Raw genomic sequence first — 114,640 nt, 5'->3', positions numbered from 1 at the left:
GCTTGGCGATATGGGCCCAGGCCGCCGGGTGCTCCGGCTGCAGCTTGACCACGGAATTGAATGCGCTGAACGCGACCTTGGGCTGCTGCGCTTCCAGCGCCACGAGGCCGACGAGGAAGTGGCCGGGCACCAGATCCGGCTGAACCTTGAGCACTGCCTGGCAGCACTTGGAGGCCTCGCCAGTGTTGCCACGGGAAAGGGCAGCGAAGCCGCGTTGCAGGGTCTGCTGCAGGAATGCCTGTCGGGGAATCTGTTGCTCGGGCATTGGGGTACCGCTTATTGGAGTTATAAAAAAAGCAGTAGCGGCTGCCCGCTACTGCTTTCCATTGTTACCGGATTTGGGCTTTATTCAAAGTCCATTCCGAATCTCAGGCCGATGGTGCGCGGGCGCTTCGGACCGAAGAAGTGTGACGGCAGGACGCCGCCGTTGTTGTTGATACCATCCCACGTAAACTCGTCGGTCAGGTTCTCAACATAGAGGTCCGCACGCCAGTTGTCATCAGACTCGTAGCCCACACGCAGGGCCAGCTCCTGGTAGGCATCGAGCTTGGTGCTGTCGAGGCTTTCCCAGCCGCCGCCACGCTCGGACTCCCAGAACATCTCCAGGCTGCCGGTGATGGCGCCGCCGCTGACCGGGAAGTGCGCGTCCAGTACCATCGCGCCGGAGATCTCGGGTGCCCAGAACAGGCTGCTGCCTTCACAGGCGTCGGCATCTTCCAGGCCGCAGATGTCCTGCAGGTTGTTGGCTTCGCTGTCGAGCCAGCCGAGTGCGAACATCAGGTTGAAGTTGTCGTTCAGCTCGGCAGTGATGGAGGTCTCCACACCCATGCTTTCGACTTCACCGACGTTCTTCACGATCGAGGCGCCGCCGTCGTAGGTCACGACCTGCAGATCCGAGTAGTCGTACATGAACGCGGTGATATCAAACAGCGCACGGCCGTCGAACCAGGTGCTCTTGTAGCCGAGTTCCCACGAATCGATGGTTTCCGGGTCGAAGATGTTGGCCGGGAAGCCGTCAGCCTGGGTCAGCTCGGTGTTGCCGATGGCCGGCTCACCCATGGCGTTGTTGTCGAGGTTGAAGCTGCCGAAGCCACCGGACTTGAAGCCCTCGGTGAAGCTCAGGAAGTAGGTGTCATTGTCGTTGGGCTGGTACTTGGCAATGGCACGCGAGGTCAGCTTGCTCCAGGAGTCGCTGCCTTCAATAAAACCGTCGGTGGAGAAGCCGTAAGCCCAGTAGGGGCCCAGCTCACTTTCCGGGGTCGGTACGCTGATGGCAAAGTCCTTGTCATCGTTGGTGTAGCGCAGGCCCAGGCCAACAGAGAACGCGTCGGTAATCGCGTAGTCCATGTTGACGTAGGTCGCCCAGCCGGAATAGTTGCCGCGAATGTGGCCGGTTTCCACCAGCTGGCCGTCGGTGGAGCTGAACTCGGAGCCGTAATAGGCATACAGGTCCGCACAGCCACTGAAGGTCATGCCGGAGTTGTAGTAGTAGCCGTAGTACTGGCACATGAAGTCTTCCTGGCCGCTAAAGCGGAACTTCGCGTCGATCTCTTCCTTGTAGTAGGAAACACCGGCGTACCAGGACAGCGCGTCGTCGCCGCTGGAGGTAATGCGCAGTTCTTGCTGGAAGTAGTCGCCGGTCTGGTCCTGACCGTAGTCATTCACGTGCAGCGGGGTGCCATCGTAGTCTTCGGTATAGAAGTAGTCGTGGTCTTTGTAGCCGGTATTGGAAGTCAGGGTGAAGCTGTCGAAGTCGTAGTCGACGCGCACGCCAAGGGTCATCACATCGGCGTTATCGGCGTCGCCGCTGGTGCGGTCTACGTCTACATTGCCCTTGCTGGCGTCACCGCCGATCTCCGGGTCACCGATGGCCGCAACAAACGCATCCCAGATATCACCGTTTTCCACCGCGCGGTAAACGGAGCCGGATTGCTCGCGGGTTTCATATTCCGCGGTGGTCTGCACGCGCAGGGCTTCCTGCTCGTAAGTGGTGGACCAGCGGATGGCCTGCTTGTCGTGTGCAATCAGGTCTTCGGAGCCCGGGAAGCGGTTGGTTACAAAGCCGTCTTCCTGCGAGGTGTAGCCGGCGAGGCGCATGGCGAAGTTGTCGCTGATGCCCATATTGATCGCACCCTCGGCGACCACGCGACCGTTCTGGCCAAAGTCTGTTTCGAAATAGCCGGTAGTGTCCGCGCCGATTTCCGCCTTGTTGGTGTGTACGCTGAAGGCGCCGCCGATGGAGTTGCGGCCGAACAGGAAGCCCTGCGGGCCACGCAGGATTTCGGAGCGCTCCATATCGTAGAGGCTGGTTACCGCTGAGCCGTTACGGCCTTCGTAAAGGTCGTTCTTGAAGAAGGCAGAAGACGGGTCGCCGCCCACGCCGAAGTCCTGGGTGCGGATGCCGCGAACGCTGATCGCATCGATAAAGCTGTCCTGGCTGTTACCGGTAACGCCCGGGGTGTAGGAAACCAGGTCCTTCACATCGTCGAGGTTGACCTTGCGGGTGAAATCACCGGAAAGTGCGGTGATCGCCAGTGGAACTTCCTGCACGGATTCTTCGCGCTTGTTCGCGGTAACGGTCACTTCCTCGATTTCCAGGGCCTGCACGGCGGCTGGTACTGCGAGGGAGGAGGACAGGATCGCGGCAGTTACAGCTCTTGCCAGTGTATTCTTTTGGAGATGCGGTTCAGGTGTAGCCTTTCCCGCTGGTGACGCTTTGGCCATGGTGCTTCCCTTTTCTAGTTGTTAGGACCATGGCACCATAGGTAAACCGGCAATATCAATGCCCCAACTGGGGTAAATTGGTAAAACAGTGCTGCTTGCGAAACGGCCCGACTCTTTTTGGTGCAGCACTGCAAATAATAACAAGGCCAAAACGGCCGACAGCACCATTAGGGGGCAATCATGCGAAAAATGCCCGGACCATCCGGCAGCGATGCAAGTGACTGGAATCAAAGTATTGCGGGCATCGTGCACGCAATTGGCGGGGCCGCGTTCTTCCCGCGTCTGATAGAGGCGCTGGGTACCCGGGTAGGGGCGGATTTCCCCCAGGTCTGGTATTACCAGCGGGGCCGCGCCCCCTGTGCGCTCTATTATGCGATGGATGCCAGCGACGAGCCGGCCCACATCGATGACTACCGCAACGGCGGCTACCGCCTCGATCCCTTCTATATATCTTTCTGTGAGCAGCGCCTCGATTCCGGGGTATGGCGCCTCGATGACCTGAGTGGCGGTGTGCAGAGCCGGGGCTATTTTCTCGATTACTATTCCGCGCTGGGCACCGTCGATGAGGTGGTCTTCGTTATCAATGTCGACGACCAGAGTGCCCTGCACCTTTGCTTGATGCGAGCACGCCAGTCGCAGCCCTTCAGTGCGTCTGATATGCAGTCGTTACGTGAGGTGGAGTCGCTGGTGCGTGAACTGGTGCTGCTGAACGCGCGTTGCGGTGCGTTGGACCCTATTCAGCAGGCGGCGCACGGGTTGGATGGTAGTATTGAACATGCACGGCGTATGTTCGGCAGCACGGTGCTGACCGGCCGCGAAAAAAGTGTACTGGATCTGTTGCTGCGCGGCGAAGGCACGCGTGAGTCGGCCCAGAAGCTCGGTGTTGCTGTGGATACGCTGCGCAAACACCGCAAGAATATCTATGAAAAGCTGGGGGTCGGCTCCCAGAATGCCCTGTTTGGGTTGTTCCTGGATGCGGTTGGTACTGTGGCGCGGGCGCCGGCCCAGGACCCGCTCGTGGCGCGGCTCGCGCAGCGCGAACAGGTTTAAAAATTTCCATACCCCATTTCCAGGGTAGCCATCTGCCCGTTGGAGGCGATTTATGCAAAGGACAGCATGCCTTTTATTGTTGCTGGTTTCGTTGGTTGCGAAAGCGGCAGAGCCGGTTCCCGAGCGCTGCTTTCTGGATGGCTGGAGCCAGCCGTTACAGTGTTATCGGTTGCAAGTAGGTGAGTCGGTATCGGGGGCTGAGCTGGCAGTGTTTGTTGCACCGGCCCTTGAGCAGAACGGGCTGGATCCTGTATTTCTACTGGCGGGTGGTCCCGGGCAGGCTGCGAGCGACCTGACTCCCATATTGCCCGCTTTGTCGAAGGTCAATCGTCAGCGCGACCTTGTGATGGTGGATCGCCGTGGTGCTGGCCACAGCGGTGCCTTCGCGTGTGAAGAGTTTCAGGGTTCGGTAGTTGCCGATCTCGACGAAACAGTACGGCTGCTGGGACAGTGCCGGAAGGGCAAGGATAACCTGGTCGGCCAGCTAAACTCGCGCACAACAGTTGAAGACCTCGAGCAGGTACGCAGCCAGCTTGGCTATGAAAGGATCGCATTGTGGGGCGGTTCCTGGGGAACCCGGACTGCACTCTTGTATCAGCAGTGGTACCCGGCATCAATTAGTGCACTGGTACTGGATGGCGTAGCACCAATCGACTCAAAGATTTTTCTTGCCGCTGAAGCTGCCCAGGCTGCGCTGGACAAGCTTGCGAGCGATTGCGCTGGCGATCCGCAGTGTGCGGCCCTCGGTAATTGGCAGGCACAGTTGCTGCAACTTATCGCAGATTGGGAGAGCGGTGGCCCAACCCTAAAGGTGATTGCAGGGCAGCCACCAATAGCCGTGACGAGCCTGCACCTGCAGCAGACGGTGCGAACCGCGCTCTATGCACCGGAGGCCGCCGTAATGTTGCCGTTTTCGATTGCCGAAGCGGCGCGCGGCAACTACCTGCCCTTGCAGGGGCTCATGCAGGCCGTATCCGGCATGATGGACTCGGTTTCCCTTGGGTTGATGTTCTCTGTCGCCTGTGCCGAGTCTGTCCCGCGCATCCGCGAGGAGGAGATAGTCAGCAACGGGCGTAATAGCTTCATCGGGGAAGCTTTTACCCGGACATACACTCGCGGCTGTGAAGTCTGGCCGGTACCTGCACGGGACTACCCGCAACTCAGCCCGCAATCCCACCCGGTGCTGTTTATTTCCGGGGCGGGGGATCCTATTACGCCGCCGGTCGACCTGGCCAGATCGTTTGCCTATCTGGAGAACAAGCAGCAGCTGGTTGTGCAGGCAGGTGCGCATATCAACACCACGCGCGGATGCGTCCCTGAGCTGATCGAGCGTTTTCTCGATGCACCGCAAGAGACGCTGGATGCCAGCTGTGTGGCCGAGATTGACCTGCCGCCGTTCATGTTGTCGGAGTTCGGTTTCGCCCTGAACGAGGTGAACCAGGTTGTGGTTTCGGCGGGCGGAGCCGACGAGCAGGAGGCGGAAAATGATTAAGGTCCGGGGTCTGAAGAAATCCTTTGCGAATACCGCGGTACTGCGCGGAATCAATTTTGATGTCCCGGATGGCAAGATTACCACGCTGTTGGGGGCCAATGGTGCGGGTAAAACCACCTGCCTGCGGATCCTTACCGGCCTGATGACCCCGGAGGGCGGGACAGTGCATTTCGATGCGCTGGAAATCCAGAAAGAAACGCAACAGATCCGGCGCAGGCTTGGTGTGATTTCGGATAGGGAGGGGTTGTACGAGCGCCTCACCGTCGCTGAATACCTGGATATTTTTGCTTCCATGCAGGGCCTGGGTGGAGAGGCCAAGGCCGAAGCGTTGGCGAGTGTGCGGGATTCGCTTGGGCTCGATGGTCTTTGGTCGAGGCGTATGAAGGGTTTTTCCCAGGGCGAACGCATGAAGGTCTCGCTGGCGCGAGCACTGGTGCACAAGCCCCACTATCTGGTTCTCGATGAACCAACGCGGGGGCTGGATGTGCTCGCAGTACGCCTGCTGCGCAAGACTCTGAATGAACTGCGTGATCAGGGCTGCGCGATTCTTTTTTCCAGCCATGTAATGCAGGAAGTGGAAGAGCTCAGTGATCAGGTCCTGGTAATGTCCGCTGGTCGTATTGTCGCGAGCGGTACCCCGGGTGGCCTCAAGCAGCAGTGCGCTGCGGCGTCCCTTGAAGATGCCTTCGTGGAGTTCGCCTATGGCAGTGAGGCCAGGGATAAGCGCGCAGAGGAGTCGCCGGCATGAACAATGAGAACCCGAATTTTGGCTGGCGCTACACGCTTGTCCCGGTCCTGAAAAAAGAGCTGACGGAAGCCTGGCGAGACAAGCGGGCATTGCTGACGGCGGTGTGCTTTGCGCTGCTTTTTCCGGCGATGATGACGGCCATGATGCTGTTTACCGTCAAGGAAAAAGTGCAGAAAGAGCCCCAGGTGGCCATCCTGGGTGGAGAGCGGGCGCCGTATCTGGCCAACCTGCTTCGCAAGGGCAAGGTCGAGTTGACGGAGCACAAGGGTGCGGATGATCGCGCCGGGGATCACGAGCAGGCGAAGGCACTCCTGCAGCAGGGTAACAAAGTGGTGGTGCTGGTCGAAGAAGGCTTTGCCGATGCTTACATGAATCAGCGTGCGCCCCGCCTCTACCTTTACCGGGACGGCGGAGACTCCGGCTCGGGTGCGGCAGTGCGCCGGGTGCGCAGTCAGCTCGCGCAGGGGCGCCAGTTGGTGACCGCTCAGCGACTGACAGCGCAGGGAGTCTCGCCAGGCAGTATTTCCCCCTGGCAGGTCCAGGAGCGGGATATCAGTACGCCGTCGGCGCGTTCCGGACTGATTTTACGGGCTTTGCCGGGGCTGCTGATCCTGGGGCTGTTCGTCGGCAGCCTTGCGACCTCGGTTGATACTTCTGCTGGTGAGCGCGAGCGCCTGAGTCTTGAGACATTGTTGCTGCAGCCACTGGCTGGTTGGCAGCTGGTCCTGGCGAAGTCCGTTGCGGTTGCCAGTCTCGGCTGGTTTGGGGCATCGCTCTCGATTATCGCACTTGCCTGCATGATGCCACTGATGCCGCTGACCGAACTGGGGATGCAACACGCCCTGACTGTGCAAGGGATTCTGAATGTGCTTTTGTTACTGGCGCCGATAGCATTGCTGGTAGCGGTGTTGCAGATCCTGTTGGCCCTGCGCTCGCAATCGTTCAAGGATGCCCAGACACAGCTGAGTATCTTCCAGATACTGCCGGTTGTATTGCTGACGGGGATCGACGTGGCACAGGTGGAGCTTGCCGAAGCGTGGCAGTTGGTGCCGCTGCTCGGACAGCAGCAATGGCTCAAGGCGGCGCTGGTCGGTGAACCCCTGAATCTGGCGCTTGTCGCGGCCGGAACCCTTGTGACGCTGGCGATAGCCGGGTTGGCCATTGTGGCAGGGGGACATGCGCTGCGCCGGGAAGCGCTGCTGAGTAACTGCTAATTTTAGAGGTATCCCGAATCACCTGCAGGCTGGCACGGAGGCAATCATCGTTGCGATAGCTGACGCGAGCGAAGGTCTCCTCACAATCGATCTGGGCGCAATCTGTGAGAACTACCGGCGCCTGAATGCGCGGCTCGGCCCGGAGGTACGCTGTAGTGCGGTGGTCAAGGCCGACGCCTACGGCCTCGGTGTGGCAAAGGTCGCGCCAGCACTGTACCGCGAGGGCTGCCGGGACTTCTTTGTCGCGACCCAGGCGGAGGGCGTACGCCTGGGGGCGCTACTGCCGGATGACGCGCGCATTATTATCCTGAGTGGCGTGCGGCCCGGGCGCGAAAAGGAATGCGCGCTGGCAGGCCTGGTGCCGACGCTTGTGAATACCGCTCAGGTGCAGTCCTGGGCAAGTTGCTGCCGGGCGCTCGGAATCCCGGCGCCGAGTGTTCTCAAGATGGATAGCGGCATGGGCCGCCTGGGCCTGTCCGCCCGGGAAGTACGCGGGTTGCTGGCGCAGCCTGAGCTGCTCAAGGCGCTGAACCCGTGCATGTTCATCAGCCACCTCGCATGTGCCGACGAACCCGCCCATCCCCTCAACCAGCAACAGCTGTCATTGTTTTCAGCGCTGGCCGCGGAGGTGCGCGCGGTGCTGCCCGACATAGTACTGAGCCTTGCCAATTCTTCCGGCATTTTTCTCGGGGAGGCTTATCATTTTGACCTGGTGCGCCCCGGCGCCGCGCTGTATGGGATCAACCCGGAACCGGAAAATCCAAACCCGTTGTGCGCTGTGGTGCAGTTGTCATTGCCGGTGATCCAGATCCGGCATGTCGAAAAAGACTGCACGGTGGGTTATGGTGCGGCAGGAAAAATGCCTGCGGGCGGCGTTATGGCCGTGGCGCGCGGCGGCTATGCGGATGGGTTGCTGCGGGCGCAGAGCAACCGCGGTAGCGGTGAGGTGGCAGGCGTGCGAGTGCCAATGGTGGGTACCATTTCCATGGATTCCACCATGTTCGATATCAGTGCGTTGCCGGAACCGCAGCGCAGCGAAATAAAAGAAATTGAAGTAATCAACCGGAACCTGACGGTGGATGAAGTTGCCAGGCATGCAGGCACCATCGGCTACGAGGTGTTGACCAGCCTGGGTAGCCGCTATTTCCGGCGATACCTGAAAACCTGAAATGAATAATGTTGAATCTCTGATCCCGGTGCTGCGCCTTCTGTCCGACGGTGCAGTGCATTCCGGTGCAGTGCTGGGTGACATGCTGGGGGTGAGCCGCGCGGCAGTCTGGAAGCAGTTGCAGCGTCTTGATGAGCTCGGGCTTGTAGTCGAGTCGGTCAAGGGGCGTGGCTACTGCCTGCGCGGCGGACTCGAATTGTTGAACCGTGAAGAGATACTGCAAGGGCTCGGGGGCTGCGACGCCGCCTTAACGGAATTGCAGCTGGCTCTGCAGGTACCCTCGACCAATGCATTGTTACTGGAGCAGCTGGCTGCCGGACGAGGGCATGCAGTTGCCCTGTTGGCGGAGCAGCAGATTGCCGGGCGAGGGCGTCGTGGGCGCGAATGGCTGACACCCTTCGGTGGTGGCATTGCGCTGTCGATCGGCTGGCGTTTTGATGGTGGCGTACAGTTGCTGGAGGGTTTGAGTCTTGCGGTTGGTGCTGCACTGGCGCAGGCGCTCGAGTCACTGGGTGTCGAGGGTGTGCAGCTGAAGTGGCCCAACGATGTGCTCTGCCGGGGGAAAAAGCTGGCAGGAATTCTGCTCGAGGTCAGCGGCGACCTGACAGACCGCTGCGCGGTTGTGATTGGGGTGGGCCTCAATATGCGTCTGCCAGAAACGCAGGCGCAACAGATTGACCAGCCCTGGATCGACCTGCACCAGATCGCTCCGCAAGTTGGGCGCAATCGCGTGTGTGCAGCGCTTTTGCGGGCGCTGACGGACTTGCTGCAGGCATATCCGCGTACCGGTTTTGCTGCGTGGCGAGAGACGTGGCAGCAACGCGATGCCTTTGCCGGCCAGCCTGTCCAGTTACACGCCGGGCCGAAACACTGGGAAGGTATTGCCCGCGGCGTCAGTGCCGATGGCGCCCTGCGCCTGGAAGTAGACGGCGAAGTGCAGGTGTTTTCCGGTGGGGAGGTTTCCCTGCGGCCGCGCACCACAGAATCGGGGGCTGGGCATGCAGGTTCTTGAGCTGGATGTGGGTAATACCCGCGCAAAGTGGCGGTTGCTGGAGGACGGAATCGTAGCGCAGCGCGGCACTGCTGCGACCGGCGCGCTGAATGCACTTGAGGTCCAGTGGGCTGAATTTTCCCCGGACCGCGTTCGTGTGGCGAATGTGGGCGGGCTGCGGGTTGCAGCGCAGCTCGAGGCGTTGGCCCGGAAGATCTGGGGCCTGGAGCCGCTGTTTGCACAGACCTCGGCGCAGTGTGCCGGGGTTACCTGCGGGTATGCGGACCATACCCGGCTGGGGGTGGACCGCTGGCTTGCGGTACTGGGCGCATTCCGTGCGGGGGGCGGCACACCGGCGCTGGTGGTCGACTGTGGTAGTGCGGTCACTATTGATTTCCTGCAACAGCGCGGCCAGCACAGTGGGGGCTATATCCTGCCGGGATTGAGGCTGATGCGCGATGCGCTGTTCCACAGTACCGATGCGGTCAAGGTGACGTTTGATCAGGCCGCCAGTGAAAACCTGGCGCCCGGAACTGATACGCAATCGGCGGTAAATCGGGGGTTACTGGTTACGCTGCGCAGTACCATCGAGCAGTGTCATGCCGATGCAACGGCAGCGGCAGCTGGTCAGGAAATGGGCCTGTACCTGACGGGTGGTGACGCCGCGGTAATTGCATCCACCCTGGAAATCCCTTACAAGGTGGTGCCAGAGCTTGTGCTCGACGGGCTCGCAGCTGCCTGCCCGTGAGGCACAGTCACCAGACCCGATCAAAAGAATTACCGGAACGGATTAATAAGCTCCTATGCGTTGGATTGCCCTGATATTACTGGTTGCCAATATCGGCCTGTTTTTCTGGCTCGGAAAACAGCCGGCAGAAAAAAGTTCTGCCGCGGAAAAGCCGCTTGCGGTGCAGGGGGCGGCTATTGAAATGCTGTCCGAACTGCCGCCGGAGCGCGTGCGCGAAGTGCGCCGGCAGCCAGCCCGGCAGGCCCCGCCGCCGCAAGCACTATGCACCATGCTGGGCCCTGTCGCAGAAGAGAGTGACGAAGCCCTACTTGATGAGCGTTTTCGCGCGCTCGGCCTGGCTGCCGAGGTGCGGGACATCGAAATGCAGGGGGCCATGCGTTACTGGGTTTACCTGGAGCCGCTCCCGAACCGCAAGGAGGCTTTTCGCAGGCTACGCGAGCTGCAGGCCGCCGGGGTCGACAGTTACGTGATTCCGAAAGGGTCGCTGACCAATGGCATTTCATTCGGGATATTTGCCGAGGAAGCGCGTGCCTCCTCCCTGCAAAAAGAGCTTCAGGATAAGGGTTATCCGGCGCTTTTCCGGCAGGAGCCGCAGACCTACACGGAACGCTGGGTGGTGGTGGCGGACGACGCGGCTGCGGGAGAGGATTTCTGGCGCCAGATCGCCGAGGATTTCCCGGACCTGGAGCGCCGCCAGAACCTGTGCTCGGAACAGTAGGCGGGCTCTCCCGGACGGCTTTCGGTGGCGCCAGATTCCCCATAAATTTATCCGCCAATGGTGTTGCGCCGGGCATGAACTTACCCTAGAATCGCGCCTCCACATTACGAGGGTAGTGTGGAACTGCAGCGAAATCGTTGTGGCTAAGCTGGCGTAGCTCAGTTGGTAGAGCAGCTGACTTGTAATCAGCAGGTCGTAGGTTCGACTCCTATCGCCAGCTCCATTTTTCCCGCTGATGTGGGACCGGGAAGTCTTGAAATTGCAGCTAAGTCTGTGAATTTTAAGAGAAAATCGGTTGACATGAGCGGAGGTGATGTAGAGAATACACGCCGATTTCAGCAGGGGTTCCCGAGTGGCCAAAGGGATCAGACTGTAAATCTGACGCGAAAGCTTCGGTGGTTCGAATCCACCCCCCTGCACCATTTTTCGACCCGTCGGAGGTAGCGACGAGAAGTCGGCCTCGCGGTTTAGCGGGTATAGTTCAATGGTAGAACCTCAGCCTTCCAAGCTGATGATGCGGGTTCGATTCCCGCTACCCGCTCCATTTTTTTGCGGGCTGAAAGTTTGAGGCTCTTGTAGCTCAGTTGGTAGAGCACACCCTTGGTAAGGGTGAGGTCGGCGGTTCAAATCCGCCCAAGAGCTCCATTTTGAAGTGGCCGCACCAGTTTTCTGGTGCGGCCATTTTTTTCAGTTGCGAGGTTTTTTGCGACCGAATTGGCGTTTTCGGTCTTAAGTGGCGCGCTTTCAGGTGTGCCGCTGTTGGGCAAAAAATCATAGAAAAGAGCAACTTAACGCCTTTACCTGAGGTGGTCTGAGTGGTAAGCTCGCCCCTCATTTTTGGGTGGTCTCCGGACCGGAAAGTGCTGATCTGTACGCCCAATCCAGGCCAGTGGCTCAATTGGTAGAGCATCGGTCTCCAAAACCGAGGGTTGGGGGTTCGAGTCCCTCCTGGCCTGCCATATTCAAACTGGGCTTGTCCGCTTGCGGGCAGGCCCAGTGCTGATTAGAGCGAAATTCAGAGAAGATTCCTCAATATGAGTGCGAATGTAGAGGCAAAAGAATTCCGCATGGACGGCCTTAAGTGGCTGTTGGTGGCTATTCTTGTCGGGGCTGCTGTGGCGGTGAATACCCTTTTTGCCCAGTACCCGTTGCTGTACCGCAGTCTCGCGATCCTGGCGCTGAGCCTGGCTGCTGTCGCTGTGGCGGTCAAGACTGCCAAGGGCGATGCTTTCTGGAACCTGCTGCGTGATGCGCAGACAGAGGTGCGCAGGGTGGTTTGGCCAACCCGTCCGGAAGCGATGCAAACGACGCTGATCGTGCTGGTATTTGTCGTGATCATGGCCATTATTCTGTGGGCTCTGGATGCTGGTCTCGGTTGGGCCGCTTCCAAGATCATCGGTTGATCCGGCCCTTTTCGACGACTGGTTGGCAGATAAAGGTTATTTAGAGCATGGCGAAACACTGGTACGTAGTTCAGGCCTATTCGGGCTACGAAAAGCGCGTTGCGTCTTCGCTGAAAGAGCGTATCGAGCTGCACGAGATGGGCGACCTCTTTGGTGAGGTGCTGGTGCCCACCGAGGAAGTAGTGGAGATGCGTGGCGGCCAGAAGCGCAAGAGTGAGCGCAAATTCTTCCCCGGCTATGTGCTGGTGGAGATGGAGCTGAGCGACGATACCTGGCACCTGGTCAAGGAAACCCCACGCGTACTGGGCTTTATCGGTGGCAAGGCGGACAAGCCGGCGCCGATTACCGCACGCGAAGCGGAAGCTATTCTGAATCGCATCGACGACTCGGTCGACAAGCCGAAGCCCAAGACCCTGTTTGAGCCGGGCGAGATGGTGCGTGTTATCGACGGGCCGTTCAATGATTTCAATGGCGTGGTGGAAGAGGTCAATTACGACAAGAGTCGCCTGCGGGTGGCTGTATTGATCTTCGGCCGTTCGACGCCGGTTGAGCTGGAGTTTGGTCAGGTCGAAAAGAGCTGATTCCAGTTCGGTAAAATACTGCCTTCTTCTGCCTGGCGGCAGAGGAAGGCTTTTGCGTCCCTGAAAACCGAGAATTGTCGGTCAGGGGTAACGGGGAGCCGGGCGCTGCAGCAGCGGTCCTGCCGGAGGCAGGTGTTGTGGAGCGCAGGCGCTAGTACCCACTAAGAGAGGAAGCTGTAATGGCTAAGAAAATCGAAGCTTACATCAAGCTGCAGGTTGCCGCCGGTAAGGCCAACCCGTCCCCGCCTGTTGGCCCGGCCCTGGGTCAGCACGGTGTAAACATCATGGAATTCTGTAAGGCGTTCAACGCCCAGACCCAGAGCCTGGAGCCTGGTGCGCCGGTGCCGGTTGTGATCAGCGTATACAGCGATCGCAGCTTCACCTTCACCATGAAGACTCCGCCGGCTTCTTTCCTGCTGAAGAAAGCGGCAAAGATCAAGTCTGGCTCCGGTCGCCCGAACACCGAAAAGGTTGGCAAGCTGACCCGTGCGCAGCTGGAAGAAATCGCCACTGCCAAGATGCCTGACCTGACCGCTGCCGATATGGATGCTGCGGTTCGTACTATCGCTGGTTCCGCGCGTAGTGCCGGCATTGAAACCGAGGGTGTTGTGTAACATGGCCAAGATGAGCAAGCGTCAGCGCGCAATCGCTGAAAAAGTTGAAGCTGGCAAGCTGTACAGCATGGATGAGGCAGTAGCGCTGCTGAAAGAGCTGTCCGGCGTAAAGTTCGCCGAGACTGTGGATGCCTCCATCAACCTGGGTATCGACCCGCGTAAATCTGACCAGGCGGTTCGCGGCGCGACCACTCTGCCGCACGGCACTGGTAAAGACGTCCGTGTTGCCGTATTCACCCAGGGTGCCAACGCCGATGCGGCCAAAGAAGCCGGTGCAGATATCATCGGTATGGACGAGCTGGCTGCCGAAGTTAAAGGCGGCAAGATGGATTTCGACGTGGTAATCGCCTCCCCGGACGCGATGCGCGTTGTTGGTCAGCTGGGCCAGATCCTCGGTCCGCGCGGCCTGATGCCGAACCCGAAGACCGGTACCGTTACCCCGGACGTTGCGACTGCGGTCAAGAATGCCAAGGCTGGTCAGGTGCGTTTCCGCGCTGACAAGGGCGGCATCATCCACGGCGGTATCGGCAAGCTGGCCTTTGACGCCAACAACCTGAAGGAAAACCTCGAAGCGCTGATCGCTGACCTGAAAAAGGTCAAGCCGGCTTCCGCCAAGGGCGTTTACCTGAAGAAGATCACCCTGAGCACCACTATGGGCCCGGGCCTGGCGATCGACCAATCTTCCCTGAATATCTAAGTCCTGCGGGAAAGATATTCAGCGATAACAGAACTTTGGGGTCCGCGCTGACCTGCCATGGCAGGAATGCGCGGGCCGTCAAAGACCGTAGGTGTCTGGCTTGGCTTGAGGTTTAGCTGGCCAGACTTAATCCACCCCCGGGCCAGGCTGGCCGTTAAGGGAGTGAGCCTACGCAGACGGTGACACCACCCAAAACCAGTTTTTGCTGGATTTGCGGTTTTCACCGGAATAGCGGCCCGGACCCAGGTTTGGGCCAGTGTACAAATCCAGGAGTGTAAATATGGCTATTGGACTCGAAGACAAAAAAGCGATTGTCGCAGACGTCCAGCAAGCTGCTTCTGTTGCTCAGTCGGCGGTTGTTGCGGATTCCCGCGGCGTGACCGTGAACGACATGACGGCTCTGCGTAAAGAGGCGCGTGAAAACGGCGTATGGCTGAAGGTTGTTCGTAACACCTTGGCTCGCCGTGCTCTTCAGGGCACCGAGTTTGAGTGTCTGAACGACAACTTTGTCGGCCCGAGCATCATCGCGTTCTCCAACGAGCACCCGGGTGCCGGCGCGCGAATTCTGAAGGAATTCGCCAAGGGCAACGACAAGCTCGAGCTCAAGGGCGCTGCCTTTGAGGGTGGCGTGGTTGATGTCGCACTGTTGGCAAGCCTGCCGACTTACGACGAAGCCATCGCAAAGCTGATGAGCTGCATGAAAGAAGCATCTGCTGGCAAGCTGGTTCGCACTATTGCGGCCATTCGCGACCAGAAAGAGCAGGAAGCTGCCTGATTCTGACCTGGCCCATTGGCCGGCGGAAGGTAGTTTTTTTATTACGAATTTAAGGGCAGCCCGACTGCTCACAAAAAGGTACTGACTCATGTCTTTGACTAAAGAAGATATCATCAACGCTATTGCTGAAATGTCTGTAACTGACGTTGTAGAACTGATCGAAGCGATGGAAGAAAAGTTCGGCGTAACTGCCGCTGCAGCCGTAATGGCTGGCCCGGCTGGCGACGCTGGTGCTGCTGCAGAAGAAAAGACTGAATTCGACGTAGTTCTGTCTGCTGCTGGCGACAAGAAAGTAAACGTGATCAAGGCTGTTCGCGGCCTCACCGGCCTGGGCCTGAAAGAAGCCAAGGGCATGGTAGACGGCGCTCCTTCTACTGTGAAAGAAGGCGTTTCCAAGGAAGAAGCCGAAGAAGCCAAGGCTGCTCTGGAAGAAGCTGGCGCGCAGGTCGAAATCAAGTAATTGGTTTTCTGCGCTTCGCTCCCTTCGCAATAGCGCGGGGGGCGGCAAGGCCGGTGGGTTTTACCCACTGGCCTTTTTGCCGTTTTCAGAAAGGCAGATTTTGCCATTCTGGCGCGGCGCCAAAATCGGGGTTGGCGGGTGTTTCCATAACCATAGCGCAAACTGATCCTGTTTTTGAAGTACCCGAGTACCGCTTTCTGTGAGCGAAACCGGGTGAATGGTTTCGAGAGGCTTCCGCGCAGTGCAGCTGGACTGTATTGCGCCGAGGTTTCTTGGCAAGGCCGCACAGCTGTTGTGCGGGCTTTCCATCCTTGTCTTCGAACAAGCTGGGGAATATGAATGACTTACTCATACACTGAGAAAAAACGTATCCGCAAGGATTTCGGCAAGTTGCCGCACGTTATGGATGTGCCCTTCCTGCTCGCGATACAGCTGGATTCCTATCGCAAGTTTACTCAGGTCGACAAGAGCCCTGAGGAGCGGCTGGACTATGGTCTGCATGCCGCATTCAAGTCAGTGTTCCCGATTGTCAGTTATTCCGGCAATGCCGCACTGGAGTACGTAAGCTACCAGTTGGGCAAGCCGGTTTTTGATGTCAAAGAATGTACCCTGCGTGGTGTCACCTATGCATGCCCGCTGCGCGTGCGCGTACGCCTGATCATTTACGATAAGGAATCGTCCAACAAGGCGATCAAGGATATTAAGGAGCAGGAAGTCTACATGGGCGAAATCCCGCTCATGACCGACAACGGTACCTTTGTGATCAATGGTACCGAGCGCGTGATCGTATCCCAGCTGCACCGCTCCCCGGGTGTATTCTTCGATCACGACAAGGGCAAGACCCATTCTTCCGGCAAGCTCCTGTTCGCCGCACGGGTTATCCCTTACCGCGGTTCCTGGCTCGATTTTGAATTCGATCCGAAAGACCTGGTCTACGTACGTATCGACCGTCGTCGCAAGCTGCCGGCGACCATCCTGCTGCGTGCGCTGGAGTTCAGCTCCGAAGAAATGCTCGACATGTTCTTCGATACCAGCCGCTTTGAAATCACAAAGGATGGCCTCAAGCTGGAACTGATCCCGTCCCGCCTGCGCGGTGATGTGGCATCCTTCGATATGAAGGACCAGAAAGGCAAGATCATCGTCGAGGAAGGCCGTCGTATCACGCCGCGCCACATCCGCCAGATCGAAAAGGCGGGCCTTGAGCAACTGGACGTGCCGGCTGAATATCTGCTGGGCCGCGTACTGGCCAAAGACATCATCGATGAGGCCACCGGCGAAGTAGCGCTGGAATGTAATACCCTGATCGATGCAGAGGCGCTCGAGAAGCTGCAGACGCTCAACGTAAAGCAGTTCGAGACCCTGTACACCAACGAGCTCGACTGTGGTCCGTTCGTTTCCGATACCCTGCGCGCTGACCCGACCCGCACCCGTCTGGAGGCACTGGTCGAGATCTACCGCATGATGCGTCCGGGCGAGCCGCCGACCAAGGAGTCTGCAGAGGCCCTGTTCGAGAACCTGTTCTTCTCCGACGAGCGCTACGATCTGTCTGCCGTTGGTCGCATGAAGTTCAACCGTCGTCTCGGCCGCGAAGATGAGACCGGCGAGGGCACCCTGAGCAAGGACGATATCGTCGATGTGCTCAAGACCCTGATCGATATCCGCAACGGTAAAGGGATGGTCGACGATATTGACCACCTGGGTAACCGTCGTGTGCGCTCCGTGGGCGAGATGGCCGAGAACCAGTTCCGTGTTGGCCTGGTGCGCGTAGAACGTGCGGTCAAGGAGCGTCTGTCCATGGCGGAGTCCGAAGGCCTGATGCCGCAGGACCTGATCAACGCCAAGCCGGTTGCCGCCGCCGTGAAGGAATTCTTCGGTTCCTCGCAGCTGTCCCAGTTCATGGACCAGAACAACCCGCTGTCGGAAGTAACGCACAAGCGCCGTGTATCCGCGCTTGGCCCGGGCGGCCTGACCCGTGAGCGTGCCGGCTTCGAAGTGCGCGACGTACACCCGACCCACTACGGCCGTGTGTGCCCGATTGAGACCCCGGAAGGCCCGAACATCGGCCTGATCAACTCTCTCGCGACCTACGCCCGTGCCAACCACTACGGCTTCCTTGAGAGCCCGTACCGCAAGGTGGTGGACGGCAAAGTCACTGACGAGATCGAATACCTGTCTGCGATTAACGAAGCCAACTACGTGATTGCACAGGCGTCCGCGGCACTGAATGACAAGAACCAGTTCACCGACGAACTGGTGAGCTCGCGTTTCGAAAACGAATTTACCCTGAAGACGCCGGACGAGATCCAGTACATGGACGTGTCTGCGCGTCAGGTGGTTTCCGTCGCGGCATCCCTGATCCCGTTCCTCGAGCACGACGATGCGAACCGCGCACTGATGGGCTCCAACATGCAGCGCCAGGCAGTTCCGACCCTGCGTGCAGACAAGCCGCTGGTAGGTACCGGTATGGAGCGCACCGTAGCGCGTGACTCCGGTGTCTGTATCGTGGCAAAGCGCGGCGGCGTGATCGAGCGTGTGGACGCCAGCCGGATCGTGGTCAAGGTGCACGATGCCGAAACCGAAGCGGGCGACGCGGGTGTGGACCTGTACGGCCTGACCAAATACACCCGTTCCAACCAGAACACCTGCATCAACCAGCGCCCGATCGTGAAGACCGGTGACGTGGTCGCGCGCGGCGACATCCTCGCCGACGGCCCGTCCGTGGACCTGGGTGAGCTGGCCCTCGGCCAGAACATGCGCATCGCGTTCATGCCGTGGAACGGCTACAACTTTGAGGATTCCATCCTGGTATCCGAGCGCGTGGTGCAGGAAGACCGCTTCACCACCATCCACATCCAGGAGCTGACCTGTATTGCCCGTGACACCAAGCTGGGCAGTGAGGAAATCACTTCCGATATCCCGAATGTGGGTGAGTCTGCGCTGAGCAAGCTGGACGAGTCCGGCATTGTCTACATCGGTGCGGAAGTGGGCGCCGGCGACATCCTGGTGGGCAAGGTAACGCCGAAAGGCGAAGCCCAGCTGACCCCGGAAGAGAAGCTGCTGCGCGCGATCTTCGGTGAGAAGGCCTCTGACGTAAAAGACACTTCCCTGCGCGCGCCGACCGGTACCCGCGGTACCGTGATCGACGTGCAGGTATTCACCCGTGACGGTCTGCAGAAGGACCAGCGTTCCATCGCCATCGAAAAGGCGCAGCTGGACGAGGTTCGCAAGGACCTGAACGAGGAATACCGCATTGTTGAGACGGCCACTTTCGAGCGTCTGCAGGCTGCACTGGAAGGCCAGAAGGTCAGCGGCGGCAAGGGCGTCAAGAAAGGCGACGTACTGAGCGCCGAAATCCTGTCCGCGCTGCCGCGTGAGGACTGGTTCAAGCTGCGCATGGACGAGGACGCACTGAACGAGCAGCTCGAGCGTGCCGAAGCGCAGCTGGAAGAGCGCCGCAAGCTGCTGGACGAGCAGTTTGAAGACAAGAAGAAAAAGCTGGAATCCGGTGACGACCTGGCTCCGGGCGTACTGAAAATCGTCAAGGTTTACCTGGCGATCAAGCGTCGCATCCAGCCGGGCGACAAGATGGCGGGCCGTCACGGTAACAAGGGCGTGATCTCCGTGATCAAGCCGGTTGAGGATATGCCGTACGACGCAAACGGTGAGCCGGTCGATATCGTGCTTAACCCGCTGGGTGTTCCGTCTCGTATGAACGTGGGTCAGGTACTGGAAATGCACCTCGGCATGGCGGCCAAGGGCCTGGGCGTCAAGATCGATCGCATGCTCAAGGAGCAGCAGGAAATTGCCAAGCTGCGCAAATTCCTGGACGAGGTTTACAACTCTACCGGTGGCCGCAAGGAAGACCTGAGCCAGCTGAGCGACGCAGAAGTGGTCGCGCTGGCGAAGAACCTGCGCAAGGGCGTGCCAATGGCAACCGCAGTATTCGACGGTGCAGACGAGTCCGAGATCAAGTCGCTGCTGCGTCTTGCGGACCTGTCCGACACCGGTCAGGTCCAGCTGCACGACGGCCGCACCGGCGATGCGTTCCAGCGTCACACCACTGTTGGCTACATGTACATGCTGAAGCTGAACCATCTGGTGGACGACAAGATGCATGCGCGTTCTACCGGTTCCTACAGCCTGGTTACCCAGCAGCCGCTGGGTGGTAAGGCGCAGTTCGGTGGCCAGCGCTTCGGTGAGATGGAAGTGTGGGCACTGGAAGCATACGGTGCTGCGTACACGCTGCAGGAAATGCTTACTGTTAAGTCTGACGACGTGGAAGGCCGGACGAAGATGTACAAGAACATCGTCGATTCCGACCATCGCATGGAGCCCGGCATGCCGGAATCATTCAATGTACTGGTGAAGGAAATCCGCTCGCTCGGTATCAATATCGAGCTCGAGAACGAGTAATCCCCAACCTGCAATGAATAACCCAGGTCACCGCACTCGCCATGCGGTGACCCGCCCGGAAAGCAGCCGCTGCGGCGGCGCCGGGCCAACCACTTAAGTGGAGGAAAGGCCTTGAAAGACTTATTGAACCTCGTAAAAGCGCAGGACCACCTGGAAGAATTCGACGCGATCCGTATCGGCCTTGCGTCTCCGGAGCTGATCCGCTCCTGGTCTTTTGGTGAAGTGAAAAAGCCAGAAACCATTAATTACCGTACCTTCAAGCCTGAGCGTGAAGGCCTGTTCTGTGCCAAGATCTTTGGCCCGGTGAAGGACTACGAGTGCCTGTGCGGCAAGTACAAGCGCATGAAGCACCGCGGCATCATCTGTGAAAAATGCGGCGTGGAAGTAACCAAGGCCAACGTGCGCCGCGAGCGCATGGGTCACATCGAGCTGGCCAGCCCGGTTGCACACATCTGGTTCCTGAAATCCCTGCCGTCCCGTATCGGCCTGCTGCTGGACATGACACTGCGCGATATCGAGCGCGTGCTCTACTTTGAGAGCTATGTCGTAACCGACCCGGGCATGACCACCCTGGAGCGCGGCCAGCTGCTGAACGACGAGCAGTACTTCGAGGCGATGGAAGAATTCGCCGACGAGTTCGAAGCCAAGATGGGCGCCGAGGCGATCCAGGAGCTGATGAAGGACATCGAGCTGCCTTCGGAAATCCAGCGCCTGCGCGAAGAGATCCCGACCACCAACTCCGAGACCAAGATCAAGAAGCTGTCCAAGCGCCTGAAGCTGCTGGAAGCCTTCTACAAGTCCGGTAACAATCCGGAGTGGATGGTCATGGAAGTGCTGCCGGTGCTGCCGCCGGATCTGCGCCCGCTGGTACCGCTGGACGGTGGCCGCTTTGCGACCTCTGACCTGAACGACCTTTACCGTCGCGTGATCAACCGTAACAACCGCCTGAAGCGCCTGCTTGAGCTGAATGCGCCGGACATCATCGTGCGCAACGAAAAGCGCATGCTGCAGGAATCCGTGGATGCATTGCTGGACAACGGTCGTCGCGGCCGTGCCATCACCGGCTCCAACAAGCGCCCGCTGAAGTCCCTGGCTGACATGATCAAGGGTAAGCAGGGCCGTTTCCGCCAGAACCTGCTGGGTAAGCGTGTTGACTACTCCGGCCGTTCCGTAATCGTGGTAGGCCCGACGCTGCGCCTGCACCAGTGCGGCCTGCCGAAGAAGATGGCGCTGGAGCTGTTCAAGCCGTTTATTTTCGGCAAGCTCGAACTGCGTGGCCTGGCCACCACCATCAAGGCGGCCAAGAAAATGGTCGAGCGCGAAGAGGCTGTGGTGTGGGATATCCTCGACGAGGTGATCCGCGAGCACCCGGTCCTGCTGAACCGTGCACCGACCCTGCACCGCCTCGGCATCCAGGCATTCGAGCCGGTACTGATCGAAGGTAAGGCAATCCAGCTGCACCCGCTGGTGTGTGCGGCCTATAACGCGGACTTCGACGGCGACCAGATGGCGGTACACGTACCGCTGACCATCGAAGCACAGCTCGAATCCCGCGCGCTGATGATGTCCACCAACAACATCCTGTCGCCGGCCAACGGCGAGCCGATCATCGTACCGTCCCAGGACGTGGTACTGGGTCTGTACTGGATGACCCGTGCGCGCGTGAATGACAAGGGCGAGGGCATGGCCTTTGCCGATACCCGTGAGGTGAGCCGCGCTTACTACGCCAAGCAGATTGGCCTGCAGGCGCAAGTGAAGGTGCGTATTCGCGAGGTCACCATCGGTGAAGATGGCGAGAAGCACGCGACCACCAAGCTGGTCGACACCACGGTCGGTCGTTCCCTGTTGTGGAACATCGTTCCGGAAGGTCTGAGCTTCGACCTGGTCAACCAGGCGATGAACAAAAAGGCGGTCTCGCGCATCCTCAACGTGTGCTACCGCACCGTTGGCCTGAAGGCGACCGTCATTTTTGCTGACCAGCTGATGTACACCGGTTTCGACTTCTCCACCAAGTCCGGTTCCTCTATCGGTGTGAACGACTTTGCGATCCCGGCGGAGAAAGCCGAACTGATTTCTGCTGCGGAAGCAGAAGTGAAGGAAATTGAATCCCAGTACGCGTCCGGTCTCGTGACCCAGGGCGAGAAGTACAACAAGGTGATCGACGTCTGGTCCCGTACCAACGACAAGGTTACCCAGGCGATGATGGCCGGTATCAAGAAAGAGCCGGTTGTGACCAAGTCCGGTGAAGAGTCCGAGCAGGATTCCTTCAACTCCGTATACATGTACGCGGACTCCGGTGCACGTGGTTCCGAGGCGCAGATTCGCCAGCTGGCGGGTATGCGTGGCCTGATGGCCCGTCCGGATGGCTCCATCATCGAGAACGCGATTACCGCAAACTTCCGTGAGGGCCTGAACGTACTGCAGTACTTCATCTCCACACACGGTGCCCGTAAGGGTCTGGCGGATACCGCACTGAAGACCGCGAACTCCGGTTACCTGACCCGTCGTCTGGTAGACGTGGCGCAGGACATGGTGATCACCGAGATCGACTGTGGCACCGACGACGGCATGACCATGACCCCGGTCATTGAGGGTGGTGACGTGATCGAGTCCCTCGGTGACCGCATCCTGGGTCGTGTGGTTGCGCGTGACGTGCTCAAGCCGGGTACCGATGAGATTGCGGTGTCGGCCGGCACCATGATTGACGAAGCCTGGGTAGAGCGTATCGAGGGCATGGGTATCGACGAGGTGATGGTGCGTTCACCGATCTCCTGTACAACCACTCACGGTATCTGTTCCCAGTGTTACGGTCGCGACCTGGCGCGCGGCCACAAGGTCAACCCGGGCGAGGCCGTCGGCGTGATTGCGGCCCAGTCCATCGGTGAGCCGGGTACCCAGCTGACCATGCGTACCTTCCACATCGGTGGTGCGGCGAGCCGTGCTTCCGCTGCGGATAGCATCCAGGTCAAGCAGGACGGTATGGTGCGCCTGCACAACATCAAGACTGTTGTGACTGAGGCAGGCCACCTGGTTGCAGTTTCCCGTTCCGGCGAGCTGGCTGTGGCTGAAGTTTCCACCGGTCGCGAGCGCGAGCGTTACAAGGTGCCTTACGGTGCGGCCATCATCGTTGCTGACGGCGCCGAGGTTGGCGGTGGCCAGATCGTGGCCAAGTGGGACCCCCACACGCACCCGATCATCACCGAGGTGGCGGGTCAGGTACGCATGACCGGCATGGAAGAAGGCCTCTCCATCCGCAAGCAGACTGATGAAATTACCGGTCTGACCTCTATCGAGGTGATCGACCCGGCAGAGCGTCCGGCGGCAGGTAAAGACCTGAAGCCTGCGGTCACCCTGGTCGACGAAAATGGCAATGAGCTGACCCTGGCCAACAGCAATGTGCCGGCGCACTACATGCTGCCGGGCAAGGCGATCCTGAGCCTTGCGGACGGCGCCCACGTTGGTGTGGGTGACGTTATCGCCCGTATTCCGCAGGAATCCGGCGGTACCAAGGATATTACCGGTGGTCTGCCGCGTGTTGCCGACCTGTTCGAAGCGCGCAAGCCGAAAGAGCCGTCCATCCTGGCGGAAATCTCCGGTGTGGTCTCCTTCGGCAAGGAAACCAAGGGCAAGGTACGTCTGGTCATTACCCCGCCGGACGGCCAGCTGCTGCCGAACGGCAAGGCCCACTACGAGCTGCTGATTCCGAAGCACCGTCAGCTGACCGTGTTCGAGGGTGAGAAGGTTGAGAAAGGCGAGGTGATCTCCGACGGTCCTTCCAACCCGCACGACATCCTGCGCCTGCAGGGCGTTGAGGCGCTGGCAAACTACATCGTCAACGAGATTCAGGAGGTTTACCGCCTGCAGGGTGTGAAGATCAACGATAAGCACATCGAGACGATCGTTCGCCAGATGCTGCGCAAGGTTGAAATCGCCGAGATGGGAGACTCTCCGTTCATTAAGGGTGACCAGGTCGAGTACCAGCGAGTCATCACCGAGAACGAGAAGCTGCGCGCCGATGGCAAGCAGCCGGCCCAGTTCGAGCGCCTGTTGCTGGGTATCACCAAGGCATCGCTGGCGACCGAATCCTTCATCTCCGCGGCCTCCTTCCAGGAGACCACGCGCGTACTGACCGAAGCTGCCGTGACCGGCAAGCAGGACGAGCTGCGCGGTCTGAAGGAAAACGTCGTTGTGGGTCGCCTGATCCCGGCTGGTACCGGTCTGGCGTACCACGCCGAGCGCAAGCGCAGACGCAGCCAGCAGGCTATGCCTGGCTTTGCGGATGGCCCGTCTGCCGAAGAGGTGGAAGCGGCGCTGACCGAAGCACTGAAGTCTTCCGGCGCGGGCGAATAAGCCTGCGGCCTGCCGGGGCTTGTCCCGCCCCGTGCAGAACTGCCGGATACGCCCGGGCCATGCGGCCCGGGACAGGGATCTGCGAGGCGCCGAATTCAACTGCGGCGCCTTGTTGACTAGGGGTGGTCAGCAACTATACAATGCGGCCCCCGCAATATGGGGGTGCATTCTCCGCCGCCGCGAGGCGCCAGGGATGCATTCTGTGACTAAGCCTTCACCGATGTAAGTGGTGGGGGCATTTTATTTTTGGAGTGATTTTTAATGGCAACGGTCAACCAGTTGGTTCGTAAGCCGAGAAAACGCAAGGTCCAAAAAAGCGACGTTCCTGCTTTGCAGGCCTGTCCGCAGCGCCGTGGCGTTTGTACTCGCGTGTATACCACTACACCGAAGAAACCAAACTCTGCACTGCGTAAGGTCTGTCGTGTGCGTCTGACCAACGGTTTCGAAGTAACTTCGTATATCGGTGGTGAAGGCCACAACCTGCAGGAGCACAGTGTTGTTCTGATTCGCGGCGGTCGTGTAAAAGACTTGCCGGGTGTTCGTTACCACACTGTACGCGGAGCACTTGACTGTGCTGGCGTAAACGATCGCAAACAGGGCCGTTCCAAATACGGTGCCAAGCGTCCTAAATAAGTGTTGGTAAGTCTCTTCAACGAGGCTAAAAACATTAGGTCCTACCTGTATTGATTGCGTTTCGGTTAACAAGAGAACCGGAGTAAGGCTAAGCGCGTCGAGTAGTTCAAGAGTTACGACGACGTCTTAGGTTAACCCTGAAGAGAGAGCAATTCTCATGCCGAGAAGAAGAGTAGTCGCCAAGCGCGAGGTACTGCCGGATCCGAAATTCGGTAACGTCACCCTCGCCAAGTTCATGAACCATGTCATGATCAGCGGCAAGAAGTCTGTAGCTGAAAGCATCGTTTACGGTGCCCTGGACATGGTCCAGGAAAAGCTGAACAAAGATCCTATCGAAGTTTTCGAGGAAGCCCTGGAAAATATCGCGCCGATGGTCGAGGTTAAGTCCCGCCGTGTTGGTGGTGCGACTTACCAGGTGCCGGTAGAAGTGCGTCCGTCGCGTCGCAATGCGCTGGCAATGCGCTGGCTGGTGGAGTACTCCCGCAACCGCGGTGAGAAGTCCATGGCACAGCGTCTGGCTAACGAAATGATCGACGCCTCCCAGAGCAAGGGTGCGGCGGTCAAGAAGCGTGAAGACGTCCACCGTATGGCGGAAGCCAACAAGGCGTTCTCCCACTACCGCTTCTGACGGTAGCGCTTCGAGTTCTGATGATGATTTTTATCAGAAAATAATTCGGAAGGCAGCGCATGTATTTGCGACTGCCTTTTGCCGTTTACAGTATCTCAAACGAGGATACAGCTGTGGCACGTAAAACGCCTATCGCACGTTACCGTAACATCGGTATCTGTGCGCACGTAGACGCCGGTAAGACGACCACTACCGAGCGTGTACTTTTTTACACGGGCCTGTCTCACAAGATTGGTGAGGTGCACGATGGTGCGGCCACCATGGACTGGATGGAGCAGGAACAGGAACGCGGTATCACCATTACTTCTGCGGCAACCACCTGCTTCTGGGCAGGTATGCAGCAGCAGTTTGACCAGCACCGCATCAACATTATCGACACCCCCGGACACGTGGACTTCACCATTGAAGTTGAGCGTTCCCTGCGTGTACTCGATGGTGCGGTAGTCGTACTGTGTGGTTCTTCCGGCGTACAGCCGCAGACCGAAACCGTATGGCGTCAGGCCAACAAGTACGAAGTACCGCGTATGGTCTTCGTCAACAAAATGGACCGCGCTGGTGCGGACTTTATGATGGTTGTAGACCAGCTGAAGGACCGCCTGAAGGCGAACGCCGTTCCGCTGCAGATGACCATTGGCGCCGAAGACGAGTTCAAGGGCGTTGTTGACCTGGTCAAGATGAAGGCCATCCTGTGGAACGAGTCTGACCAGGGCATGACTTTTGAGTACGGCGAGATCCCGGCCGACCTGAAGGACCAGTGCGATGAGATGCACGAGTACCTGGTTGAGGCCGCTGCAGAAGCTTCTGAAGAGCTGATGGAGAAGTACCTGGAAGAGGGCGAGCTTTCCGAAGAGGAAATCAAGGCCGCTATCCGCCAGCGTACCCTGGCCAACGAAATCGTTCCGGTGCTGGGCGGTTCTGCATTCAAGAACAAAGGCGTACAGGCCGTTCTGGATGCGGTAATCGAATACCTGCCGGCGCCGACCGAAGTTAAGGAAATCGAAGGTACGCTGGAAGACGGTGAAACCGTTGAAACGCGTCCGGCTGACGACAACGCGCCTTTCTCTGCGCTGGCGTTCAAGATTGCCACCGACCCGTTCGTGGGCACCCTGACTTTCTTCCGTGTTTACTCCGGTAAGCTGGAGTCCGGTACTGCTGTGTACAACTCGGTCAAGCAGAAGAAAGAGCGTGTCGGCCGTATGGTGCAGATGCACTCCAACGACCGTCAGGAAATCAAGGAAGTACTGGCAGGCGACATCGCTGCTGCGATCGGCCTGAAGGACGTCACCACTGGTGACACCCTGTGTGCTGAAGGCAGCAAGATCGTGCTCGAGCGCATGGAATTCCCGGAGCCGGTAATTTCCGTCGCGGTAGAGCCGAAGTCCAAGGCTGACCAGGAGAAGATGGGTATTGCCCTCGGCAAGCTGGCCCAGGAAGACCCGTCTTTCCGCGTGAAGACTGACGAAGAAACCGGCCAGACCATTATTTCTGGTATGGGTGAGCTGCACCTCGACATCCTCGTTGACCGTATGCGTCGCGAGTTCAACGTTGAGGCGAACATCGGTAAGCCGCAGGTGGCCTACCGTGAAGCGATCCGCAACACCTCCGAGATTGAAGGCAAGTTTGTGCGTCAGTCCGGTGGTCGTGGTCAGTACGGTCACGTGTGGGTCAAGTTCGAGCCGGCCGAAGACGCGAATGCGGAAGGCCTGGAATTCGTCAACGAAATCGTTGGTGGTGTGGTACCGCGTGAATACATTCCTGCGGTCCAGAAAGGTATCGAAGAGCAGATGCAGAACGGCGTACTGGCGGGCTACCCGCTGCTGGGCCTGAAAGCGACCCTGTACGACGGTTCCTTCCACGATGTGGACTCCAACGAAATGGCGTTTAAAATCGCTGCTTCTATGGCAACCAAGAAGCTGGCTCAAGAGGGTGGCGCTGTGCTGCTCGAGCCGATGATGAAGGTTGAGGTAGTGACTCCTGAAGAAAACATGGGTGACGTTGTGGGCGACCTCAACCGTCGTCGTGGCCTGATTCAGGGCATGGATGAAAATCCGTCCGGTAAAGTGGTTAACGCGGAAGTTCCGCTGGCAGAAATGTTCGGTTATGCAACCGACCTGCGTTCTGCGACCCAGGGCCGCGCTACTTTCACCATGGAATTTGAGCGCTACGCTGAAGCACCGAAGAATATCGCGGACGAAGTGATCGCGAAAAACCAGGGCTAACAGCTTTTAAAAATGTGCCGCCCGCTTGTCGGGCGGTGTTTTGAAAAATCACGAACCTTAATTGAGGACAAAACCGTGGCAAGAGAAAAGTTTGAACGTTCCAAGCCCCACGTCAACGTCGGCACTATCGGTCACGTTGACCACGGCAAAACTACCCTGACCGCAGCACTGACTCGCGTATGCTCCGAAGTATGGGGCGGCGCAGCCGTTGCTTTCGACGGTATCGACAATGCTCCGGAAGAGCGTGAGCGTGGTATTACCATCGCAACTTCCCACGTTGAATACGATTCCCCGACTCGTCACTACGCACACGTTGACTGCCCGGGACACGCTGACTACGTGAAGAACATGATCACCGGTGCTGCCCAGATGGACGGCGCGATCCTGGTATGTGGCGCTACTGACGGCCCGATGCCGCAGACTCGCGAGCACATCCTGCTGTCCCGTCAGGTTGGCGTACCGTACATCGTTGTATTCCTGAACAAGGCTGACCTGCTCGCAGAAGACTGTGGCGGCGCTGGCACCGACGAGTACAACGAGATGATGGAACTGGTAGAAATGGAGCTGCGCGAGCTGCTCGACACCTACGAGTTCCCGGGCGACGACACCCCGATCATCCCGGGTTCCGCTCTGATGGCCCTGAACGGCGAAGACGACAACGAGCTGGGCACTTCTGCCGTTAAGAAGCTGGTTGAGACCCTGGACGAGTACATTCCGGAGCCGGAGCGTGCTATCGACCAGCCGTTCCTGATGCCGATCGAAGACGTATTCTCCATCTCCGGTCGTGGTACCGTGGTAACTGGCCGTGTTGAGCGCGGTATCGTTAACACTGGTGACGAAGTTGAGATCGTTGGTATCAAGGAAACCACCAAGACTACCTGTACTGGTGTTGAAATGTTCCGCAAGCTGCTGGACGAAGGCCGTGCTGGTGAGAACATCGGCGCACTGCTGCGTGGCACCAAGCGTGACGAAGTGGAGCGTGGCCAGGTTCTGGCTAAGCCGGGCTCCATCACTCCGCACACCAAGTTCGAGGGTGAGGTTTACGTGCTGTCCAAGGACGAAGGTGGTCGCCACACTCCGTTCTTCAAGGGCTACCGTCCGCAGTTCTACTTCCGTACCACTGACGTAACTGGCGCCTGTGAGCTGCCGGAAGGCGTTGAGATGGTAATGCCGGGTGACAACATCCAGATGTCCGTTACCCTGATCGCGCCGATCGCGATGGAAGAAGGCCTGCGCTTCGCTATCCGTGAAGGCGGCCGCACCGTAGGTGCTGGCGTTGTAGCCAAGATCATCGAGTAATATTGCTCCCTGATCTGACCTACGAAAACCGCGGCTTCGGCCGCGGTTTTTTTATGTTTGGCATTGACCGTGCGGGCAGGGATTTCCCTTTCTTGCGCGACTGGACTGTCCGGTCTGATCCTGTGGCGCGCCTGCCTTTCGCTGTTCAAAAAGTGGCTTGACAGCTGAATCCCCGCTGCGTAGAATTCGCGCTCCTTTTCGCCTGCCCTCGGGGTAGAGACAAAAGGGCGTTCTTTAGATTTATTAGTGGAGTTTGATTCCCATGCAGAATCAACGTATTCGAATTCGCCTGAAGGCCTTTGATCACAAGCTGATCGATGTGTCTACTCAGGAGATTGTTGAGACGGCCAAGCGCACCGGTGCCCAAGTTCGTGGTCCGATCCCGCTGCCGACTCGCAAGGAGCGTTATACCGTACTGATCTCCCCGCACGTCAACAAGGACGCGCGTGACCAGTACGAGATTCGCACCCATAAACGTTTGCTGGACATTGTTGAACCGACCGAAAAGACTGTCGACGCGCTGATGAAGCTCGATCTGGCAGCCGGTGTTGAAGTTCAAATCAGTCTCGGCTAATTCCTTAAACTACCGAATCCCAGGCGAAAACGGTCTGGGTAGTGTAACGCTCTGAAATTGGGCGGCCGCAGTGGGTTAAAGCCCCGTGCACTGAGAGGTTAGAAGAAATGACTATTGGTATTGTCGGCCGCAAGAGCGGCATGACCCGTGTCTTCACTGAAGACGGTGTTTCTGTTCCTGTTACCGTTATCGAGGTAGCTCCGAACCGTATCACCCAGGTGAAATCGGCTGAGACCGACGGCTACTCTGCTGTGCAGGTAACCGTGGGCGCTCGTAAAGCCTCCCGCGTTTCCAAGCCCTTACAGGGCCACTTCGCAAAGGCCGGTACTGAAGCTGGCCGTGGTCTGTGGGAATTCCGCACAGACAACTCCGACGAAACCTTCGAGGTTGGCGGTGAGATCACCGTTGCAGGCTTCGAAGCAGGTCAAAAAGTAGATGTTACCGGTACCTCCAAAGGTAAAGGCTTCCAGGGCGGTGTTAAGCGCTGGAACTTCTCCATGCAGGATGCCACCCACGGTAACTCCATTTCCCACCGCGCGCCTGGCTCCATCGGCCAGTGTCAGACCCCTGGACGTGTTTTCAAGGGTAAGAAAATGGCCGGTCACATGGGCGCTGAGCAGGTTACTACCCAGAACCTGGAAGTCGTGCGTGTTGATGCCGAGCGCAATCTGCTGCTCATCAAGGGCGCTGTCCCCGGTGCTCCGGGCGGTGACGTCGTTGTTCGTCCGGCTGTGAAAGCCTGAGTCCGAGGGAGAAAGATATGGAACTGAATATCGCTACCCCCGAAGGCGCCAAGGGCACAGTTGCTGTCTCTGAAGTGACTTTCGGTCGTGAATTTAACCAGGACCTGGTTCACCAGGCAGTCGTCGCCTATATGGCTGGCGGTCGTCAGGGTACCAAGGCCCAGAAAAACCGTTCAGCAGTTTCCGGTGGTGGCAAGAAGCCGTGGCGCCAGAAGGGCACCGGCCGCGCTCGTGCCGGTACCATCCGTAGCCCGCTGTGGCGCTCCGGTGGTGTGACCTTCGCTGCCGAGCCGCGTGACCACAGTGTCAAGCTGAACCGCAAAATGTACCGTGCTGCCCTGCGCTGCATCCTGTCCGAGCTTGCTCGCCAGGAGCGTCTGGTGGTTGTTGAGAGCTTCGACGTCGACGCTCCCAAGACCAAGCAGCTGGTTGCGAAGATGGCCCAGTACGACCTGTCTGAAGCCCTGATCGTGACCGAAGACGTGAGCGAGAACCTCTACCTGGCGTCCCGCAACCTGCACAAGGTTGACGTGCGCGACGTCGCAGCGGTTGACCCGGTTTCACTGATTCGTTTCGACAAGGTGGTTGTCACCGTCGCTGCGCTGAAGAAATTCGAGGAGGTGCTGGGATGAATCAGGAACGACTCTACAAAGTACTGTTGGGCCCGGTAATTTCCGAGAAGGCCGCGATTCTGGCGGACGCCGCGAACCAGGTAGTGTTCAAGGTTGTCGCCGACGCGGAAAAGGCCGAAATCAAGGCTGCGGTCGAGAAACTGTTCAACGTTTCTGTTGAAGAAGTTCGCACCGTGAACGTAAAGGGCAAGACCAAGCGCACTCGCTACGGCATGGGCCAGCGCAGTGACTGGAAGAAAGCCTACGTTCGCCTTGCTGAAGGCAGTGACATCAACTTTGAAGCCGCTGCTGCCGAGTAAAGGAGTCTAGGTCATGCCATTACAGAAATTAAAGCCAACTTCTGCTGGTCGTCGTCACGTTGTACGCGTGGTGAACAAGGATCTGCACAAAGGTGCCCCTTACGCTCCTCTGCTGGAAAAGAAGAGCAAGACTGGTGGTCGTAACAACAACGGCCGTATCACTACCCGTCACATCGGTGGTGGTCACAAGCAGCACTATCGCGTAATCGACTTCAAGCGCACCAAGGACGGTATTCCGGCCAAGGTTGAGCGTATTGAATACGATCCGAACCGCAGCGCACACATCGCTCTGGTTTGCTACGCCGACGGTGAGCGCCGTTACATCATTGCGCCGAAAGGCCTGAAGGCTGGTGCCCAGATCATGTCTGGCGACACTGCGCCGATCAGCGTGGGTAACACCCTGCCGCTGCGCAATATCCCGGTTGGTTCCGTGATTCACGGTATCGAACTGAAGCCTGGTAAGGGTGCGCAGCTGGCGCGTTCCGCTGGTGCCTCTGTTCAGCTGGTGGCCCGTGAAGGCACCTATGCAACTATTCGCCTGCGTTCTGGCGAAATGCGCAAGGTTCTGAGCGAGTGTCGCGCAACCCTGGGTGAAGTAAGCAATTCCGAACACAGCCTGCGCAAGCTTGGTAAGGCTGGTGCGGCTCGCTGGCGCGGTGTGCGCCCGACCGTTCGCGGTGTTGCGATGAACCCGGTTGATCACCCGCACGGTGGTGGTGAAGGTCGTACCTCTGGTGGCCGTCACCCTGTGTCTCCGTGGGGTATGCCGACCAAGGGCTACAAGACGCGCAAGAACAAGCGCACCAACAAGATGATTGTTCGTCGTCGCGGCTCCAAGTAAGCCGGGATACGAATAAGAGCAGCTAGAGAGGAATCGACAGTGCCACGCTCATTAAAGAAAGGTCCCTTTATTGATCTGCATTTGATCAAAAAGGTGGAGGCAGCGATCGAAAAGAATGATCGCCGTCCTATTAAAACCTGGTCACGCCGCTCCATGATTATGCCGGAGATGGTGGGCCTGACGATCGCTGTTCACAACGGCCGTCAACACGTACCGGTACTGGTCAACGAAGAAATGGTTGGCCACAAGCTGGGTGAATTTGCGGTGACTCGTACCTATAAAGGTCACGCCGCTGACAAGAAAGCCAAGAAGCGCTAAGCCGAGGTTATAGAGATGGAAGTGCAAGCAAAACTGCGCGGTGCCCGTCTGTCGGCACAGAAAGCGCGTCTGGTAGCTGATCAGGTGCGCGGCAAGCGTGTTGAAGAGGCTCTGGACATTCTGGCTTTCAGCCCGAAGAAAGGTGCAGCGATCGTTAAGAAAGTGCTGGAATCCGCTATCGCCAACGCTGAGCACAACGAAGGTGCTGACGTTGACGAGCTGAAGGTTTCCACCATTTTTGTGGATGAAGGTACGACCATGAAGCGCATTAAGCCGCGTGCAAAAGGTCGTGCTGATCGTATCTTGAAGCGTACTTGTCACATCACTGTGAAAGTGGCTGATAAATAACAGACGAGGAAACCATGGGACAAAAAGTACATCCTACCGGCATTCGTCTGGGTATCGTTAAAAAGCATACTTCTGTTTGGTATGCCGGCAGCGACGAGTACGCAGACAAGCTGTACACCGACCTGACTGTTCGCGACTTCATTCGTAAGGCTCTGGCGCACGCGTCTGTAAGCCGTATCGACATCGAACGTCCTGCGAACACTGCTCGCGTCACTATTCACACCGCCCGCCCCGGTATCGTTATCGGTAAGAAAGGTGAAGACGTCGAGAAGCTGCGTGCCGCAGTGAGCGAAAAGATGGGTGTGCCTGTGCACATCAACATCGAAGAAGTTCGCAAGCCGGACCTGGACGCAGCGCTGGTTGGTCAGAACGTAGCCCAGCAGCTGGAACGTCGCGTAATGTTCCGTCGCGCTATGAAGCGTGCGGTACAGAACGCCATGCGCCAGGGCGCTGAAGGTATCAAGATTCAGGTAAGTGGCCGTCTGGGCGGTGCAGAAATTGCACGTACAGAATGGTATCGCGAAGGCCGTGTACCGCTGCACACTCTGCGTGCGGACATCGACTACGCGCACACCGAAGCCCTGACTACCTACGGCATTATCGGTATTAAAGTTTGGATCTTTAAGGGTGAAGTGATCGGCGGTGAAGAGCCGGTTGAAGCACCGAAAAGGTCCAAGAAAAAGGCTTCTAACTAAGGGGTACGCCAGCGATGCTACAACCAAAGCGTACAAAATACCGCAAGGTACAGACAGGTCGTAACCGCGGCCTGGCACAGCGCGGCTCCAAAGTGAGCTTCGGCGAGTTTGGTCTGAAATCTGTTGATCGTGGTCGCCTGACTGCGCGCCAGATCGAAGCGGCTCGACGCGCTATGACTCGTCACGTTAAGCGTGGCGGTAAAATCTGGATTCGAGTGTTTCCGGACAAGCCGATTACCGAGAAGCCCCTGGAAGTACGTCAGGGTAAAGGTAAGGGTAACGTAGAGTATTGGGTAGCTCAGATCCAGCCGGGTAAAGTCCTCTATGAGATGGAGGGTGTTTCCGAGGAACTGGCACGCGAAGCATTTGGCCTCGCCGCTGCGAAGCTGCCTGTAAAGACAACTTTTGTTAAGCGTTCGGTGATGTAATGAAGACTGCAGATCTACGCGAAAAGTCAGTTGAAGAGCTGAACCAAGAGTTGCTGTCCCAACTCGAAGCACAGTTCAAGCTGCGCATGCAGAAGACTACTGGTCAGCTGAACCAGACTCATCTGCTCAAGCAGACCCGTCGCGACATTGCTCGCATCAAGACTGTGCTGAATGAAAAGGCAGGTAACTAATCATGGCTGAAGCAAAACTGAAGCGCACGCTCACCGGTAAGGTAGTGAGCGACAAGATGGATAAAACCATCACCGTTTTGATCGAGCGCCGTGTTAAGCACCCGATCTACGGAAAGTATGTGAGTAAGTCCACCAAGCTGAAGGCACACGATGAGAACAATGATTGCAACATCGGTGATGTTGTAACCATCGAGGAATCTCGTCCGCTGTCCAAGCAGAAGAGCTGGACTTTGCAAAGTATCGTTGAGCGTGCGGCGAAGGTTTAACCGCCTGACGCATTGAGTTTCGGAGAGGAACGATGATTCAAACCGAATCCTACTTAGAAGTAGCAGACAATAGTGGGGCTCGCCGCGTGATGTGCATCAAGGTGCTCGGCGGCTCCCATCGTCGCTACGCCGGTGTGGGCGACATTATCAAGGTGACCGTTAAGGAAGCCATCCCACGTGGCAAGGTGAAGAAAGGCCAGGTAATGAACGCGGTTGTGGTTCGTACCAAGAAGGGTGTACGTCGTCCAGACGGTTCCCTGATTAAGTTTGACGACAATGCCGCGGTACTGCTGAACCAGCAGAATGCCCCGATCGGCACTCGTATTTTTGGCCCGGTCACCCGCGAGCTGCGCGGTGAGAAGTTCATGAAGATCATCTCCCTGGCGCCTGAAGTAATTTAAGGCCCTGGGAAATCGGAGAACAGAGTTATGCGCAAGATCAAGCGTGACGACGAAGTGATCGTTATCGCCGGTCGCGACAAGGGCAAGCGCGGCAAGGTACAGAAAGTACTTGCCGACGGTCGCCTGATCGTTTCCGGTGTGCAAATGATCAAAAAGCACCAGAAGCCTAACCCGCAGCTGGGCGTTGCAGGCGGTATCGTTGAGAAAGAGGCCCCGATTCAGGCTTCCAACGTTGCCATCTTCAACAGCAACACCCAGAAAGCTGACCGTGTAGGCTTCAAAGTACAGGAAGACGGCACTAAAATCCGCGTCTTCAAATCCAGCGGCGACGCTGTTGACGCTTAAGCAGGGCAGGTAGTAAGACCATGGCAAGGCTTAAAGAGCTCTATACAAAAGAGTTGGCGCCGAAGCTCAAAGATGAGCTCGGTCTCGACAATGTAATGTCAGTACCGCGTATCACAAAGATCACCATCAACATGGGTGTTGGTGAGGCTGTAGCTGATAAGAAAGTACTGGAAAATGCAGTCGGTGACATGACTGCAATCACTGGCCAGAAGCCGGTTGTGACTAAGGCACGCAAGTCTATTGCGGGCTTTAAGATCCGTGACGGCTGGCCGATTGGCTGTAAGGTCACCCTGCGTGGTGAGCGGATGTACGAATTTCTCGATCGACTGATCGGTATCGCCATCCCGCGTATCCGCGACTTCCGTGGTATTAGCCCGAAGCAATTCGACGGCCGCGGTAATTTCTCCATGGGTGTGACTGAGCAGATTATCTTCCCGGAAATTGACTACGACAAAGTAGACAAGCTCCGTGGCCTGGATATTTGTATCACTACAACAGCTACCAGCGACGAACACGGTCGCGCGCTGTTGAAAGCATTTAACTTCCCTTTCAAGGGTTAAGAGGAAAACATGGCGAAGAAATCCATGATTGCGCGCGAAGCCAAACGCGCTCGAACCGCAGCTAAGTACGCGCCGAAGCGTCAAGAGCTGAAGGCGATCATCGCCAATCCCAACACTTCCGAGGAAGAGCGTTGGGAAGCTCAGATCAAGCTGCAGAAAATGCCGCGCGACGCGAGCCCGGTTCGCAAGCAGCGTCGCTGCCGCATTACAGGTCGTCCGCACGCGGTTTACCGCAAGTTCGGCCTGTGCCGTAACAAACTGCGCGAAGCCGCCATGCGTGGTGACGTACCTGGTCTGGTTAAGGCCAGCTGGTAACAGGCAGGCTTGAGGAGCTTTATCAAATGAGTATGCAAGATCCGTTGGCAGATATGCTGACTCGCATCCGCAACGCACTGGCGCGCGGCAAGGCGAGCGTTACCCTGCCTTCATCCAAACTGAAAGTAGCTGTAGCCAAGGTCCTGAAGGACGAGGGCTACGTTGCTGATTACGCAGTCGCTGAAGGCGCCAAGCCTGAGCTGACTGTTGAGCTGAAATACTTCCAGGGTAAGCCGGTTATTGCCGAGCTCGTGCGCGTTTCGCGTCCGGGCCTGCGTGCTTACTCTGGTTCCAAGCAGCTGCCGTCTATCCGCGGTGGCCTGGGTATCGCTATCGTATCCACCTCCAAGGGTGTGATGACCGACCGCGCTGCACGTCAGGCCGGTGTCGGTGGCGAAGTGCTCTGCACCGTATTCTAAGGCGGGGGTTACTATGTCTCGAGTAGCAAAAAGTCCGGTAGAAATCCCTGCAGGCGTAACCGTTACCCTGAACGGCCAGGAAATCTCCATTAAAGGCGGTAAGGGTAATCTGGAACACGTCGTTCACAGCGATGTTGAAGTGACCCAGAACGACAACGTTCTGACCTTCGCGGCACGTAACGGCTCCAAGCAGGCGCGTGCACTGGCGGGTACCACCCGTGCGCTGGTGAACAACATGGTTACTGGTGTAAACCAGGGTTTTGAGAAGAAGCTGCAGCTGATGGGTGTTGGTTATCGTGCCAAGGCCTCCGGTTCTACCCTGAACCTGACCCTGGGCTTCTCTCACCCGGTTGATTACGAACTGCCTGAAGGCGTCAAGGCGGAAACCCCGTCCCAGACTGAAGTCCTGCTGAAGAGCGCGGACAAGCAGTTGCTGGGTCAGGCCGCTGCGGAAATCCGCGCGTTCCGTCCGCCGGAGCCATACAAGGGCAAGGGTGTGCGCTATGCCGATGAGCATGTGCACCGTAAAGAAGCGAAGAAGAAGTAATTAGGGCATTGAAATGAACGTTAAAAAGCAATCTCGCTTGCGTCGTGCACGTCGTGCCCGCGCCAAGATCAGTGAGCTGGGTTCCGTTCGCCTCACGGTTAACCGCACCCCGCGTCACATTTACGCTCAAGTCCTGTCTGCCGAAGGTGACAAGGTATTGGCCAGCGCCTCTACCCTGGACAAAAGCCTGCGTGAGGGCAAAACCGGTAATGCCGAGGCTGCGAAAGCGGTTGGCACCCTGATTGCCGAGCGGGCCAAGGCCGCTGGTGTCAGCAAGGTAGCCTTCGATCGCAGTGGTTTCAAATACCACGGCCGCGTAAAAGCACTGGCCGACGCCGCTCGTGAAGCGGGTCTGGAATTCTAAAGGTAGACAAGATGGCTAAAGAGAAAGACAGAAGCAACGACGAGGGCCTGCAGGAAAAGCTGGTCCAGGTAAACCGTGTTGCCAAGACCGTAAAGGGCGGACGTATCTTTGCCTTTACAGCTCTGACAGTTGTCGGTGACGGCAATGGTCGCGTTGGTTTTGGTCGTGGTAAGGCGCGTGAAGTGCCTGTCGCGATCCAGAAGGCAATGGAATCTGCGCGTCGCAACATGATCAGCGTTGACCTGAACGGTGACACTATTCAGTACGCAACCAACGGTCGCCACGGCGGTTCCAAGGTGTACATGCAGCCGGCTTCCCAGGGTACTGGTGTAATTGCTGGCGGTGCCATGCGCTCCGTACTGGAAATGGCAGGCGTTCACAACGTACTGGCCAAGTGCTACGGCTCTACCAACCCGGTGAACGTTGTACGTGCAACATTTGACGCCCTGGCGCAGATGTCTTCCCCGGAAGACGTTGCAGCCAAGCGCGGCAAGTCAGTCGAAGAAATCATCGGCTGATTGCCGAAGTAATTAAGGTGGGTTAAGACCATGGCTAAGAAGACCATTAAAGTCACCCAGATCAAGAGCACCGCTGGCCGCCTGAAAAACCATCAGGCGTGCGTTGCCGGCCTGGGCCTGCGCCGCATCGGTCACACTGTGGAAGTGGAAGACACTCCCTCTGTGCGCGGCATGATCAATAAAGTGAATTACCTGGTTAAGGTTGAGGGAGAGTAAGATGCGTTTGAATGATCTGTCTCCCGCAGAGGGTCACAAGCACAGCGGCAAGCGTGTCGGTCGCGGTATCGGCAGCGGCTTGGGTAAAACCGGCGGCCGCGGCCACAAGGGCCAGAAGTCCCGCTCCGGCGGCAGCGTACGTCCGGGCTTCGAGGGTGGCCAGATGCCACTGCAGAAGCGTTTGCCGAAGTACGGCTTCAGCTCTCGTGTGTCTCGTGTCACTGCGGAAGTTCGTCTGTTTGAACTCGCGAAAGTGGAAGGCGACGTAGTCGATTTGGCTGCGCTGCAGAAAGCCGACATCGTTGGCAACCACATCAAGCGTGCGAAGGTGTTCCTGTCTGGTGAATTGAACAAGGCCGTTACTGTTAAGGGCCTGGCAGTCACTAAAGGTGCCAAAGCTGCGATTGAAGCCGCGGGCGGAAAAGTCGAAGCGTAAAAACGAAAATAATAGAGGCTCGAATGGCAAAACCGGGTGCAGCCCTGGCAAATAACAAGGGTTTGGGCGAGCTTTGGGCTCGCCTCCGTTTCCTGTTTCTGGCAATTGTTGTCTACCGCGTAGGGACTCACATCCCGGTACCGGGCATTGACCCGGAGCGGCTGGCCAGCTTGTTTAACGCCAACCAGGGAACGATTCTCGGCCTGTTTAACATGTTCTCCGGTGGTGCACTGGAGCGCATGAGTATCCTGGCCCTCGGTATCATGCCCTACATTTCGGCCTCCATTATCATGCAGCTGATGACGGCGGTAACGCCGTCATTGGAGCAGCTAAAGAAAGAAGGTGACTCAGGTCGCCGCAAGATCAACCAGTACACGCGTTACCTCACGGTAGTGCTTGCGACAATTCAGGCAGTCGGTATGAGTATCGGCCTGGCTGGCCAGAACCTGGCCTACAGTGCCGAGCCTGCATTTGGCTTCTACTTTGTCGCAGTGGTTTCCCTGGTAACCGGCGCCGTCTTCATGATGTGGCTGGGTGAGCAGGTAACCGAGCGTGGTATTGGCAATGGTATTTCCATGCTGATCTTCGCAGGTATTGTGGCTGGCTTGCCCAGTGCAATCGGCCAGGCCTTTGAGCAGGCGCGCCAGGGTGAATTGCACATCCTGATGCTGCTGCTGATCGGCTTTATTGCGATTGCGGTCATCTTCTTCGTGGTGGTCATGGAGCGCGGCCAGCGCCGGATCACCATCAACCATGCGCGTCGTCAGGCGGGTCGCTTTAATGCGGCACCGGCTGCCCAGGCAAGCCACTTGCCGCTGAAGGTAAACATGGCCGGTGTTATTCCGGCGATTTTTGCCAGCAGCATCCTGCTGTTCCCTGCGACTCTGGCGCAGTGGTTCGGTCAGGGCGGTGAGGGCCTGGGCGCCGAAATCCTGCAAAAGATGGCGCTTGCGCTTGGACCTGGTCAGCCGCTGAACATCATTCTGTTCGCCGGCCTGATCGTGTTCTTCTGCTTCTTCTACACGGCGTTGATGTTCAACCCGAGTGAAGTCGCCGACAACCTGAAGAAGTCCGGAGCCTATATTCCAGGCATCCGTCCGGGCGAGCAGTCCGCACGTTATATCGATAATGTGCTGACTCGCCTGACTTTGGTTGGCGCTGTGTACATTGCGCTGGTATGCTTGCTGCCCCAATTCCTGGTGGTCGTGGCCGATGTGCCCTTCTACCTGGGTGGTACCTCACTGCTGATCGTGGTGGTTGTAGTGATGGACTTCATGGCGCAAGTGCAGTCGCACTTGATGTCCCATCAGTACGAAGGGATGATGAAGAAAGCAAATTTACAGGGCTTCGGTCGTCGCTAAGGCGCCCGCGGCTCGCAAGTTGAGATAGAGGTAAGATCGTGAAAGTACGTGCTTCTGTTAAAAAGATCTGCCGTAACTGCAAGATCGTTCGTCGCAAGGGTGTCCTGCGCGTGATCTGCAGTGCCGAGCCGCGCCACAAGCAGCGTCAAGGCTAAGCGTCAATCGAATCGCGACCGAAAGGTCGCAATCCTGGTGCCGTCGGTCCTCCGGATGGCATCAGTGGGGGTCACTCCCCGCACGGGGAGTGCTCCAGCGCCGCAAGGCGCGAAACTGGGGGCGCTGACTGTCGTTCTCCGGCTTTTGACTGGTTCAAGAGCGGGGGAGCTATTGCATTTTGGTGTCTAAAAAGCTATTCTTGCGCGCCTTTTTTCGTGGCGTGGGTGGTTTTTTAGTCGCTGTCAGCGCCGTAATCTTTTAAATACGTGGAGTTAAGTAATGGCACGTATTGCTGGTGTAAACGTACCAGACAATAAGCACGCTGTGATTTCCCTGACATATGTGTTCGGGGTTGGTCGCACGACTGCTAAGTCTATTTGTGCAGCGACCGGTATCGCTGAATCCACCAAAATCCGTGATCTGTCTGAAGAGCAGCTCGACGCGATCCGTGGCGAAGTCGCCAAGTTGACCGTTGAGGGTGACCTTCGTCGTGAAGTTTCCATGAACATCAAGCGTTTGATGGACCTGGGTTGCTTCCGCGGCATCCGTCACCGTCGCAGCCTGCCCGTTCGCGGTCAGCGCACCAAGACCAACGCCCGTACCCGTAAGGGTCCGCGCAAGCCGATTAAGCGTTAATCGCGGTCTTTCACTGGATTCAACTAATTTCAGGATACTGGTATGGCTAAGCCAAAAAGCACAGTTCGCAAAAAGGTCAAAAAGACCGTTGTAGACGGTGTTGCCCATATTCATGCATCGTTCAATAACACGATCGTGACGATCACTGATCGCCAGGGCAATACCCTCAGCTGGGCCACTGCAGGTGGTTCCGGTTTCCGTGGCTCTCGTAAGAGCACGCCTTTTGCAGCCCAGGTGGCCGCCGAGCGCGCAGGTGTTGCCGCTCAGGATTACGGCCTGAAAAACCTTGATGTCGAAGTTAAGGGCCCCGGCCCAGGTCGCGAATCTGCTGTTCGCGCACTGAACAACTGCGGCTACAAGATCACCAACATCACCGACGTGACGCCAATCCCGCACAATGGTTGCCGTCCGCCGAAAAAGCGTCGCGTGTAAGAGGGGGCTGTATCAATGGCACGTTATATTGGACCAAAATGTAAGCTTTCCCGTCGGGAAGGTACTGACCTTCAGCTGAAGTCCGGCGTTCGCGCACACGATTCCAAGTGTCGCGCAGAAGCCAAGCCGGGCCAGCACGGCGCAGGCCGTGGTCGTCTGTCTGACTATGGTGTACAGCTGCGTGAAAAGCAGAAAGTACGTCGTATTTACGGCATCCTCGAGAAGCAGTTCCGCAACTACTACAAGAAGGCTGCACGTACCAAGGGCGCAACTGGTGAAAACCTGTTGAAGCTGCTTGAGCAGCGTCTCGACAACGTTGTATACCGCATGGGTTTCGGCTCCACGCGTGCAGAAGCGCGTCAGCTGGTTTCCCACAAGTCAATTCTGGTTAACGGTCAGACCGTTAATATCCCATCCTACGTAGTGCAGGAAGGTGACGTTGTTGCGATTCGCGAAAAGGCGAAGAAGCAGCTGCGCATCCAGAATTCCCTGTCCCTGGCAGGTCAGCGCGGTGAGGTTGAGTGGATTGATGTGAACGCTTCCAAGCTTGAAGGTACCTTCAAGCGTGTTCCGGATCGTTCCGATCTGCCGGCAGAGATCAACGAAAACCTTATCGTCGAGCTCTACTCCAAGTAAGGGATTAATTGCAAACAGGTATGGCTATGCAGAGTGCTGTCAACGAGTTTTTGACACCGCGTCGTATTGACGTGACCGAGTTCGATCCGAACCACGCCAAAGTGGTTCTGGAGCCTTTAGAGCGTGGTTTTGGCCACACGCTCGGAAACGCATTGCGTCGCATCCTGCTGTCCTCCATGCCGGGTTGTGCCATCACTGAGGTGGAAATCGACGGCGTTGAACATGAGTACAGCGCCATCGAGGGTGTGCAGGAGGACGTTATCGAAATCCTGCTCAACCTCAAGGACGTAGCGGTGGTAATGCACGGTAAGGACCAAGCGGTTCTGAGCCTGAGCAAGAAAGGCCCAGGTGCCGTTACCGCAGGAGACATCCAGGTTGATCACGACATCGAGATCAAGAATCCCGAGCACGTGATTGCAAACATCACTGGCGATGTTGACCTCAGCATTCGCCTGACCGTGGCTCGCGGCCGCGGCTACGAGCCGGCTGATGCCCGCCGTGACGACGAGGAAGAGTCGCGCGCGATTGGTCGTCTGCAGCTCGACGCGTCCTACAGCCCGGTCAAGCGTGTTGCCTACAATGTTGAGGCGGCACGTGTGGAACAGCGTACCGACCTGGACAAGCTGGTTCTGGACCTGGAGACCGATGGTACTCTGGATCCGGAAGAGGCTATCCGTCGCGCCGCCACCATCCTGCAGCAGCAGCTGGCGGTGTTCGTCGACCTCGAGGGTGAGAAGGAATCGCAGCCCGAGCAGAAGGAAGAGGAAGTAGACCCGGTGCTGTTGCGCCCGGTAGACGACCTCGAGCTGACAGTTCGTTCCGCCAACTGTCTGAAGGCAGAGAATATCTACTACATCGGTGACCTGATCCAGCGCACCGAAGTAGAGCTGCTGAAGACTCCTAACCTCGGTAAGAAATCTCTCACCGAGATCAAGGATGTATTGGCGTCACGCGGCCTGTCCCTGGGTATGCGCCTCGAGAACTGGCCGCCGGCCAGCCTCAAGGGCGACGACAAGCTGAGCCTTTAAGTATTAACCCGAGCGGCGGATTAGCGTCGCTCTTGTAACGACTTGCTGAGAAGCAATCGGGTCGTAAGGAATTGAGTTATGCGTCATCGTTATAGTGGCCGTAAATTCAGCCGCACCAGTGCACATCGCAAGGCTATGTTCAAGAACATGTCTGCGTCTCTGGTTGAGCATGAACTGATCAAAACTACTTTGCCGAAGGCAAAGGAGCTGCGTCGTCACGCTGAGCCGCTGATTACACTGGCCAAGAAAGACACTGTTGCCAACCGTCGTCTGGCATTTGCCCGCCTGCGTGACAAGGACGCAGTCCGCAAGCTGTTCGACGAGCTGGGTCCGCGTTACGAAGCGCGCCCGGGTGGCTACATCCGTATCCTCAAGTGCGGTTTCCGTGCTGGCGACAAGGCCCCTATGGCCTACGTTGAGCTGGTAGACCGTCCTGTAACAGGTGCGGACGAAGTGGAAGCAGCCGAGGCGTAAGCCCCGTCTTCCATTTCGGACACGAAAAGCCGGTCGCAAGATCGGCTTTTTTTTGCCTGTTTGCCCTGTAAGCACGGGAATGAGCATGTCGTTTCAAGCAGTACTGGAAAACCTGAATCCCGAGATTGTGGCGAGCCTCAAGCGCGCTATCGAGCTCGGCAAATGGCCGAACGGCGAGCCTCTCAGCGCCGAGCAACGCCAGTTGTGCGCAGAAGCCGTCGCTGCCTGGGAAGCCCGTCATGTGGAGGCCGTCGATCGTGTTGGCGTGGTTCCACCGAAAGCCACACCCTGTGCCGATAAAGGCGAGACGGGTGACGAGCGTGGCCAGGATGACGACCAGCCCCTGAACTGGGTCTAGCAGAAGCCCGGGTTTTGGAGGACACTGACGCCAGTCTTTAGTCAGGGTCCCTCGATGTCCGCCAGTCGCCAATCCGCAACAACCCCACGCCGTTGGCCTATATTGGCCGTTTCCTCGATTGTTATCCTCGCCGCAGCCGCTGTGTTGGTCGGCTGGCTATCCCTGCCTCCTTCGCTGAAGCGCCAGGTCGAAGCCGGTAACTACCTCACCCTTGGCGCGCAGTACGACGTGGAGATCCTGCGCGATCGCTGGGGTGTCCCGCATATCTACGGCAACAGCGACGCGGATACCGCATTTGGCCTCGCCTATGCGCACGCGGAAGATGACTTTGCCACCATCCAGGACGTGATCCTCGCCACCCGCGGCCAGCTTGCGGCGGAGCGAGGTATCTCTGCCGCAAAGACCGATTACCTGGTCGCATGGATGGGTGTGTGGGAGGCGGTCGAAGCGGGCTATGCCGCACTGCCGCAAAGCACGCGGGCCGTTGCCGAAGCCTATGCCGACGGTATCAACCTCTATGCGGCCCGCAATCCCGGAACGGCCTCACGCTACCTGCTGCCAGTGCGTGGTGAAGACCTGATCGCCGGGTTTACCTTCAAGACCCCCATGTTCTATGGCTTCGATGCGGTGCTCGGGGAGCTGCTGAGTGCAGAGGCGCCGCTGGAGCTTGCCCGCGATGGAGAGGCCGCCCTGTCCTGGGTGCCTTGCCAACACCTGCCTATCGGCTCGCAGGGCATCGCTGTGGCGCCGGCGCGCAGTGACGACGGTGCGACACGCCTGCTGATCAATTCCCACCAGCCCCTGACAGGGCCTGTCGCCTGGTACGAAGCGCGCTTGCACTCGGAGGAGGGCTGGAACGTTGCCGGGTCCACGTTTCCGGGCGCGCCGGCCATTATTCACGGGCACAATGCCAAAGTTGGCTGGGCCAATACCGTCAACAAGCCCGATCTGGTGGATATCTATCAGCTTGAATTGAATCCGCAAAACCCCGGGCAGTACCGGCTCGACGGCGAGTGGCGGGACTTCGAAGTGCGCGAGGCGCAGATCCTGGTGCGCTTGCTGGGGCCGCTGCACTGGACCTTCAAGCGCGATATCAAGCTGGCAGAACACGGCCCGGTAATGGAAACCGAGCACGGCAGCTATGCGCTGCGCTGGGCCGGTATGGGTGAAATACGCACGCTCGATTTTCTGCTTGGCATCAACAAGGCGCAAAACCGCCAAGAGTTTGAGCAGGCGCTGAAGATGCAGGCCATGCCCAGTATCAACTACGTCTATGCCGACGCAAATGGCGAGATCGGGCACTACTACAACGCCCAGTTTCCGAACCGCATAGAGGGTTGGGACTGGAACAAGGTCCTGCCGGGGGATCGTTCCGAGTTGATCTGGGAGGGCTACCGTACGTTCGAGGCAATGCCGCGTACGGTGAACCCGCAAACCGGTCTTGTCTATAACGCCAATAACCCACCATTCCAGGCAACTGATGGTGACGATGATCCACGCCTGGTGGACTTTCCGCCCTCTATGGGTATCGAGTCTGTGGTCACTAACCGAGCGCTGCAGGTCGAGGCACTGTACGGTGCAGATGCGCGCATCAGTGCGGCGGAATTCGAGCGCTACAAGTATGACTTCCGCTACCACCCGGATTCCTACCAGATGCGGGCGCTGCAAGGGTGGCTGGCAGCGCAGAATGGAGTGGAACTGACCGGGGAGCAGCGCAGCGCCATTGAGCTATTGCGAAATTGGGGTGGTGCCACGGATGCCGGCAACAGGGCTGCAGCGCTTGCGGTGCTCACCCTGGCGCCGGTGCAGGACGAAAATTCTGAGCACGTCGCACAAGAGAAGCTATCCGCTGCTTTTGAGCGGGCTGTCGCGGACCTGCAACAATTTTACGGGCGCGTGGATGTGCCGTTTGGAGAGGTGAACCGCCACGTGCGCGGCAGTTTCAGCCTGCCATTAAATGGCGGGCCGGATACATTGCGCGCGGTGTATGGCGGCCCGCTGAATGACAGTGGTCGTTTTGAAAACCGTGCTGGTGATAGCTACGTGATGTTTGTCGAGTGGGATGCAGCAGGGCAGGTATCCTCCCGCGCGGTGCACAACTTTGGCTCGGCGACCCTCGATAAAACTTCTCCGCACTATGCCGATCAGGTGCCGCTGTTTGTGGAAGAAAAAGTGCGGCCGGTGCCGTTTCAGCGCGCGGTGCTCGAGTCCCAAGTCTCTCGACGTTATCGACCCTAAGCATTGAGTCGTGCGCAATACCCCTAGGGATTTTGCGGGTAAATGACTGCAAAAGCTGTCAGGATGAAATTCATGCCATTTATTTTCGATATGTCTGCGGAATAGGCACTGGCGCTTGATTCTAAATACCATTCTCTCTTATAACGGTTTCATCTGTTACAGACTGTGACAGATCTGGTGTCAGACACTCGACACAGGGAATTAAATAATTAAGGGGGAAGGTCATGCGACCAAATTCACGTACAGCGGGTAAGCCGTTGTATTCAATGGAGCAGTTTGTCTCCGCCGCGGTGCTCGCTGCCGTACTTACACCAATTGCCTACGCTCAAGACGCGGAACAATGTAGCGTCGATGGTCAGGAGGGTAGTGAGGTCTGTGAGCTGCAAACATCCCAGGTGACACCTGCGCAGCAGTCCCAGCAGGAAAAGATTGCTGACGAGGATGTGGAAGAGGTAGTGGTTACCGGCTCGCGTCTCAAGCGCGACTCCTTCAGTAGTATTGCACCACTGCAGATTATCGATACCGAAGGCACGCGTGAAGCCGGTGTAATTGATACTTCCACCATCCTGCAGACTTCTACTGCCGCGAGTGGCCAGCAGATCGACCTGACTTTCTCCGGCTTCGTGCTCGACAACGGTCCCGGCGCTTCCACCGTGAGCCTGCGTGGCCTTGGTGCAGGTCGTACCCTGGTGCTACTGAACGGCCGCCGCATGGCTCCTTCCGGTGTAGAAGGCGCGCCGACCTCGCCGGACCTCAACCTGATTCCCGCATCCCTGGTACAGCAGTACGAGTTGCTGCTTGACGGTGCTTCTTCTGTATACGGCTCCGATGCGGTTGCCGGTGTGACCAACATTATCCTGAAGAAGGATTTTGATGGGCTGGAGTTTGAAGCGTTCAGCAGTAATCCGGACCAGGCCAATGGTGAGGAAAATACGCTCAGCGCAACCTGGGGTCTCAATTTTGACCGCGGCTTTATCGGTATGGGCCTCGAGTACTTCGATGCGAAGGCCGTTACCCTTGCAGACCGAGAGTGGACTGCCGGCTGTGATGAGAACCTGGAAATCGGCCTCGATGGCAAGGTCTATTCCGACGAGCGCTGGTACCCGGAAATCTACGGCATGGACTGGAACGGCGGTTGTAAGGTCGGTTCACTGGCCGGTCGTGTTTCCGTGCCCGGTGCGGGAAGCATCTATTACACGCCTGGAGTCAGTAATGGTGGCTGGAATGGCTTCTCCGAGTCGAGCATATTTGGCTTCGGTGTGGACTCGAATGCAGATGGTACCGCGGATATCAGCTTCAGTGACTATACCCTGAATGGTCGCGAGCAGTTCGCGCACCTGTTCCCGGAGCAGGAACGTGTGAGCTTCATGGCGTTTGGTGAGTACACCTTCGAAGGCGAGATGAATCTGACTCCGTTCTTTGAAACCCTCTATTCCAAGCGTGAGACCTTCATCAATTCCGGTGCGGCGCAGCTGTTCCCGAATGTTCCGGCCAATAATCCGTTCAATATCTGTAACCCAGCCGGTATTCGCGGAGTCGACTGTGGCCAGGCTTACAATGATCTCCTGGATAGTCCCGCATTTGCCGCTCAGTTTGCAGGTGTCTACGGGATCACGCCACGTCAGTTCCTGGATTTCGGGATCGTAAACCTTTATGAAGATGTGGTTGGCGCTCAGTCGTCGCTGCCGATTGTTTCCGTTTTGGGAGACCGCAACACGACGGATGTTGAGGTGGAGAACCTCCGCTTTGTGACCGGTATGCGCGGCGACTTGCCTCAGCTGAATGTCGGTACCCTGTCGGACTGGTCCTTTGACACCTCACTGTCCTACAGCTTGTCTGAGGGTAAGTCCGCCCGTTACGGTATCCGTGGCGATCGCCTGAGCTTGTCCCTCAACACCACGATTGAAGACCCAAACAATCCGGGTAACTTTATCTGTGGCGCAGACAATGATGGCGATGGTATCCCAGACGGCACCGACGGTTGTGTGCCGGTGGATATGTTCGCGCCTTCGCTTTATAACGGCATCATCGGTGACTTTGCTACTGCCGCCGAGCGCAACTATCTGTTCGACAGCCGCGATTTCGATACCGAGTATGAGCAGACCATCTTCTCCGCCTTTGCTTCCGGTACCGTGTATGAGATGCCTGCTGGTAGCGTAATCATGGCGCTCGGCCTCGAATATCGCCGCGATGAGATCAAGTCCATCCCGGATGATGTTGCCAGAGATGGCCTGTTCTTTGGCTTCTTCTCAGACGGTGGTGCGAGCGGCTCGAAGGACACCAAGGAAGCCTTTGGTGAGATCGAGATTCCGCTGTTGGCAGACAAGTTCCTGGCCACCGAATTGACCGCTAACCTGTCGGCCCGTTACACCAAGGACGAGTTCTACGGCGGCGCCTGGACCAGTGCCGGTAAGATTGGCTACCGCCCGGTGGACTCGCTGTTGCTGCGGGCCACCTACGGTACTTCCTACCGTGCGCCGAACCTGCGCGAGAACTTCCTGCAGAACCAGAGCGGTTTCAACAACCTGTTCGACCCCTGCATGATTCCGGATTCCGCGCTGGACCCGATCTCCGGTGGCTATAATCCGGATCTCGACGGTCGCTCGCCGGAAGTGTTGGCCAACTGCGCAGCCTCCGGTGTGGATCCGACATCCCTCAGCAACAATGGTTTCAACACCTACAGTGTCGAAATCGCGCGGGGTGGCTCCGAAGGTCTGGTTGAAGAAACGTCAGATTCCTTCTCCGTAGGCTTCGCATTCGATCAACCGTTCTTCGACGAGTTCGACCTGAGCGTGGGTATGACTTACTTCTCGATAGATATCGATAACTCCATCATCGAACCGTCCGGCCAGTTCCTCGTCAATGACTGCTATAACAGTGCCGAGGGCAATAGTGCATTCTGTTCTACCATTGCCCGTGATGAAGATGGCTTTATGGACCTGGTGGATGCAGCATTCGTTAACCGGGATAACGAGAAGGCCCGCGGTGTCGACTGGAACCTGAGCTATTCGCAGCCGGTAACCGTGTTCGGTGCGCCGTTTGATGTGAATGCGAACCTGACCATGACCCGGAACATCGAGCGTTCCCTCACCTATGTCGATGACAACGGGGTGAAGGATCGCGACAACTATCTGGGTGAGTTCGGCTATGCGAAGTGGGTTGGTCGTTCGCAGCTGAGTATCGACTATGACAAGTTCCGCTTCACCTGGCAGACCCGCTACCTGGGTAAGGTCGAGCAGGCCGCGGACCAGATCGATGAGTTCAGTGACATCTACGACAGCAACGATACCGGTTTCGAGTCTGACACCTGTATTGGTGTTGCCAACGGTGGCACCGATTGTCGCGATATTGGCTATGCTGACAGCTACTACACGCATTCAGCATCGCTTTACTATCGCGAAGATACCTGGACTGCCGGCATTGGCGTGCGTAACGTGTTCGACGATGAGCCACCGCGCATCGATACCAATGAGATTCTGGGTATCAACAATACTCCGATTGGTTACGGCTATGACCTGCAGGGCCGCAGCATCTTTGCAAACGTCCAGAAGGTCTTTTAATTGAGGTGACTTGAAAGGGCCCGCATTTATGCGGGCCCTTTCTGTTTTTGGGGGAATCATTTTGAAAAAGTGTTTTGATTCTTTATTGGCAGTGCTGTTTTTGTTCGCCGCGAATTTCGCGGTGGCGTCCGCGCCTTACCCGCTGGAGTATTGGGCGCTCCGTGATGTGGTCAGCAATGTTTCTATCTCGCCGGATGGCAAGCATATGGCGCTGCGAAAGATCGCTACCAAGGATGGCGATCCCGTTATCGAGGTTTATCGCACCGATGACCTGAATGCGGAACCTTATCGGGTAAATTCAAGCCCAATGGAGATCCAGAGCTTCTACTGGGTGAATGATGATGTGATCGCTATGCGCCTTCGACAGAAGGTGCGGGATAAAATTGATGGTTTCAATCGCGGTGTCTATGAGTACGTGCTCGGCTCAGTAGATATCAAACGCCAGAAATTGAAGAAGTATGACCAGCTCGGCGCGGATATTGAAAGCATCCTGCCGTCCAGGAAAAACAAGATTATATTTTCCTACCTTCCTGGCGGTGATGATTCAAAAATCCGCAGTGCGTTCCGGCCGCGTGCATATTACGAGCTTGACCTGAAGACCGGCAGTAAAAAACTGCTGATGCGCGGTAAGTTGAGTATTGGCCAGATCGAGTTCGATGCAAAAGGCAAGCCCTGGCTGGCCCGCGGTTTTGATATCCAGACCGGACACTACGTCTGGTATGTCCGCCAGCGCGGTGACAAGGATTGGCGCGAGATATACCGATTGCACGAAGACAGCTTTGAAGAGTTCGATGTGGTCGGCTTTGATACGGCGCAGCCACATGTGCTGTTTATGACCGCCCACAACGGCAACGACAAGGTAGGGCTGTGGGAATTCGATGCGCGTGCCGGCAAGTTTGGGGAGCTGGTGTATCGACGCAATGATGTGGATGTTACCGGTGTGCGGCGACACAGTAATTTCTGGTCACATGCGGACTCCGTCGTGGCGGTCTCCTATGTGAAAGACCAGCCGCGCTTCGAATATTTCGATCCCGTGGAGGAGGCCACCTATACACAGCTGGATGGCCTGATACCGGAATCGCACTACCTGAGGATCAGTAGCCGCAGCCGCGATGGCAAAAGCATGGTGGTGTATAACCTGGGGCCGCGCGATCCGGGCAGTTATTACCTGCTCCATGGCGGGCGGCTGCAGAAAGTCGGTAGCCGGCAGCCGCTCCTGGAAGCAGAGGCACTTGCTGATGTGCGCTATATCGAATACGAAGCAAGGGACGGGCGCACGATCCCTGCGTATCTCACCGTACCCAATGGTGAACCGCCGTATCCGGCCATCGTTCTGCCGCACGGCGGGCCGTTTGTATCCGAAGTGGTGATGTATGACGAGTGGGCACAGCTGTTGGCAAACAACGGTTACCTCGTTTTACAGCCGCAGTATCGGGGCTCCCGTGGCCGCGGCCTCGAGCACTACACGTCCGCATTCGTTGATGGTGGCCAGGGTGGCTACAAGATGCAGGACGATAAAGATGATGGCATGCTGTATCTGGTCAAGCAGGGGCTGGCGGAAAAGGATCGCCTGGCCATGTTTGGCTGGTCTTATGGCGGTTACGCCGCGCTGGTGGCGGCCGCCCGTGAAGAACAGATTTACCAGTGTGTCATTGCGGGTGCAGCCGTTACCGACAACAACATGCAGGTCAATTACTACCGGTCGCGCCTGCGCGGTGCGGGGCGGATCGAGCAGCTCGGCATGTGGGACGACAGCATCTCACCGCTGGAACAGGCTGAAAAGGTCAATGTGCCCCTGTTGTTGATACACGGCGACGTTGACCAGCGCGTGCCGCCCGAGCACGCAGCAAGGTACAGGAAGGCGCTGGACAAGTACGGTAAGAACTACAAATACGTGGAGCTGGAGGGTGCAGACCATTTCAGTAACACGCTGTTCTACGATCATCAGAAGACGCTATACGACTCCATGATCGCCTATCTATCGGAAGATTGCGGTCCGGAAGGTCTGTAAGCCTGGCATCGCTCCAGTACCCATCGCGGGCACCGGAGCGGTGACGTCACTTTGAAAGCATCGGCTTCAGGAAGCGCCCGGTGTGGGACTTCCTGTTTTTCGCTACGGCTTCCGGGGTGCCGGTGGCGATAATCTCGCCGCCGCCGGAGCCGCCCTCAGGCCCCAGATCCACGATCCAGTCTGCCGTCTTGATGACGTCCAGGTTGTGCTCGATCACCACAATGGTATTGCCGTGGTCGCGCAGGCGATGCAGTACGTCCAGCAGCATCTGGATGTCGGCGAAGTGCAGGCCGGTGGTGGGCTCATCGAGGATGTACAGGGTCTTGCCGGTATCGCGCTTGGACAGCTCGCGTGCGAGCTTGACCCGCTGCGCCTCTCCGCCGGAGAGGGTGGTGGCGGCTTGGCCCAGCTTGATGTAGGAAAGCCCCACGTCCATCAGGGTCTGCAGTTTCTTGGCGATTGTTGGCACCGGGTCGAAGAACTCGCGCGCATCTTCCACCGTCATTTCCAGGCACTCGTGAATGCTGCGCCCCTTGTACTTCACTTCCAGTGTCTCGCGATTGTAGCGTTTGCCCTTGCAGGTATCGCAGGGCACATACACGTCCGGCAGGAAGTGCATTTCCACCTTGATCACGCCATCGCCCTGGCATGCCTCACAGCGGCCGCCCTTGACGTTGAAGCTGAAGCGCCCGGGTTTGTAGCCGCGTGAACGCGCTTCCTGGGTGCCGGCAAACAGTTCGCGGATCGGCGTAAAGATACCGGTATAAGTGGCGGGGTTGGATCGCGGTGTGCGGCCGATGGGGCTCTGGTCGATGTCGACACACTTGTCGAAGTGTTCCATGCCGTGCACGGCTTCATGCGGTGATGCCTTCAGCGTGGTGGCCTTGTTCAGCTCGGTGGCCGCTACCGGGTACAGGGTGGTATTGATCAGCGTCGACTTGCCGGAGCCCGATACGCCGGTCACGCAGGTAAATACGCCGACGGGAATTTCCAGGGTGACATTCTTCAGGTTGTTGCCCGTCGCACCTTCCACAACCAGCATACGCCCGTCATGCTCCACGCGCTGTTCGGGCACTGCAATTTCCTTTTTGCCGGACAGGTACTGGCCGGTGAGGGATTTGGAAGTGCCGATGATTTTCTTGTACGGGCCGTACGCGACCACCTCGCCGCCGTGCACGCCGGCGCCGGGGCCAATATCGATAATGAAGTCCGCCTGGCGAATGGCATCTTCGTCGTGTTCCACCACGATCACGGTGTTACCCAGGTCACGCAGGTGGGTGAGGGTGCGCAGCAGGCGCTCGTTGTCGCGCTGGTGCAGGCCGATTGACGGCTCATCGAGAACATACATAACACCCACCAGACCGGCGCCGATCTGGCTCGCGAGCCGGATGCGCTGCGCTTCCCCGCCGGACAGTGTCTCCGCGCTGCGGTTCAGGGTCAGGTAGTTGAGGCCCACATCCACCAGGAAGCGGAAGCGGTCCTGCAGCTCTTTCAGGATCTTGTCCGCAATCTCCTTCTGCGCGCCCTTGAACTTGAGTGCGGTGAAGTAGTCGTGCGCATCGCCCACGGGCAGGGCGGTGATCTCGGCGAGGGTGCGGTTATCCACGAACACATGCCGAGCCGGTTTGCACAGGCGGGTGCCGTTACACTCGGGGCAGTGCTGGGTGCTCAGGTACTTGGCCAGTTCCTCGCGCACCGAGTTGGATTCGGTATCCCGGTAGCGACGCTCGAAGTTGTGGATGATGCCTTCGAAGCTGTGGCTGCGCTGGTATACATCGCCGCGGTCATTGACGTAGCTGAAATCGATCTCGGTATTGCCGCTGCCGTACAGGATGGCCTCGCGGTGCGCCTTGCGCAGCTTCTTCCAGGGTTTGTCCAGGTCGAATCCGTAATGTTCCGCCAGTGAACTCAGCATGTGGTAGTAGTAGACGTTGCGGCGGTCCCAGCCGCGAATCGCCCCCTCGGAAATGGAGCTATCCGGGTCGAGGATTACTTTGTCTTCGTCGAAATACTGCATCACACCTAGGCCGTCGCAGCTGGGGCAGGCGCCGGCCGGGTTGTTGAACGAGAACAGGCGCGGTTCCAGCTCGTTAAGTGAGTAGTTACACACCGGGCAGGCGTGGCGCGCGGAGAACAGGCGCTCCTCTTCCTCGCCGTCCATAAACGCGATGGAGGCAACACCGTCGGTCAGCTGCAGGGCGGTTTCGAAGGACTCGGCCAGGCGCAGCTGGAGGTCGGCGCGCACCTTGAAGCGGTCCACCACTACCTCGATGGTGTGCTTCTTGCGCTTGTCGAGCTTGGGGGTGTCATCCAGGTCGCACACGGTACCGTTGATGCGCGCACGCACGAAACCGTCGCGGCGCAGCTGCTCGAAAGTGTGCAAGTGCTCACCCTTGCGGTCCTTCACCACCGGCGCCAGCAGCATGATCTTGGCGCCTTCCGGCAGGGCCAGCACCTGGTCCACCATCTGGCTCACGGTCTGCGCCTGCAGCGGGGTGTCATGGTCCGGGCAGCGCGGTTCACCCACGCGCGCGAACAGCAGGCGCAGGTAGTCATAAATCTCGGTGATGGTGCCGACGGTGGAACGCGGGTTGTGGGAGGTGGACTTCTGTTCGATGGAGATGGCCGGTGACAGGCCCTCCACGTGGTCCACATCCGGCTTTTCCATCATCGACAGGAACTGGCGCGCGTAGGTGGAAAGGGACTCCACATAGCGGCGCTGGCCCTCTGCATATAGGGTGTCGAACGCCAGCGACGACTTGCCCGAGCCAGACAGGCCGGTGATCACAATCAGCTTGTCGCGCGGGATTTCCAGGTCGATGTTTTTGAGGTTGTGGGTGCGCGCGCCGCGCACGGTGATGGTATCCACGGAATACGGCTCTCCGCCAGGGAAATGGTCAATTATAAACACGGCCAATCTGCGGCCAAACTTTTTCGACCCTTGCGTCAGGAGGGCCCGGGGGTCGCCGGCGACAAATGCGCCGTTTCCGGCTAGAATCGCGCGCTCGAATAGTCCACCTGACCGCCCCGGCCACCGGCCCGGCGCGGCGGCAACCAGACAGTTTCCTGACTATGAATTCAATTGAGCGCCGGGCCCTTGCCGGGCTTTCTTCGCTGTACGTATTCCGCATGCTCGGCCTGTTTATGCTGCTGCCGGTGCTGTCCCTCTATGGAACGGAATACACCGGCGCGACGCCGATGTTACTGGGCGTTGCACTGGGTGCTTACGGCCTGAGCCAGGCACTGCTGCAGATTCCGCTGGGCATGCTGTCAGACCGCCTCGGGCGCAAGCCGGTGATCTTTGCCGGGCTGGCGGTGTTTGCCCTCGGTAGCGTGGTTGCTGCGACTTCCGATTCCGTCTGGGGCGTCATTGCCGGGCGGGTATTGCAGGGCGCAGGCGCGATCGCGGGGGCCACCATGGCACTTCTGGCCGATGTCACCCGCGATGAGAACCGCGGCAAGGCCATGGCGGCGATCGGCGCTGCGATCGGGCTGGCCTTTATGCTGGCCGTGCTGCTGGGGCCGGCGCTGGCGGCGCGCGGCGGCCTCGAAGCCATATTCTGGGCCAGTGCCGGTATGGCGCTGGCCGGCATGTTGATCCTGTGGCGCCTGGTGCCCACCCCGTTTACCCGCCGCCGCGATGGCAGCCTGTCGCGCGCGCGCCTGCGCACGGTACTCGCCAGCGCGGATATTCGCCGTCTCGTGACGAGCGTGTTCTTCCTGCACCTGCTGCTGACTGCGCTGTTTGTGCCGCTGCCGGTGCTGCTGGTCGAGCAGTTGCAATTGCCGGCGGATGCACACTGGAAACTCTATGCCCCGGTCATGTTGCTCGCCTTTGTGTTGATGCTGCCCGGCATGATCTGGGCGGAAAAGCGCCAGGCCATCCGGCTCGCATTCTGTGTGGGTGCACTGGGCCTGGGGGCCGGCTTCGGTATGTTGCTGGCGCCACTGGCGGGCTGGGTCCTGGTGCTGGCGCTGCTGCTGTTCTTTGTGGCGTTCAACCTGCTGGAGGCGCTGTTGCCGGCCCAGTTGACCCGGGTGGCGCCGGTGGATGCCAAGGGCACGGCGTCCGGAGTATATGCGACCCTGCAGTTCCTGGGGGCGTTTGTCGGTGGTGTCGCCGGTGGCTGGTTGTACGGTGCCTACGGCTATCAGGGTGTGGCCCTGTTTGGCATGGGGGTGGTCGCGGTGTGGCTGTTGCTGCTGGCGGGCATGCGGGTGCCGGCCAAGACCCAAACCCACGTCTTTTCTGCCGAAGGGGCGCACCTGCAGGAGCTGCAGCGGCGACTCGCGGGTTTCCCGGGCGTGGTGGAGATTGTGGCCGTTCCCGAGGACTGTGTGGCCTATGTGCGGGCGCGGGTTGGCGAGTTTGACGTGTCATCGGCGAGAGCGATGGCTGCGGCCCTGCCGCAGGCCTAATTCGCTGGCATTCCGGCGTGTAAATGGTGGTAGGATGGGGCCACCCGCGAGTGGGCTGGCGCACGCCAGCCTTGTCGCCCGGAACCGGTCAGTCGGCCGGCGGGGCCAGTGCGAGCGAAAGAGCTGGTAGACAAGCAGATAGAAGCGTTTAGACAAGTAAGCAAAAATTCAAGAGACAGGAGAGATGCATGGCTTCCCGTGGTGTTAACAAGGTAATTCTGGTCGGCAACCTGGGCCAGGACCCGGAAACCAAATACATGCCGAGCGGCGGCGCAGTGACCCAGATCAGCGTTGCCACCAGTGAGACCTGGAAAGACAAGAATACCGGCCAGCAGCAGGAGCGCACCGAGTGGCACCGGGTGGTGTTTTTCAACCGCCTGGCGGAGATTGCCGGCGAGTACCTGCGCAAGGGTTCCAAGGTTTACCTGGAAGGCAGCCTGCGCACGCGCAAGTGGCAGGACAAAAACACCGGTCAGGACCGCTACACTACAGAAATCGTTGCAAGCGAGATGCAGATGCTGGACAGCCGTGGCGCTGGTGACAACGCAGGCGGCGGTTACGGTGGTGGTTACGATTACGGTGCCCCGGCACAGCAGGGCCGCCCGCAGCAGGCCCCGCAGCAGGCGCCGCAGCAACAGCAGAAGCCGCAACAGGCTCCGCAACAGCCGGCTGGTTTCGACAACAGCTTTGACGACGATATTCCGTTTTAATTAATAACCGGTAGCGCGCTCGGCCTCCGCTGGCTAGATGTACTTACGAGCGCGTTGCACCTGGATGTGGCCCGGTAATCCTTGTCTATCCTGAATCCCAGTCACAAACCCGATACCCTGCTGGTCGAGAGCGGCACCGTCCTCGACCAGGAGCTGGTTCGCGCCCTGGAGGGCGCGGGTTTCGCCTGTCGCGTCCTCAGTGTCGACCAACTGCTCGACAACCCTGCATCTGTCACTCCCGATAACCCCCTGATGGTGGTCAATGCCAGCGCTTATGCCGGCGAAGCACCGGACGAGCGTGCGGTCCGTGCTGCCGGGTTACTGGCAGGCGCGGAACTGGAGCTAGTTCTGCACCTGTCGTCGTATCAGGTATTTGGGGGTGGCAAGCGACGCGAGTTCTCGGAGCAGGATGCGCCCGCGCCGCTGGACGCCACTGGCAGCCAGTGGCTGGCCTGTGAGGAAGCGCTTGCAGAAAAACCGCACTGCGCAGTGCTGCGCCTTCCCTGGGTGATGGACATCTCCCCCGCGGCGCTGCTCGGGCGTGTGCTGGCTGCGGTCGATGAGGGCAAGGCACTGCAACTGGACGACCGCGCAGAGGGCAACCCGGTCACCTGTCGCACGGTGGCGCGGGTGGTACAGGCAATACTGCTACAGTTCAGTGCCGGTGCCACGCCACAGCCGATGCTGTTTCAGTGCGGCGCCTCCGATACCTGTACCGAGGCGGCATTTGCCGGAGAGGTTTTCGAGCGGGCCCGTTCGTTGCGTGAGGATGTGGCTGAGCCGGTACTGGAACCCGGCAACGGTGAGCGCCGCAGCGCTGTCCTTGCCACCCGACACCTGCGCTACAGTTTCGGCATCCAGCCGCGCAGCTGGCGCGAAGGCCTGAATCGCCTGGTGGAAGTGTGGCTGGAAAAACTTGGCGCGCAGACCTCAGAAAACCCGACGCAGCACTAGAGCTTTTTCAGGTTGCGCTTGCACCACTGCGCACGCTTGAGCAGGTCCGCCTGCCTGTCTTCCTCCATCTTGTCCCAGTTTCGGTAAATCATGCCGATACGCGGGTTTTTCTCGAAATTCTCCCGGTGCCGGATCATAAAGTCCCAGTACAGGCTGTTGAACGGGCAGGCGTCGTCCTCGGTGCGGTGCTTGACCTGGTAATGGCAATCCCCGCAATAGTCACTCATGCGGTCTATGTACTGGCCGCTGGCAGCATAGGGCTTGGTGGCGATGATGCCGCCGTCCGCAAACTGGCTCATGCCCCGGGTGTTCGGAAGCTCGACCCATTCGATCGCGTCGATGTAGATACCCAGGTACCAGGCGTCTACCTGTTTCGGCTCTATGCCTGCCAGCAGGCAAAAGTTGCCGGTGACCATCAGGCGCTGGATGTGGTGCGCATAGGCGTAGTCCAGGGACTGGCGGATCGCCGCCGCCATGCAGTGCATCCGCGTCTCAGCGCTCCAGAAGTAGTCTGGCAGTGCACGTCTTGCGCCGAGGCTGTTGGCGCGGGCATAGCCGGGCATATTGGCCCAATAGATGCCGCGCACATATTCCCGCCAGCCCAGGATCTGGCGCACGAAGCCCTCTATCTGCGCAAGTTCGACCCCGCTGTCGGGCGCTTCGTAGGTAGCGAGCGCCGCGTCGATCACCTCGCCGGGTGAAATCATCTTGCTGTTGAGCGCGAAGGAGATGCGCGAGTGATACAGGCTCCATGCGTGTGGCGCCTTGCCGGACATGGAATCCTGGAACTGGCCAAAAAAGGCCAGGCAATGCTGGCAGAAAAACCGGAGCAGACGCAGCGCCTGGCGACGCTCGTGCGGCCAGATGGAGGTGTCCGAAGGCGTGCCGATGGTGGCAATCTTGTGACGCTCGATGCGTTCGAGATAGTCGGCAACGGGGTTGGCAAAAACCAGCGGCTCGGGGATATGCGCAAACTGTTCCGGTGGCAGCTTGTTGCGGTTTTCTGCATCGAAATTCCAGCGCCCACCGCTCGGCTCGTCGCCGTCCATGAGAATTTGGAAGCGCCGGCGCATATGCCGGTAAAACGCCTCCATGGTCCTGTGCTTGCCGCGACTGAACTGCTCCGGGATCTCGTCCCATGGCAGCAGGAAATGTTCCGAATCGGTTTCGGCCACCTCGATGCTGCTGCCCATCTTCAGCTCGCGCAATACCTGCAGCAGGCGGTACTCGTCGGGGCGCTGGTACTCGAACCGGTCCACGCCGTATTGCTTGCACAGTGCCTTGAGCAGTTTTTCGAGGCTCGGGTGTTTACAGGATTCATCCAGTGTCAGGTACTCGACCCTGTGCCCGGCCTCGCGCAGGTGTGCGGCGAAGTCCGCCATGGCGGCGAAGAAGGCGCAGAGCTTCTGTACGTGGTGGCGGACATAGGTGGCCTCCTCGTGCAGCTCGGCGATCACATACACCACCCGCGGGTCCTTGCGATTGAACCAGGAATGCTTCGGGTTGAGCTGGTCGCCGAGAATCAGGCGCAGGGTATCGGCCTTAGCTGCCATTGGGGGTGCCCTCGCTGGCCGCCTTGCGTCTCTGCCGCCGGCAGCGTTCCGAGCAATAGATGACGGAGTGCCACTGGTTGCGCCAGCGTTTGCGCCAGGTAAAGGGTCGTCCGCACGCGGGGCAGGTTTTCTGGGGGAGGTCTCGTTTTTGTATACGCATCCCGAATGTTATAGACGGGTTTCGCGCGGAAGGGAGCAGGAAGGGGAAGGAGGGGCGCATGGCGGCGGGAGCCGCCATGCGGATTGCGCGGTGGCCTAGATCTTGTCGAATACCAGGCTGGCGTTGGTGCCGCCGAAACCGAAGCTGTTGGACAGCGCGCGCTTGACCTTGATGTTGTCGCGGCGCTCTGTCACCAGGTCGAGGCCCGCAGCCGCTTCGTCGACAGTCTCGACGTTGGCGGAGGCGGCGATGAAGTCGTTTTCCATCATCAGCAGCGTGTAGATGGCCTCGTGTACACCCGCGGCGCCAAGGCTGTGTCCGGTCAGGGACTTGGTGGAGGCAAAGGCCGGCACCTTGTCGCCAAACACGCTCTGCAGCGCCTTGAGCTCGGCCACGTCGCCCACCGGGGTCGAGGTGCCGTGCGTATTGATGTAGTCCACAGAGCCTTCCAGGCCCGCTAGCGCCTGTTCCATGCAGCGCTGGGCGCCTTCGCCGGAGGGGGCCACCATGTCGTAGCCATCGGACGTGGCGCCGTAGCCGGTCAGTTCCGCATAGATCTTGGCGCCGCGCGCCACGGCGTGTTCGTATTCCTCCAGTACCAGGCAGCCGCCGCCACCGGCAATGACAAAGCCATCGCGGTCGGCGTCATACGGGCGGGATGCCGTTGCCGGGTTGTCGTTGCGCTTGGTCGACAGCGCGCCCATGGCGTCGAACAGGTGGGTGAGGCTCCAGGCCAGTTCTTCACCGCCGCCGGCGAACACGATGTCCTGCTTGCCCATCTGGATGAGCTCGGCGCCGTTGCCGATGCAGTGCGCGCTGGTGGCGCAGGCGGAGGAGATACTGTAGTTCACGCCCTTGATCTTGAACGGGGTGGCCAGACAGGCAGACACGGTGCTGCCCATGACCTGCGGCACGCGGTACGGACCAACGCGGCGCACGCCCTTTTCCTTCAGCACATTGGCGGCATCGATAATGGCCGCAGTGGAGGTACCGCCGGAGCCCATGACAAGGCCGGTGCGCGGGTTGGATACGTCCTTTTCCTCCAGGCCCGAGTCCTCGATTGCCTGCTGCATGGAGATATACGCATAGGCCGCCGAGGGGCCCATAAAGCGCAGGGCCTTGCGATCGATGTGGTCCTTGAAGTCGATATCGACTTCGCCACCGATGTGGCTGCGCAGACCGATCTCCTTGTACTCAGGAATCTCGCGAATGCCGCTGCGGCCCTCGCGCAGGGAGGTCAGGACCTCTTCCTTGGAGTTGCCGATACACGAGGTAACGCCCATTCCGGTAATAACGACGCGGCGCATAGAGTTCTCCAGTTATCAGTTGAGCGCTTAAAAATTGTCGGTGCGGGTGAACAGGCCGACTTTCAGGTCTTTCGCGGTATAGATCTCGCGGCCATCGACGCAAACGCTGCCGTCGCCAATGCCCATCACCAGCTTGCGCTCAATCACGCGGGACATGTCGATGCGGTAGGTCACCTTCTTCGCGGTCGGCAGGATCTGGCCAGTGAACTTCACTTCGCCGCAACCCAGTGCGCGTCCGCGGCCCGGGTTGCCGCGCCAGCACAGGAAGAAGCCGAGCAGCTGCCACATGGCGTCCAGGCCGAGACAGCCCGGCATCACCGGGTCGCCGGGAAAGTGACAGTCGAAGAACCAGAGATCCGGGCGGATATCCAGTTCGGCGGTGAGCAGGCCCTTGCCGTACTTGCCACCCTCGGACTCGATCTTGGTGATGCGATCTAGCATCAGCATGTTGGGTGCGGGGAGCTGGGCATTGCCAGGACCGAAAAGCTCGCCGCGGGAGCTGGCGAGCAGCTCTTCGTAGGTGTAGCTTTCCTTGGGAACAAAAGAGTTCATGTGGTCACCAAATTGCGGGTATATCAGGATAAAAATAGTTGATCGGGATTCTAAGCCGTGCGGGAGGGCTGTCTAGCGGGCACTGGCAATTTCGCCAATTGCGGCCATATTGGCCATAACTCTGGCCAATTTCAAAATGAGAGAATTCGCGCCTTAACGCCCCGGTCACAACACTCGCGCCTTTCGCGTCATGGGTGTGTTACTTCATAGATGGTAATAGTCTCGCAATGGCTTAGTAGCGAGGTTTTGGGCACAATAGTCGCCTCGCCGGGCGCGCCGGAGTGTGCGCCGTCGTCAAAAACCCGAAGTAGAAGGTTTCCATGTCTCAACTTACCTGTTTCAAGGCCTACGATCTGCGCGGCCGCGTGCCCGATGAACTCAATACCGATGTCGCCTACCGTGTGGGCCGCGCCTTTGCGCAGTTCCTGGAAGCCGGCCGGGTCGTGGTCGGCCACGATATCCGCCTGACCAGCCCGGAACTGACTGACGCCCTGGTAGAGGGGTTGCGGGATTCCGGTACCGATGTGACCCATATCGGCACCTGCGGTACTGAAGAAGTCTATTTTGCCACCTTCCACGGGCAGTTCGACGGCGGCATCTGTGTCACCGCGAGCCACAACCCGATGGATTACAACGGCATGAAATTTGTGCGTGCCGGCAGCAAGCCCATCAGTGGCGATACCGGCCTCAAGGATATCCAGGCCCTGGCGGAGAGCGGCGACTTCCGCCAGCCGGTGCGTCGCGGCACCCTCGAGTCCGTCGATTTCCGCCCGGATTTCGTCCAGCACCTGCTGGGCTACACCGACACCGCCGCATTGAAGCCGCTCAAGCTGGTGGTCAATGCCGGTAACGGCGGCGCAGGCCTGGTCGTGGATGCGCTGGAGCAGCAGCTGCCTTATGAATTCATCAAGGTGCACCATAACCCCGACGGCAATTTCCCGAACGGTATCCCGAACCCGTTGCTGCCGGAAAACCGCTCCGCAACCGCAGAAGCCGTGGTGGCCAACAAGGCGGACATGGGTATCGCCTGGGATGGTGACTTCGATCGCTGCTTTTTCTTCGATGAGAACGGCAACTTTATCGAGGGCTATTATGTCGTCGGCCTGCTGGCGGCGGCCTTCCTGCAGAAACACACCGGCGCCAAGGTGGTGCACGACCCGCGCCTGACCTGGAATACCCGTGCGATCGTCGAGCAGGCCGGTGGCGAAGCCATCCAGAGCAAGACCGGACACGCGTTTATCAAGGAGCGTATGCGCGCGGAAGACGCCGTATACGGCGGTGAAATGAGTGCGCACCACTATTTCCGTGACTTTGCCTACTGCGATAGCGGCATGATCCCGTGGCTGCTGGTGGCAGAGCTGGTTTGCCGCTCCGGCAAGCCGCTTTCAGAGCTGGTGTCCGAGCGTATGGCGGCGTTCCCCTGCAGCGGTGAGATCAATTCTCGGGTCGCTGACGCGGCTGCACTGCTGGAAAAAGCCGAGCAGGTCTACGGTAGCGATGCCCTCAAAGTCGAAAAAGTTGACGGCCTCAGCGTCGAGTATGCGGAGTGGCGTTTCAACCTGCGTATGTCCAATACCGAACCGGTGGTGCGCCTGAACGTGGAATCCCGTGGTGACGAGCAGCTGATGCGGGAGAAAACCGAGGAGCTGATGGCGCTGATTCGCGGCTAATTGCAGAGCGTTCACAAGCAAAAAACAAAGGCGCCTCACGGCGCCTTTGTTTTTTAATAAGGTTCTCTTGGTGCCGCTAGCCCTGCGGTACCGGCTTCAGGTTCAGCTCGCCGAGCCCGGCACGCAGCTTATTCATGAAGGCATCACCGGGATCGGATTTTTCCGTGCGGTAATTGTTATCGATTTCCATAAACAGCGGGTGATCGACAAACTTCGTGTATTCATGGTGGCCGATCACGTACTCGATCGGGAATTCGTGCCCCAGCTTCCTTATGAGATTGATATTGGCTTCAAGCTGCGCCTCGGTCAGCGGCTGGTCCGTGCCATTGCCGACGTTCTCGATGCCGATGGCGGTGTGGTTCAGCCCAATGACATGACGCGCGAAGGTGGTGTTGGGTAGCAGCTGGTAGATAGTGCCGTCCTGGTCGATCAGGTAGTGCGCGGAAACATTCAGTGCGCTGGCGGATCCGATGGCAGTCCTGAACCCGGGCAACTCGACAGGATTCATCGCGTTGAACGAGGCTTCCAGCGTCGGGATCGCAGTCCAGTGTGCGACCACCATGCGCGGTTCGATCTGCGCTTTTTCCCGTTCGATCCCGTAGCGGGTTTTCAGGTATTCGAGTGAAAGCCGTTCCCTGGTGGCATCAAAAATGATGGGCTTCTGGATAATGTTCAGTGAGCTTTTGGCCGCCGCCGGCGAGGCGGAGGTGGCACCGGCGAAAACCGCAAGCATGCCGCCGAGTGCGCACGCCCAAATTCCTTTTTTCATGGATGTTTCCCTGATTGTGCGGTCTATGTATCGGTCATGCCTGGTCGGTAGACTTTTCTGTTTCCGGCGGCAGGCACGCCTCAACCATGCTGCGCGTGGAGGCGTCCCAGCCCGCGGGCAGCTCGCCGCTGCTTGCCGCGGTAAAAATTTCCTCGCCCAGCAGTTTGCCCAGTTCCACGCCCCACTGGTCGAACGGATTGATCCCGAGCAAGGTGCCGAGCGCAAACACCTTGTGTTCGTAGAGTGCGAGCAAGGCGCCGAGAGTGGCGGGGGTCAGTTCATCCAGCAGAATGGTGTTGCTCGGGCGATTGCCCGGCACCGCCTTGTGCTGTGCCAGTTCTGCGGCCTCTGCAGCGGCCATCCCTTTTGCCAGCAGTTCTGCCTCTATTGCCCCGGCACTGCGGCCTTCCATCAGGGCGCGGCTCTGGCTGAAGCAGTTGGCCAGCAGCCAGTTGTGCTGGCGGGTCAGCGTGGACATGGGCTTGCGCACCGCGACAAAGTCGGCCGGCACCAGCAACTTGCCCTGGTGCAGCAACTGGTGGAAGGAGTGCTGGCCATTGGTGCCGGCGGAGCCCCAGATGACAACGCCGGTGACATAATCCACTGATTTGCCGTTGCGTGTGACGTGCTTGCCAAGGCTTTCCATATCCAGCTGCTGCAGCCAGGCTGGCAGTTTTTCCAGGCGCTGTGCGTAGGGCAGCATCACCTGGCTTTGCGCACCCCAGCACTGTGCGTACCAGAAGGTAATCAGCGCGAGTAGCGCGGGCAGGTTTTGCTCCAGCGGGGCGCTGGCGAAGTGGACGTCCATGCGCTGGGCGCCGGCCAGCAGCTGTTCAAATACCTCGTACCCGCAGGCCATGGCGATGGGGAGGCCGATCGCGGACCAGAGTGAGTAGCGCCCGCCGACCCAATCCCACAGCGGGAAGATATTCTGCTCGGCGATGCCAAACTCTACCGCCGCCGGAATATTGGAAGTGGAAGCGACAAAGTGTTTGTGCAGCGCGTTCTCGGGGCAGCCACCGGCGAGGGTCCAGGCGCGCGCGGAAAGGGCGTTCTCGCGGGTTTCCAGTGTAGAGAAAGACTTGGAGGCAACGATGAACAGCGTGGTTTCCGGATCCAGTTGCCACTGCAGGTCGGCCAGGTCGGCACCGTCGATATTGGCAACGAAATGCACGCGCACCGGTTGTGGCTCGCGCGGCAGCAGGGCTTCGGTCACCATGCGCGGCCCCAGATCGGAGCCGCCGATACCGATATTGACTACATCGGTGATTGCCTTGCCACTGAAGCCGGTCCAGGCGCCGCTGCGCACGCGTTCCACAAACGCCGCCATCTGCTCGCGACAGGCGGCAACGGCATGCTCCTCCGCGGTCTGCGGCTTGCCCTGGAAGCGCAGCGCGGTATGCAGGGCGGGGCGGTCTTCGGTGTTGTTTACCCGCTCGCCGCGCAACAGATCCTGTACAGCATCCGTCAGCCTGGCTTCGCGCGCGCAGCCGACAAGCAGTTGCAGGGTTTCGTCGTCGAGGTGGTTCTTGCTGAAGTCGAGGGTGATGCCGCAGTCGCGGGCGCTGACCGAGAATCGGTTGCTGCGCTCGCTGTCCCTGAACAGGGTGCGGAGTTCATGTTGCCAGTCGCGGCGGTGCTGCTGTAGTGCCGGGAAGGATGCCATGCGGGCGCTGAGCCCGCAGTCGTGTTCAGCCATGTTGTTCTTTTTGCCTGGTCCCTTGGAGCAGGCAATTATGCCCCAACACGGCAGCCGGTTCGACCGGCGCTTTTGCCAGCCCTGCGGTCAGAAAGTGCGCGCCACCGAGTATTCGGCGAGTTGTTCCAGCGCAGTCTTGTAGACGCCGGCAGGCAGCCACTCGAGTTTTTCGCAGGCCATTTCGGCCTGCGTGCGCGCCATCTGCAGGGTGTAGTCGATCGCACCGCAGGCCTCGATCGCCTCCAGTATTGCGCCCAGCTTGTCGGTGCCGCTGTTTTCAATGGCGCTGCGCACCAGTGCAGCCTGCGCTTCGGTGCCGTGGCGCATGGTATAGATCAGCGGCAGCGTGGGCTTGCCCTCGGCCAGGTCGTCACCGACATTCTTGCCCAGCTCTTCCGCATTGCCGCGGTAATCCAGGGCATCGTCCACCAGCTGGAAGGCCTGTCCCAGGTGATAGCCGTAAGCGCGCAGGGCCGCGCGCTGCTCGGCGTCGGTGCCGGCCAGGACTGCGGCAGTCTCACAGGCGGCCTCGAACAGGGCTCCGGTCTTCTTGTGGATCACCGTCAGGTAGTTTTCCTCGCTGACGTTCGGGTCGCCGGCGTTGACCAGCTGCTGCACCTCGCCCTCGGCAATGGTGTTTGTGGTGTCGGACAGGATCGACATGATGTCCATGTCGCCGATGCCCACCATCATCTGGAAGGCGCGGGAATAGAGGAAGTCTCCTACCAGCACGCTGGGGGCATTGCCCCATTTGGCATTGGCGGTCAGGCGGCCGCGGCGCAGTTCGGAGGTGTCCACCACGTCATCGTGCAGCAGGGTCGCGGTGTGGATGAACTCGATAATGGCGGCCAGGTTGATGTGGGTGCGGCCCTGGTAACCGGCCGCCTGTGCGCAGAGCAGCACCAGCAGCGGGCGCAGGCGCTTGCCACCGGCCTCGACCAGGTAGTGCCCGATATTCTCTACCAGGGGCACATCGGAGTGCAGCTGCTCGATAATCAGCTGGTTGACTGCCTTGAAGTCTTCGGCGGCGGCCTGGTGGAAAGGCAGCATAACGGGGTCCCCGGGGTTGGGTGGCGTGTAAAATGCCACCGACGTATATAAAGGCGAAGATGCTAGGTGGCGGCCGGTGTGAAGTCAACCGCACGGCGCTTGTGTTCACCAGCGGGATTGATTAAACTTTGCGCCCCCGAATTTGGGGATGATTTTTGAGCACACGGCGCAAGCTCCCGAAATGCAACCGCAAGGTCGCTGCTTCGTGTCGTCCACTTATCTGGAGCAGATATGTACGCTGTAATTGAAAGCGGTGGTAAGCAGCACCGCGTAGAAGAGGGCGAAGTCCTCAAACTGGAAAAAATCGAAGCCGCAACCGGCGAGACCATCGAGTTCGATAAGGTCTACATGGTTGTGAATGGTGAGTCCATCCAGATCGGTGCGCCGGTTGTAGATGGTGCCAAGGTTACCGCTGAAATCGTGAGCCACGGCCGCGGCGAAAAGGTGAAGATCATCAAGTTCCGCCGTCGCAAGCACTCCATGAAGCGTCAGGGTCACCGTCAGTGGTACACCGAAGTTAAGATTACTGGTATCAAGGCATAATTAAGGAGTAACGACTCATGGCTCACAAAAAAGCTGGCGGTAGTACCCGGAACGGCCGCGATTCCGAAAGTAAGCGTCTTGGCGTCAAGCGTTTTGGCGGTCAGGCAGTCCTGGCGGGCAACATCATCGTGCGTCAGCGTGGCACCAAGTTCCACGCGGGCACCAATGTTGGCATCGGCAAGGACCACACCCTGTTCGCAACTGCGGACGGTGTTGTGAAGTTCGAGGTCAAGGGCCCGAACAATCGCAAGTACGTCTCTATCGAGACTGCCTAAGCGGTCAAAGTCTGTTTTTCGAAACAGCCGAAAAGCCCCGCTCTGCGGGGCTTTTTTGTTGGTATTGCCGGGAGGGTGAAAGCCCTGGTGGCACATTAACGTTGCTCCTGTACAGGCGTCTGTTCACGGGGGCTCAGGAAGCCTTTTCAAAACATTTGCCGTGAGGCTTCCTAAATTTTGGTTACCAAAGGTAGCCGGCAGGCAGTTTTGAACAGGCCTTCCGGTGCCGCCGGTGAACCCTTGCGGCCCCCAACCCCTGGCGGCGGCCCCCAACCCCTGGAGAGAAAAGTGAAATTTGTCGATGAAGCCCCGATCCACGTGTCCGCCGGTAATGGCGGCAAGGGCTGCCTGAGCTTTCGCCGGGAGAAATTTATTGCCAAGGGTGGCCCCGATGGCGGCGACGGCGGTGACGGTGGCTCCGTGTACCTGGTGGCCGACGACGCCCTCAATACCCTGATCGACTACCGTTTCCAGCCGCGCTACCGCGCGCAAAACGGCGAGGCCGGCCGCGGCAGTAACTGCACTGGCGCCAAGGGTGATGACCTGGAGCTGCCGGTTCCGGTGGGCACCACCGTGATCGATGCGGACACCGGTGAGACCCTCGGTGACATGACCGAGGCAGGGCAGAAACTGCTGGTGGCGCAGGGCGGTTTTCACGGCCTCGGCAATACCCGTTTCAAGTCCAGTACCAACCGGGCGCCGCGCCAGACCACCCCGGGTACCGAGGGCGAGCAGCGCGCGCTCAAGCTGGAGCTGAAAGTGCTGGCGGACGTGGGCATGCTGGGCCTGCCAAATGCGGGCAAGTCCACGTTTATCCGCGCGGTATCGGCCGCAAAGCCGAAGGTGGCGAATTACCCGTTCACCACCCTGGTGCCGAACCTGGGGGTGGTGCAGGTACAGAAGCACCGCAGCTTCGTCATTGCCGATATCCCGGGCCTCATCGAGGGTGCCGCGGAAGGTGCGGGCCTCGGGATCCGCTTCCTCAAGCACCTGACCCGCTGCCGGGTGCTGTTGCACCTGGTGGACCTGGCGCCGTTTGACGGCAGTGACCCGGCCGAGAATGCGCGTATCATTGAAAACGAACTGAGCGTCTTCAGCCCGACCCTGGCCAAGCGCGAGCGCTGGCTGGTGCTGAACAAGACCGACCTGGTGCCGGCGGCGGAGCTGGAAGCGCGTTGCAACGCCGTGGTCGAGGCGCTGGGCTGGGAAGGCCCGGTATTCCGCGTCGCTGCGATCAGCAAGCAGGGTACCGATGAACTGGCGGGCATGTTGCAGGATTACCTGGAAGAGCGCTGGGCAGAGGAAGAGGCCGATCCGGAGCTGGCCGAGGCAGAACTGGAATCGCAGCGCGCAATGCAGCGCGAGGGGCGCGAGCGTATCGACAGCCTGCGCGAAGAGCAGCGCCGCAAGCGCAAGGCCGCCAAGGAACAGGACGACGATGACGATTGGGATGACGATGACCACGATGTGGAGATCGAATACCGCCAATAAGTACCTGGCTACGTGCGCCAGGGTGTGAGCGATTCGTACGGCGAGAGACAATCGCCGGCGTAGAATAAGACAGCTGTTGTAAAGGGAGTTTGCAGTGACAGAGTGGTTGCTTGAAGGGGAGCAGGCAAGCGAGGCGCGCGCGGCCCTGGCCGGGCGCGCGCAGCGCTGGGTGGTCAAGATTGGCAGCGCCCTGCTGACCAATAACGGCCGCGGTGTGGATCGCGATGGCATCGCCGAATGGGTACGCCAGATTCACCAGCTGCGGGAGTCCGGTGCCGAGGTGTTGCTGGTCAGCTCTGGTGCCGTGGCCGCCGGAATGGACCGCCTCGGTTGGACGCGCCGCCCCGATTCCATTCACCAGCTGCAGGCTGCCGCAGCCGTTGGCCAGAGCCTGCTGGTACAACTTTACGAGGAGTGCTTCCGCGCACTGGGGGGCACCAGTGCACAGGTGCTGCTCGACCACGACGACCTTTCCAACCGGCGCCGCTACCTCAATGCGCGCAGCACCCTGCGCGCGCTGTTGCAGCTGGGCGTGGTGCCGATCATCAATGAGAATGACACCGTGGTTACCGATGAAATCCGCTTCGGTGACAACGATACCCTGGCCGCGCTCGTGGCCAATCTGGTGGAGGCCGATGGCCTGTTGATCCTTACCGACACCCCGGGCCTGTTCAGTGAAGACCCCCGCGATAACCCGGATGCCCAGCTGGTTTCCTGCGGCCGCGCCTGTGACCCGCGCCTGGCGGCCATTGCCGGCGGTTCGCGCAGCGGCCTCGGCCGCGGGGGCATGCAGACCAAGGTCAGCGCGGCGGCGCTGGCGGCGCGCTCTGGTGCCAGTACCATCATTGCCGGCGGAACCGAAGCGGATGTCATCCGTCGTGCCTGTAGCGGGGAAGCGGTGGGTACCCTGCTGCTGCCGGAGGCCGGGCGGGCCACCGCGCGCAAGCGCTGGTTGGCCGGGCAGTTGCAGCCGCGCGGCGAACTGCGGCTCGATGCCGGTGCGGCGCGCGCACTGCTGGAAGCGGGCAGCAGCCTGCTGGCCGTGGGCATTACCTCACTGGAGGGGGATTTCCAGCGTGGCGACCCGGTGATCTGCCGCTCACCCGAAGGGGGCGAGATCGCGCGCGGGCTGGTGAACTATCCCGCCGACGAGTTGCGCCGCATTCTCGGCCAGCCCAGCAGCCGCTTTGAGGAATTACTGGGCTACCGCGATGACGACGAGGTGATCCATCGCGATAACCTGGCGCTGGTGTGAGCTACCCGCCTGCTGCTGACCGGGCGGGCGCATATGGTCATATTGCCAGCGGTAGTTCGGCGGGTACAATCGGGGCAGTGCCCGTAATGACCTGCAGTCAGGATCAAGAATAACGCCATGTACCAGTGGGATTTCGCCACAGAGATCATGCAACGCCTGTTTATCGGCCTCGAGCGCAGTGGCGCCGATGTGGATGAAATCGTGCGTCGTGTCGGGCTGGATCCGGCCGCACTGGGTGGCGAGCGCACCATCCTGCGGCTGCCTGAAAATGACAGTGACCAGCTGCTCAAGGTCTGTGCGGAAGTCACCGGGGACCCGAATATCGGCCTCAGTCTGGGCCAGGCCATGCCGGCGTTCGGTGGCCTCGCGCTCGAATACCTGTTCCTGAGCAGTGAGAACTTCGGTGCTGCGATGCAGCGCTTCACCCGTTACTGCCGCCTGCTGAGCAGCAGTTTTTCCTCGCAGCTGCTGCCGCCCGCCAACGGCCGGGTGCGGCTGGAATTCGGGTACAACCTGCCCGGCTCCGTATCACTCAGGCACTCCACTGAGCTCACCGCAGTGTGCCTGGTGCGCTTCTTTCGTCACGTCACCTTCGGCGAGTTTCAGCTGGCATCGGTCGGCTTCGTGCACACTGACGCGTGCGGTGCGCAGCAGCGCGAGGCGTTTTTCGGTGTGCCGGCGGTGCTGGGCCAGGCATCCAACTACATCGAGTTCGAACAGTCGGTATGCGCGGTGCGCTGCATGCACGCGGAGCCCAAGGTGCAGGCGCTGCACGAATCGCTGATGGAAAAGCAGCTGCGCACCCTGAAAAAGCGGGACCTGGTGATCCGGGTCGAGGCGATTATCGCGGACCTGCTGGAAAGCGGTGAGGTCAACCTGGAAGGGGTTGCCGCCCGGGTAGGAATCAGCCCGGCGCGCCTGCGCCAGGACCTGGCGGATGTGGGGGCCGGCTTCAGCCAGCTGGTGTCCGGCTACCGGATCAGTCTGGCCAAGGAGTTGTTGCTGGACTCGGCCCTCGGTATTGAGGAGATCGTCTATCGCACCGGTTTTTCCGAGCCGAGCCCTTTCTACCGGGCGTTCAAGCGCAGCACGGGTATGACCCCCGTGGCCTTCAGGGAGCGTTACGCCCGGGCCGCCGAGAGCCAGGGCGGTTAAAAGCCGTTGCCGACGCAGGCACCCCTGTCTGCGCCCTGGGCTAGCAGCTCCTCTGCCTTGTCATAGGCTACGTTCATGGTTTCGCCCTGGTGGCAGATGGTGAGGTGACCGACCTCGCGCGCTGCTGCGGCTTTCATCTCCTGCGGGTCACTCTCACAGCGACCCCGGTATGCGCCTTTGGCCAGGTATGCGTCGACATTTTCATCCCGGATCTCGATGGTGCTGCCGTTGTGGCAGACCAGTAGTTCACGGTCGGCCCGGATGGGTTTGTCGCCGTTCATGGCGCAGGCCTGCAGCAGCGTTACCGTGGCGATGACAGCGCAGTACTTCATCATATTTCTTCCCCTGAAATTACTACCAGTCTAGACCTTCGGTGGTAAATCCCGGGCACAAAAAAACCGGCGCCAGGCCGGTTTTTTTGTGGGTCTGGGCGAGCCTTAGGCTGCGCTCATCGCCTTGATCTTGGCATTCAGGCGGCTCTTGTGACGGGCTGCCTTGTTCTTGTGAATAATGCCTTTATCCGCCATGCGGTCGATGACCGGGACTGCTTCTGCGTAAGCTGCCTTGGCGTTGTCTGCGTTACCTGCATCAATGGCTGCAACTACCTTTTTGATGTAGGTGCGCACCATGGAGCGCAGGCTGGCGTTGTGGTTGCGACGCTTTTCGTTCTGGCGTGCGCGTTTCTTCGCTTGAGGTGAGTTAGCCACCGTATGCTCCTGTAAGAATCTCTCAAAATCTGTCTAAAACTGTTTTGGCTGCCCCGGGCCGACACTTGCGGCTTGCGCCGACCTGGCCAACGGAATGGAGGGGGCCCCTTCAGGGACGCGACATTATGCCCACCGTTGATTGTTTGTCAACCACTCGCCATGACCCTGTTATCGGCTTTTCTGTGTCCCGGGAGTCCGTTTCAGGCGGGTAGCAAGAACGCGAAAATGGCTCCGCTGCCGTCCGGACGGTTGCGGGCCTCGAGGCGCCCGCCGTGGAATTCGCAGATCAGCCGCGCTATGTGCAGCCCCAGGCCCAGATGCAGGCGCCCGGGGGCCTCCGGGCGAATAGAAACCAGTGAGTCGAATATCTGCTGGCCGAAGCCTTCCGGCAATGGTGGGCCCGGATTGCTCACAGCAATGCGGTAGTGGCCCGCTACGCGCTCCGCGCTGAGTTCGATGGTGGTTCCGGCCGGGGCGAAGCTGCAGGCGTTGTCGATCAGCTTGTCCAGCAGCTGTGCGACCAGCTCCGGCGCGCCGTGGGCCGGCAGTGGGCCCGCTGGCCGCTGCATGGCGATATGGTGCCGGGGCTGGCTGTCAGCGTAGGAGCTGGCCAGCACATCCAGCAGGTCGCCGAGGTCAAAGTCCTCCCTTTCCGCGCTGGCAATACCCGCCTCCAGCTGCTGCGCGCCGCTGAGCGCGTTGAGTATGCCGCTGAGGCGCTGGCTACCCTCGCTGGCGCGGCGCGCATAGTCACGGGCGCTGGCCGGCAGGTCGGTGCTCTCCAGATTGTCGAGGGAGGAGCGCACGATCGCCAGCGGGGTGCGCAATTCATGCGACAGTTTGCTGGCCAGGGTGCGCAGGTACTGGTGGTGCTGATCCAGCTCACCCAGCAGTTGTGCGAAGGCATCGTTCAGGCTGCCAATTTCATCATCGAGTCGGGCCCTGGGAAAATCACTGCGTAGGCGGCCGCTGCTGTCCAGCGCGGTCTCCGCAGCGCGGCTCAGGCGCCGGATGCGCCACGACAGCCAGCTCGCGTAGCCCAGTAGCGCCAGCAGTACAGCGGCTACTGCTGCCAGTGTGGTTATCCAGATGCGGCGCGCCGTTTCGCCGGCGCTCGACTGCCAGTCTGTACCTGACTGGGCCACGATGACCCTACCCAGCAGGGGTCGCTCGGCGATCTCGTCCGCGCGGGTAATGATGGGGGTGCTGACGCCCGCGATGCGGCTGGCGTCCGCGCCAAGATACCAGTCGATCGCCACCTGTTTATTGCGGGTGAGGGTTTCCGGGAAACTTTCCGGCAGCGCCGGCAGGCGGTTACGGTCCAGCAGGCGCAGGTAAAACCAGCGCTGCAGCCAGTTGCCTGCGGGCCCTTCGGTGTCGGTTTCGATTCGGCCCGCCTGCGCCAGCGGGAACCCTTCGCGGTCCACGACAGTGAGGGCAATACCCGGGCGCAGGAAATGCTTCAGCTCTTTTTCGAGTTCGGGTAAAGGTTCCACCAGCAGGCCGGGTGTATCGGTGTGGAAGCTACTGGCAATGCGGGCTGGGGCGCTGTTGTTATCCGTGCGGTCGATTACGCGGATGCCAAGCCCGTCTGTACCAAATTCTGCCGGGAGGACCAGTTCCAGCTGGTAGCCGCCGGCAGTACTGGTCCACTCCCCGCGCAGGCTGTAATTGCGCCGCCACTGCGGTGCCGCTTGCCAGGACTCGCGCCAGACTTCGGCCTGGCCGTTGGGCTTGAGTGGCAGGCGGAATCGCCGCGCGCCGCTGTGTAATTCAACATAGTCACCATTGGCAATGCCGGTGCGCATCGGGTTGTGGAAGGTCGGGGTGGTGTCTGCCACGGTCAGCAACAGGTAGAGGCGCCGGTCGTTCGCGCGCCCGAGCGTGGCGAGTGCCATGGGGTTGCCATCGGCCTGGAGCTCACGCGGCGGTATGCGCCAGTTGCGCCATTCGTCACCATAGCCGTCGAGCAGTGGCGGGTGGGGCAGGGCGCCGGCAAACAGCTGTTGCCCGGGGGTTGCGGACAGGTGCCGCTCGTCTGGCAGCAATACTGACTGCGCACTGGCGAGGCGCGCGGCTATGGCGTCGCCGGTAGCCGCCTGGGCGCGGGCCTGGCTCTGTGCAAGTGCATCGTCCATCTGGCGCAATGCCTGGCAACCGGCCCAGGGCAGGGCCAGGGTGGCCAGGCTGACGAACAGTAATTGCCGGCGCAGGTTCACGCCGGGCCGGCCTGCCAGCGGTAGCCCATGCCGTAGGCAGTGGCAATTGCGTCGAAGTCCGGGTCCAGTGCCTGGAACTTGCGCCGGATCCGTTTTACATGGGAAGTGATGGTGTTGTCGTCCAGCACTACCTGGGCGGCTTCCATCAATTGCCCGCGGGACTTTACATGCCCCGGGCGTTTCGCCAGCGCGTGCACAATCCAGAATTCGGTCACGGTGAGGTCCACCGGCTGATCGTTCCAGCGGCACAGCATCCTTGAACTGTCCAGCTCCAGCGGCCCCTGGCTGAGTAAGTCGTCGGTGTCGCTGCGCGCTTCATTCATCAGCACCACGCGCCGTAGCAGGGCGTTGATACGTGCGAGCATATGCGGCAGGGAAATATCCTTGGTGAGGTAGTCGTCGGCACCAAGTCGCAGGCCGGAAATAATGTCCAGCTCGGAGTCGCGCGCGGTCAGGAACAGGATCGGCAGGGTGGGAGCCAGTGCGCGCAGGTCGCGGCACAGGTCGAAGCCGCCTTCGATTTCATGGCCCAGGCCCACATCGATCACCGCAAGATCCGGCAGTTTCTGCCGGAAGGATTCCATGGCCGCAGCGCGGGTTTCGAACAACTGCACGCTAAAGCCGCTGCGGCGCAGGGCATCGCGATAGTTCTCTGCAATCGCGCGTTCATCTTCGACGATGGCAATGACGGCACTCATCGGAATTGTTCCTTATTTATAGGTATGGTTATCGGATTGAATCGGGTATGGGTTTTCGCCCTGTCTGTTAGCGTGCAACAGCAGGCCTGATGATGCCTGAATCGACCGCTATTTGGGAGTGCGGACGCGGCGATGGATCGCCACCGGTATCCAGCCGAGCAGGGTAAAAAAGGTAATGCCGGCAAAATCGGCAGCGATATCCATCAGGTCAAAGCTGCGGGTGGGCAGGTAGATCTGGCTGATCTCCTCAGACACAGCAACGCCGCATACCAGCAGGCTGGCAACCGGCAGTGAAATGCGCGCGACCGAAATGCAGCGAAAGCGCAATGCCAGATTGAGAAACAGTGCCAGCAGCCCGAACAGCAGGAAATGCCCGACCTTGTCGCCGTGTGGCAGGTCACGCACGAAGTCGATCAGTAGGTGCTGCTGGCCAACATTTACCATGTATACCGCCCAGCTGATTGTCACTATCAACAGTGTGGTGATCAGGATGGCGAGACGCTGCATATGGAATGAATTCAAGCTGTTCCCTATAGCAAGACTAGTTCAGGTGCTGATTCAGGTGCTGATTCAGGTGCTGATTCAGGGGCTGGTTCAGTCGGCTGTGCGAATTACGCAGCCGGGCTAAAAAGAGCACCGCTACGGGTGAACCCAAAAAGGGAGCCCGGATACACAGGGCTCCAAAGGGTTGCACAGGGGGAGGCAGCCCCGTAGGGCTGCGGGAAAACCTTCAGGGATCCGTCGCGAGCAGCTGGTTAGAGGATGCCCGCGATGGAATCGGCCGGAGCGATGCGGATATCTACCCGACGTTCGAAGGCGTAGCCATCGACGTCGCCCTTGCTCGAGGTGGACGCATCGGCGCCGTGGGAATGTCGCTGTATACGGCTGGCGTCGATGCCAAACTCTGTCAGTACCCGCTGCACGCTGAGCGCGCGCTGATCAGCCAGTACATTGTTGTATTCGTCGGTGCCACGCGGATCGGCGTGTCCGTCCAACCGAATTTCCAGTTCGGGGTGGCGGCCGAGAAATTCGGCAAGGGTGGCGAGCTGGCGCAGTTGACCGGATTCCAGCTCGTCGTCTCCAGTGGCGAACAGCATCTGCACGTGCAGCGCGTCAATCACTGCCTCGTTTGCAGCGCCGGCAGCAAGTTTTGCCGCGTCGAGCTGTTGTGCCAGGAGTCCCAGTTCTTCGCGGTTTGCCGCCAGTTGTTCTGCAAGCATATCTGCCTCGTGTGCCTGTTCGACTTTGTCACCCATCCAGGCACCGCCGAGGGCGCCTGCGATCATTCCGAGGGGGCCGCCGGCAATGGCGCCCGCCAGTGTCATGCCTGAAAAGACCGCTGCCTGCTTCGCGTCAGTGCTCAATACAGAATCGCTCGCGTGGCTGGTGCCGGTTGCGGCAACTGCGGTGGTCAGGGTTACAGCCATCAACATCTTTTTCATCGTCTCTCTCCTTGTCTGTGTGTTGGGCTTGCGCCCTGTTCGAGAGTGATTACACACAGGCAGAGAGACATTGGCGTGGCGCCAATCGGGCAAGGCAGGGGTCAATTGTGGCAAAAAATGGCAGGCGTCCTTGCGACCTGGGCCGATGCCTTGCCGACCCGCGCTTGGCGTACGGTGCCACGGCGGATCACAAAATCAGTATAGTGGGCTGGCGCCAATTGTGGTGACTAGCTTTCGGCTCTCGCGTAGACTCGGACCAAAATTGCAGGGGCAGTCTCAAAAAAGGGCGCGCCCTGTCACCTGGCAAGCTCTCGTCACCTGAACAGACCGGATACCCCTTTGTCGGAAAACGACCAATCCAGTAAAGCGCCGGCCGCAAATCGGCTACTGCGTTCCAGTTCCGTCGTTGGTGGCGCAACATTGTTATCGCGCGTACTCGGCCTGGTGCGGGACATCGTACTGGCCCGATTTATGGGCGCCGAGGCGCACGCCGACGCATTCTTCGTCGCGTTCAAGATCCCCAATTTCTTCCGCCGCCTGTTTGCCGAGGGAGCCTTCTCGCAGGCTTTTGTGCCGGTGCTGGCGGAATATCGCGAACGCGGCGGTACCGCGGCGGTGCGCGAGCTGGTGGATCGGGTGGCTGGCGCGCTTGGGTCCACCCTGCTGTTTGTCACGATTCTGGGAACGATCTTTGCACCTGCGGTCACCGCAGTGTTTGCGTTTGGCTGGTGGTGGGATGACGCCCAGCCGGAAAAATATGCGCTGGCGTCGGATATGCTGCGCATCACGTTTGCCTATCTCGGTCTGATCTCGCTGGCGGGCATGGCTGGCGCCATCCTCAACAGCTACGACCGTTTCCTCGTGCCGGCACTGGCGCCGGTGCTGTTGAACCTGGTATTGATCGGCGCTGCCCTGTTTGCGGCGGATTACTTTGAGCCTCGGGTGGAGGCCTTGGCCTGGGGCGTATTCGCAGCCGGGGTGGCGCAGTTGCTGTTCCAGCTGCCGTTCCTGCAACCGCTGGGGCTGGTGCCACGGCCGCGCTGGGACTGGCAACATCCGGGCGTGCGCAAGATCCTGAAACTGATGGCGCCCGCTATTTTCGGGGTCTCCGTAACCCAGATCAGCCTGGTGCTGGACACGGTGCTGGCCTCGTTCCTGCCCACCGGCAGCGTGACCTGGCTGTATTACTCGGATCGGCTGGCGGAGTTGCCGCTGGGTATCTTTGCCATTGCCATTGCCACGGTCATCCTGCCGAGTCTGTCGCGCCAGCATGCGGCGGATGACCCGGAGCGCTTCCGCGCCACCCTGGACTGGGCGCTGCGTATGATCGTGCTGATCGCGGTGCCGTCTGCGGTGGCGCTGGCGGTCCTGGCCAAGCCCATCCTGTCGACCCTGTTCGAGTACGGTGCCATGACGGCCCGCGATATGGACATGGCTGCCTATTCACTGCGCGCCTACTGTGTGGGCCTGCTCGGCTTCATGCTGGTCAAGGTACTGGCGCCCGGGTACTTCGCCCGCCAGAACACGGCCACCCCGGTGCGCTACGGCATCATCGCAATTGCCGCCAAAATGCTGCTCAGCCTGGCGTTTGCGGTGCCGCTGCACCTGTACCTGCAACTGGGGCATATGGGGCTGGCACTGGCCACCGCCGCGCAGGCACTGCTGAATGCCTGGCTGCTGTACCGCGGCCTGCGCAACGATGGTGTATACCATCGGTCCCCTGGCTGGGGTGGTTACCTCTCCCGCCTGTCCCTCGCCATCGGCGCCATGCTGCTGGTGTTGTGGGCGCTGCAGTCACAGTGGCCGGACTGGAGCAGCTTCGGCTGGTATGACCGCAGCTGGCGCCTGGGGCTGCTGGTCGCCGCCGGCGGCGCTACCTACGGCCTGGTACTGCTGCTCGCCGGGCTGCGCCCGCGCGACTTGCGCCTGCGCCCCTCTGGCAGCTGAGTGGGCCCTGCCACCGGCTAAAAATTGGTCCAGTTCAGGCCGGCTGGGGTATACTGCGCCGCTTATTGAGAAACTGCGAGAGAACCGGGTTTGACAGGAACGCGCGAACTGATTCGAGGGCTGCACAACCTGCGCCCCCGGCACCGTGGCTGCGTTGCGACCATTGGTTCATTCGACGGCGTGCACCTCGGTCACCAGGGCATCATCCGCCAGCTCGGGCGGCGCTCCGAGTCCCTCGGGTTGCCGTCCGTAGCGATCATCTTTGAGCCCCAGCCTCATGAATATTTTTCCGGTGAACGAGCGCCGGCACGGCTGATGCGTTTCAAGGAGAAGGTGCTGGCGCTGTTCGAGGCCGGTGTCGATCGCGTGCTGTGCCTGCAGTTCAACGCGCAGTTGCGCAACCTGACTGCCGAGCAGTTCGTACAGCAGGTACTGGTCGACGGGCTCGGTGTGCGCCATCTGGTAGTGGGTGACGATTTTCGCTTCGGTTGTGACCGCAGTGGTGATTACGCCATGTTGCAGCGCGCTGGTGCAGAGCAGGGATTCTCCGTGGAGGATACGGAAACCTTGCTGGTGGACGGCGAGCGGGTAAGCAGTACCCGTATCCGCCAGGCCCTGCAAGATGCCGATTTCACCCTGGCGCGGCGGTTACTGGGCAGGCCCTATAGGATTTCCGGGCTGGTGGCGCGCGGCAGGCAGCTCGGTCGCAACCTCGGTGCGCCGACTGCAAATGTGCACCTGCACCGTTACCGTTCGCCCCTTGTGGGGGTGTATACGGTGCGCGCACGGATGTCCCGCGCGGCGGATTTTTCCGCAGTGGGTGACGCGCGCGCGGTGATCGATGGCGTCGCCAATGTGGGCTTTCGCCCCACGGTTGAGGGCGAGGGCGCCAAACCGCTGCTGGAGGTGCACCTGTTCGATTTCAATGGCGACCTGTACGGCCGCGAAATCGAGGTGGAGTTCCTGCACAAGCTCCGCGATGAGCAAAAATTTGAGTCGCTGGAAATCCTCAAGGCGCAGATTGCGCAGGATTTTCGTGACGCGCGAACCTGGTTTGCAGGTAAAAATTAGGCGCAGCACTTGCGCCGGACAGTTTCCGGATCTGGACGAAAGAGAAGAACGTGGTTGATTACAAGGCGACACTGAACCTGCCGAAAACGGCATTTCCGATGAAGGCCAACCTTGCCCAGCGCGAGCCTCAGATGCTCAAGCAGTGGCAGGAAAAAAAGGTGTACGAGAAAATTCGCGAGGCCCGCGCCGGACGTGACAAGTTCATCCTGCACGATGGCCCGCCCTACGCCAATGGTGATATTCACATCGGCCACGCCGTCAACAAGATCCTGAAAGATATCGTCATCAAGTCCAGGACCCTGGACGGTTTCGACGCGCCTTATGTTCCGGGCTGGGATTGCCACGGCCTGCCGATCGAGCACCGCGTCGAGAAGAAAATCGGCAAGGCCGGCACCAAGGTGGATGTAAAGACTTTCCGCCAGAAGTGTCGCGACTATGCCGCCAAGCAGGTGGAAGGACAGAAGAAAGATTTTATTCGCCTGGGCGTGCTGGGTGAGTGGAATAACCCCTACCTGACCATGGACTTCGACTTCGAGGCGGACATCATCCGCGCGCTGGCCGCCATCGTCGAGAACGGCCACCTGGCGCGTGGCTTCAAGCCGGTGTACTGGAGTGTGGTGGGCGGCTCGGCCCTGGCCGAGGCGGAAGTGGAATACCAGGACAAGACGTCCGCATCCATCGACGTGAAGTACCCGGTCACCGAGGAAACCGAAGTCGCTATCACCGATGCGGCCGCGGGCCACGCCGGCAGCGGTAAGCTGTCCGTGGTGATCTGGACTACCACCCCGTGGACCCTGCCTTCCAGCCAGGCGGTCTCCCTCAATGCCGACCTCGAGTACGTGGTTGTGCAGGCCGGTGACGAACGCCTGCTGGTGGTAGAAGCACTGCACGAGGCCGTGATGGCACGTGCGGGTATCGAGCAGTTTGAAATCGTGGGCCGTATCCAGGGCAGCGCACTGGAGCACCTGAAGGTCAGGCATCCTTTCTACGGCCACGAGCTGCCGCTGATCCTTGGCGACCACGTCACCACCGACGCCGGTACCGGCTGTGTACATACAGCACCGGACCACGGCCTCGAGGATTTCGAGGTGGGCAACAAGTACGGTATTGGCACCCTGAATTACGTCGACGACAATGGTGTCTACCGCGATGCGGTCGAGCTGTTTGCCGGCCAGCACGTGTACAAGGTCGACGAAAGCATCATTGAAACCCTGGAAGCCAACGGCAACCTGCTGCACCGCGAAAAACTGGTGCACAGCTATCCGCACTGCTGGCGTACCAAGACCCCGCTGATCTACCGTGCAACGCCACAGTGGTTTGTCAGCATGGACCAGAACGGCCTGCTGAAATCCGCAGAAAAAGCCGCGGACGAAGTACAGTGGATCCCGTCCTGGGGCAAGGCGCGTATCGACAGCATGCTCGGCGCCAGCCCGGACTGGTGTATCTCCCGCCAGCGCACCTGGGGTGTGCCCATTGCGCTATTTGTCCACAAGGAAACCCAGGAGATCCACCCGGAGACCGCGCGCCTGATGGAAGAAGTCGCGCAGCGTGTGGAAAAAGCGGGTATGGATGCCTGGTTCGACCTGGACCCGGCGGAACTGCTGGGCGACGAAGCGGCGCAGTACAGCAAGGTAACGGATACCCTCGATGTGTGGTTCGATTCCGGTGTGACCCATCACGCGGTGATCAAGCGTCGCGAGCACCTGCAGTTCCCGGCGGACCTTTACCTGGAAGGTTCTGACCAGCATCGCGGCTGGTTCCAGTCCTCGCTGAAGACGTCCATCGCCATCAATGGCGTGGCGCCTTACAGGCAGGTGCTGACCCACGGCTTTACCGTGGACAAGGACGGTCGCAAGATGTCCAAGTCCATCGGCAATACCATCGCACCGCAGGATGTGGCCAACAAGCTGGGCGCGGACGTACTGCGCCTGTGGGTGGCGGCCACCGATTTCAGCGGCGAGATGGCGGTTTCCGACGAGATCTTCAAGCGTACGGCGGACTCTTATCGCCGTATCCGTAACACTGCGCGCTTCTTCCTGAGTAACCTCGCTGGTTTCGAGCCGCAGCAGGACCTGCTGCCGGCGGAAGAAATGCTGGCCCTGGACCGCTGGGCGGTGGACGCTGCGGCGCGCCTGCAGGAAGAGATCACCCGCGCTTACGACAATTACCAGTTCCACCAGATCTACCAAAAGCTGCACAACTTCTGCGTGGTGGAAATGGGTGGCTTCTACCTGGATATCATCAAGGATCGCCAGTACACCACCAAGTCCGACAGTGTTGCGCGCCGCTCTGCACAGACCGCGCTGTACCATATCGTGCAGGCGTTCACGCGCTGGATCGCGCCGATTCTGAGCTTTACCGCGGACGAGCTGTGGCCGTTTATCCCGGGCAACAATGCGGAAGACTCGGTGTTTGCCCAGGAGTGGTATCCGCTGCAGAAATTGCCGCAAGACTTCGGCAAGGACCAGTACTACTGGGAACAGATTTCCCAGGTCAAGACTGCGGTCAACAAGGTGATCGAGGAGCAGCGTAACGCCGGTGCACTCGGTGCTTCCCTGGAAGCGAGCGTAGTGCTGTATGCAGACGAAGCACTACGTACCAAGCTCGAGGCCCTGGAAGATGAGCTGCGTTTCGTGCTGATCTGTTCTTCCACCAATGTGCAGCCGCTGGAAGATGCGGCCGGTGCACATGACACGGACGTGGCCGGGCTCAAGGTGGCCGTGCAGAAAGTGCCGCACAGCAAATGTGGACGTTGCTGGCACTTCCGCGAGGACGTGGGCAGCAACAGTGAACACCCTGAACTCTGTGGCCGCTGCGTGGAGAACGTGGCGGGTGCAGGGGAAGAGCGTAGCTATGCCTGATACCCGCTTCAGACTGTTTGCCCATCCGTGGCGCTGGTACCTGCTGGCGGCACTGCTGGTATGGCTGGACCTGGTCACCAAGACCTGGTCCAAGGGCCTGTTCGAGTTTGGCCCCGCCATGCAGGTAATTCCGGATGTATTGCGTTTTACCTATGCGGAGAACCGCGGTGCGGCGTTCAGCTTCCTGGCCAATGCCGGCGGCTGGCAACGCTGGCTGTTCGGGGCCATTGCGCTGGGCTTCAGCGTGTTTGTGATTCGCTGGATCTGGAAGCTGGATGCGAAGCTGCGCTGGGAGCCGCTGGCGCTGGCTCTGATCCTGAGTGGCGCGGTTGGCAATCTCTATGATCGCGTGGTGTTTGGTTACGTGCGCGATTTTATTCATGTGTATTACCAGGCCTGGAACTTCAGTTTCCCGGTTTTCAATGTGGCGGATATCGCCATTTCCATAGGTGCCGCCATGCTGGTCATCGACCTGTTGTTTATGGCGGACAAGGACAAGAAAGAGGGCAGTGCAGCGGTATGAGCACACCAGTCAGTGAACTTGTTATTGGCGAAAACACGCGGGTGACCCTGCACTTCGCCCTGAAGCTGGAAGACGGCACCGAGATCGATTCCACATTCTCCGGCCAGCCAGCCGTCTTCAATGTAGGCGACGGCAACCTGCTGCCGGGATTCGAGCAGGCGTTATTTGGCCTGGGTGCCGGTACAGAGAAAGAACTCACGATCCTGCCGGAGCACGGTTTTGGCCAGCACAACCCGAGCAATATCCAGCAGGTGCGCCGGGACCACTTTGCCGTCGATATCCAGCTGGAGCCGGGCCTCGTGGTTTCATTTGATGCAGGCAATGGCGAGCTGCCTGGCGTGGTCCAGGAAGTTGGCGACGACGAGGTGACGGTGGATTTCAACCACCCGCTCGCAGGCCGCGACCTGGTATTCCAGGTACAGATCCTGGACGTCTCCCCGGTTAACTGATCGGATCACGTAGTTCGGAATACCTCATTCGGAAAATCTGGTTATGGAAATTCGTCTCGCCAATCCCCGTGGCTTCTGCGCTGGTGTTGACCGCGCAATCGATATCGTCAACCGTGCCCTCGACGTGTTCGGCGCACCTGTGTACGTCCGCCACGAAGTGGTGCACAACAAGTTTGTAGTGGACGGCCTGCGCGAGCGCGGCGCGGTATTTGTAGACGAGCTGTCGCAGGTACCCGACGACGTGATCGTGATCTTCAGTGCGCACGGCGTTTCCAAGGCCGTACAGGAAGAGGCGCGAGCCCGTCAGCTCAAGGTATTTGATGCCACTTGCCCGCTGGTCACCAAGGTACATATGGAAGTGGCCAAGTACAGTGTGGAAGGCTGTGAGTGCATCCTGATCGGCCACGAGGGCCACCCGGAAGTAGAAGGCACCATGGGCCAGTTCGATGCCAGCAAGGGCGGCGCCATTTACCTGGTCGAAGATGAAGCGGACGTGGCAAGGCTCGAGGTACGTAACCCGGGCAACCTGGCGTATGTGACCCAGACCACGCTGTCCATGGATGATACTGCAAGAATCATCGAGGCCCTGCGCGCGCGGTTCCCGGAGATCCGCGGACCGCGCAAGGATGATATCTGCTACGCCACCCAGAACCGCCAGGATGCGGTCAAGCAGCTGGCGCTGGAAGCGCAGCTGGTGCTGGTGGTGGGTAGCCCCAACAGTTCCAACTCCAATCGCCTGCGCGAGCTGGCGGAACGCTGCGGCTCCGAAGCCAAGCTGATCGATGGCGCCAGCGATATCCGTGAGGAATGGTTGCGCGGCAAGAATGCCATCGGCATTACCGCCGGCGCTTCCGCGCCGGAAGTGCTGGTGCAGGGTGTCATCGATCGCCTGCGCGAGCTGGGCGCGGAGTTGCCACAGGAGCTTGCGGGACGCGAGGAAAATATCAGTTTCTCCCTGCCTAAAGAGCTGCGTTAAAGCGCGCCAGAAAATCCAGGCAGTCGATCAGAAAAACCGGGGCCGGCTACCGCTTGTCCCGGTTTTTTTTACGCTCATCCCCCGTTGTCATTGCACATCACAACCCGTTCCCCACGGCCTTGTCGGGCTGCTATAGCTTCATGCCGGAATAATGAATAAAGGCATGGCGCGTGTATCGCAAATTCAGGCAGCTGCCGCAGGCGGCGGGCTTCACCCTTATCGAGCTGATGGTCACGGTTACGGTCATTGCGATCCTGCTGACCATCGGCGTGCCCTCTTTCACCAACCTGGTGAAGAACAACCGTATCACCGCGAGCAGCAATGACCTGATTGGTACCCTGCAGTTCGCCCGTGCGGAAGCCGTCAGAACCGGTTCTGCGGTTGGTGTGCGTCCGGATCCGGCAGGGATTGCACGGGGTATCGTTGTCTGGGCAGACGATGACGGTGATGGGGCGAAAAACGGTGCGGAACAGGACCTGCGGGAAGTGCATATTCCTGCAGTGGCGCCATTCATTGTTGTCGCTGGCGGTTCGGCATCTCCAAATTTTTCCTTTCGCGGCAGCGGCCAGACCAGTCTCGGCACCAGTTTAGTTTTGCAGCTTTGTGATGATCGCGATGGTGAGCGCGGTAGGCAGATCACGGTGCTCGCATCTGGCGTGATCGGCTCCAGCCAAATTATCTGCGGAGGCTCAGCGAGCTGATGATGAGAAGACCGCAAGGCGCACGTGGCGCCACGCTGATAGAAGTTTTGATCACGATCTTTGTCATGGCAGTTGGGCTGCTCGGCTTATCTGCGACGCAGATGGTGAGTATGCGTAACAACAGCAATACCCATATGCGTTATATCGCCGCACTTGCCGCTTATGACATTACCGAGCGCATGCGGGCCAATCCTGATGGAGTCTTCGCCGGTCACTACAGTGATAAATCTGTTCCTGGTGATGGTGAAGATCTGGACTGCAGCGTCGGCTGCTCAATCATGGGGCTGGCCGACCTCGATCTGCATGAGTGGGGTGAGTTGATTGCCGCGGATCTACCGGAGGGTGTCGGGACTATCTCCCGTGTAAACGGTCGAACCGTTCAGGTGATCATCAGTTGGCAGGAGGGCGATACGGGAGAGAAACGAGCGGCCAGGGCAAATGATGACTGCCAAAACACAGGCTGTTTCTTTCTGGAGGTGGAGCTGTGAATACAAGTCTGCTTAGGCATGCGAGAGGCATGTCCCTGGTGGAGCTGATGGTGGGCATCTTGCTTGCGTCGCTGCTACTTCTGGGGGTGATACAGATATTCGACGGTAACAAGCGTACCCAGCTACTGCAGTATGGTTTTGCGCGGGCTCAGGAGAGTGGTCGGCTCGCTTCCGACTTTATGGCACTGGAAATCCGTAATGCAGATTATTGGGGTTGTGCGCCCGGCCATCGCAATCATTTGAAAGTACCACCCAATGTTTCATCAGAGGACGCCGATCCGGACTGGGATGGTGAGCTCGATCTGGGTAACAGGAACCGTGGCGTGATCGGTCTGGATAACGTGACAGGGGAGCAGGTGGGGGCATACCCGGTCGTCGATGGCACGGACATCCTGACCTTGCGAGGGACAAGTGGGTTCTGTACCGGAAGCGGAAAGCACACTGCGTTGAAGGCCGCGGCTTTTCACGTGGCTCCCAACTGCGAGCTGGAACAGGGCGATATCGTGCTTTTGAGTGACTGCGATTCCGGTGAGTTGTTTTCCATAACCGGTGTGCAGCAGGGCGGTCCGGGCAATTCCGGCAAAAAAACGATTCAGCACCACGTTGGCAACAATAACTGTGAAGGTTGTGTCGATAACGAAACCAAAGAATTCCAGAAATTCTATGGTATTGATGCGGAGATACTGCGCCCGGTGACCCGGACATTTTTTATATCAGCCAGCACGATTGGTGAGGGTAACAGCCTCTACTTAAGCGAGAATGGGCAGATCCTGGAGTTGGTCCCCAATGTCGATGATATGCAGTTGCTGTACGGCAGGGATACCACTGGCAATAAAGCGGTCGATACCTGGCTGCCAGCACCGGATCCAAGTACCCCCGGCTATGAAGCTAACATGCAGCAAGCAATAGCGATCCGGGCCCAGTTTACCGTGAACAGCGCAGGCCGGGTAAATGTTGGAACATTTGACTTTCTGGACCTTGACGAAAACCCAAAGAGCTACACAGATGGCATGCTGCACAAGACCTATACGGTCGTGAGCAAAATCCGTAATCGGGGGCAGCTATGAACAGCTTTAGAGGGAGCCCAAGACCAGGCCGGCAAAGAGGGGCGGTATTGATCGTTAGCCTGATCATACTGTTGATCCTGACCCTGATTGGTGTGTCCGCATCCAAAACGGTATTGCTCGAAGAGAAGATGACATTCGCAGCGCGTGACGCTGCAGTTGCGCTGCAGATGGCCGAAATGGGCGCCCGAGCTGCGGAAGCGGAAATATCGAAGATGGTAACGACAACTGGATTCAGTGCGACTGGAGCAGGTGGTTACTACAGTGAGGGCTCAGGACCGGAGGATTATACCGATACTCTTACCTGGGGTTCCGCTAACAGCCAGGGGACGACGGTAACTGTCGATGGTCAGGAGTACCGGTACCGTTATTTTATTGAAATATCGGGAACTGCCTCAGAAGACGTGAACCCCGGTGATATCAATGCCGGCCTTGGTTATGGCGAGGATACCGGCATAGGTGTTATCCAGGTGTTCCGCATTGTGGCAATGGGGGAAGGGCTGTCTACCAGTACCAGGCGCTATATAACTACACACTATGGAACGCGACTGTAACCGTTTTCCGGGTCAGCACAGGGAAGTGCAGCATGCATTTATCGAATTACAGTGAGGGCGCGTTAAAAAGCGTTGCTCATATATTTTCCGCAGGGCTAATAACTGCCAGCAGTCTGGTGTCTGCAGCCCCGGGGACTATATCAAATGTCCCGCTGGTGACTACCGGAACCATTGATCATAATCTGATGTTGTTTGTTGATTCGTCTTCTTCGATGAATCACATTGTGCCGCCTGCTTCCTACAATCCGAATGACGATCGGTTTTTAAGTTGTTCCGATCCATTTCCAATAGTGGACAAACTGGTGGTTGGTATAGATGGCGCCGGGAGAGCGCGGTTCACCGATCCGGACAATGCGCAGTCAGCTGCTGTTGATAGCTGGCTTGTTTGGGGAGATAGCCTGGTAGATACCGGCAGCAAGTGCTTTATTGCCGATCAATTGTACACTGCGGTGCTCTTTACGGATTTTTCAGACTATCAGGGTCTCGCGACAACCTCCCTTTACGACGCATTTTATACGGGCCACTTTCTGAACTGGTATTTCTCCGAAACGACCGGTGTTTTCAGCGCAGGTACAACGCAGAAAGAAGGCACCAGCCGGCGAATAGATCTTGCCAAGGAAGCGGCCAGTTCTGTGATTTCAAGTCTGGATAACTTCCGTATTGGTGTTTCAAAGTTAGATTCCGAGACAGTTGGGGCGACTAATGAGGCCGGTACGAGTGACCGCGCGAGGATACTTCAGGGGCTTTCTGATGTGGCCACCAGTGGGAGCAATCTTAAGGTAGCGGTTGAAGGTATTGTCGCCTCGGGGAACTCACCAATCGGCGGAGCGCTCGAGTCAATCGGTAACTATTTTATCGAAGGTGGTGCTACTCGGACGTTGACCCTGAATCCGGATACATCGTCTCCAACTCCGGCATCCTCTGATGAGGTTTTTGCGCTGGAACCGTCATATTCGGATGAGACGAGCAGGCCCACCAGCGCAAACCAGGCGATACAGAAATATTGCCAGCAAAATTTTCTTGTGGCTTTGACCGACGGCCTGCCGACAAACGACTCCGGTGTGAGCGCTCTGATAGCGGACTATGACAATGATACTGAATCGGAGGAGGATCCCGCAGGTAATACCAGTGTCGATGATGTAGCTGCTGCGCTGTTCGATATCGATCTTCGCCCTGTTCTGGGCAACGGCGAAGGCGAGGATGTAAGAAATAACATCCGCATCTATGTGGTTGGTTTTACCGATGAAGGCTCGAGCGCAGAAAGCCTACTGGAGGCTACTGCGGTACAGGGCGGTAGTGGAGGTTTATTCCGTGTGCCGGACGGCGCACAGTTGGCAAATGCCATAGAAAGCACCATTGGGTCAATCGGTGATCGGGTGAGTACCGCTTCCTCAGTGGCTTTCAACTCTACTTCGTTGGAAACGGGTGCGGTCATGTATTCGGCCGAGTTTGATAGTAGCGACTGGACAGGCAAGTTATTTGCACGTTCGATCGCGCGAAATGGCTACATAAATACCACGCCAATTTGGGAGGCGGGAGAGAAACTTGACGACAGGTACAAAAGTAGCGAAGAGCCTACCGTTGGCTCCTATAGAAATCGAGTGGTTCTTACCTCGAATGACGGTAAGGGAGTTGAATTTTCTCCTACAGGAATAGCCGGTTCTCCCGATGGGCGTGCCGAGGATGATCTGAATTTTGACGATGCTGATCCATTGATGCCGGACGGATTCAGCACGCAGCGCATTAATTATCTGCGGGGCTCTACCGTTGATGAGCTGCCCAATGGGAAAGGCTTTCGCAAGAGAGAGTCGATACTTGGTGATATCGTACATTCCACGCCAGTTTACGTCGGCCAGCCTTCTATGGATTGGCCTAACCAGGCGCCCTTTCCTGTCGCTGATGAATCGTACGGTTTCTTTTCAGGTGTAAATGAGAGCCGGCTTCCGGTGGTTTACGTCGGTGCGAACGATGGCATGTTGCACGGCTTCAGTGCAATTGATGGCGAGGAAGTGATCGCCTACGTGCCAGAAGCGCTGTATAGCGATACGCAGTTTGAAGGCCTGCATGCGCTGACGTTTCCAAATTATGCGCACAACTTCTATGTGGACCTGACGCCGACAATATCCGATGTATATATCGACAAAACCGGCGGAGTGACGCCTGCCTGGATGAGCATGCTGGTGGGCGGGTATCGCGCCGGGGGTAAGGGCTACTTTGCGCTGGATATTACCAGTCCGGAGACTTTCGGCACGGATAACCCCGCAGATATCGTGCTTTGGGAATTCACTGAAGAGGATGATCTTGCTCTCTTGGGAGGGGACACAAGTTCACTTGGTTTCTCCTTCAGTAGGGCCAGGGTTGCGTTGATGAACAATGGCGAGTGGGCGGTTATCTTTGGCAATGGCTATAACAGCACCAAGGGCGATGCCGCGCTCTATATTCTTTACATCGAGAGGGGTGTAGAAGACGGAACCTGGGAAGCCGGAGATCTCGTCAAGATCAGCACCAACGAGGGTGACAGCGGCAACCTGAACGGGCTCAGCTCACCCGCCCTTGGTGACCTAGATGGTGATGGCGATGTGGACCGAATCTATGCCGGGGACCTGTTCGGCAATATGTGGGCATTCGATGTGTCCTCTGCCAATGATTCGGACTGGGATCTGGCCTATGGCAATAGCCCGCTGTTCAAGACTGGAGGTGAACCAATCACGTCAGCGCCAATCCTGGCACGCAATCTTGAAGCCCAGAACGGACCTTTGCCAAACATACTGGTACTTTTCGGCACCGGCCAATATCTGACGGTAGAGGATATTGTGGATACCACTGCTCGGGGATTTTATGCAGTCTGGGATGCGGGGCGGGCAGATTTAGACAGTAACGACCTGGCTCTTCGCAGACTTACTGGCAGTCCGGTACGCAGCGTAGAAAAATCCGATCAGACGCTCGTAGATTGGACGACGCAATTCGGCTGGAAGATCAACTTGACCGGAGGCGAGCGCGTTGTCACCGACCCCTCATTGCGTCGGCGAATCTTGTTTTTCAATACTGCGATACCTGAAGAGGATGAATGTTCATCTGGTGGCGAAGGCTGGTTGATGTCCGTGGATTTCAATACCGGGCTCGCACCCGACAGTTATCCAGTTATCGATGGAACCGGGGACGGGACGATTGACGAAAGCGATCTTGGTTTTGTCGGTGTAAGAGTGACCAGTGGTATCCCCGCAAAGTCCGGTTTTATCGGCGATCGCCAGTTTACGCCGACATCGGATGGAAGTGTGGAAAGCCGGGAGATCCAGGTGCAGTTTGCCAGCAGGGAAGGGCGCCTGGCCTGGCGCGAGCTGCGGCCTGATTAGGAATATCGCCTGAAACCGGGTTCGCAGGGAGCGCGAACCTCCATGTGCAGGAGGCACAATGAAAAAGCAAAGGGGTTTTACCCTGATCGAACTGATGATTGTGGTGGTGATTGTCGCTGTGCTGGTATCGATTGCGTTACCCAGCTATCAGGCGCAGGCCCGTGCGAGTAACCGGGCGGCGGCACAGGGCGACCTGCAGAACTGCGCCCTGGCGATGCAGCGCCATTTTACCGAGAAGGGTACTTTTATCGGGGCGGATGGAAACAATGCGCCGATAACCAGTCGCGCGACACCGACTATCTTCCCGGCGCAGTCTCCGGTGGACAGCGCCAACAAGCTTTACAATATTTTTATCACCGAGGCCAACGGCAGTACCTTTACCCTGGAGGCGGTGCCAATTTCCGGCACCATGCAGGCGTCCGACGGCCTGTTGCGCCTGTCTTCCTCCGGCGCCCGTGGCTGGGACCGGGACAATAGCGGTGATGTCGATAGTGCGGCGGAAAACTGCTGGCGCAAGCACTGCTAGTAAAATTGCACCACCGGTCAAATCTTAATCAGTTGCGGGCGCTCGCCCGCAACGTTTTCCTCATTATTTCCTTTCTTCAGGCACGCTAATCCGCTGATTGCTGCCGTCTGTCACCTTGTGCGTCTTTCCGCTTTTTTTGACGACAGCCCGTGGTATATATACACGCCTCAAATTCCGTAACGCTGGTGCAAGATGCCGGCGCCACAAGAATAAGGTTAAAAAATGTACCGACGGCCACCCGGGCAGCAACAGCGGGGCTTCACCCTGATCGAGCTGATGCTGACCATTGGTGTACTGGGTGTGATCGCAGCCATCGCGGTCCCCTCCTTCACCACCATGATCAAGAACAACCGCATTACCGCTACCACCAATGAGGTTGTGGGGGCATTGCAATTCGCTCGCGCAGAGGCGGTGCGACGCGCGCGAGTGGTCCAGGTCAACAGCGTCGACAACGACTCCAGCAAGGGGCTGCTGCTGTGGATGGATGGCGATTCCAGCGGAAGCTACCAGGCCGGTGAAGAGTTGCGCATCATGCGTATCGCCGACAGCAGCATGACGATCGTTGCGAAGGTCGGGGCCGCTGCCGGTGCGGTAGATTTTGCCGTTGCCCCCAATGGCATGACCAACCTGGCGGACACCCTGACCGTGAACATTTGTGATGACCGCTCCGGAGATTACGGCCGCACCATCAGCCTGCTTGCATCTGGCGTGGTGCGCACGGAGACCGGTGTGACCTGCGGGGAGAGCGTGTGATGACTCAATCTTTTAAGCAGCAGCGCGGCGCCACCCTGATTGAAGTGCTGATTACCGTGCTGGTGATGGCCATCGGCCTGCTTGGTCTGGGTGCTACCCAGATGCTGAGCCTCAAGAATGGCAACAATGCGCATCATCGTTTTATGGCAGCGTCTGCCGCCCAGGACCTGGTGGAGCGCATGCGTGCGAACCCGGACGGTGTGGAACTCGGTGGCTACAGCGACAAGAGTGTGAATGGTACCGAGTCTGTTGTGAGCTGTACCGCTACCTGTTCGGCCTCCGAGCTGGCCAATATGGACCTGTACGAGTGGGGCCAGCTGATCGATGTGAACCTGCCGGATGCCGTGGGTACGGTCGATGTTGACGGGGCTATTGCCACTATCAGCGTCGGCTGGAAAGAGCAGAATACCCAGGGCCGCAGTGCGGAAGCTACCGATGATTCCGCATTTACCATGCAGGTGGAGTTGTAAATATGAAGAAACTGAATAGTCAGCGCGGCCTTTCTATTATCGAGCTGATGGTGGGCCTGCTGCTCAGCTCGCTGCTGCTGCTCGGCGTACTGCAGGTATTTGATGGCAACAGCGCTTCTTCTCGCATGCAGAACGCCTACGCGCGCCTGCAGGAAAGCGGCCGTTTTGCCAGTGACTTCCTCTCGCGCGAAGCGCGTATGGCGGATTACTGGGGCTGTGCCCCGGACAAGAGCAGTATTCGCAACCATCTGGACCCTGCCGACTCAGATTACGACTCCGAGGTACACGGCAACTTCGGTGCGGACGGGGTGCTCGGTCAAGACAATGTCAGTGGCCTGACGATTGGCGGCATGAACGTGATCGACGGCACCGATGTACTGGAGCTGAGTGGTGCCACCGATGCCTGTCGCGGTACCGGGCGCATGGTGCCGAGCGTCACTGCGGCTGCGCTGCACGTAACCCCAAGCTGCAACGTGGTACCGGGCCAGATTGTGCTGATCACCAACTGCCAGAGTGGCGAGCTGTTTACCGTCACCAATGTGCAGAACGGCGGTGGTGGTGACTCCGGCAAAAAAACGATCGTGCACAATACTGGCGTGGATGATACCGACTGGGTACAGAATGCCACCAAGACCCTGCAGCGCGAGTATGGCGCTGACGCCAAGGTGCTGGTGCCCTACAACCACAAATTCTTCATCGCCAACAGCCCTGTGGGTACTCCGTCGCTGTACATGAGTGAGAACGGCGGCACGGCACGCGAGCTGGTGCCCAATATCGATGATTTCCAGTTGCTCTATGGCCGTGATGGTAACGGTGACGATGTGGTGGATATCTGGGGGCCGGCGGTGAATGACAAGGCGCTGATGGAGCAGGTACTGGCGCTCAAGTTCCAGCTGGTGCCCAGCAGCGACAATCGGGTCAGTGCTGCCGATCAGGCAATCACCAACCTGGATGGTGCCAGCACAACCTATACCGATGGCAAGTTGCGCAAGGTGTACACCTCCGCAGTCAAGGTTCGTAACCGGGGGGAAATCTGATGCAGAATTTGCATAGCCAGCGCGGCGCCGTGTTGGTGGTCAGCCTGATAATCCTGCTCGTATTGACCATGATCGGTATTTCCAGTGCGCGCACGGTGCTGCTGGAAGAGAAAATGACCTACGCCTCCCGCGACGCCAAGGTCGCGCTGGAAGTGGCGGAAGCCCTGACCGTCGAAGCGGAACGCTATGTGGATTCCATTGCCACTACCGGTGATTTCAATTCCACCGGGCACCTCTATGCCCTCGGTGATGGTGAGGAAGACCTGTATGGATCCAATGTCTGGTCCGGCACGCGCTCCCTGGAAGCAGAGGTGCCGATGCTCGGCCCGGATGGCAGCAATCTCAAGGGGCGTTTCTTTATCGAACTTGCCGGTATTGCGGACAAGGAAGACCCGGCCAACGACATTGCGATCATGGGCTACGGCCAGTCTACCGGTGGTGGTGAGATAAAGGTGTTTCGTATTGTCGCCATGGGCTATGGCATCAACGATGCCACACAGCGAATTTTGATTACCCGATATGGACGGCGCTTCTAGCGCGAGAGTGGGGAAAATAATGAAGAAAAAATTTCAGCTGAAGTCGCTCCTGCACGGACTGGCGGGCTTTTCTTATATGTCAGCGGTGTGCGTGTCAGCCGCTCCTCTCACGCTTTCTGAAGTACCTCTGCAGGCAACAGGCAAGGCCGAGCCCAACCTGATGATCCTGCTGGATTCCTCCGGCTCCATGAACCAGATTCTGGAGCCGGATAATTATGTGGCAACGGACACCACCTGGGATTCCTGCGCAAGCCCGATTGCGAATAGCGGAACCATCCGTATCAGAATCGGCAACACTGCAACCAACGGTGGCCAGGTCAGGTTCTGGCGCAGTGATGATGAGGCGAATGAGTATACCTGGAGCGCTATTCCCAGTGCCGGCCAGTCCTGTTTTGACAAGGACGAAACCTACAACGCCGTTCTCTATGCAGGCCGTACCAATGGTGACTGGAAAATCTGGCAGGACGGTGCGGGCAATGCGCAATATTCCGGGCACTTCCTGAACTGGTATTTTTCCGACAGCGCAGGCTTTCTGGCGGATAACTTCGGTCAGGGCGCAACCCAGAAGCCGGGCACTGAGCGTCGCACCACCGTCGCCAAGGCTGCCGCATCGACACTGATCGATGGGCTTAATAACATTCGCGTTGGTGTAGCCCAGTTTAATTCCGGTGATGGCTCTCAGGTGCTGGAAGGTCTCGAAAGCATCAATACTGCGCGCACCAACCTGCAGACCACGATTGATGGTATTCCCGCAGGTGGGTCCACGCCACTGGCCGAATCCTTCGAGTCGCTAGGGCGCTACTATATCGAGGGTAAGCACCCGCAGCAGCTCACCATGTACCCGGATACTGCGCCGCAGAATGCCAACGGCGAGAATATATTTAATAAGAAGCCAGCCTACGCGGATGCGACCGATGAGCCCGTAGCAGGCAGTGAGGCCATTCAGTATTACTGCCAGCGCTCATTTATTGTGGGCCTGACGGACGGTATCCCGACCAGTGATGGTGATATCAGCAACCTGCTCGACGACTACGATAACGACAGCGATGTTGATGAAAGTGATAATAATGAAAGCCTCGATGATGTGGTTAATGCGCTCTATGACATCGACCTTCGCCCGGACCTGAAGGACGACGACAACGAGCCGGTCAAGAACAACATCACCACTTACCTGGTAGGTTTCGCGGATGCTGCACTGGCCAACAACCAGTTGATGAAAGACGCTGGCGCGGCCGGTGGCGGTGAATTTATTTACGCCTCCAATGCGGCAAACCTGAACAAGGCATTCAATGAGGCGATTGCGGCCATTACCAACTCGGTGGGTACCCAGGCGTCGGTTGCCTTTAACTCCACCTCCCTCGATACCGGCTCTGTCATTTACTCGGCCAAGTTCGATACCGCGGACTGGAGTGGCGAGCTGTTTGCACGCCGCATTGACCCGACTAGCCGCACCATCACCACGACCCTGTGGGAGGCGGGTGAGCAGCTGGCCAACGAAACCTCCAGCAGCCGTGAAATCATTACCTTCAAGGATGGCGACGGAGTGCCTTTCACCGTCAGTGCCCTGACTGATGCCGGCAGTTCGATTCAGGAGCAGGACCTCTATGTAAATGCGTCTACAGGTGCGACAGACGACGTGGACCAGTGGGATGACCGCATTGCCTACCTGCGCGGAGATACCAGCAAGGACGCACTGGATGGGTTCCGCCCCCGCGGCCTGTTCCCGTCATCCAGCAGTGTCAGCGGCTCCACCAAACTGCTGGGAGATATCGTGCACTCTACCCCGGTCTATGTCGGCAAGCCGGAAATGGGCTGGCCAACGAGCTTTGGAGGTGGCAACAACTCCTACGAGCAGTACAAGATCGACCAGGACAGCCGCACGCCGATGGTATATGTGGGCGCCAACGATGGCCTGCTGCACGCGTTCAACGCCAACACCGGTGAGGAAGAATTTGCCTATATGCCGGGCAAGGTGTTTAACAGCCAGCGTTACGATGGCGCACACATCTATACCTCAACCGAGTATGACCACGAGTACTACGTAGACCTGACGCCTTCGGTCTCCGATGTTTACATTGACCCCGATGGTGGGAGCCAACAAGACTGGCGCACTGTACTGATCGGTGGCTTGAGGGGTGGCGGTGCCGGCTACTTCGCGCTGGATATCACCGACGGCGCCTCGATTACCGAAACCGATGCCGATGACCTGGTGCTGTGGGAGTTTGATGGCGGCGACGATACCGATCGTGCCAACCTGGGCTACAGCTATGCGCGGGCACAGGTTGCCAAGATGGCAGACGGCCAGTGGGCGGCCATCTTCGGCAATGGTTACAACAGTGAAAATGGTGTGGCCGGCCTGTTCGTGGTGTTTATCGAAGAGGGCGCGGATGGAAGCTGGGATGCGGGCGACTGGAAGTTTATTTCCACCGGCGAAGGACCCGATGGAAGTGGTCGCAAGAATGGCCTGTCCTCGCCCGCGCTGATCGACTCTGACGGTGATTTCCTGGTAGACCGCATCTATGCCGGTGACCTGCTCGGCAATATGTGGGCCTTCGATATGAGCGGCAATAGCGCAAGTGGCTGGGACGTGGCCGGCGGTGAGCCGCTGTTCAGGGACGCGGGCGAGCCCATCACTGCGGCGCCGCTGGTGGCACGTAATACTGAAGTCGCTGGAGGCTCTGCGCCCAATGTACTGGTGATGTTCGGTACCGGTCAGTACCTGAACACCGGCGACCTGTCTGATGATACCGGACGCAATTTCTACGCCGTTTGGGATAATGGCACGGTGGACGGGGGCACTACCGCGACCCCAACGAACCTACAGACGCGCACCATTTCAGAGTCCGGGGGCCTGCGCAAGATCACCGGCGACGATGTGGATTGGGCCACGCAAGCCGGCTGGAAAATCGGGCTGAACGCGGGTAGTGGCGACTTTGCCGGTGAGCGTGTGATCACCGCGCCTTCACTGCGCCGCAACACGCTGTTCTTCAGTACCGTGATCCCGAACCCGCAGCCCTGCGCCTCGAGCGGTACCGGCTGGCTGATGAGTATCGACTTCCGCACCGGCAAGGCCGGCCAGGATGCCGTGTTTGATACCAACAACGACGGTGAGATCAATGCAGTCGACGCGGGATACGCCGGTATCCTGTACGACTATGTCGGCGATCCGGACGGCGATGACGCTGGCGGCCAGCCGGGTGAATCCGGCTTTATTGGTGACCTGCGCTGCACGCCGGGCAGTAACGGTGAGGTGAAGTGCGATGATATTGATGTGGGCAAGGAAGACCGCGAAGGGCGCCTGTCCTGGGAAGAGCTGGCGCCAGCCTATTAAGGAGTAGAGTGAAATGACAATGAAACGCAGTGCGGGTTTTACCCTGATTGAATTGATGATCGTGGTGGCGGTTGTGGCGATCATTGCCGCAATCGCGTTACCGTCCTACCAGGATCAGGTGCGCTCCTCCAACCGTGCGGACGGTCAGGCAGCCCTGATGGGGCTGGCCCAGGCCATGGAGCGCCATTTTACTGAGACCGGCTCCTATACCGGTGCGGGCACTGGTGGCGCGGATACCGGCGCGCCGGCGATCTTCTCCGCGAAGGCACCGATCGATGGCAGCAGCACTTTCTATAACCTGACCATCGACAGCGCGTCGGACTCCAGCTACGTGCTGAAGGCCACCGCGGTGAACGGCCAGGCGGAAGATGGCGATATGGAACTGACCTCCAGCGGCCTGCGCCGCTGGGACCGCGGCGATGACGGCACCATGGATAACCCCGGCGACCTCTGCTGGAGCCGCAAGTGCTGACCGCCTGAAAAATGCAGCCTTAAAATACCCTCGCGAGAGGGTATTTTTTTGCCCGTTCACTTTTCATTGCAATCAAGGTCCACGCCACTGCCGTTCTCGACAATACCGTTACCGTTGTTGTCACGACCAAAATAGGCGCGCCCGGTGGCATTGAGAATGATGATCCAGCCATCGGTGTTTTTCCCGGATGGTGGGCAGTAGTGAAAGCTGCCACTCTGTGAAGGGGTAACACCGTCAGGGCGATAGCGCAGATACGGACGATTGCCAAAAGATGCCCAGCTCAATTTTGTGCCGGATCGGAACGCATCAATCTGCCGCAACAGACTTTCTCCATCATCCAGTGCGCCGTTGCGGTTACTGTCTTCAAACAGCAGTGCGCCACCTGCCCAGTTGCTACCGCAGCGATTGTTGTGCGCCGGGCAGATCACCAGGTTTTTTTGCTGGCTGAGTGAAAGCCCCCTTGCCGTTGCGATCAGGTCGAACAGGGCATAACCGGACAGGCGGTTGCGCCTGGCTTCGAGCAGTTCACTGAAAGAGGGAATGGCGACGGATGCAATAATTGCCAGGCAGGCAATCACCAGCATCATTTCGATAAGGGTATAACCCCGGTAAATGTTCACGCGACGATCCTTGTCGTAATACCGGCATTTGCCGATTTTATTTCCCGGCCTCCTGCCGGGCGCGCGATTCTAGAGAGTTGTTTATCAGTCGTCCAGCCCGAGTTTTTTCAGGCGGTAACGCAGCGAGCGGAAGCTGATGCCGAGTTTTTCGGCCGCAGCGGTACGGTTCCAGCGCGTTTGCACCAGGGTTTTTTCAAGCACATCGCGCTCGATGTCCTCGAGGTATTCATCCAGGGATTGCGCGGCGGGATCGTAATACGCGCTCAGTGCACTTTGCAGTGCTGCGGTGGGGGCGGCGAGAACGGCGGGTGCCGTTTTCTGCGCGGGTGATGCGCTGTGCCTGTCGATATCGTGCACGAGGTTCAGGTCCTCTGCATCGATCTCACTGCCGCCGCTCAGGGTGAAAGCGCGCTCGAGGATATTTTCCAGCTGCCGTACATTGCCGGGGAACGGGAATTCGTCCAGCGCTGCCAGCGCCAGCGGTGTCAGCGCCGGAGTGGGCACGCCGGCATCACGCGCCAGGCGTGACACGATGCTGTTGCACAGTTGTGGAATGTCACCGCGACGCTCACGCAGCGCCGGTACCGGTAACTCGATGACGTTGATGCGGTAGTAGAGGTCGCTGCGGAAATGACCGTGGGACACCTCTGCAGCCAGATCCTTGTGGGTGGCGCTAAGGATGCGCACATCCACTGCGGTCTCCTGGCCCGCGCCGACGGGGCGCACGGATTTTTCCTGGATGGCACGCAGCAGTTTGACCTGCATGTCCAGCGGCAGGTCCGCCACTTCATCCAGGAACAGGGTGCCGCCGGAAGCCATCTGGAACAGGCCGGCTTTGTCCTGGTGGGCGCCGGTAAAACTGCCCCGGCGGTGGCCAAAGAATTCGCTTTCCATCAGCTCTGAAGGGATGGCACCGCAGTTGACGGCGATAAACGGGCCACTCGCGCGCGGGCTGGCGGCGTGTATCGAGCGCGCGGTCAGTTCCTTGCCGGATCCGGACTCGCCGCTGATGTAGATCGGCGCATTGCTGCGCGCCACCTTGCTGATGCGCTGGCGCAATTGCCCCATCGCGGAGGAATCACCCTGCAGCAGGCGCTGACCGCTGTCCTCGTCGCTGGGCAGGTGTGCCAGTTTCAGCGCCGTCTGCACCAGGCTGCGCAATTGCTGCAGATCCACAGGCTTGGAGACAAAATCAAAAGCACCGAACTTCATCGCCTTGGTGGCGGTGTCCATATTGCCGTGGGCGGTAATGACGGCAACGGGCATTGGCCGGTAGCGCTCCTGGATCAGGTGCACCAGTGACAGGCCATCGCCGTCTGGAAGGCGCATGTCGGTGAGGCAGAAATCAAAGCTCTGCTCGCGCAGCAGGTCGCGCGCACGCTGCAGCGTATGCGCGGTCTGGCTGCGAACCCCCATGCGCAGCAGTGTCATCGACAGCAGCTCGCAGATATCGGGTTCGTCATCGACGATAAGGGCAAGGGCTTCGTTGGCCATGCGTTGTTTTTTTTTGTCCCAGTGCTGTTTATTTATCTATTGTTTTATCAAATCGCAAACTGTCCCGGTCAGAATACCTTTGCCGGGTGCGCCAGTTCTATCCGGAAGCAGCTATGGCCCTGCCTGTTCTTGCCATAGACCAGGCTTGCCTGGTTGGACTCACACAGTTCGCGCGCAATATAGAGCCCCAGGCCGGAGCTGCTCTGTCCGGTGGTGAAAAACGGCTCGAAAATCTTGTCCCGGTGCTCTTGCGGTACGCCGGCGCCGAAGTCGATAACATCGATTACCGCATGGCCGAGCTGCGGGTGGTTGCGCACATTGATCTCCACCGCCGCGACACCGGTGTCGGAAGCCGAGTGGCGCAGTGCATTTTGGCACAGGTTAGTGAGTACTTGCGATAGCTGGTGCGGGTCGAATCGGGCGATGACCGGTTCGTCCGGGATATATGTGGTAATGCGGCAGTCTTCATCTGCTCCGGCCCGGAAATCGGCCACGAACTGCTCCAGCCAGGTGCGCGTATCGAGACGCTGTGCGGAACGGGCGCGGCGTCGCGACAGCAGCATTACGTTCTCGATAATCTGGTTTACCCGGTGGCTCTGTTGGCTGATGATCTCGGTCAGGCGCAGGCAGTCGCGGTTCAGGCCCTGCTCCTCGGACAGCAGCTGCGCCGCATGGCTGATGGCCCCGAGCGGGTTGCGGATTTCGTGGGCGATGGAGCCGGTGAGGTGGCCGAGGGAGCCGAGTTTCAGTTGCTGCGCGCGCTGATGCAGTTTGCGGTTGTCCTCGATAAATACCAGCGTATTGGCCGTCGCGCCTTCCATATCGGCGAACTCCAGCTTTAGCTGGCCGCGGTCGCCCGCGTCGAGGCTGATTTCGGCCTCGGTCCGGTTGGTGCGCCATTCGCGCACCTTGTCCTGGATCCGGGCGTGAAAACGGCCGCCGGGCTGCATGTCGTCCCCAAGCAGCTGCAGGGCCGAGCGGTTCACCAGCTCCACCTCGCCCTGGCCATCCACCACCAGCACTCCAGTGTCCATACGCTCGATGATCTGCTGGGCCAGGCGCTGCAGGTGATCCGCCTGGCGGGCCTGCTGCTCGGCACGCCAGGTGGCGGTGCGCATGCGGATGGCGAGGTACTGTAGGCCCAGTACGGTGCAGAACAGCAATATGCCGAGGCCGCCGGCGGAGACGATCTCACTGGTCTGGGCATCGCCGCGGTTGAATGCATAGACTTGCAGTACGATCACCGCGAGGCTGGCCACTGCCGCGTAAAATGCGCCCATGCGCTTGTCCAGCAGGGTGGTGCCCATGGCGACGGTGATGATGAGCAGGTAACCCAGCCCGGAGCTCAGCCCGCTGGCGTGGATAAACAGCAGGAACGCGCACACGTCCAGCGCCAGCATAGCTGACACAGGGCGGCCGGATACGCTGTAATTGAGGCGTGCGACCAGCGCCTGCAGGCCGATATTGGCGATCAGGTAGCTGAGCGCAGTGTAGAAGTAGAGTTCAGGCGCATTGGTGCCGACTACGCCCCGGCCGGTGCCGGCGATGAAGATGGCCAGCAGTACTGCCGCGATGCCGACGCGGTATATCGCGTAGATGCGCAGCAGGTCGCTTTGCTGGTAGGACAGGTTGACGGCTTGGCTCTGGCTCATAGCTGGCTCGCGCATGGGGTCATGGCGTATTGGTGGTTATTGGTATTGCCGCTGGATCCCTTGGCAGTATCGGCATGTTCCCCGACAATAGCGCCCGTATTCCGATGCCGGCTTTGATCGGTATTTGTTCAACCGGGTTCGGTCGACCCGAATCAGTAACCCAATCATGGATTTCGCAATGGCTACTGTGCAGATTGTTATGGCACAAATCAACACGCTGGTGGGGGATATCCCCGGCAATACGCAGCGTGTCATCGAGGCGACGCGCGCGGCGAGCGCTCAGCATGGCGCAGACCTGGTGATCTTCCCGGAATTGACCCTGACTGGTTATCCGCCGGAAGACCTGCTGCTGCGCCCCAGCCTTTGCGACCGTATTGATGCTGCGCTCGCTTCGCTGGTGGCAGCGGAGCTGCCCTGTGCGGTGTTGCTGGGTTATCCGCGCCGCATGGGCGGGCGCCTGTTCAACATGGCGGGGCTGCTGCAGGACGGGCGCATCGTCGCCGAATATGCCAAGCAGAAATTGCCGAACTATCAGGTCTTCGACGAACAGCGCTATTTTGTGGCCGGCAACAGTCCCTGCCTGGTGGAGATTGCGGGTATCCGAGCGGCGATCACCGTGTGCGAGGATATCTGGCACCCGGATCCTGTGGTGCAGGCGGTCGAGGCCGGTGCCCAGCTGATGCTGAACCTCAATGCATCACCGGTACACCTCGGCAAGATGGAGAGCCGGCGCGAGACCGTGGCCCAGCACGCGGCAGCCAACCAGCTGCCCATTGTTTACGTTAACAGTGTCGGCGGCCAGGACGAGCTGGTATTCGATGGTGGTTCCTTCGCGGTAGATGCCGAGGGGGAGGTACAGGTGCAGGCGCAACGCTATGAGGAGCAGATGGTGCCCGTCGCCGTGGAGCTGCAGGAACAGCAGGTGCGGCTGCTGGCGGGTGACCGGGCGCCGGATCTCGAGCGTCTGGAAGAGGTTTACAACGCGCTGGTGCTCGGCGTGCGTGATTACGTCAACAAGAACGGCTTCAAGGGCGTGGTACTGGGCCTGTCCGGTGGTATCGACTCGGCCCTGACCCTGGCCATCGCGGTGGATGCGCTGGGGCCGGAGCGGGTAGAGGCGGTAATGATGCCGTTCCGCTACACCTCAGACATGAGCAAGAACGATGCTGAGGACGAGGCCAACCGGCTGGGAGTCAATTACCAGGTCATCAGCATCGAGCCCATGTTCGATGCATTTATGAGCGCCCTGTCCGGCGAGTTTGCCGGTACCGCGCGCGACACCACCGAGGAAAACCTGCAGGCGCGTTGTCGTGGCGTGGTCCTGATGGCGATCTCCAACAAGAAGGGCTTTATGGTGCTCACCACCGGCAACAAGAGTGAAATGGCAGTAGGTTACGCCACGCTCTACGGGGATATGGTGGGCGGTTTCAATGCCCTCAAGGATGTGCCAAAGACCATGGTGTTTGAGCTGTCGCGCTACCGCAACAGCATTTCCGAGGTGATTCCGGAGAACGTCATCACCCGGCCCCCGTCAGCCGAGCTGGCGCCGGACCAGAAGGATGAAGACAGCCTGCCACCATACGACATCCTCGACCGGATCCTGTACCTGTACGTAGAGCGCGATATGAGCGCCAATGCCATCATTGCGGAAGGTTTCGAGGCAGAGGATGTGCAGCGCGTGGTGCGCCTGATTGACCTGAATGAGTACAAGCGCCGTCAGGCGGCGGTGGGTGTGCGTATTACCGAGCGCGGCTTTGGTCGCGATCGGCGCTATCCCATCACTAACGGTTGGAAAGCCGGCGTCTGAAAACTAATTTACTCGCTCTGGCGTTTTCAGTCGCCAGGATTGCTAATTTGCCCGCCCAATAAAAAACCCCGGCATGCCGGGGTTTTTTATTATCTGGAGCCGGATCAGCGCGGCGGCATCGGCGCGTCGCGGTCGCGGTACGCAGCGTTGTACTGCTCGCGGCTGTCAAAGCCGGTGGGCTCGGCTTTCTTGAACAGGCCAAGGGTCGCGCGGTGCAGCCAGCTGCGACCGGCAGTGCCCTCGTAGTAGGCGTAGTTGAAGTCGCCGTTCTCGATGGCCGGGTGGTTGGGGTAGTTCTCTAGCAAAACACGCTTGGTGTTCTGCTCCAGCTCCGGCATTTCCAGCAGGTGGTAGGCCTGAATCATTACCGCCAGGGCATCCGGTACAGACGGGGTCTGCTGGAAGTTCTCCACCACAAAACGGCCACGGTTGGCCGAGGCGACGTAGGCGCCGCGCTTGAAGTAGTAGTTGGCGACATGGATTTCATAGCGCGCCAGCAGGTTGCGCAGGTGCACCATGCGCTGCTGGGCGTCGTTGGCGTAGGGGCTCTCCGGATAGCGGGACAGCAGCTGCGAGAAATGTGCGAAGGATTCGCGTGCGGAACCGGGGTCGCGCTTGGTCAGGTCCGTGGGCAGGAAGCGCTCGAACAGGCCGGTGCCCTCGGTGAATGACGCCAGGCCCTTCATGTAAAACGCGTAGTCGACGTTGCGGTGCTGCGGGTGCAGGCGGATAAAACGGTCCGCGGCGGTGATGGCGGCGTCGTTTTCGTAGTTACGGTAGTAGGCGTAAATCAGCTCCAGCTGCGCCTGCTCGGCGTAGGTGCCAAACGGGAAGTTGTCTTCCAGGGCGCGCAGGTTCTTGATGGCCAGGTCCCACTGGCTGGAACGGAGCTGCTTCTGGGCAGCTTCATAGAAGGCGGTTTCCGTGCGACTGCCGCTCGGCAGGCCGGTATCGTCCTGCTCGTCCGTGCTTGCGCAGGCACCCAGCAACACTGCCGCGGTACCCAATAACAGTAATTTCCAGGCTCGCATGGCCCCTCGCTCTATCTTTATTCGTTGGTGCTTCTTAAACTATGCGCAGTGGCCTGACACCGGTGGCCCCGCAATTCCCCGGCCTTTGTGGCCGGCTGATATCGGGCCTTCCCGGCCGGACGCTCCTGCCGCAAGGCCAGCTATTTAAACACAGACACCCTAGTCCCCAAAGTAGTTCATTTACCGGGCGCCAGTAACGCATGACAGAAACCATCCGATGCCAGGCCAGGGTGCCTGACGCCTGTAGCGGCCAACGCCTGGACCAGGTAGCCGCCAGCCTGTTCACAGATTATTCAAGGGCGCGCCTGCAGCAGTGGATAAAGGAGGGGCGTCTACTGGTCGATGGCGCCAGCGCACGTCCGCGCGACAAGCTGTTTGGCGGCGAGGAGCTGTCTCTCGAGGCAGAGCTGGAAGCCCAGGGGGAGTGGCAGCCGCAGGAAATCGGGCTGGACCTGGTGTTCGAGGACGCCCATATCATGGTGTTGAACAAGCCCGCGGGGCTGGTGGTGCACCCGGCGGCAGGCAATCCGGACGGTACCCTGCTGAATGGCCTGCTGCACCATGCGCCGGAAGTGGCTGCGGTGCCGCGCGCCGGTATCGTGCACCGGCTCGACAAGGACACCAGTGGCCTGATGGTGGTGGCGCGCACGCTGGCGGCACAGGTCAGCCTGGTGGCACAGCTCAAGGCGCGAACAGTCAGTCGCGTATACGAGGCTGTGGTCAATGGCTGCCTCACTGGCGGTGGGACCATAGACAATTTCATGGGCCGACACCGCCAGAACCGCCTCAAAATGGCAGTGCTGCCTGAAATCGAGGGGCGTACCGACCGCAAGCCGGCAATTACCCATTACCGCCTGATCCGCAACTACCGCGCCCACAGTCACGTGCAGTGCAAGCTGGAAACTGGCCGCACCCACCAGATTCGCGTGCATATGGCGCATATCGGCCACCCGCTGGTGGGCGATCCCCTGTACGGCGGCCGACCCAAGCTGCCCAAGGGCGCTAGCCCGGAAACCATTGCCTGCCTGCAGGGGTTCGAGCGCCAGGCGCTGCATGCCGCACGCCTGGGACTGGTACACCCGGAAAGCGGTGAGGAGATGGAGTGGCAGGTGCCATTGCCAGCGGATTTCCGGGTATTACTGGATACCCTCGACGACGACCTGCGCCAGTATCCGGAGAATGACCTTGACCGATAACACCTTGCAGCCCAACTGGCCGGCACCCGCCAGCGTGCATGCCCTGACAACCCTGCGCGCCGGCGGGTTCAGCGGCGGCGCCTATAGCTCCAATAATATGGGCGCACATGTCGGTGATGATGACGAGGCAGTGGCGCGCAACCGCGCGCAGTTGCGCAAGGCGCTGGCGTTACCGGCCGAGCCACAGTGGCTGGAACAGATACACAGTGACAGACTGGTAGATGCGCAGGCCGATGGCGTGGTGCGCACCGCCGATGCCAGTTACAGCGCGCAGCGTGACGTGGTTTGCGCCGTAATGACTGCAGATTGCCTGCCGGTGCTGCTGTGCAATCGCGCGGGTACCGAGGTTGCGGCGGTACATGCTGGCTGGCGTGGCCTGGCCGACGGCGTTTTGCGTACAGCGGTGGAGCGTTTCGACGCAAAGCCGAGCGAGTTGATGGCGTGGTTCGGGCCGGCAATCGGGCCCGAAGCCTTTGAGGTGGGGGTGGATGTACTGGAGGCCTTTTTTGAGTCTGCCCGCAGCGAGGCGCACAACGCGGCCATCGGCAAGGCGTTTGTGCCGTCGCCGACCCGGCCGCTGAAATTTCGCGCCGATATCTACGCGCTCGCGCGCGCGGAACTGGCGGACCTGGGGGTGACGGAAATCTACGGTGGCGAGGCCTGTACGTTCACCGAAGAGGAAAAATATTTTTCCTATCGGCGCGATCGTGAGACCGGACGCATGGCAACCCTGATCTGGATGGGGTGATCGGCAGGCTCCGCAAAATCGGCAGCGCATTCGGCACCTGTGGTTCACCGCCGGCTAGCCTCTTGGAGGAGTGAGCAAACACGGTTCACCATCCCGGAAGTTTTCTGCGCAGGAGTACATCCCATGTTTTTAAACGCATCGCGTGCGCTGACCCCCGTTATCCTTTTGGTCGGCACTCTGGTCAGTGCCGTGGGTGCCCGCGCTGACGTATTTATCCAGATACCCAATATCCCCGGTGAAGCCACAGAACAGGGTTTTGAAGACACTATCAAGAGCAGCGGCATCACGGGGAATTTTGCCGGCAAGTCCTGCGGTAATATTTTTGCCGCAAAGGGCATAGACCTGGCATCACCACTGTTGATTGCCGCGGCGGTAAATGGCGATCTATTGCCTTCCGTGACCATTACCTATCGCGCTGTCTCCAATCAGGTTGCCTATTCGCCGCTAGTCATCCTGCTAGAAAATGCATCAATCACTGCGGTCGCTGCGGATGTGGCGGCGGGTGAATCTGAGCAGGAAGAGGTAATAACCCTGGTGGCTGGTGCGATCACCATTGAATACCAGCCCATCGACCAGGGGGTGCTTGGGCCGAAAACCATCTCAACGCTGAACTGCAGCAAGGCGAGGAAATAGCGCCGGTCTTGCAAGGTGGCTGCAGAGGCGTGTACGCCACCTTGAAAATGCGCAGGCTGCCCAAATATTCATTGATATGAATGACTTTTGGGCAGGACCATGCGAGCAGATAAACTGACGAATTCCCTACAGCTGGCACTGTCCGACGCGCAATCCATCGCCGTCGGGCGCGATCATGGCCAGATCTTCCCTGAACACCTTTTACAGGCGCTGCTGGACCAGCAGGGCGGCAGCGTGACACCGCTGCTGTCGCAGGCCGGTTTTGACCTGCAGGGCCTGCGCAACGCGCTGGCAAAAAGGCTCGAGCAGTTACCGACCATTACCAGTCCGACCGGCGACGTCAGCGTGTCGCAGGAGCTGGCGCGCCTGTTGAATCTCGCAGACAAAAAGTCGCAGGAAATCGGCGACAGCTACATCGCCAGCGAGACGGTATTGCTGGCCGCATTCGATAGCGCCAACGGTGAGATTGCAAAAATACTGGCGCGCTTTGGCAATGAAAAACAGCTGCAGGAATCGGTGCAGAAAGTGCGTGGCGGAGAATCGGTGCAGAGTCCGGATGCGGAAAATGCGCGCCAGGCACTGGATAAATATACCCTCGACCTGACCGCGCGCGCTGAGGCGGGCAAGCTTGACCCGGTGATCGGTCGCGATGAAGAGATTCGCCGCACCGTGCAGGTATTGCAGCGCCGCACCAAGAATAATCCGGTGTTGATTGGTGAGCCCGGTGTGGGCAAGACCGCCATTGTTGAAGGGCTTGCGCAGCGCATCGTCAACGGCGAGGTACCGGAAGGGCTGAAAGGCAAGCGTCTGTTGTCGTTGGACCTCGGTGCACTGCTTGCCGGGGCAAAATTCCGCGGAGAATTCGAGGAGCGCCTCAAGGCGGTTTTGAATGAACTGTCCAAGCAGGAAGGCAATGTCATCCTGTTTATTGACGAGCTGCACACCATGGTTGGTGCGGGCAAGGCCGAGGGCGCGATGGATGCGGGCAATATGCTGAAGCCCGCGCTGGCGCGCGGTGAGCTGCACTGCGTTGGCGCGACCACCCTGGACGAATACCGGCAGTATATTGAGAAGGATGCGGCGCTCGAGCGCCGTTTCCAGAAGGTGCTGGTGGACGAGCCGACCGAGGAGGACACCATTGCCATCCTGCGCGGCCTCAAGGAGCGCTACGAGGTGCACCACGGTGTGGATATCACCGATGCGGCGATCATCGCTGCCACCAAGCTTTCACAGCGCTACATTACGGATCGCCAGTTGCCGGACAAGGCCATCGACCTGATCGATGAGGCCGCGAGTCGTATCCGTATGGAGATAGACTCCAAGCCGGAAGCGATGGATCGGCTGGAGCGACGGCTGATCCAGCTCAAAATCGAGCGCGAGGCGGTCAAGAAAGATGAGGATGAGGCTGCCAGGGCGCAGCTTGAAAAACTTGAGCAGCAGATTGCGGAGCTGGAAAAGGAATACGCCGACCTGGATGAAATCTGGAAGGCAGAGAAGTCCGCGCTGCACGGCAGCCAGGATATCAAGAACAAGCTGGAACAGGCGCGCTACGACATGGAGGCTGCCTACCGCGCCGGTGACCTGGCGCGCCTGTCGGAGCTGCAATACGGCCTGATCCCGCAACTAGAGGGCCAGTTGCAGGCGGCAGACAGCGCCGAGAAATCGGATACGCAACTATTGCGTAACCGCGTCACCGAGGAAGAGGTGGCGGAGGTAGTGGCGCGCTGGACCGGCATCCCGGTCTCCAAGATGCTGGAAGGTGAGCGCGAGAAGCTGCTGCGCATGGAAGACGAGCTGCACAAGCGGGTGATTGGCCAGCACGAGGCGGTGACTTCCGTGAGCAATGCGGTGCGCCGCGCGCGTGCGGGCCTGTCTGACCCGAACCGGCCCAATGGTTCCTTCCTGTTCCTCGGTCCCACCGGCGTGGGCAAGACCGAGCTGTGCAAGGCGCTGGCGGAATTCCTGTTCGACACCAGCGATGCCATGGTGCGGATCGATATGTCCGAGTTCATGGAGAAGCACTCCGTTGCGCGCCTGATCGGTGCGCCCCCCGGCTATGTCGGCTATGAGGAGGGCGGGTACCTGACAGAAGCTGTGCGGCGCAAACCCTACTCGGTTGTACTGCTGGACGAGGTGGAGAAAGCACACCCGGATGTGTTCAATATCCTGTTGCAGGTGCTGGAGGACGGCCGCCTGACCGATGGCCAGGGGCGTACTGTGGATTTCCGCAACACGGTGGTGGTGATGACCTCCAACCTCGGTTCCGACCTGATCCAGAAGTTCGCCAGTGAGGTGGGCAGCGATGCGGTCGATGACGAGATCCAGTATCGCCAGATGAAGGCCGCGGTCATGGACGTGGTCGGAACCCATTTCCGCCCGGAGATGATCAACCGTATCGACGAGGTGGTGGTGTTTCATCCTCTCGGCAAGGAGCAGGTGCGTGGCATCGCCGAGATACAGCTGCAGATCCTGGCCAACCGCCTCGCAGAGCAGGGGCTCACGCTGGAGGTCAGCGAGCCGCTGTTGGATATGCTGGCAAAAGTCGGTTTCGATCCGGTCTACGGCGCGCGCCCGCTGAAGCGTGCGATCCAGCAGTGGCTGGAGAACCCGCTCGCGCAGGAGGTGCTGGCCGGCAAGTTCGTCAGTGGCGATACGATTCACGCGGACAGCGACGGCGAAAAGGCGGTATTCCGCAAGTAGGGCTGATGGAGTGCGCCGCCCTTGCTACGGCAGGGCGGCGCGAGCGTGTTGTTACTTGCAGCTTTCCTGGATTACGTACTGTGCTTCAGTAATCTTCTGCTGGTGTTCTTCCTCTGACAGCATGCGTACATTGCCGTCTTTATCGCGCATCTTGACGCGGCTGCGGGTCTGCAGGGTTTCCAGGTTGGCCTTCGCCTGATTGCAGCGCTGTGCTTCCGCAGACTGCTCTGCCGCGTTTGGCGTGTAGGTCTGGGGGGCCTCCTGCTCCGCGCCGGTGCTCACAGCATCCTCCGCCGGTGGCTGGCCTACATTTGCAGCCGCCAATGCAGCGCGCTGCGCTGCCTCCCGCTCACGCAGCAGCTCATGCTTGGGCTTGCGCACAGTTTCCACCGATTTGGAGTCCTTCGGCGGGTTGGTCCCGTAGTGGACCATGCCGTCTTCATCGACCCACTTGTATATACCGTCGGCCTGGGCAGCGGCCTGCAGGGCACCTGTTGCCAGGGCTGCGCCAAGCAGTGCGGGCGCGAGGAATTTTATTGTTGCTTTCATAACGACCTACGCATTGATTCGTGATTTTGCGAGTTTACCCATTTCGGGCAAATTTACCGGAATTTTTGCAAATTACCGAGTATTAACATCCGAATCCTTGACACCATCGATCAAAATTGCAGAATTGTCCCATCGCTAGATGGCGAGTAGTCCTCCGTTACCCTCGGAATTCTGTCTACCTGATTGAGTTAAGCTCTCATCGGCCCATCTATTAGTTAGCGAAAGCGCACCTAAGAGGGCGCTTAACCGTATAGACGCCGCTGCAGAAGGTACGCAGCCCGGCTGCTCGTCCGGTGCGAACTAATATTGTCATTTTTATTTTCATTAGGATCGCGGTTTGCCTTTTTCCCTAGGCGCGCAAAGCTTTTGCGTTTTTAGCGGTTAATGGAATTTTCGCTCATCTGCGAGCTATGAACAGGGGGTTCAGGTGGAGTTATTGTCCGGCGGCGAGATGTTGGTTCGCTCGCTGCAAGATGAAGGGGTGGAGCTGATCTTCGGGTATCCCGGAGGGTCGGCGCTGCATATTTACGACGCAATCTTCCGTCACAAGGGCATCAAGCATGTGCTGGTGCGCCATGAACAGGGCGCGACCCACGCGGCAGATGGCTATTCCCGTTCTACCGGCAAGGTCGGGGTCGTACTGGTCACCTCTGGCCCGGGTGCCACCAATGCCATTACCGGTATTGCTACCGCCTACATGGACTCCATCCCGATGGTGGTGATCTCCGGTCAGGTACCGACCGACAAGATCGGCGACGATGCCTTCCAGGAAACCGACATGGTCGGCTGCTCGCGTCCGATCGTGAAGCACAGCTTTCTGGTCAAGCGCGCCGAGGATATTCCCGGGGTGATCAAGAAGGCTTTCTATATTGCCTCGACCGGTCGTCCGGGTCCCGTGGTTGTGGATATCCCCAAGGATGTCACCAATCCGGCCGAGCGCTTTCCCTACGAATACCCCGAGCAGGTCAAGATTCGTTCTTACACGCCCGCAGGCAAGGGCCACTCCGGCCAGATTCGCAAGGCAGTGGGCCTGCTGATGCAGGCAAAGCGCCCGGTGATCTACGCCGGTGGAGGTGTTATTCAGGGGGATGGAGCAGACTTGCTCACCGAGCTGGCGCGCCGCTTGAATTTCCCGGTGACCAATACCCTGATGGGGCTCGGTGCCTATCCGGGTACAGACCGCCAATTCCTGGGCATGCTCGGCATGCACGGGACCTTCGAGGCAAACACGGCCATGCATCATGCCGATGTGATCCTCGCGGTGGGCGCGCGCTTTGACGACCGGGTTACCAACACCCCGTCCAAGTTCTGCCCCAATGCAAAGATTATCCATGTCGATATCGATCCGGCGTCGATCTCGAAGACGGTCACAGCGGATGTACCGATTGTTGGCAGCGTCAAGAATGTACTGGCGGAGATGCTGGAGCAGATCCTGTCCGGCAAGCAGTCACCGGACAAGTCCGCAATCGTTGACTGGTGGGCACAGATCGACAGCTGGCGCGAGCGCCATGGCATCTACACCGCCCCGCGTTACCGCACCGATGGCGACATGATCATGCCGCAGGAAGTCATCAAGGCAATTTTTGCTGCGACGGATGGCGATGCCTTCGTGACTTCCGATGTGGGCCAGCACCAGATGTTTGCCGCACAGTATTACCTGTTCGACAAGCCGCGCCGGTGGATCAATTCCGGTGGCCTCGGCACCATGGGCTTCGGCCTGCCAGCGGCGCTGGGGGTGAAGATCGCGCACCCGGATTCCGAAGTGGTCTGTGTGACCGGTGAAGGCAGTATCCAGATGTGTATTCAGGAACTGTCCACGGCAACCCAGTATCACCTGCCGGTGAAGATTGTCTGTGTGAACAACCAGGCCCTCGGCATGGTCAAGCAGTGGCAGGAAATGCAGTACGAAGGACGCCTGTCCAACAGTGTCTATGAGGAGTCCCTGCCGGACTTTATCAAGCTGGCGGAAGCCTACGGTCATGTCGGTATCCGTATCGACAAACGCGAAGACCTGCAGCAGAAGATGCGCGAAGCCTTTGCGATTAAGGACCGCACGGTGTTTATCGACGTCTATGTTGACCCCGGTGAGCACGTATATCCGATGCAGGTGATGCCCAACGGCTCCATGCGCGATATGTGGCTGAGCAAGACGGAGAGGACCTGATCATGCGGAGAATTGTTTCGGTCCTGATGGAAAACGAACCCGGGGCCTTGTCGCGGGTGGTGGGTCTTTTTTCCCAGCGCGGCTACAACATCGAAACCCTGACGGTGGCACCGACAGAAGATTCGACCCTGTCGCGCCTGACCATGACCACAGTTGGGGATGACCGGACCATCGAGCAGATCACCAAGAACCTGAACAAGCTGATTGACGTGGTCAAGCTGGTGGACCTGACCGAAGGTGCGCACATTGAGCGCGAGCTGATGCTGATCAAGGTGCGTGCCACTGGTGTGGCGCGTGACGAGATCAAGCGTTGTGTGGATATTTTCCGCGGCCAGATCGTGGATGTAACCAGCAGCGTCTATACGGTGCAGATCGTCGGCACCAGCGACAAGCTGGATGCCTTCGTGGACACCATTGGCGAAAGCCTGATTATGGAAGTGGTGCGTAGCGGAGTTTCCGGTATCGCCCGCGGCGAAAAAATTCTGAGTCTTTAATGGGCTGCAGAAAGCCCTGAAGAATAAATTGCGAATTGAGAGAAGGTAAGAAACATGCAGGTTTATTACGATAAAGATTGTGACATGTCCCTGGTTCAGGGTAAGCGCATTGCGATTGTTGGTTATGGCTCGCAGGGCCACGCCCACGCCAACAACCTGAAGGACTCCGGTGTAGCCAATATTGTGATTGGCCTGCGCAAGGGCTCTTCCTCCCGCGACAAGGCTGCAGCTGCAGGTTTTGAGGTGGCGGAAGTAGCCGATGCGGTCAAGGATGCCGATATCATCATGATCCTGGCCCCGGACGAGTACCAGGCTGAAATCTACAAGCAGGAAGTTGCACCCAACCTGCGCCCTGGCGTCGCGCTGGCGTTCGCACACGGCTTCAATATCCACTTCGAAATGATCGTGCCGCCGAAAGACGTTGACGTGATCATGATCGCGCCGAAGGGTCCGGGCCACACCGTGCGCTCCACCTATCTCGAAGGCGGCGGCGTGCCGACCCTGATCGCGGTGTACCAGGATGCGACTGGCAAGGCCAAGGAACTGGCACTGTCCTGGGCTTCCGCCAACGGCGGCGGGCGTTCCGGTATTATCGAGACCAACTTCCGTGAAGAAACCGAGACGGACCTGTTCGGTGAGCAGGCGGTACTCTGTGGCGGTGCCGCAGCACTGGTACAGGCCGGTTTCGAGACCCTGGTGGAAGCGGGTTACGCGCCGGAAATGGCGTACTTCGAGTGTCTGCACGAGCTCAAGCTGATTGTCGACCTGATGTACCAGGGCGGTATCGCCGATATGCGCTACTCCATTTCCAACACCGCTGAATACGGCGACTACGTTACCGGTCCGCGCATCATTACCGATGAGACCAAGGCAGAAATGCGCCGCGTACTGGACGATATCCAGCGCGGCAAGTTCGCCAAGGACTTTATCCTCGAAGCACAGGCTGGTCAGCCACGCCTCAAGGCGGAGCGTCGCATCAGCGCTGAGCACCCGATCGAGCAGGTCGGTGCCAAGCTGCGCGGAATGATGCCCTGGATCAAGGCCAACAAGATCATCGACAAGACCGAAGGCAACAGCTAGAAGCTGCCTGACAGTCTATAAAGGAAAAGCGGCATGAAAATGCCGCTTTTTTTTTAAATGCCGTATCAAGTATGATTCCGCTCGACACGATTGGAGTGCGCTATGAGCGAAAAAGAAACAAAATCCGGCGGTAGTGAATCCGCGAAAGAGGGGATTCAGCTGCCAGTCGACGAGCACGTCGAAGAGATTTCTGAAAACGGGCAGAAAGTGCGCGCCCGGGGTATTTACCTCCTGCCCAATATGATCACCACCGGCGCACTGTTCAGCGGCTTCTATGCAATTGTCGCGAGTATGAACGGCAAATTTGAGTGGGCAGCAATCGCCATTTTCGTGGCGATGGTCCTCGATGGGCTGGATGGCCGGGTTGCACGCCTGACCAATACCCAGAGTGCTTTCGGTGTGCAGTACGATTCCCTGTCCGACATGGTTTCATTCGGGCTGGCGCCAGCGCTGGTCGTATTCAACTGGGGGCTCGGTGAGCACCTGGGCAAGTTCGGCTGGGCCGCCGCCTTCATTTATGCGGCCTGCGGCGCCCTGCGCCTTGCGCGTTTCAATACCCAGGTCGATACCGTCGACAAGGGTATTTTCGTTGGCCTCGCGAGCCCGACTGCGGCGGCGATCGTCGCCAGTATGGTGTGGGTCGGTCACGATATGGAGGTTGGTACGCCGACGGCTGTGGCGGCGGCGCTGGTCACCATGCTGGCCGGATTGCTGATGGTGTCGAACTTCCGCTATAGCAGCTTCAAGGGCCTCGACATGAAGGGGCGGGTACCATTCGTGATGATGCTGCTGGTCATCCTGGTATTTGCCCTGGTTACGGTGGATCCCCCGCGGGTGCTGTTCACAATCGCTGTGCTCTATACCTGTTCTGGCCCGGCGGCGTGGCTGCTTGGTCGCTTCGGCAAGGGCAAGACCGAGGCGCAATAAGCCACACATCGCGTGGCACGGCACCCTCAGTTTGCCTATATTTGATTAAGTCCCGGTTACACGGGCGGGGCGTCAGGCGCCCCTTTTTGGATGTATTTCCTCTGTTGGTCGCTGATTGTCGGTTAACCGTCGTGGGAGCCGGGCGGCCTCAAGTTAAAATATTTTCGGAAACGCTTGCCCTGCGTTGGCTGGCTGCGTATAGTGCGCGCCGCTGTCACGGACGGGCAGCGAGAAAGGCGCCAGGCTCGATGAGTTTTTGGTCGCCGGCAGGCAGGGAGTCTGGGGTTGGAAACCGCGGTTTTGTGGCTTCGAAAGAAACTTCAGAAACTTCCAGAAAGTGCTTGCAAAGCTGGGTCAGCGCTGTAGTATGCGCGCCCACGGTCACCGCAGGGTGGCTTGGGAGGCTCTTCCAAGCTGTTGATTTTGCTGAAGTTTTCGCAAAATCAAAACGGAAAAAGAGCTTGCCAGACGGAGGCTTCGCTGTATAATGCGCGCCTCGCTCGAGACGCCTCTCCGGAGGGTTCGGGCCACGGG

The 114,640-nt window shown here is 59.1% G+C and carries 110 protein-coding genes and 5 tRNA genes (1 of these 115 cut by a window edge); 93 read left to right on the top strand and 22 right to left on the bottom strand.

Annotated elements, in window-relative coordinates:
* Together QSJ80_RS14965 and QSJ80_RS14960 are read right to left on the bottom strand one after the other, a co-directional pair.
* Window positions 1–265: the 5' end (the start) of a tetratricopeptide repeat-containing sulfotransferase family protein gene (locus QSJ80_RS14965; protein WP_285765277.1), read on the bottom strand. 1,334 nt of this gene lie to the left of the window's left edge; only the first 265 of its 1,599 coding nucleotides appear in the window; the start codon lies at window positions 263–265; its stop codon lies off the left edge, out of view.
* Window positions 266–345: 80 nt separating this feature from the next.
* Window positions 346–2,724, bottom strand: a complete 2,379-nt coding sequence (locus QSJ80_RS14960; RefSeq protein ID WP_285765276.1) for a TonB-dependent receptor — start codon at window positions 2,722–2,724, stop codon at window positions 346–348.
* Window positions 2,725–2,904: 180 nt separating this feature from the next.
* On the opposite strand from QSJ80_RS14960, the gene QSJ80_RS14955 reads away from it, so the two are divergent.
* The 57 genes from QSJ80_RS14955 (at window position 2,905) to QSJ80_RS14675 (ending at window position 51,271) form a co-directional block, all read left to right on the top strand.
* Window positions 2,905–3,774, top strand: a complete 870-nt coding sequence (locus tag QSJ80_RS14955; protein ID WP_285765275.1) for a response regulator transcription factor — start codon at window positions 2,905–2,907, stop codon at window positions 3,772–3,774.
* A gap of 52 nt (window positions 3,775–3,826) precedes the next feature.
* Window positions 3,827–5,266 (top strand): alpha/beta fold hydrolase, encoded by a 1,440-nt coding sequence (locus QSJ80_RS14950; RefSeq protein ID WP_285765274.1) that lies wholly within the window; start codon window positions 3,827–3,829, stop codon window positions 5,264–5,266.
* Window positions 5,259–6,014, top strand: a complete 756-nt coding sequence (locus QSJ80_RS14945; protein ID WP_285765273.1) for an ABC transporter ATP-binding protein — start codon at window positions 5,259–5,261, stop codon at window positions 6,012–6,014. Before QSJ80_RS14950 ends, QSJ80_RS14945 begins: the two co-directional genes overlap by 8 nt.
* Complete coding sequence (locus QSJ80_RS14940) at window positions 6,011–7,228, top strand: ABC transporter permease (RefSeq protein WP_285765272.1); 1,218 nt, start codon at window positions 6,011–6,013, stop codon at window positions 7,226–7,228. The genes QSJ80_RS14945 and QSJ80_RS14940 overlap by 4 nt, the downstream gene beginning before the upstream one ends.
* Window positions 7,229–7,238: 10 nt before the next feature.
* Complete coding sequence (gene alr, locus QSJ80_RS14935) at window positions 7,239–8,396, top strand: alanine racemase (RefSeq protein ID WP_352176502.1); 1,158 nt, start codon at window positions 7,239–7,241, stop codon at window positions 8,394–8,396.
* A 1-nt stretch (window position 8,397) separates the two neighbouring features.
* Window positions 8,398–9,408 (top strand): bifunctional biotin--[acetyl-CoA-carboxylase] ligase/biotin operon repressor BirA, encoded by a 1,011-nt coding sequence (gene birA, locus QSJ80_RS14930; protein ID WP_285765271.1) that lies wholly within the window; start codon window positions 8,398–8,400, stop codon window positions 9,406–9,408.
* Window positions 9,395–10,135 (top strand): type III pantothenate kinase, encoded by a 741-nt coding sequence (locus QSJ80_RS14925; protein ID WP_285765270.1) that lies wholly within the window; start codon window positions 9,395–9,397, stop codon window positions 10,133–10,135. Before birA ends, QSJ80_RS14925 begins: the two co-directional genes overlap by 14 nt.
* 55 nt (window positions 10,136–10,190) lie before the next feature.
* Window positions 10,191–10,853 (top strand): hypothetical protein, encoded by a 663-nt coding sequence (locus QSJ80_RS14920; RefSeq protein WP_285765269.1) that lies wholly within the window; start codon window positions 10,191–10,193, stop codon window positions 10,851–10,853.
* A gap of 147 nt (window positions 10,854–11,000) precedes the next feature.
* Window positions 11,001–11,076: transfer RNA gene (locus tag QSJ80_RS14915), tRNA-Thr, on the top strand.
* Window positions 11,077–11,191: 115 nt separating this feature from the next.
* Window positions 11,192–11,275 (top strand) — tRNA-Tyr (locus QSJ80_RS14910).
* Window positions 11,276–11,323: 48 nt separating this feature from the next.
* Window positions 11,324–11,397: transfer RNA gene (locus tag QSJ80_RS14905), tRNA-Gly, on the top strand.
* A gap of 25 nt (window positions 11,398–11,422) precedes the next feature.
* Window positions 11,423–11,498: transfer RNA gene (locus QSJ80_RS14900), tRNA-Thr, on the top strand.
* Window positions 11,499–11,736: 238 nt separating this feature from the next.
* A tRNA-Trp gene (locus tag QSJ80_RS14895) sits at window positions 11,737–11,812 on the top strand.
* A gap of 75 nt (window positions 11,813–11,887) precedes the next feature.
* Entirely contained in the window at window positions 11,888–12,256 is a 369-nt protein-coding gene (secE, locus tag QSJ80_RS14890; protein ID WP_285765268.1) for a preprotein translocase subunit SecE, read from the top strand.
* A gap of 47 nt (window positions 12,257–12,303) precedes the next feature.
* Window positions 12,304–12,837, top strand: coding sequence for a transcription termination/antitermination protein NusG (gene nusG / locus QSJ80_RS14885; protein ID WP_285765267.1), 534 nt, complete (start codon window positions 12,304–12,306; stop codon window positions 12,835–12,837).
* A gap of 179 nt (window positions 12,838–13,016) precedes the next feature.
* The gene (gene rplK, locus QSJ80_RS14880) at window positions 13,017–13,451 is read left to right on the top strand and encodes a 50S ribosomal protein L11 (RefSeq protein ID WP_285765266.1); all 435 of its coding nucleotides are present in this window, start codon (window positions 13,017–13,019) and stop codon (window positions 13,449–13,451) included.
* A gap of 1 nt (window position 13,452) precedes the next feature.
* Window positions 13,453–14,148: a 50S ribosomal protein L1 gene (gene rplA / locus QSJ80_RS14875; protein WP_285765265.1), complete on the top strand. Its 696-nt coding sequence runs from the start codon at window positions 13,453–13,455 to the stop codon at window positions 14,146–14,148.
* Window positions 14,149–14,428: 280 nt separating this feature from the next.
* Window positions 14,429–14,923, top strand: a complete 495-nt coding sequence (gene rplJ / locus QSJ80_RS14870) for a 50S ribosomal protein L10 (RefSeq protein ID WP_285765264.1) — start codon at window positions 14,429–14,431, stop codon at window positions 14,921–14,923.
* Window positions 14,924–15,011: 88 nt separating this feature from the next.
* Window positions 15,012–15,383, top strand: coding sequence for a 50S ribosomal protein L7/L12 (gene rplL / locus QSJ80_RS14865; protein ID WP_285765263.1), 372 nt, complete (start codon window positions 15,012–15,014; stop codon window positions 15,381–15,383).
* Between the two features lie 339 nt (window positions 15,384–15,722).
* Complete coding sequence (gene rpoB, locus QSJ80_RS14860; RefSeq protein ID WP_285765262.1) at window positions 15,723–19,796, top strand: DNA-directed RNA polymerase subunit beta; 4,074 nt, start codon at window positions 15,723–15,725, stop codon at window positions 19,794–19,796.
* Window positions 19,797–19,907: 111 nt separating this feature from the next.
* Window positions 19,908–24,146 carry a DNA-directed RNA polymerase subunit beta' gene (gene rpoC / locus QSJ80_RS14855; protein WP_285765261.1) on the top strand — a complete coding sequence of 1,413 codons (4,239 nt, stop codon included), beginning with the start codon at window positions 19,908–19,910 and terminating at the stop codon, window positions 24,144–24,146.
* A 261-nt stretch (window positions 24,147–24,407) separates the two neighbouring features.
* Window positions 24,408–24,779: a 30S ribosomal protein S12 gene (gene rpsL / locus QSJ80_RS14850; protein ID WP_285765260.1), complete on the top strand. Its 372-nt coding sequence runs from the start codon at window positions 24,408–24,410 to the stop codon at window positions 24,777–24,779.
* Window positions 24,780–24,936: 157 nt separating this feature from the next.
* The gene (rpsG, locus tag QSJ80_RS14845) at window positions 24,937–25,407 is read left to right on the top strand and encodes a 30S ribosomal protein S7 (protein WP_285765259.1); all 471 of its coding nucleotides are present in this window, start codon (window positions 24,937–24,939) and stop codon (window positions 25,405–25,407) included.
* Between the two features lie 113 nt (window positions 25,408–25,520).
* Entirely contained in the window at window positions 25,521–27,626 is a 2,106-nt protein-coding gene (gene fusA, locus QSJ80_RS14840) for an elongation factor G (RefSeq protein ID WP_285765258.1), read from the top strand.
* A 75-nt stretch (window positions 27,627–27,701) separates the two neighbouring features.
* Window positions 27,702–28,925 (top strand): elongation factor Tu, encoded by a 1,224-nt coding sequence (tuf, locus tag QSJ80_RS14835; protein WP_285765257.1) that lies wholly within the window; start codon window positions 27,702–27,704, stop codon window positions 28,923–28,925.
* Between the two features lie 262 nt (window positions 28,926–29,187).
* Window positions 29,188–29,499, top strand: a complete 312-nt coding sequence (gene rpsJ / locus QSJ80_RS14830; RefSeq protein WP_285765256.1) for a 30S ribosomal protein S10 — start codon at window positions 29,188–29,190, stop codon at window positions 29,497–29,499.
* A gap of 107 nt (window positions 29,500–29,606) precedes the next feature.
* Complete coding sequence (gene rplC, locus QSJ80_RS14825) at window positions 29,607–30,242, top strand: 50S ribosomal protein L3 (RefSeq protein ID WP_285765255.1); 636 nt, start codon at window positions 29,607–29,609, stop codon at window positions 30,240–30,242.
* A 17-nt stretch (window positions 30,243–30,259) separates the two neighbouring features.
* On the top strand, window positions 30,260–30,874 hold the full coding sequence (gene rplD, locus QSJ80_RS14820; RefSeq protein ID WP_285765254.1) for a 50S ribosomal protein L4: 615 nt from the start codon (window positions 30,260–30,262) through the stop codon (window positions 30,872–30,874).
* Window positions 30,871–31,173 (top strand): 50S ribosomal protein L23, encoded by a 303-nt coding sequence (gene rplW / locus QSJ80_RS14815; RefSeq protein WP_285765253.1) that lies wholly within the window; start codon window positions 30,871–30,873, stop codon window positions 31,171–31,173. The genes rplD and rplW overlap by 4 nt, the downstream gene beginning before the upstream one ends.
* Window positions 31,174–31,186: 13 nt before the next feature.
* Window positions 31,187–32,014, top strand: coding sequence for a 50S ribosomal protein L2 (gene rplB, locus QSJ80_RS14810; protein WP_285765252.1), 828 nt, complete (start codon window positions 31,187–31,189; stop codon window positions 32,012–32,014).
* Window positions 32,015–32,053: 39 nt separating this feature from the next.
* A complete protein-coding gene (rpsS, locus tag QSJ80_RS14805; protein ID WP_285765251.1) occupies window positions 32,054–32,332 on the top strand; it encodes a 30S ribosomal protein S19 in 279 nt (92 codons plus the stop codon).
* 15 nt (window positions 32,333–32,347) lie between these two features.
* Window positions 32,348–32,680, top strand: a complete 333-nt coding sequence (gene rplV / locus QSJ80_RS14800; protein ID WP_285765250.1) for a 50S ribosomal protein L22 — start codon at window positions 32,348–32,350, stop codon at window positions 32,678–32,680.
* A gap of 14 nt (window positions 32,681–32,694) precedes the next feature.
* The gene (gene rpsC, locus QSJ80_RS14795; RefSeq protein ID WP_285765249.1) at window positions 32,695–33,375 is read left to right on the top strand and encodes a 30S ribosomal protein S3; all 681 of its coding nucleotides are present in this window, start codon (window positions 32,695–32,697) and stop codon (window positions 33,373–33,375) included.
* A 14-nt stretch (window positions 33,376–33,389) separates the two neighbouring features.
* Window positions 33,390–33,803 carry a 50S ribosomal protein L16 gene (gene rplP, locus QSJ80_RS14790; protein WP_285765248.1) on the top strand — a complete coding sequence of 138 codons (414 nt, stop codon included), beginning with the start codon at window positions 33,390–33,392 and terminating at the stop codon, window positions 33,801–33,803.
* The gene (gene rpmC / locus QSJ80_RS14785) at window positions 33,803–33,994 is read left to right on the top strand and encodes a 50S ribosomal protein L29 (RefSeq protein WP_285765247.1); all 192 of its coding nucleotides are present in this window, start codon (window positions 33,803–33,805) and stop codon (window positions 33,992–33,994) included. The genes rplP and rpmC overlap by 1 nt, the downstream gene beginning before the upstream one ends.
* 2 nt (window positions 33,995–33,996) lie before the next feature.
* Complete coding sequence (rpsQ, locus tag QSJ80_RS14780) at window positions 33,997–34,260, top strand: 30S ribosomal protein S17 (RefSeq protein ID WP_285765246.1); 264 nt, start codon at window positions 33,997–33,999, stop codon at window positions 34,258–34,260.
* A gap of 32 nt (window positions 34,261–34,292) precedes the next feature.
* Entirely contained in the window at window positions 34,293–34,661 is a 369-nt protein-coding gene (rplN, locus tag QSJ80_RS14775; RefSeq protein ID WP_285765245.1) for a 50S ribosomal protein L14, read from the top strand.
* 27 nt (window positions 34,662–34,688) lie between these two features.
* Complete coding sequence (gene rplX, locus QSJ80_RS14770) at window positions 34,689–35,006, top strand: 50S ribosomal protein L24 (protein WP_285765244.1); 318 nt, start codon at window positions 34,689–34,691, stop codon at window positions 35,004–35,006.
* A 20-nt stretch (window positions 35,007–35,026) separates the two neighbouring features.
* Window positions 35,027–35,566: a 50S ribosomal protein L5 gene (rplE, locus tag QSJ80_RS14765; protein WP_285765243.1), complete on the top strand. Its 540-nt coding sequence runs from the start codon at window positions 35,027–35,029 to the stop codon at window positions 35,564–35,566.
* Window positions 35,567–35,575: 9 nt separating this feature from the next.
* Complete coding sequence (rpsN, locus tag QSJ80_RS14760; protein WP_285765242.1) at window positions 35,576–35,881, top strand: 30S ribosomal protein S14; 306 nt, start codon at window positions 35,576–35,578, stop codon at window positions 35,879–35,881.
* A gap of 26 nt (window positions 35,882–35,907) precedes the next feature.
* Complete coding sequence (gene rpsH, locus QSJ80_RS14755) at window positions 35,908–36,300, top strand: 30S ribosomal protein S8 (RefSeq protein ID WP_285765241.1); 393 nt, start codon at window positions 35,908–35,910, stop codon at window positions 36,298–36,300.
* 13 nt (window positions 36,301–36,313) lie between these two features.
* Window positions 36,314–36,847 (top strand): 50S ribosomal protein L6, encoded by a 534-nt coding sequence (gene rplF / locus QSJ80_RS14750; RefSeq protein WP_285765240.1) that lies wholly within the window; start codon window positions 36,314–36,316, stop codon window positions 36,845–36,847.
* A gap of 13 nt (window positions 36,848–36,860) precedes the next feature.
* The gene (gene rplR, locus QSJ80_RS14745) at window positions 36,861–37,211 is read left to right on the top strand and encodes a 50S ribosomal protein L18 (RefSeq protein WP_285765239.1); all 351 of its coding nucleotides are present in this window, start codon (window positions 36,861–36,863) and stop codon (window positions 37,209–37,211) included.
* An 11-nt stretch (window positions 37,212–37,222) separates the two neighbouring features.
* Complete coding sequence (gene rpsE / locus QSJ80_RS14740) at window positions 37,223–37,729, top strand: 30S ribosomal protein S5 (protein ID WP_285765238.1); 507 nt, start codon at window positions 37,223–37,225, stop codon at window positions 37,727–37,729.
* A gap of 30 nt (window positions 37,730–37,759) precedes the next feature.
* Window positions 37,760–37,945, top strand: coding sequence for a 50S ribosomal protein L30 (rpmD, locus tag QSJ80_RS14735; RefSeq protein WP_091516917.1), 186 nt, complete (start codon window positions 37,760–37,762; stop codon window positions 37,943–37,945).
* A 1-nt stretch (window position 37,946) separates the two neighbouring features.
* Window positions 37,947–38,381, top strand: a complete 435-nt coding sequence (gene rplO, locus QSJ80_RS14730) for a 50S ribosomal protein L15 (protein WP_285765237.1) — start codon at window positions 37,947–37,949, stop codon at window positions 38,379–38,381.
* 23 nt (window positions 38,382–38,404) lie between these two features.
* Window positions 38,405–39,742: a preprotein translocase subunit SecY gene (gene secY / locus QSJ80_RS14725; RefSeq protein WP_285765236.1), complete on the top strand. Its 1,338-nt coding sequence runs from the start codon at window positions 38,405–38,407 to the stop codon at window positions 39,740–39,742.
* Between the two features lie 38 nt (window positions 39,743–39,780).
* On the top strand, window positions 39,781–39,897 hold the full coding sequence (gene rpmJ / locus QSJ80_RS14720) for a 50S ribosomal protein L36 (RefSeq protein WP_010133825.1): 117 nt from the start codon (window positions 39,781–39,783) through the stop codon (window positions 39,895–39,897).
* 280 nt (window positions 39,898–40,177) lie between these two features.
* Window positions 40,178–40,534, top strand: a complete 357-nt coding sequence (rpsM, locus tag QSJ80_RS14715) for a 30S ribosomal protein S13 (RefSeq protein WP_285765235.1) — start codon at window positions 40,178–40,180, stop codon at window positions 40,532–40,534.
* Between the two features lie 42 nt (window positions 40,535–40,576).
* Complete coding sequence (gene rpsK / locus QSJ80_RS14710; protein ID WP_285765234.1) at window positions 40,577–40,966, top strand: 30S ribosomal protein S11; 390 nt, start codon at window positions 40,577–40,579, stop codon at window positions 40,964–40,966.
* Window positions 40,967–40,981: 15 nt separating this feature from the next.
* Window positions 40,982–41,602, top strand: a complete 621-nt coding sequence (gene rpsD, locus QSJ80_RS14705; RefSeq protein ID WP_285765233.1) for a 30S ribosomal protein S4 — start codon at window positions 40,982–40,984, stop codon at window positions 41,600–41,602.
* Between the two features lie 26 nt (window positions 41,603–41,628).
* Complete coding sequence (locus QSJ80_RS14700; protein WP_285765232.1) at window positions 41,629–42,630, top strand: DNA-directed RNA polymerase subunit alpha; 1,002 nt, start codon at window positions 41,629–41,631, stop codon at window positions 42,628–42,630.
* Between the two features lie 78 nt (window positions 42,631–42,708).
* Window positions 42,709–43,104, top strand: coding sequence for a 50S ribosomal protein L17 (gene rplQ / locus QSJ80_RS14695; protein ID WP_285765231.1), 396 nt, complete (start codon window positions 42,709–42,711; stop codon window positions 43,102–43,104).
* Window positions 43,105–43,189: 85 nt separating this feature from the next.
* Entirely contained in the window at window positions 43,190–43,462 is a 273-nt protein-coding gene (locus QSJ80_RS14690) for a YeaC family protein (RefSeq protein WP_285765230.1), read from the top strand.
* 102 nt (window positions 43,463–43,564) lie between these two features.
* The gene (locus tag QSJ80_RS14685; RefSeq protein ID WP_285765229.1) at window positions 43,565–45,700 is read left to right on the top strand and encodes a penicillin acylase family protein; all 2,136 of its coding nucleotides are present in this window, start codon (window positions 43,565–43,567) and stop codon (window positions 45,698–45,700) included.
* A 224-nt stretch (window positions 45,701–45,924) separates the two neighbouring features.
* Window positions 45,925–49,260: a TonB-dependent receptor domain-containing protein gene (locus QSJ80_RS14680; RefSeq protein ID WP_285765228.1), complete on the top strand. Its 3,336-nt coding sequence runs from the start codon at window positions 45,925–45,927 to the stop codon at window positions 49,258–49,260.
* Between the two features lie 61 nt (window positions 49,261–49,321).
* The gene (locus QSJ80_RS14675; RefSeq protein WP_285765227.1) at window positions 49,322–51,271 is read left to right on the top strand and encodes an alpha/beta hydrolase family protein; all 1,950 of its coding nucleotides are present in this window, start codon (window positions 49,322–49,324) and stop codon (window positions 51,269–51,271) included.
* A 46-nt stretch (window positions 51,272–51,317) separates the two neighbouring features.
* Here QSJ80_RS14675 and uvrA read toward each other — a convergent pair whose 3' ends face one another.
* Complete coding sequence (gene uvrA, locus QSJ80_RS14670; RefSeq protein WP_285765226.1) at window positions 51,318–54,140, bottom strand: excinuclease ABC subunit UvrA; 2,823 nt, start codon at window positions 54,138–54,140, stop codon at window positions 51,318–51,320.
* Between the two features lie 203 nt (window positions 54,141–54,343).
* On the opposite strand from uvrA, the gene QSJ80_RS14665 reads away from it, so the two are divergent.
* The 3 genes from QSJ80_RS14665 (at window position 54,344) to QSJ80_RS14655 (ending at window position 57,354) form a co-directional block, all read left to right on the top strand.
* Entirely contained in the window at window positions 54,344–55,690 is a 1,347-nt protein-coding gene (locus tag QSJ80_RS14665; protein WP_285765225.1) for an MFS transporter, read from the top strand.
* Window positions 55,691–55,878: 188 nt separating this feature from the next.
* On the top strand, window positions 55,879–56,400 hold the full coding sequence (gene ssb / locus QSJ80_RS14660; protein ID WP_285765224.1) for a single-stranded DNA-binding protein: 522 nt from the start codon (window positions 55,879–55,881) through the stop codon (window positions 56,398–56,400).
* An 81-nt stretch (window positions 56,401–56,481) separates the two neighbouring features.
* Window positions 56,482–57,354, top strand: coding sequence for a sugar nucleotide-binding protein (locus QSJ80_RS14655; protein ID WP_285765223.1), 873 nt, complete (start codon window positions 56,482–56,484; stop codon window positions 57,352–57,354).
* On the opposite strand, the gene QSJ80_RS14650 is transcribed toward QSJ80_RS14655, so the two are convergent.
* The 4 genes from QSJ80_RS14650 to fabA form a co-directional block, all read right to left on the bottom strand.
* Window positions 57,351–58,907 carry a cryptochrome/photolyase family protein gene (locus QSJ80_RS14650; protein WP_285765222.1) on the bottom strand — a complete coding sequence of 519 codons (1,557 nt, stop codon included), beginning with the start codon at window positions 58,905–58,907 and terminating at the stop codon, window positions 57,351–57,353. The genes QSJ80_RS14655 and QSJ80_RS14650 overlap by 4 nt on opposite strands.
* Window positions 58,897–59,067 (bottom strand): DUF2256 domain-containing protein, encoded by a 171-nt coding sequence (locus QSJ80_RS14645; protein WP_285765221.1) that lies wholly within the window; start codon window positions 59,065–59,067, stop codon window positions 58,897–58,899. Before QSJ80_RS14645 ends, QSJ80_RS14650 begins: the two co-directional genes overlap by 11 nt.
* Window positions 59,068–59,162: 95 nt before the next feature.
* A complete protein-coding gene (fabB, locus tag QSJ80_RS14640; RefSeq protein WP_285765220.1) occupies window positions 59,163–60,374 on the bottom strand; it encodes a beta-ketoacyl-ACP synthase I in 1,212 nt (403 codons plus the stop codon).
* Window positions 60,375–60,401: 27 nt separating this feature from the next.
* Complete coding sequence (fabA, locus tag QSJ80_RS14635) at window positions 60,402–60,926, bottom strand: 3-hydroxyacyl-[acyl-carrier-protein] dehydratase FabA (protein WP_285765219.1); 525 nt, start codon at window positions 60,924–60,926, stop codon at window positions 60,402–60,404.
* Window positions 60,927–61,246: 320 nt separating this feature from the next.
* On the opposite strand from fabA, the gene QSJ80_RS14630 reads away from it, so the two are divergent.
* A complete protein-coding gene (locus tag QSJ80_RS14630; RefSeq protein ID WP_285765218.1) occupies window positions 61,247–62,596 on the top strand; it encodes a phosphohexomutase domain-containing protein in 1,350 nt (449 codons plus the stop codon).
* 76 nt (window positions 62,597–62,672) lie between these two features.
* Here the strand turns inward: QSJ80_RS14630 and QSJ80_RS14625 are convergent, their stop codons facing one another.
* From QSJ80_RS14625 to QSJ80_RS14615, 3 genes are all read right to left on the bottom strand, one after another.
* The gene (locus tag QSJ80_RS14625; RefSeq protein WP_285765217.1) at window positions 62,673–63,365 is read right to left on the bottom strand and encodes a peptidoglycan recognition protein family protein; all 693 of its coding nucleotides are present in this window, start codon (window positions 63,363–63,365) and stop codon (window positions 62,673–62,675) included.
* A gap of 34 nt (window positions 63,366–63,399) precedes the next feature.
* Window positions 63,400–65,064 (bottom strand): glucose-6-phosphate isomerase, encoded by a 1,665-nt coding sequence (gene pgi / locus QSJ80_RS14620; RefSeq protein ID WP_285765216.1) that lies wholly within the window; start codon window positions 65,062–65,064, stop codon window positions 63,400–63,402.
* Window positions 65,065–65,151: 87 nt separating this feature from the next.
* Window positions 65,152–66,114 carry a polyprenyl synthetase family protein gene (locus QSJ80_RS14615; RefSeq protein ID WP_285765215.1) on the bottom strand — a complete coding sequence of 321 codons (963 nt, stop codon included), beginning with the start codon at window positions 66,112–66,114 and terminating at the stop codon, window positions 65,152–65,154.
* 231 nt (window positions 66,115–66,345) lie between these two features.
* On the opposite strand from QSJ80_RS14615, the gene rplU reads away from it, so the two are divergent.
* From rplU to QSJ80_RS14590, 5 genes are all read left to right on the top strand, one after another.
* Window positions 66,346–66,657 carry a 50S ribosomal protein L21 gene (gene rplU / locus QSJ80_RS14610; protein WP_285765214.1) on the top strand — a complete coding sequence of 104 codons (312 nt, stop codon included), beginning with the start codon at window positions 66,346–66,348 and terminating at the stop codon, window positions 66,655–66,657.
* A gap of 17 nt (window positions 66,658–66,674) precedes the next feature.
* Window positions 66,675–66,932, top strand: coding sequence for a 50S ribosomal protein L27 (rpmA, locus tag QSJ80_RS14605; protein ID WP_285765213.1), 258 nt, complete (start codon window positions 66,675–66,677; stop codon window positions 66,930–66,932).
* A 288-nt stretch (window positions 66,933–67,220) separates the two neighbouring features.
* Complete coding sequence (cgtA, locus tag QSJ80_RS14600) at window positions 67,221–68,423, top strand: Obg family GTPase CgtA (RefSeq protein WP_285765212.1); 1,203 nt, start codon at window positions 67,221–67,223, stop codon at window positions 68,421–68,423.
* 94 nt (window positions 68,424–68,517) lie between these two features.
* Entirely contained in the window at window positions 68,518–69,678 is a 1,161-nt protein-coding gene (gene proB, locus QSJ80_RS14595) for a glutamate 5-kinase (RefSeq protein WP_285765211.1), read from the top strand.
* A 117-nt stretch (window positions 69,679–69,795) separates the two neighbouring features.
* Window positions 69,796–70,833: a helix-turn-helix domain-containing protein gene (locus QSJ80_RS14590; RefSeq protein ID WP_285765210.1), complete on the top strand. Its 1,038-nt coding sequence runs from the start codon at window positions 69,796–69,798 to the stop codon at window positions 70,831–70,833.
* On the opposite strand, the gene QSJ80_RS14585 is transcribed toward QSJ80_RS14590, so the two are convergent.
* The 6 genes from QSJ80_RS14585 to QSJ80_RS14560 form a co-directional block, all read right to left on the bottom strand.
* Entirely contained in the window at window positions 70,830–71,168 is a 339-nt protein-coding gene (locus tag QSJ80_RS14585) for a hypothetical protein (RefSeq protein ID WP_285765209.1), read from the bottom strand. The two genes, QSJ80_RS14590 and QSJ80_RS14585, sit on opposite strands and share 4 nt — an antisense overlap.
* A 102-nt stretch (window positions 71,169–71,270) precedes the next feature.
* Complete coding sequence (gene rpsT / locus QSJ80_RS14580) at window positions 71,271–71,540, bottom strand: 30S ribosomal protein S20 (RefSeq protein WP_285765208.1); 270 nt, start codon at window positions 71,538–71,540, stop codon at window positions 71,271–71,273.
* 200 nt (window positions 71,541–71,740) lie between these two features.
* A complete protein-coding gene (locus QSJ80_RS15655) occupies window positions 71,741–72,685 on the bottom strand; it encodes an ATP-binding protein (protein WP_434219188.1) in 945 nt (314 codons plus the stop codon).
* A gap of 1,070 nt (window positions 72,686–73,755) precedes the next feature.
* Entirely contained in the window at window positions 73,756–74,457 is a 702-nt protein-coding gene (gene pdsR / locus QSJ80_RS14570; protein ID WP_285765206.1) for a proteobacterial dedicated sortase system response regulator, read from the bottom strand.
* 108 nt (window positions 74,458–74,565) lie between these two features.
* A complete protein-coding gene (locus QSJ80_RS14565; protein ID WP_285765205.1) occupies window positions 74,566–74,979 on the bottom strand; it encodes a VanZ family protein in 414 nt (137 codons plus the stop codon).
* A 233-nt stretch (window positions 74,980–75,212) separates the two neighbouring features.
* Window positions 75,213–75,899 (bottom strand): OmpA family protein, encoded by a 687-nt coding sequence (locus QSJ80_RS14560; RefSeq protein ID WP_285765204.1) that lies wholly within the window; start codon window positions 75,897–75,899, stop codon window positions 75,213–75,215.
* Between the two features lie 339 nt (window positions 75,900–76,238).
* Between QSJ80_RS14560 and murJ the strand changes: the two genes are divergently transcribed.
* The 18 genes from murJ to QSJ80_RS14470 all read left to right on the top strand — a co-directional run bounded on the left by murJ (window position 76,239) and on the right by QSJ80_RS14470 (window position 97,011).
* Entirely contained in the window at window positions 76,239–77,846 is a 1,608-nt protein-coding gene (murJ, locus tag QSJ80_RS14555) for a murein biosynthesis integral membrane protein MurJ (RefSeq protein ID WP_285765203.1), read from the top strand.
* A gap of 90 nt (window positions 77,847–77,936) precedes the next feature.
* Complete coding sequence (ribF, locus tag QSJ80_RS14550) at window positions 77,937–78,917, top strand: bifunctional riboflavin kinase/FAD synthetase (RefSeq protein WP_285765202.1); 981 nt, start codon at window positions 77,937–77,939, stop codon at window positions 78,915–78,917.
* A 50-nt stretch (window positions 78,918–78,967) separates the two neighbouring features.
* Window positions 78,968–81,778: an isoleucine--tRNA ligase gene (ileS, locus tag QSJ80_RS14545; protein WP_285765201.1), complete on the top strand. Its 2,811-nt coding sequence runs from the start codon at window positions 78,968–78,970 to the stop codon at window positions 81,776–81,778.
* Window positions 81,771–82,301, top strand: coding sequence for a signal peptidase II (gene lspA / locus QSJ80_RS14540; protein ID WP_285765200.1), 531 nt, complete (start codon window positions 81,771–81,773; stop codon window positions 82,299–82,301). Before ileS ends, lspA begins: the two co-directional genes overlap by 8 nt.
* Entirely contained in the window at window positions 82,298–82,750 is a 453-nt protein-coding gene (locus tag QSJ80_RS14535) for an FKBP-type peptidyl-prolyl cis-trans isomerase (RefSeq protein ID WP_285765199.1), read from the top strand. Before lspA ends, QSJ80_RS14535 begins: the two co-directional genes overlap by 4 nt.
* 43 nt (window positions 82,751–82,793) lie before the next feature.
* The gene (gene ispH / locus QSJ80_RS14530; protein WP_285765198.1) at window positions 82,794–83,726 is read left to right on the top strand and encodes a 4-hydroxy-3-methylbut-2-enyl diphosphate reductase; all 933 of its coding nucleotides are present in this window, start codon (window positions 82,794–82,796) and stop codon (window positions 83,724–83,726) included.
* Window positions 83,727–83,896: 170 nt separating this feature from the next.
* Entirely contained in the window at window positions 83,897–84,427 is a 531-nt protein-coding gene (locus tag QSJ80_RS14525; RefSeq protein WP_285765197.1) for a GspH/FimT family pseudopilin, read from the top strand.
* Window positions 84,427–84,915: a type IV pilus modification protein PilV gene (gene pilV / locus QSJ80_RS14520; RefSeq protein ID WP_285765196.1), complete on the top strand. Its 489-nt coding sequence runs from the start codon at window positions 84,427–84,429 to the stop codon at window positions 84,913–84,915. The genes QSJ80_RS14525 and pilV (QSJ80_RS14520) overlap by 1 nt, the downstream gene beginning before the upstream one ends.
* Window positions 84,912–85,982, top strand: a complete 1,071-nt coding sequence (locus QSJ80_RS14515) for a PilW family protein (protein ID WP_491624816.1) — start codon at window positions 84,912–84,914, stop codon at window positions 85,980–85,982. The genes pilV (QSJ80_RS14520) and QSJ80_RS14515 overlap by 4 nt, the downstream gene beginning before the upstream one ends.
* Window positions 85,983–86,029: 47 nt before the next feature.
* On the top strand, window positions 86,030–86,533 hold the full coding sequence (locus tag QSJ80_RS14510) for a pilus assembly PilX family protein (RefSeq protein WP_285765194.1): 504 nt from the start codon (window positions 86,030–86,032) through the stop codon (window positions 86,531–86,533).
* 32 nt (window positions 86,534–86,565) lie between these two features.
* On the top strand, window positions 86,566–89,886 hold the full coding sequence (locus tag QSJ80_RS14505) for a pilus assembly protein (protein WP_285765193.1): 3,321 nt from the start codon (window positions 86,566–86,568) through the stop codon (window positions 89,884–89,886).
* 58 nt (window positions 89,887–89,944) lie between these two features.
* Entirely contained in the window at window positions 89,945–90,412 is a 468-nt protein-coding gene (locus QSJ80_RS14500; RefSeq protein ID WP_285765192.1) for a type IV pilin protein, read from the top strand.
* 222 nt (window positions 90,413–90,634) lie between these two features.
* Window positions 90,635–91,165, top strand: a complete 531-nt coding sequence (locus QSJ80_RS14495; RefSeq protein WP_285765191.1) for a pilus assembly FimT family protein — start codon at window positions 90,635–90,637, stop codon at window positions 91,163–91,165.
* Window positions 91,165–91,635, top strand: a complete 471-nt coding sequence (gene pilV, locus QSJ80_RS14490; protein ID WP_285765190.1) for a type IV pilus modification protein PilV — start codon at window positions 91,165–91,167, stop codon at window positions 91,633–91,635. The genes QSJ80_RS14495 and pilV (QSJ80_RS14490) overlap by 1 nt, the downstream gene beginning before the upstream one ends.
* 2 nt (window positions 91,636–91,637) lie before the next feature.
* Window positions 91,638–92,672: a PilW family protein gene (locus tag QSJ80_RS14485; protein ID WP_285765189.1), complete on the top strand. Its 1,035-nt coding sequence runs from the start codon at window positions 91,638–91,640 to the stop codon at window positions 92,670–92,672.
* Complete coding sequence (locus tag QSJ80_RS14480) at window positions 92,672–93,208, top strand: pilus assembly PilX family protein (protein ID WP_285765188.1); 537 nt, start codon at window positions 92,672–92,674, stop codon at window positions 93,206–93,208. Before QSJ80_RS14485 ends, QSJ80_RS14480 begins: the two co-directional genes overlap by 1 nt.
* Window positions 93,209–93,227: 19 nt before the next feature.
* Window positions 93,228–96,539 carry a pilus assembly protein gene (locus QSJ80_RS14475; RefSeq protein ID WP_285765187.1) on the top strand — a complete coding sequence of 1,104 codons (3,312 nt, stop codon included), beginning with the start codon at window positions 93,228–93,230 and terminating at the stop codon, window positions 96,537–96,539.
* Window positions 96,540–96,552: 13 nt separating this feature from the next.
* Window positions 96,553–97,011: a type IV pilin protein gene (locus QSJ80_RS14470; RefSeq protein ID WP_285765186.1), complete on the top strand. Its 459-nt coding sequence runs from the start codon at window positions 96,553–96,555 to the stop codon at window positions 97,009–97,011.
* A gap of 56 nt (window positions 97,012–97,067) precedes the next feature.
* Here the strand turns inward: QSJ80_RS14470 and QSJ80_RS14465 are convergent, their stop codons facing one another.
* The 3 genes from QSJ80_RS14465 to QSJ80_RS14455 form a co-directional block, all read right to left on the bottom strand.
* Window positions 97,068–97,631: a GspH/FimT family pseudopilin gene (locus QSJ80_RS14465; protein ID WP_285765185.1), complete on the bottom strand. Its 564-nt coding sequence runs from the start codon at window positions 97,629–97,631 to the stop codon at window positions 97,068–97,070.
* 84 nt (window positions 97,632–97,715) lie between these two features.
* A complete protein-coding gene (locus tag QSJ80_RS14460) occupies window positions 97,716–99,125 on the bottom strand; it encodes a sigma-54-dependent transcriptional regulator (RefSeq protein WP_285765184.1) in 1,410 nt (469 codons plus the stop codon).
* 68 nt (window positions 99,126–99,193) lie between these two features.
* Window positions 99,194–100,777 carry a sensor histidine kinase gene (locus tag QSJ80_RS14455; protein ID WP_285765183.1) on the bottom strand — a complete coding sequence of 528 codons (1,584 nt, stop codon included), beginning with the start codon at window positions 100,775–100,777 and terminating at the stop codon, window positions 99,194–99,196.
* Between the two features lie 178 nt (window positions 100,778–100,955).
* Here QSJ80_RS14455 and QSJ80_RS14450 point away from each other — a divergent pair, with 178 nt between their 5' ends.
* Entirely contained in the window at window positions 100,956–102,584 is a 1,629-nt protein-coding gene (locus tag QSJ80_RS14450; protein WP_285765182.1) for an NAD+ synthase, read from the top strand.
* Between the two features lie 104 nt (window positions 102,585–102,688).
* Here QSJ80_RS14450 and QSJ80_RS14445 read toward each other — a convergent pair whose 3' ends face one another.
* The gene (locus QSJ80_RS14445; RefSeq protein WP_285765181.1) at window positions 102,689–103,615 is read right to left on the bottom strand and encodes an outer membrane protein assembly factor BamD; all 927 of its coding nucleotides are present in this window, start codon (window positions 103,613–103,615) and stop codon (window positions 102,689–102,691) included.
* Between the two features lie 200 nt (window positions 103,616–103,815).
* On the opposite strand from QSJ80_RS14445, the gene rluD reads away from it, so the two are divergent.
* From rluD to clpB, 4 genes are all read left to right on the top strand, one after another.
* Window positions 103,816–104,811: a 23S rRNA pseudouridine(1911/1915/1917) synthase RluD gene (gene rluD / locus QSJ80_RS14440; RefSeq protein ID WP_285765180.1), complete on the top strand. Its 996-nt coding sequence runs from the start codon at window positions 103,816–103,818 to the stop codon at window positions 104,809–104,811.
* On the top strand, window positions 104,801–105,559 hold the full coding sequence (pgeF, locus tag QSJ80_RS14435) for a peptidoglycan editing factor PgeF (protein ID WP_285765179.1): 759 nt from the start codon (window positions 104,801–104,803) through the stop codon (window positions 105,557–105,559). The genes rluD and pgeF overlap by 11 nt, the downstream gene beginning before the upstream one ends.
* Window positions 105,560–105,682: 123 nt before the next feature.
* Window positions 105,683–106,192, top strand: coding sequence for a type VI secretion system tube protein Hcp (locus QSJ80_RS14430; protein WP_285765178.1), 510 nt, complete (start codon window positions 105,683–105,685; stop codon window positions 106,190–106,192).
* Between the two features lie 99 nt (window positions 106,193–106,291).
* Window positions 106,292–108,892, top strand: coding sequence for an ATP-dependent chaperone ClpB (gene clpB / locus QSJ80_RS14425; RefSeq protein ID WP_285765177.1), 2,601 nt, complete (start codon window positions 106,292–106,294; stop codon window positions 108,890–108,892).
* Window positions 108,893–108,943: 51 nt separating this feature from the next.
* Here clpB and QSJ80_RS14420 read toward each other — a convergent pair whose 3' ends face one another.
* A complete protein-coding gene (locus QSJ80_RS14420; RefSeq protein ID WP_285765176.1) occupies window positions 108,944–109,441 on the bottom strand; it encodes a DUF4124 domain-containing protein in 498 nt (165 codons plus the stop codon).
* Between the two features lie 427 nt (window positions 109,442–109,868).
* On the opposite strand from QSJ80_RS14420, the gene QSJ80_RS14415 reads away from it, so the two are divergent.
* The 4 genes from QSJ80_RS14415 to pssA all read left to right on the top strand — a co-directional run bounded on the left by QSJ80_RS14415 (window position 109,869) and on the right by pssA (window position 114,106).
* Complete coding sequence (locus QSJ80_RS14415) at window positions 109,869–111,605, top strand: acetolactate synthase 3 large subunit (protein WP_285765175.1); 1,737 nt, start codon at window positions 109,869–109,871, stop codon at window positions 111,603–111,605.
* 2 nt (window positions 111,606–111,607) lie between these two features.
* Window positions 111,608–112,099: an acetolactate synthase small subunit gene (gene ilvN, locus QSJ80_RS14410; protein WP_285765174.1), complete on the top strand. Its 492-nt coding sequence runs from the start codon at window positions 111,608–111,610 to the stop codon at window positions 112,097–112,099.
* 54 nt (window positions 112,100–112,153) lie between these two features.
* A complete protein-coding gene (gene ilvC / locus QSJ80_RS14405) occupies window positions 112,154–113,179 on the top strand; it encodes a ketol-acid reductoisomerase (protein ID WP_285765173.1) in 1,026 nt (341 codons plus the stop codon).
* Window positions 113,180–113,281: 102 nt separating this feature from the next.
* A complete protein-coding gene (pssA, locus tag QSJ80_RS14400) occupies window positions 113,282–114,106 on the top strand; it encodes a CDP-diacylglycerol--serine O-phosphatidyltransferase (protein ID WP_285765172.1) in 825 nt (274 codons plus the stop codon).
* Between the two features lie 214 nt (window positions 114,107–114,320).
* Here the strand turns inward: pssA and QSJ80_RS14395 are convergent.
* Window positions 114,321–114,640: hypothetical protein (locus tag QSJ80_RS14395; RefSeq protein ID WP_285765171.1), on the bottom strand; the 320-nt coding region annotated here is incomplete at its 5' end.

This window comes from Biformimicrobium ophioploci, from assembly GCF_030270605.1.
Lineage (GTDB): Bacteria > Pseudomonadota > Gammaproteobacteria > Pseudomonadales > Cellvibrionaceae > Biformimicrobium > Biformimicrobium ophioploci.
This window is presented reverse-complemented; position numbering and strand designations above follow the sequence as displayed.

Bases quoted from the DNA above. Each gene is read 5' to 3' on its own strand.
- rplD (WP_285765254.1), top strand. From the start codon at position 30,260: ATGGAACTGAATATCGCTACCCCCGAAGGCGCCAAGGGCACAGTTGCT.
- rplJ (WP_285765264.1), top strand. From the start codon at position 14,429: ATGGCTATTGGACTCGAAGACAAAAAAGCGATTGTCGCAGACGTCCAG.
- QSJ80_RS14650 (WP_285765222.1), bottom strand. From the start codon at position 58,907: ATGGCAGCTAAGGCCGATACCCTGCGCCTGATTCTCGGCGACCAGCTC.
- QSJ80_RS14480 (WP_285765188.1), top strand. From the start codon at position 92,672: ATGCAGAATTTGCATAGCCAGCGCGGCGCCGTGTTGGTGGTCAGCCTG.
- rpsK (WP_285765234.1), top strand. From the start codon at position 40,577: ATGGCTAAGCCAAAAAGCACAGTTCGCAAAAAGGTCAAAAAGACCGTT.
- QSJ80_RS14560 (WP_285765204.1), bottom strand. From the start codon at position 75,899: ATGAAAAAGATGTTGATGGCTGTAACCCTGACCACCGCAGTTGCCGCA.
- QSJ80_RS14445 (WP_285765181.1), bottom strand. From the start codon at position 103,615: ATGCGAGCCTGGAAATTACTGTTATTGGGTACCGCGGCAGTGTTGCTG.
- QSJ80_RS14475 (WP_285765187.1), top strand. From the start codon at position 93,228: ATGAAGAAAAAATTTCAGCTGAAGTCGCTCCTGCACGGACTGGCGGGC.
- rplA (WP_285765265.1), top strand. From the start codon at position 13,453: ATGGCCAAGATGAGCAAGCGTCAGCGCGCAATCGCTGAAAAAGTTGAA.
- QSJ80_RS14960 (WP_285765276.1), bottom strand. From the start codon at position 2,724: ATGGCCAAAGCGTCACCAGCGGGAAAGGCTACACCTGAACCGCATCTC.
- rplK (WP_285765266.1), top strand. From the start codon at position 13,017: ATGGCTAAGAAAATCGAAGCTTACATCAAGCTGCAGGTTGCCGCCGGT.
- rpsM (WP_285765235.1), top strand. From the start codon at position 40,178: ATGGCACGTATTGCTGGTGTAAACGTACCAGACAATAAGCACGCTGTG.
- rpsG (WP_285765259.1), top strand. From the start codon at position 24,937: ATGCCGAGAAGAAGAGTAGTCGCCAAGCGCGAGGTACTGCCGGATCCG.
- clpB (WP_285765177.1), top strand. From the start codon at position 106,292: ATGCGAGCAGATAAACTGACGAATTCCCTACAGCTGGCACTGTCCGAC.
- ilvN (WP_285765174.1), top strand. From the start codon at position 111,608: ATGCGGAGAATTGTTTCGGTCCTGATGGAAAACGAACCCGGGGCCTTG.
- QSJ80_RS14920 (WP_285765269.1), top strand. From the start codon at position 10,191: ATGCGTTGGATTGCCCTGATATTACTGGTTGCCAATATCGGCCTGTTT.
- QSJ80_RS14615 (WP_285765215.1), bottom strand. From the start codon at position 66,114: ATGCTGCCTTTCCACCAGGCCGCCGCCGAAGACTTCAAGGCAGTCAAC.
- QSJ80_RS14945 (WP_285765273.1), top strand. From the start codon at position 5,259: ATGATTAAGGTCCGGGGTCTGAAGAAATCCTTTGCGAATACCGCGGTA.
- QSJ80_RS14665 (WP_285765225.1), top strand. From the start codon at position 54,344: ATGAATTCAATTGAGCGCCGGGCCCTTGCCGGGCTTTCTTCGCTGTAC.
- QSJ80_RS14680 (WP_285765228.1), top strand. From the start codon at position 45,925: ATGCGACCAAATTCACGTACAGCGGGTAAGCCGTTGTATTCAATGGAG.
- rplO (WP_285765237.1), top strand. From the start codon at position 37,947: ATGCGTTTGAATGATCTGTCTCCCGCAGAGGGTCACAAGCACAGCGGC.
- rplN (WP_285765245.1), top strand. From the start codon at position 34,293: ATGATTCAAACCGAATCCTACTTAGAAGTAGCAGACAATAGTGGGGCT.
- ssb (WP_285765224.1), top strand. From the start codon at position 55,879: ATGGCTTCCCGTGGTGTTAACAAGGTAATTCTGGTCGGCAACCTGGGC.
- lspA (WP_285765200.1), top strand. From the start codon at position 81,771: ATGCCTGATACCCGCTTCAGACTGTTTGCCCATCCGTGGCGCTGGTAC.
- rplU (WP_285765214.1), top strand. From the start codon at position 66,346: ATGTACGCTGTAATTGAAAGCGGTGGTAAGCAGCACCGCGTAGAAGAG.
- QSJ80_RS14950 (WP_285765274.1), top strand. From the start codon at position 3,827: ATGCAAAGGACAGCATGCCTTTTATTGTTGCTGGTTTCGTTGGTTGCG.
- fabB (WP_285765220.1), bottom strand. From the start codon at position 60,374: ATGCGCCGCGTCGTTATTACCGGAATGGGCGTTACCTCGTGTATCGGC.
- QSJ80_RS14500 (WP_285765192.1), top strand. From the start codon at position 89,945: ATGAAAAAGCAAAGGGGTTTTACCCTGATCGAACTGATGATTGTGGTG.
- rpsD (WP_285765233.1), top strand. From the start codon at position 40,982: ATGGCACGTTATATTGGACCAAAATGTAAGCTTTCCCGTCGGGAAGGT.
- birA (WP_285765271.1), top strand. From the start codon at position 8,398: ATGAATAATGTTGAATCTCTGATCCCGGTGCTGCGCCTTCTGTCCGAC.
- ilvC (WP_285765173.1), top strand. From the start codon at position 112,154: ATGCAGGTTTATTACGATAAAGATTGTGACATGTCCCTGGTTCAGGGT.
- rpsC (WP_285765249.1), top strand. From the start codon at position 32,695: ATGGGACAAAAAGTACATCCTACCGGCATTCGTCTGGGTATCGTTAAA.
- rpsH (WP_285765241.1), top strand. From the start codon at position 35,908: ATGAGTATGCAAGATCCGTTGGCAGATATGCTGACTCGCATCCGCAAC.
- rpmD (WP_091516917.1), top strand. From the start codon at position 37,760: ATGGCTAAGAAGACCATTAAAGTCACCCAGATCAAGAGCACCGCTGGC.
- rpsE (WP_285765238.1), top strand. From the start codon at position 37,223: ATGGCTAAAGAGAAAGACAGAAGCAACGACGAGGGCCTGCAGGAAAAG.
- rplR (WP_285765239.1), top strand. From the start codon at position 36,861: ATGAACGTTAAAAAGCAATCTCGCTTGCGTCGTGCACGTCGTGCCCGC.
- rplW (WP_285765253.1), top strand. From the start codon at position 30,871: ATGAATCAGGAACGACTCTACAAAGTACTGTTGGGCCCGGTAATTTCC.
- rpsQ (WP_285765246.1), top strand. From the start codon at position 33,997: ATGGCTGAAGCAAAACTGAAGCGCACGCTCACCGGTAAGGTAGTGAGC.
- QSJ80_RS14940 (WP_285765272.1), top strand. From the start codon at position 6,011: ATGAACAATGAGAACCCGAATTTTGGCTGGCGCTACACGCTTGTCCCG.
- QSJ80_RS14590 (WP_285765210.1), top strand. From the start codon at position 69,796: ATGTACCAGTGGGATTTCGCCACAGAGATCATGCAACGCCTGTTTATC.
- QSJ80_RS14955 (WP_285765275.1), top strand. From the start codon at position 2,905: ATGCGAAAAATGCCCGGACCATCCGGCAGCGATGCAAGTGACTGGAAT.
- rplP (WP_285765248.1), top strand. From the start codon at position 33,390: ATGCTACAACCAAAGCGTACAAAATACCGCAAGGTACAGACAGGTCGT.
- secE (WP_285765268.1), top strand. From the start codon at position 11,888: ATGAGTGCGAATGTAGAGGCAAAAGAATTCCGCATGGACGGCCTTAAG.
- QSJ80_RS14700 (WP_285765232.1), top strand. From the start codon at position 41,629: ATGCAGAGTGCTGTCAACGAGTTTTTGACACCGCGTCGTATTGACGTG.
- rplX (WP_285765244.1), top strand. From the start codon at position 34,689: ATGCGCAAGATCAAGCGTGACGACGAAGTGATCGTTATCGCCGGTCGC.
- QSJ80_RS14430 (WP_285765178.1), top strand. From the start codon at position 105,683: ATGTTTTTAAACGCATCGCGTGCGCTGACCCCCGTTATCCTTTTGGTC.
- pgi (WP_285765216.1), bottom strand. From the start codon at position 65,064: ATGGCTGAACACGACTGCGGGCTCAGCGCCCGCATGGCATCCTTCCCG.
- fabA (WP_285765219.1), bottom strand. From the start codon at position 60,926: ATGAACTCTTTTGTTCCCAAGGAAAGCTACACCTACGAAGAGCTGCTC.
- rplF (WP_285765240.1), top strand. From the start codon at position 36,314: ATGTCTCGAGTAGCAAAAAGTCCGGTAGAAATCCCTGCAGGCGTAACC.
- rluD (WP_285765180.1), top strand. From the start codon at position 103,816: ATGACAGAAACCATCCGATGCCAGGCCAGGGTGCCTGACGCCTGTAGC.
- QSJ80_RS14585 (WP_285765209.1), bottom strand. From the start codon at position 71,168: ATGATGAAGTACTGCGCTGTCATCGCCACGGTAACGCTGCTGCAGGCC.
- rpsL (WP_285765260.1), top strand. From the start codon at position 24,408: ATGGCAACGGTCAACCAGTTGGTTCGTAAGCCGAGAAAACGCAAGGTC.
- QSJ80_RS14630 (WP_285765218.1), top strand. From the start codon at position 61,247: ATGTCTCAACTTACCTGTTTCAAGGCCTACGATCTGCGCGGCCGCGTG.
- rplL (WP_285765263.1), top strand. From the start codon at position 15,012: ATGTCTTTGACTAAAGAAGATATCATCAACGCTATTGCTGAAATGTCT.
- rplQ (WP_285765231.1), top strand. From the start codon at position 42,709: ATGCGTCATCGTTATAGTGGCCGTAAATTCAGCCGCACCAGTGCACAT.
- QSJ80_RS14690 (WP_285765230.1), top strand. From the start codon at position 43,190: ATGTCGTTTCAAGCAGTACTGGAAAACCTGAATCCCGAGATTGTGGCG.
- QSJ80_RS14485 (WP_285765189.1), top strand. From the start codon at position 91,638: ATGAAGAAACTGAATAGTCAGCGCGGCCTTTCTATTATCGAGCTGATG.
- rplE (WP_285765243.1), top strand. From the start codon at position 35,027: ATGGCAAGGCTTAAAGAGCTCTATACAAAAGAGTTGGCGCCGAAGCTC.
- QSJ80_RS14420 (WP_285765176.1), bottom strand. From the start codon at position 109,441: ATGAAAGCAACAATAAAATTCCTCGCGCCCGCACTGCTTGGCGCAGCC.
- secY (WP_285765236.1), top strand. From the start codon at position 38,405: ATGGCAAAACCGGGTGCAGCCCTGGCAAATAACAAGGGTTTGGGCGAG.
- QSJ80_RS14625 (WP_285765217.1), bottom strand. From the start codon at position 63,365: ATGAAAAAAGGAATTTGGGCGTGCGCACTCGGCGGCATGCTTGCGGTT.
- pdsR (WP_285765206.1), bottom strand. From the start codon at position 74,457: ATGAGTGCCGTCATTGCCATCGTCGAAGATGAACGCGCGATTGCAGAG.
- rpsJ (WP_285765256.1), top strand. From the start codon at position 29,188: ATGCAGAATCAACGTATTCGAATTCGCCTGAAGGCCTTTGATCACAAG.
- QSJ80_RS14455 (WP_285765183.1), bottom strand. From the start codon at position 100,777: ATGAGCCAGAGCCAAGCCGTCAACCTGTCCTACCAGCAAAGCGACCTG.
- QSJ80_RS14505 (WP_285765193.1), top strand. From the start codon at position 86,566: ATGCATTTATCGAATTACAGTGAGGGCGCGTTAAAAAGCGTTGCTCAT.
- rpsN (WP_285765242.1), top strand. From the start codon at position 35,576: ATGGCGAAGAAATCCATGATTGCGCGCGAAGCCAAACGCGCTCGAACC.
- QSJ80_RS14450 (WP_285765182.1), top strand. From the start codon at position 100,956: ATGGCTACTGTGCAGATTGTTATGGCACAAATCAACACGCTGGTGGGG.
- rpmC (WP_285765247.1), top strand. From the start codon at position 33,803: ATGAAGACTGCAGATCTACGCGAAAAGTCAGTTGAAGAGCTGAACCAA.
- pilV (WP_285765196.1), top strand. From the start codon at position 84,427: ATGATGAGAAGACCGCAAGGCGCACGTGGCGCCACGCTGATAGAAGTT.
- pssA (WP_285765172.1), top strand. From the start codon at position 113,282: ATGAGCGAAAAAGAAACAAAATCCGGCGGTAGTGAATCCGCGAAAGAG.
- pilV (WP_285765190.1), top strand. From the start codon at position 91,165: ATGACTCAATCTTTTAAGCAGCAGCGCGGCGCCACCCTGATTGAAGTG.
- QSJ80_RS14495 (WP_285765191.1), top strand. From the start codon at position 90,635: ATGTACCGACGGCCACCCGGGCAGCAACAGCGGGGCTTCACCCTGATC.
- rpmA (WP_285765213.1), top strand. From the start codon at position 66,675: ATGGCTCACAAAAAAGCTGGCGGTAGTACCCGGAACGGCCGCGATTCC.
- rplC (WP_285765255.1), top strand. From the start codon at position 29,607: ATGACTATTGGTATTGTCGGCCGCAAGAGCGGCATGACCCGTGTCTTC.
- ispH (WP_285765198.1), top strand. From the start codon at position 82,794: ATGGAAATTCGTCTCGCCAATCCCCGTGGCTTCTGCGCTGGTGTTGAC.
- rpoB (WP_285765262.1), top strand. From the start codon at position 15,723: ATGACTTACTCATACACTGAGAAAAAACGTATCCGCAAGGATTTCGGC.
- QSJ80_RS14460 (WP_285765184.1), bottom strand. From the start codon at position 99,125: ATGGCCAACGAAGCCCTTGCCCTTATCGTCGATGACGAACCCGATATC.
- QSJ80_RS14645 (WP_285765221.1), bottom strand. From the start codon at position 59,067: ATGCGTATACAAAAACGAGACCTCCCCCAGAAAACCTGCCCCGCGTGC.
- QSJ80_RS14925 (WP_285765270.1), top strand. From the start codon at position 9,395: ATGCAGGTTCTTGAGCTGGATGTGGGTAATACCCGCGCAAAGTGGCGG.
- nusG (WP_285765267.1), top strand. From the start codon at position 12,304: ATGGCGAAACACTGGTACGTAGTTCAGGCCTATTCGGGCTACGAAAAG.
- QSJ80_RS14535 (WP_285765199.1), top strand. From the start codon at position 82,298: ATGAGCACACCAGTCAGTGAACTTGTTATTGGCGAAAACACGCGGGTG.
- QSJ80_RS14470 (WP_285765186.1), top strand. From the start codon at position 96,553: ATGACAATGAAACGCAGTGCGGGTTTTACCCTGATTGAATTGATGATC.
- rplV (WP_285765250.1), top strand. From the start codon at position 32,348: ATGGAAGTGCAAGCAAAACTGCGCGGTGCCCGTCTGTCGGCACAGAAA.
- rplB (WP_285765252.1), top strand. From the start codon at position 31,187: ATGCCATTACAGAAATTAAAGCCAACTTCTGCTGGTCGTCGTCACGTT.